Origin of the sequence: Nocardia sp. SYP-A9097, from assembly GCF_009649815.1 — a bacterium.
In the GTDB taxonomy this organism is placed as follows: Bacteria; Actinomycetota; Actinomycetes; order Mycobacteriales; family Mycobacteriaceae; genus Nocardia.
This window is the reverse complement of sequence record NZ_WJIC01000021.1, coordinates 1-115,343: the sequence shown is the minus strand read 5'-3', so window position 1 is coordinate 115,343 and position 115,343 is coordinate 1. Positions and strand designations below refer to the sequence as shown.

Sequence of the window (115,343 nt, the reverse complement as noted above, 5' to 3'; positions counted from 1 at the left end):
GCAGCAGGGTGGTGGACCAGCGGTCCGCTCTACCTGGCGGCGAATCGGTGTCGGTGGACATCTCGGCTCCTTCTCCGGACCCGAGGGATCCGGAAGCGTCGAACATGTTCTGTGGGCATCGAATTGATGCTGTGGACGGCTTTGGCCACAGACTCACCGGACGAGCTTCGGCCAGATTAGGAGTAAAGACTTAGTAAAAGCTGAGAAAACCGATGCCACAATGTGAAACGGGCGTGAACCCTTTCGGATTCACGCCCGACGTTGCGTAACCTACGCCGTTCGCCCTACGCCGACGGTTTGCACGCGACCTCCGACACGGATCTGCGGCACACCGTGATCGCCGATCTCCGCGATCCCGTCCACCGTAACCTCCGCTACGCGCGCGGTGGCGATATCGAAGAACAGACCCGAGAGCACCACGCCTCGCTCGACCACACCCCGGCGCACCACCGGATGCGCGTACAGCGTCTCCAGTTGCACGGCCACATTCACCATGCCGAGCTGATCGACCGGCCCGAATCCGGCGGCAGCGGCGGCCACCGCGACCGGATGCCCGAGCCGGAAACGGGCCAGGCTCGGCCGCGCATTGGCCAGCCAGCCGTCCAGATCCGAACCGGTGACGGCCTCGGAGTGCAGGGCCTCCATGGCGCCGCACCCGGAGTGCCCGCACACCACCACCGACCGCACATCCAGTTTGTCGAGGGCGTAGACGAGCGCGGCCTCCATGGACGTGTCCTGCCGGTCGGCCGGAATCAGATTGCCGACATTGCGGATCGTAAAGAGGTCGCCCGGACCACTATTGGTGATCACGTTCGGCACGATCCGCGAATCCGCGCAGGTGACGAAGAGCGAATCCGGCTCCTGCCCATCGCGCAGCACCCCGAGATGCGGCCGCATCACATGCGCGTGACTGCGGTGGTACGCGGCGACGCCGGCGACGATCGGATCGACCTCGGCCCCTGTGCGCCGCCACGGCCCGAGCACCTCGTTGAGCATGTGCCGGGAGTGTCCACGCGCGGGCGGCCCATCGGTCGCGCCCGCCATGCGCACGGTGCCCATCTCGACGAATTCGACTGTGCCGCCCTCGGTTCGATATTCGGCGACCCATTCCTGCACCGCGTCATGGGCGGCGTGATCGAGGAAGTCGACGGACATTTCGATGACGACATCCGCGCCGGTGGGCACCTTGGCCAGTTCGGCGGTCAGCTTCGGCACCGCCAGGAAGGTGAAGGTGCCGTCGACGGTGACCCGCCAGCGCCCGGTCTCCACGGCTTCGGCGTGCACCGAGACCCGCACCAGCCGCCACAGCAGCAGCGCGAAGGCCAGCACGAGCCCGACCACCATGCCCAGCAACAGATTCCAGAACACCACCACGACCACCGTGGCCGCGTAAACCACCAGGTCGCCGGTGCGCTGCGCCCGCCGGACATGCGCGAGCTTGATGAGCTGGATGCCGACCACGATGAGCAGTCCGGCGAGCGCGGCCTTGGGAATCTGCCGCACCACCCCGACCAGCGCGACCGAGAACAGCAGCACCCACAGACCACACAGCATGGTCGAGGCCTTACCGCGCGCGCCCGCTTTGACATTGGTGATGCTGCGCACGATGACCGCCGCCACCGGCAGCCCGCCGACCAGACCGGACACCACATTCGCGACACCCTGGCCGATCAGTTCTCGATCCAAATCGGTACGGCGAGCAGAGTTCTGCCGTATCCGATCCACGGCGACCGCCGATAGTAGGGTCTCCACGCTGGCGATGAGCGCGATGGTCACGGCCATGAGCGCGATCGCCGCCCAACTGCCGTGCGGAACCCGCGGCAGCCGAAGTTCGTCCAGCAGTGAGCCATTGAGCATGATGTGCTCGACCCGGGTGGGCAGGATCAGCGCCAGCAGCGTGGCCGCGACCACCGCCACCAGCGGCCCGGGCACCACACGCACCGGTGCGGGCAGCCGCTTCCAGGCCACCAGAATGACAATGACGAGCACGCCGACAACGAGGTCGCCGCCGTGCACCGAACGCAGCTCCTGCGGCAGCCCCACAATGCTTTCCCAGGAGGAGCTCAGCGAATTGCCGCCCAGCAGTACATGCACCTGCTGTAGCGCGATGACCACGCCGATGCCCGCGAGCATGGCATGCACCACCACCGGTGCGATGGCGAGCGCGCCGCGGGCGATTCGGCTGAGCCCGAAGAGAATTTGCAGCAGTCCGGCCGCGACGGTGATGAAACAGGTGGCGGCCCAGCCGAATTGATTGATCGATTCGGCGACCACCACGGTGAGACTGGCGGTCGGGCCGCTGACCTGAAGTGTGGAACCGCCGATGAGTCCGGCTACCACCCCTCCCACGACGGCGGCGATCAAACCGGCGGCGACCGGGGCTCCGGCGGCAACGGCAATACCGATGGAAAGCGGCAACGAAACCAGGAATACCACCAGGGAGGCTGGTAAGTCGTGGCGTACCAACTCGGCGAGGCCGGGGAGCGACGTCCGGGGAGGCTGTTCGGTGTCGGTGGACATATTTCTCCTTCGCCGGAACGGCGGGGAGCCGCCCGGTTCATCGGTCAACATGTACTGGCATCGAGAGCGAGCGGCGGGCGAGGCTGTGACAGCACGACGCTATGAGAACGGCGTAATCGTAAAGACTCTCCAAAGAATCCGGAAAGAGTTTGCGGACATTGGGGCGAACCGCTACCAAACTGTGACCTAGGCCACTCGGCGGGACTCCACCAATTCGATGGTCGCCTGCAGCACCGCGAGATCGGTTGACGCTGGGACCAGGATGAATTCGTCCAGCCCGGCGGCCTCGGCCGCATCCAGCGCACGGTTGATCGGATCGGCGTCGAAGGTCGTCATGGCCGCCGCGGTGGCGATGGCATTCTTCGAACCCAGGAAGCCCAGGTACTCGGCGGTGAAATCACGCAGTACCACAGCCGAATCCGGCACGCCCAGAGTATAGAAGCAGCCACTCACCAAGCGCGGCACGGCATCTCGTCCGGCCGTGGCCCACGCCTTACGGGCGGAATCGGCGGCCCAGGAGATCTCACCGGGCGAACCACTGAGACTGAACGCGACCACACCGTCCGCCCAGCGCGCCGCCCGCGCCAGCGATTTCGGCCCGAGCGCGCCCGCGAGAATCGGTGGCCCACCGGCCTGAACACACGGCGGCCCAATGGGATCCGCACCCTCGGTATGCGGAGTCCCGGACCAGAGCGCCCGCAACTCCCCCACCCCGCGCTCCAAAGCGTCATGGCGATAACCGAACCCGGCCCCGAGACTGCCGTAATCGTGCGGCCGCGCACCGACCCCGACACCCACCGTCAATCGCCCCTGCGACAGCACATCGATGGTCGCGGCCTGTTTGGCGATCAGAGCCGGTGGATGCGCGGGCAGCACAGCCACATTGGCGATAATCCGCACCCGCGAGGTCAATGCCGCCGCCGCGGCCAGCGTCGTCCACATCTCCGGATTGTGAAAGGTCATCCGCTCACCACAGGAAATACTGGCGAACGGCCCCGCGTCGGCGCGCAAGCACCAGTCAACGGTCGAACTGCGGTCATAGCCCCGGCACATGGTGGGCAATGCGATACCGATATCCATTGGCATACCTTGCCTCCCACCCCACCTAATCCGCGCCGGATTTGCCGCATTCATGCCCGCTTGGAGTTGGCTACTCGCGGGCCATGAAGGTGTTGCGGGCCGCGCGTCGGACATCGGCATCGGGGTGGTCGCGGAGCTCGGTCAGGAGCGTCGACCAGGGTGGGGTCCAACCGAACTTGTTGCCGCACTTGGCGATCAATTCGACCGCTGCCAGCGCTATGGCGGCGGACGGGCCGGTGGCCAGGCCGGTGGCGATCTGCCGCAGCGCGGCGGTGGGAATCTCGTCGGGGATCGGGCCGAGGCGCTCCGCCAGACGGCGGGCCGGGTAGGCGGTGAGGGTGCCTATTGCCAAGGGGGACAGGGCCTGCACCGCGGCGATCGTCTGTTCCGGCTCGGTCCAGCGGATGGCCGCGAAGGTCAATTCGATGACCTGCTCATGCCAGAGCGGGTCCGAGGCGAGTAATTCGATGACCGGGGCGGCGAGCAGTCGACCGTGTTCGGTATTGCGCGGTAGGGGTGTCAACCAGTGCAGCAGTGTCAAGAGGCGTTGGCGCGCAGGCAGATCGCGATCCGGGTACGAGTCATCTGCGTGGTCCAGCAGCCGTTCGACGGCGGCGACGACCGCGGCCGAATATCCGGTGGCACCGGCATCCACCAGCAGCGCCCGCATGGCCGCGGTCCAGAGCCCGACCTGTGACAGATCGGTCAGTCTGGCGACCAGTACATCCCGGGTATCGGGCGGCGACCAGCGGTACCACCGGGTCAGGCCATCCAATGCCTGTGCCGCGACTCGATAGTCCGAGCCCGCCGCGAGGTCACGCAGGAAGGCGGCGAACCGTTCCCGCCGCGGAACGGGGAGCCGTTGCGGTGTGATGTCGAGGACCGCACCGGCCACTTCGGGGTCGGCGACCGCGTCCCGTAGCAGCTCCCACGCTTCGTCCCGGTCGAGCATTCGCCCGGCGGCGAATACCGTGGCGCGCTGGATATCCCGGTGCGTGCCGGGCCGGGAGCCGAGCGCGCGAATAATGGGCATGGCGTCCGGTGCGCGTAGTAACGCGAGCAGCCGCACGCCTTCCTTCACGGCGGTGATCTTCGGCGAATCGAGTAGCGGCGCAAGGGTTTCGCCGAGGCGCGCGGGCGGGATCGAGCGGGCACAGGTGGCAATGCTGCTCACCGCCACCCGGGCGTGATCGTCGCCGACATGTGCGGCGAGTACGGCAATGGCCCGGTCGGGCTCATCGCTGCGCCCGAGCGCGGTCAACGTGGCCTCGGCCACGACCACCTCATCGGATTCCACATACGGCAGCAGCCGGGTGAAACCGCCTGGGAGCAGCCCCATTTGGCGGATCGCGCCCGCACGCTCGCCCAATGAGGCGTTCGCACTCCGGGCGTAACCGTCCAGCAGTATCCCGTAGTTGTCGATGTGATGCGGTGTCCAGCGGTCGATTCCGGTATGGAACAGGGGTACGAAGCGAACCTTCGAGGACAGGAAGCGCCCGGAGGCCGGATGACTCAGCAGACTGTCCAGGAGATCGGTGCGGCGGGTGGCGATGAGATTCTGCGCCTCCCACAGCGTGATGATGGACTGGTCGCGGCGCAGCATGTCATCGAGATTCACATCGCGAGTGGCGGGATCGGCCAGCGCCAATCGCACGGCGCGCCGCACGGTCGCGTCATCGGCGGCACCGCAGGCACGTAGCACCAAGTCCTGTAGTCCGGGGACGCCGAATGCCCGCCGCTCCAGCCCGTCGGCCAGGGTGAGCGCGAGTGTCCAGCGGTCGCGCGCGGCATCGGCTTCCAGGCGCGGGCGCAGCGCTTCGAAGAGTCGATGCTCGGCCCCGCGCGGCAAATTATGGTGCAGCCCAGCCAGATTCAAATGACTGAACGATTCGGCGAGCAGGGCCGAGATGCGCAGTGCGGCCTCGGTGAACGCGGTCTCCCCGGTCTGCGCGCCCCGCACCAGCAGTGTGCGGGTGAGATCGCCGATGGCGGCGGATGTTTGATACGAACGATCCCGAGCCTGCAGCGCGTCGACCACCACCTGCTCCAGCGCGGGCACATGTTCGACGGCCAGCAATGACATCGGCAAGGTGGCGAGGGACTGTAAAGCACTGCACCGCACCGGATCCTGCTCACTACGCATTCGGCGCAGCAGGTCCAGGAGTTCACCCACGACCGCGGTATCGCGACTCCCGGCGACAGCGGTCACCAGCAACGGGTACGCCGCCGCGCGTTCCTCCGCCGTAGGCCGCCGAACCGCCTGCACCAGTACGGGTTTCGCCTCAACCCAGGGCAGTCGGGCGGAGAGCCGTTCGGCGATCTCCGGCACCTCCGCACCGCCGGGCCGGGCAAGCAGCTCCCGGGCCAGGGCCGCTCGCGCCACACCGGGCAGTGCGTCTAGGGTCCGCACGTCCACCTCGCCGGGTCCGAGCCCGAGGCGCATGAGCTGCGGCGTCGCGATCACCGCGCGCCGCGACGGCGGCAACGTACGCAGGAAGCGGTACCGGTCGTACAGTGCGCTCGCGGCGTAGAGCTCGGCCAGCTCGGCATCGGGTAGCACCTGCATGGCCCGCCACAGCGCCGGTCCGGCGAACCCGCGCCCATGTCCGCTGGAGTGCAGCACAAGTCGTCGCACGGCGTCCGGATCGCGGCGTGCCAGCATGCCCGCCACCGGATGCAGGGCCGTGAGCTGCACGTGTTCGACGGCCCGGGCCGCCAGCGCCAGCAATCGCGCGGAGTCATAGCGCGCCGCCGTGTCCACATCGGCGGTGAGCCACCACCACAGTTCGCGCCATTCATCGCGCCCGGCTTCAGCCGCGCCCGCCTCGACATGATCGAAGATCACCCCGATCTGCCTGCGGCACAACGTTCCCCAACTGGGCACCGCGTAGGCCAGCTCGGGCAGTACCTCGGCGACCAGCGCGGGCGAGCAATAAGGCAGCAGTCGAGCGGCCTCGGCGTCACCGAATCGCGCACGCACAGGAGTCACCAGGGCGTCGGCCAGCTCTTCCCGGCCGCCCCGTGCCAGCGCCCGGACCAGGGCGTGGCGCGCACGAAGCGACAGGTTCGGCAGCCGCGGCACGATCACCTCCGGTGCCACACCCAGCCGGATCAGCGCGCCGAGTGCCCGCACCCCGCACTCCAGATCGGCCGAATCCAGCTGTGCCAGTACATATTTCCTATCCCCAGCGACGACCGCCATTCGAATCGCCGTCAAACGCTGATACCGATCGCCGCCCGACAGCTCCCCCAGCAGCCGATCCAGTTCCGGGGTTCCGGCCAGTCGCCGCGCCTCCCGAGCCTCCGCCGTTATGCGTCGCGGTAGCGGCAGCTCCGCGATTCCGGCCAGAAATCGGCTCCCCATTGCAGTCACGTCGGCCACGGTACCGCGATGGGTCGCCGACCGGCCCCCGGATAAAACGTCAAAGGGGACATTCAAGATAAATGAGTCCTAATGGTATGTTTCACTTATTCGGTCCATACATAACTTCTCGACCGATTCGCTGCACCCCGATTTCCAGGTTCACGCATCACGGTTTCCGGTCCGCGCAAGCGGGCGCACTTCCTGCTGTCTATGTCACCTGGCCCCGGCGGCCTCCCTGCGAGAGGTTCGGCATGTTCTCCCTGGGCAACACCTGCAGCGCTATCGGATCCGCTGCCGCCGCAGTGATTTTCAGCCTCGCCCTGCTGCCCTCGGGTACCGCGGCGGCCGCCGGTCCGGCGGTACTCGGCCCCGGCTCGGGCATAGCCATCAGCACCGGCGAAGCCGATAAGTTCTCGCTCTGCACCTTGACCGCCATCGGCTTCGACACGGCCGATCGCCTGGTCGGCATCACCGCCGGACACTGCGGTGAAGTGGGTGCGCGAGTGCTGGCCGAGAAATCGATCGGGACAGGCTTTCTGGGCACGCTCGCCGAGCGCGATTACAACTGGGATTGGGCGGTCATCGAATTCGATCCGGCCCGAGTGATTCCAGTCCGGCAGATCACCTCGAGCGTGGTCGCCGGAATCGGCGAACCACCCGCGCCGCTGCAAATGGTCTGTAAGAACGGCCGCACCACCGGATTCACCTGCGGTCCCGTCTGGGAGGCCCTGGCCTACGGCTTCAGCAGTCATGTCTGCGCCGATTACGGCGACTCCGGCTCTCCGGTAATGGTCGGCGACCAACTGGTCGGCATGATCGTCTCCGGCGAGCCCGTGAATCTCGGCAGCGTGGACGTGCACCTACCCTCCTGCGCCAATCCAGCCAACCCGGTGCACGAGCCCGATCTGGCCACCGGCATAGCCAATGTGCTGGCCGATATCAATCGGCACGGCGGCGCGGGCGCGGGCTTCCGATTGCTCTGAAGCCCGCGCGGCGAGTCACCGGACGGAATCGGCCACCGCCAGCAGGTATTCGGCCACGCCCTTCGGATTCGACAGGGCGACGAGGTGTCCGCCGGGGATCACATCGGCTTCGAGGCCGAGGCGGTCTCGGGCGATGCGCTGCTGTAGGTCGAGAGGGAAGAGGCGGTCGTCCGCGCCTATCAGGGCGTGGGTGGGAATGTCGGGCCAGCGGGTGAACGCGCAGGGGTCGCCGAAGATGCGGTCGGCCTCGGGGCGTGGTTCGGAGCCGCCCGCCAGGGCCTCCGGTGGCACGTCGTGCAGGAAGTAGACCTGTTCGTCGAAATCGCGGGTGTAGCCGCCCGCGTCGGCGGCCGCCAGCCGGGCCGCTGTCGAACCGACGTTCTCGCCCCACTGGCCCGCCGTCTCGCCCGGCTGCGGGATCATCGCGTTCACGAAGACCAGGGCGGCGGGGGTGATGCGCTCACATACCCGTGCGGCGGTGAAGCCGCCGAGGGACTGTGCGACAAGGACATCGCCGCCGGTGGCGGACTTCAGAACGATATCGCGATACTCCGCCAGCCCGGCTTGCTCGTCAGCGCCCGGTAGATCGATCGCGATCGCCTCGCGTCCCGCGGCGGTCAGCTCCGCGACGACCCGATGCCAGTACCACGCCATGCCGCCCGCGCCCGGGACCAGCGCAAACTTTCTCGCGTTCACGGTCATACCGGTGTAGACGCGGCGGCGTCGGCGGATTCATCGGTGCAATGGCGGCCCGATTATCAATTGCCGCCGCCACACCCACCACCACCGCAACCGCCGCCTCCCCCGCAACCACCGCTGCCTCCTCCGCAACCACCACCGCCACCGCCTCCCCCGTCCGAGCCGCCGCCGCAGCCGCTGGAGCTCCCGCTGCAGCCGCTGGAGCTGCCACCGGAACCTGTGGTGGGGCCGCTCCCGCCACCTCCGCCGTAACCGCCCCCACCGGAACCGGCATTCCAGGGGTTGGGCCTGTCCGCGTTGGCCCGGTTCCACATCCAGTAGACGCCGCCCGCGATGGCGAGAATGCACAGCACATCGGCGCCGCTACCGCCGTCCGCCAGTGACGCGAGTATCCAGATGCCGAAAACCACGCCGACGATTGTCTTCCCCATACGTCCAGTAGACGGCGGGGAGCGTTGTCGGGCAATGAATTCCGGTATGCGGGAATTCCGGTCCGGAATCGGCACTGCCGATGATCACAGGTCTGTACAGTTTTTGACACGTCGTGCATTCAATTCTCGACCCGAGGATGAGCCTTGCCGAATCATCGAGTTGCTCCCGGTTCCCTCTCCGTCGCCGACCTGCTCGAGGTGGCCGAGACCCGTTGTCCCAGTAGCCATCGCGCGGAGTCCTATGTCACCGGTCGCTTCAAAGCGGTCGCGGGCGTCGCCATGGCGGCGGGTGCGCTGCTGACCACCGGCGCACATCTGAGCCCCGCCATTGCCGAGGCCACACCGCTCACACCCGCGGATGAGGATCCGGTCGATATCGCCGAACCGGTCTCCGCCCCAGCGCAAGTCGCACCCGCGGCACTGGTGAGTTCACCCTTCGGGCTGGTCGGGCTCGCACCGGAAATCGCGGCCCCGCTCGCCCAGGCCGAACAGACCATCAAAGACCTACAGCAGCAATGGCTTCCGGCGCTCCAGTCGATCCCGGTGCCAACGATTCCGGTGCCCGCGATCCCGGCCCTGCCCACGATTCCGGCCGTCCCCGCCGCACCGCCGCTCACCATCGAACGCACGGTACTCCCGGTGCTGGGCGGCCAGATCAGCTCCGGATTCGGAAACCGCTGGGGCTCATTCCATTACGGGGTCGACATCTCGGACCCCATCGGCACGCCCATCCACTCGGTCCGAAGCGGCACCGTGCTGGACGCGGGCCCCGCGCAGGGCTTCGGCCAATGGGTCCGGGTCCAGCAGGACGACGGCACCATTGCCGTCTACGGCCATGTCAACGATATGTACGTATTCAAAGGCCAGCGGGTCGACGTCGGCCAGGTCATCGCCACCGTGGGCAACCGCGGCGATTCGACCGGCCCGCACCTGCATCTGGAGATCTGGGGCACCGACGGCGTCCGCGTCGACCCGGTGGTCTGGCTCGAGGATAAAGGCGTTCTGATGCAACAGCATTGGGGCGCGGACTGACCACGTGGGGCGGAATCGGCGGTGGTGATGCGCATACTGGATGCAAGCGTGTCCAGTACGTCTACGCAGAGGAGCTCCGATGCCGTTGCCATCCGCCATTCCATCCCGCACCCTCACCACCATCGCCGGCGCGCAGGTGCCGGTCCCCGATCCGAACAGCCTGATACACCTGCAATTTCGCCGGTTCGCCGGATGCCCGGTCTGCAACCTGCATCTGCGCTCGATCGTCGCGCGGCAGCCCGAGATCACCGCCGCCGGCATTCGCGAGGTGGTGGTATTCCATTCCAGCGCAGCGGAATTACGCAAGTACACCGAGGACTTCCCGCTCGACTTGATTGCCGACCCCACCCGCACGCTCTATCGCGAGTTCGGTGTCGAATCCACCCCGCGCGCCCTGCTGAATCCCCGCGCCTGGCCCACCATCATCCGCGGTGTCGCCACCGCGCTGGCCGGCCGACGCCACGGCAAACCCCTCCCGGCGGCCCTACCCGAGGGTGGCCGACTCGGTCTACCCGCCGACTTCCTCATCGCCCCAGACGGCCGAGTCCTCGCCGCCAAGCACGGCACCCACGCCGACGACCAGTGGTCCGTCGACGAACTACTGGCACAGGTGCCCGCACAACCCCGGGCATGACTACGCCGGCACGGGCAGCGGTGGCGAAGCAGTGAAGGCCACCGGGAGAGCGGTCAGGGCGCGATGGAAAGGCCCCGGCCGCCAGGACAATTCACCGGCCGGGACAGCGAGCTCGATTTCGGGGAGGGCGTCCAGCAGTTGGTCTATGGCTTCCTGCGCGATGAGGTAGGCCAGGGGGCTGGCCGGGCAGCTGTGCGGACCCGCACCCCAAGCGAGGTGGGAGCGATTGCCGGAGAATTGGCCCGCGCGGATCGCCGGATCGGTATTGCACGCGGCCATGCTGATCACGACCGGCTGATGAGCCGGCAGCCAGGTGTCCTCGACCAGGACGGGCTGGCGCGGGTAACTGATACAGAAATTGGCCATCGGCGGATCGTCGAACAGGACTTCGTCGAGCGCGTCGCGGGTCGCGAGGCTACCACCCAGGACGCTGCCGCCGAAGCGGTCGTCGGCCAGGATGAGCAGCAGGGTATTGACGATCAGATTCTGCTGCGGCTCGATACCCGCGCCGTAGAGGGTGGCGAGTTGATGCACCATCTCGTTCTCGGTCAGTTCGGCGGGGTGCCGGAGGAGGCGGGTGGTGACATCGTCCCCCGGGGCAGACCTTTTGTGGTCGGCCAGGCGGGACAGCGCCTCGATGAGCAGTTTATTGCCGTGCTCCGCGCCGACACCCTCGAAGATGGCGCGAAAGCCCGGTGCGGCTTGTGCGGCGATATCGGCGGGACAGCCGAGCATATGGTTGAGCACATTGAACGCCAGCGGAAATGCGTAGTCGCGCACCAGATCCGCGGCACCGGTCGCACAGAATGAGTTGATGAGCGTCACCGCTGTGCGCTCCACGGTGCCCTGTAATCCGAATCGATCGACTCCGTTCAGCCCGGCGGCATTGGCCTGCCGATAGCGCGCGTGCGCACTGCCCGCATTGCGCAGTGCGTTGGGCCGCCACTGCATCATCGGCAGTGCCGGGCAGTCGGCGGGCACACCCTCCTGCCAGGCACGCGGATCGGCCGGGAAGCGGTCCGGATCATTGAGAATCCGTACCGCCGTGCGGTATTCGAGCACGAGCGTGGCGGGCACGCCCGGCGCGAGCTCCACGGGGGCCAGTACACCGAATGTCTCCCGCATCTCCCGATAGGCCCGATGCGGGTCCGCGGCGAAGTCGGGACTGTACATCGGAACGCGCGATCCCGCGACCGCGAATCGCGCGACGGCGGGCACGGGTGCGGCGGGGGCCGACTCTGGCATCGAATGAACTCCACACGGTGAACGACACTGCCCCGCCGAACACCGCACATCCCGGACGTGGAACGAGCCACCCTACCGGCGAATCCTCAAACCGCACAGTATCTTTAGCCGCGCGAATCAAATCCGCTGTCCCAGCGGCGAATCCGGGCCGAAAGCCCGCGCGGGGGTACGAATTATCGTGTAAGCCCCCTCGACGGATCCCTTGTCTCCACACCATAAAGTGATAGCTTTTCTCTATGGCCGATTATGGCCGGAGTACCAACTGGACGTATAGGGAGATGCCGTGGCCAGTGCCGTGAAGCTTGCCGCCGCACGGATTTGCGGAGGAATACTCGGGATGGTTGCGTGCGTGGTGGGAATGACCCCCGCGCACGCCGAGGCTCCGCCCGGCCCGGCACTCGTCGACGGCACCATGTATTTCGCCATGGGCGGTTGGAACTGCGCGATCGACGCGGGCGGCACCGTGGGCTGCGATCTCGCCGTCCCGGCCGCGTGGATGAATGTGCTGTACGCCGGTTTACAGGTTCCGGTGCCGAATGTGCCTGCCATCATTATCGATTCGGCTGCCCTGCCCGCGCGCCCCGATTGGATCTCCAATGGCAGCCACACGCTGCCGGGCGGAAACCCGGTATTGCCGCGCCTGATCGCCGCGAGCAACCACGACCCACAATTCTCCGTCACCCATGCCGGAGTCACCTGCCAAATCACCTTCAATGGTGCGGCCACCTGCTCCGCGCGGGGGCACGGGTTCAGCCAATGGGGACCAGTGCCGTTCGGCTACTGACCCCCATGACTCATCGATTACCGGTACCAGACCCCGGAATCCCAATCACCGTAATCCCAGACATTGAAGTCGTACCGACTGTGCGCGCCGCCGAAGAGGTACCCCCACCAACCAGCGGAGGTGTCGCAGATCTGGTCATCGCGGTTGCAGACGGTCAACACCGGGAAGCCGCCGAACCAATCATCGACGCCCGCAAGGGGATAGCCGACGATGCCACTGCCCGGAGTCGACGACAGGCCGCCCCAGCCCGGTCCCGGCGCACGCTTGGGATCGGACAGCAGAATGGCATTGGCATTGTCGACGCCCTGATGAGCGGTGACCCAGGCGTGGACGATGCCCGCGCCCTCACTGTGCCCGATTACCCGGATATGGTCACCCGGGCATTGGTTGCGATGCGACCAGAACAGTCGATCGAGTTCATTCAACCCCGACATCGGGTCGGCGGAGTTGTAGCCGACGGGCTGATTGACGAATGGCGCAAAAATCGACGAGGAGTTGTCGCCGAGACCGCCGATGCCAATCGCCCAGTCGCCAAGGCAGTCATCGGCTTTCGCCGCAGGACTCGCCACATAGGAAATGGAGAAGAGGATTGCCAACAGGAATGCGGCGAAGAGCGCCGTTGCTCTACGCATGATAGTACTTCTTAACTGATCGTGCCCCCGGGTCCAGCCCGGCTTGCAGGGGATGTACCCAGAAATTGCTGGTGTTCTCGACTTCTGACGAAACAGTTATGCAGGCCCTGTTTCTGTAGGCCGTAACGCAATGTCACAGGCCGTTATTCGCGCGCGCATCCGGCTTGCCGGGGATTGACCCGAGGCGGGTTGACCTCGAGTGCGGTCGAGGTTGCAGGGTGGAGGTATGTCCCGAACCGAAATTTGGAACGCCGCCTATGACAACGACACCGCGCCATGGGTGATCGGTGAACCGCAACCGGCGATAGTGGCGCTGGAGCGAACTGGAGCGATCAGCGGGCGAGTACTCGAACCGGGCTGCGGTGCCGGTGAGCACACCATACTGCTGACCACGCTCGGATACGACGTGCGCGGAGTGGATCTGTCCCCCAGCGCCATCGAATACGCTCGCGCCAATGCGCAAGCGCAGGGGGTCCCGAACGCCGACTTCCAAGTGGCGGACGCCCTCGAATTCGCCACGCGCCCAGACTTCGCCGGAGATCCCCCGGGCTCCTCCCCCGCTTTCGACACCATTGTCGACAGTGCACTCTTCCACGTCTTCGGCGCCGACCCGGAGACCCGCGCCGCCTACGTCCGCAACCTCCACGCGGTGTGCAAACCGGGCGGGGTGGTCTTCGTACTCGCACTCTCGGACGCCGAGCCGGGCTTCGGCCCCCGCATCAGCGACTCCGTGATCCGCGAATCCTTCGGCGCGGGTTGGGAATTGGAGGAATTGCGGCCCGACCGCTATCGCGGCCGCGTCACCGCATCGGTGGCCGAGGCAGCGGCCGGCCTCGAGGTATCGGCCGACGGACTCGTCGATTTGGCGGCCTGGATCGCTCGCATCCGGCGGCTCTGAACTCGGCAGACGCGCGGCCCGCGGGGGTAGGCTGCGCGGCGGCCGTGACCACTGATTCCGGCCATCGACACCGAATGCGATTTCATCTGCAATATCGTCATTCACCTGGGCATATCCCCGTGTTGTGCTCTCGTTTGCGGTGTGTCAAGATCGTCGGCGTCGGCTCGGGGGGAAGTTCGTCGGAGGCAGTCGGCAATCTGCGTTGCGCACCCGTTTTGACTCGCCGCCAACATATTTCAAGGAGCCGCCATGGGAGCGCTACTTCTCAGCAGGGATGTGCCGGGATCGCCCGAGTCACTGTTCAACACCATTGTCTCGCCCACGACCTGGGAGCATTGGTTCGGCATTCACCATGATTTCGTCGGCACGCCGCCCGAGCAGCTGATCGAAGGATCCATCGTCGTGTCCGAGGTGCTGTTGCACGGCATGCTGGAGGAGGTCGAGTGGACGGTCACCCGACTCGACAAGCCGTGCCGAATCGCCTTGCGCGGCAAGGGAAAGACCGGCATCCACTACGACCTCACCTACTGGTTGCAGACCACGGACGCAGGTACGAATATCACCGCGGGCGTCACCTTCGCCGGACCGCTCATCACCAATCAGGTGACCAAGGCGCTGGAGCAGCACGGCTACCAGCAGCTGGACAATACCCTCGGCCAACTCGCCGAACTCGCGTGCGCGCTACACGAATAGACCGTTACGGCACCACAGTCACCGGCCAGCGCCCGGATCGCACCAGGCGCACGGCCACCGAGCCCACCAGCCGGTGACCGGCCTGCTGGGAGGCGCCGACCACCACCGCGTCGGCGCCTAGTTCGTCTGCGGCCTTGGCCAATTCGGCATACGGGTCACCGCGCCGGGTCACGAACTCCCATTTGACGGTGAAGATGTCCCGCACCCGCTCGGCGGCGGCTCGAATCTCACGAATCAGGTCATCGGCGATCTCCGAGGTGATCGACCGCGAGTCCACACCGAGCCCGGCCACCATGGGCATGAACGGCTGTACATAAACGATGGCCAGCCGCGCCCGCTGTCGCCGTGCCAGACCGGACGCGTAAGCGGCTGCCCGCCACGAGGGCTCGGAACCGTCCACGCCGACCACGATGACCAGCGGACCGTCGGTCCCTCGTTCGAACCCGGAATCGTCCCGCTTCCTCGGAATCATCTCCTCGGCCACCACTCCACCCTAATTCACTGCTCACGGCATCGGAGCCGGCGTCCGCGCCGATCGAGGAATGGTGTCGGTTGCGCGACGGATCGGTGGAGGTTCCGCCCGGCGGCGCGTCGATGCTTGCGTATTCGGCACATGCTGGCAGGCAATGTGGGCCGGGCCCACCGGGTGAATGGAGGAACGCCGTGGCAATCCGACGTCGTGCACTGCTGATCGGGTTCGCCGGGGGGCTCGGATTGGCCGGCTGCGCACGGGAACCGGATGCGCCACCCAAGCCCGCGGCGATTCGATTCGAACCCGCCGTACATGAGGCGGGGGCGCGGATGCCCGCGGTGGTGAAGGTCAGCGATGGGACGCTGCGGTCGGTCGAATGGGTCGACGAGACCGGGCGGGTGCTGCCGGGTACGGCATCGGCCGATCAGCGCACGTGGACCAGCGGTGAACCGCTCGGCTATGGGCACACCTATACGGCGAAGGCCGTCGCGCATGGTGAGACCGGCGATATCACCGCGACCACGATCTGCACCACGCCCGTACCCGATCAGCTGGTCGATGTCTCATTGCGCTCGGCGACCATGGTCGAGTTGGTCGAAAACGATACGTACGGAGTGGGTTTCGTGGTGGTCGCGCACTTCGACGGACCAGTCGACCGGGCCGCCGCGGAAGTCTCTTTGAAGGTCGTCACCGAGCCCGCCGTGCCGGGTGGCTGGTATTGGCTCGACGATCGCAATCTGCACTGGCGGCCGGAGTTCTACTACGCGCCGGGCACCCGGGTCACCGTTGCCGCCGAACTGTTCGGGGTCGCGCTCGGCGAAGGTAGCTACGGTGCTCGCGATCAACGGGTTTCGGTGCTCATCGGCCCCGCCCACGTGGCCATCGCCGACGACAACACCAAGATGATCGACGTCTTCGAGAACGGAAACCTGGTGCGCAGCATGCCCACCTCCATGGGCAGGGGCGGCACCGCGGTGGTCGGCGGCCGCCTCCTCTCCTTCTGGACCCGCCCCGGCACCTACACCGTCCTGGACCGCCAGCACCCGGTCGTCATGGACTCCTCCAGCTACGGCCTCCCCACCAACTCGGGCGTCGGCTACCGCTCGACCATCGACCACGCCGTCCGCATCAGCCACGACGGCATCTTCGTCCACGCCCTCGCCCAAAGCGTCTGGGCTCAAGGCAATACCAACGTCTCCCACGGCTGCCTCAACATCTCCCCCGACGACGCCACCTGGTTCTTCGACTACGTCATCCCCGGCGACGTAGTAGAAGTCCGCAACACCGGCGGCGCCCCCCTCGACATCTGGCAAAACGGCGACTGGACCATCCCCTGGCCCGACTGGTTACGCGGCAGCGCCCGAGCCTGAAGGTCAATCCTCGTCGTCCTGTGACGGCTTATTGCGACGCTGATGCCGACCGCACCGTCCTCCATGTGGGCCACGCGGTCAGCTCGCCGCCAGGACCCGCTCGAGCGTGGCGTAACCTGCTGGTTCCCAGGTCGGTTTGCCCCCGGGCAGACGGCGCCTGCCGTTCTGCCCGATCGCGATCAGGCCCAGGGCACGCAGGACAGCCCAACCACGGGCCCTGGTGATGGTCGCTTCGTCGGCCAATTGAGCACGGCGATCGCGGCACTCAGCCTGAGATGATCGAACCTGGATGCCTCGTTGACCGAATCCTCTTCAGTACCAATATCATTGAGTTTTCGAGTCGGTCAATCTGACCCGGACCCCTGCTCAGATGTTGTCATCAAGGTCAACGACTTCGAGCTTGTCGCGGTCGGCCCACTCGAGGAGAGGTTCGAGGTCGAAGACGGCTTGATCTATGCCTGCGTGTAGGTCGCCTAGTTCGGCGTAGCGGGTGGGGACTGTGGTCATGGTGAAGTCGCGGGGGTGGAGGGTGGGGATTTCGGTCCAGTGGACGGGGGTGGAGACTGTGGCTTCGGGGACGCCTCGGACGGAATATGCGGCTGCGATGGTGTGGTCGCGGGCGTTTTGGTTGTAATCGACGAAGAGCATTTTGGGGTCTCGGTCTTTGCGCCACCAGGCGGTGGTGACGTCGGCGGGGGCGCGGCGTTCTATTTCGCGGGCGAAGGCGAGGGCGGCTCGGCGGACGTCTTGGAATCCGTAGTGGGGGGTGGTGCGGACGTAGATGTGTAATCCCTTGCCGCCGGAGGTTTTCGGCCAGCCGACTGCGCCGAGTTCATCCAGTACCTCGTGGACTATGCCTGCCACCCGCTGTACTCGGGACCATGGGCAATCCGGCATCGGGTCCAGGTCTATGCGCCATTCATCGGGCATTTCGGTGTCGAAGCGGCGGGAGTTCCAGGGGTGAAACTCTACGGTTGACATTTGTACGGCCCAGATCACGTCGGCGAGTTTGTCGACGCATAGTTCGTCGGCGGTGCGGCCGTAGCGGGGAAAGTGCAGTTGGACAGTGGGAATCCAGGGTGGAGCGCCGGCGGGTATGCGCTTCTGGTGGACCTTGCCGCCGGGGAGACCCTTGGGGAATCGGTGCAGCATGCAGGGGCGGTTGCGGAGTGCGTTGACTATTCCGTCGCCGACGCTCAGATAGTACTGAGCCAGGTCGAACTTTGTTGCTCCGGTTTCGGGGAAATACACGCGATCTGGATTCGATATGCGCACCGTGTGGTCGCCGACCGTTAGTTCTATAGACGGAGATGCCGACTTACTGGCCATCTGTCCGACAGTATCCGAAATGTATTCGGGCCTGCGGCGCGCCGCCACGGTTCCCGGAAAAACATTGACATTGGCGCGAAACTCACTCAGCCGAAGATTCGCCTACTACGAGTCCGGAGGTTCGCGCGCCGTGAAGATGGTTCGTACCGCACGAAATACAGTGCTTACGCTGGGCGTGTTGAGTGTTTGCTGGACAGCGGTTCCGGCGCAGGCCGCTCCCGTGACCTACCGGGAGTATGTCGCACTCGGCGACTCCTGGACCGCCGATGTCTTCACCACCCTGCCACCGTCCACCACCGATGTGCCGATGGACTGCACCCAGTCGCCCACGAACTATCCGCATCAGGTCGCGGCCGCGCTCGCCGTGCCGATCTTCCGTGATGCCAGCTGCGCGTCCGCGACCACCGTCGATATGACCAATCCGCAGCGGCTACCGCTGGGCGGAGTCAACCGGCCCCAATTCGACCAGCTCACGGCGACAACCGATCTGGTCACCCTCGGCATCGGCGGTAATGACATCGGCTTACAAATCCTCGCCATGCACTGCCTGCAATTCATTCCCAGCAGCGCCTCCGGTACCGAAACCGCCGCCTGCGCAACGAAACCCACCGCGGGCAAGCCCGATCGGACAACCGCGAAGATCATGGCCACCGGACCGCTGGTGCAGTCCGTCATCGCCGGAATCCGCCAGCGCGCTCCCAAAGCCCGCATCCTGCTCGTCGACTACCTGAACGCGCTACCCACCAACGGCAAGGGCTGCCGCCCGAACGTTCCCGCCAACGATGTCGACGTCGCCTATCTCCGAGACAAATTCGCCCAGATGATCGGCATGCTCTTCCAGGCGGCCGCCGCGTCCCATGTCGAATACGTCAATACCTACACCCCGAGTACCGGACACGATGTGTGCCAGAACGCGGCCACCCGGTACGTCGAGGGCATCTCCTTCACCTCCCCGCACAACAACCCCGGACTCGCCTACCCGTTGCACCCCAATGGTCTCGGCGCGGCCGCCCAAACCACCGCGGTGCTCGATCAGATCAAGCGCGGGACGGTATGACTTCGCCGGAATACCGGGCCACCTCGGTAGACGACACGGGCCCGGCGAGTAGCGACGAACGGTCACTGTAGGTAGGGGCCGAGCAGCGGTGCGGCCTCGACAGGATGCCGCGCCGCTATGCCCGCGGCGATCTCGCGGAATCCCCAGGTGTCGGCGTCCCGGAACAGGACGCCCACGACGAGTCCCGGATAGGGCAGGTCACTGAGTTCATAGCGCTTGACCTCCGTGCCGGAGGCTCCATTCACCAAGCGGCAGAACGCATTCTCGACCTCGTCCAGTTTTTGACCGGTGTAGCAGGTCACCAGCAGCACCACCGCCGTCACATGCGGTGCGAGCCTGGTCAGGTCGATGCCGATGACCTCGTCGTCACCCGGACCCTCGCCCGTCAGGCTGTCACCGCCGTGCCGGATCGCGCCGTCCGCGGAGCTCAATTGCTCGTGATAGACCACGTCGACCAGCCGGTCCGCGCTGAAGATCAGTGCCGCCACATTCAGATCGATCTCCATCGATCGCCCGAACCATTTGGGCCGGGCGGGATCCCAGCCCAGCCCCACGGTGAGATGTTCGAGCGTCCCGCCGCCCGCTACCGTCAAGATTTCGTATGAATCGCCCACCGCGCAAACATAATCCAGTATCAGCGTTTGGTTGCGGGGCGGGCGGATCGGGTGATGCGCACCGGCTTGTCGGCGGGGGCGTTCTCGATATCGTCGAGTTGGGCGATGATCGTGGCGCGCAGATCGTCGTAGTCGTCGAAGGTGTAGTCGTTGAACAGGGTGTAGCCCGTCCACATCAGGTTGGCGCAGACGCGCGCGGGGACACCGCCGGTTCGAGCGCCCATACCGACCAGGGCCACGGACTTGATACTGCCGGGGGATTCACTGTTCTGCCGATGGATGGCCTGGAAGGCGGCCGCACACGCCAGCGCGACATTCAGTGTCTCGCTTACGTTCTGGACCGAGGCCTCCATGGTCGGAGTCGAGATCAGGAACTTCGGATTGATCGCGCCGGCCGACACACAGACCGCGCTGCCGACCGGGAGGCGGCCGTCGAACCGATCCCGAATCGCCCGCTGCACGCGCAATTGGATGCCCGCACCGAGATGCCGCTTGATGACGGCATCGACTCCGCCATCCATCGAACCCCGGGAATTGGTCGGGGTGACCCACGCGTCGACATGCTCGTCGACGATCGAACCCCGGCGGATCTCGATCTCCGGATGCTCGGCGAACGCCGCGCGCCACGACTCGACGACCTGGGTATTGATATCGGTCAAAACCACCCGCAGCGGGGTCTGTACCTGGTTCGTGCTCATGCCCATGAAGCTACCGTGACCCACCGACATGCCCTCTGCCAGAGGATATTTCATGACATATAGTGCCCACCGTGAGCGAGACCGATCCCCTGGCCCTGGCCGAATTGTTCAATGGCGGCGACGAGCCGTGGCTGCCCGTCCTGCGACCCGTCATCGAGGCGCAGCCGGGCGCGGAGACCTTCATCGGGCCGGGGCGCGGGCCGCAGATCGTCCCGGTTCGCGAACTCACCTTCCAGGCGCTCAAACCCAATCCGCCGCATAAGTGGAAGGTCGTGGTCTTCGGCCAGAACCCGTATCCGCGACCGGAGAGCGCCACCGGAATCGCCATGTTCGACAATGCCTTTCACGATTGGAAGGACAGCCAGTTCGGGCGGGTCATCAGTATTCGCTGCCTCATCAAGGCGGCGGCGATGTGGAAGTACGGCATACCCAAGAAGACGCCGATCGCCGATATTCGCGCACTCCTGCGCGAGCGGGACACGGTGCAGCCGCCGGAGTGGTTCCAGGCCATGCTCACCCAGGGCGTCCTGCTGTTGAACGCGGCGCTCACCGCCAGTAGCGACGGGGCGCTGGGCACCGATCAGCACACCGCGTTCTGGCGGCCGGTCGCCGAACGGATCATCGAGGAGATCCTGCGCGCCAAACAGGATGCCGACGAGGGCGACCGCGGAGTTGTATTCGCGTGGTGGGGAACTCACGCACGCAGCCTGAAAAAGGTTGTGCTGCAACTCCAGCAGAAGTATCCACTGGTCGAGGTCCGGCACGTGGATCATGCCAATCCGGCGGCGCAGGGCGATATCTTCTGCGACGGAGACCATTTCGCGACAGTGAACGCCGCATTGACGGCCGTTGGGCTGGACGAGATCGACTGGTTGCCGAGCACCGGGTGGGACAGGGCCATCGGCGAGACGGACGACATCTCCGAACGCATGGGCGCGTTCATCGCCTCCACCATGGAGCTGCACCAGCTGTATCTCGAACGGCTCGCCGGGGTCAAGGACGAGGGGCTCACCCTTCCCGCGATCACCGGTGTCTTCGATACCCCACTGATGGACTTCCGCGATGCCCTCGCCCCGCTCGCCGGAGTGCTGTCCGGCCTCGATCGGCACGCTGTGCTGTCACACGAGTTCGGGAAGCGGCGGGTGGACCGGCAGGGCGGGACGCTGTCCGCCGATGCTATTGCGGCACTGCACCTTTACACCTGCGAGTCCGCGTTCTATCGCGCGATCAATGCCGTGCTGCGGTCGCCCGACCGGGCCGGGGTGGTCCCGTATCTCCCCTACCTGCGGCTGCTCTTCACGGCGGTGTCGGGCCTCACCACCCGCACCGAACCGCTGTGGCGCGGGGTCTCCCTCGACCTGCGTGCCCAATATCCGCTCGGGCGGACCGTGACCTGGTGGGGTGTGTCCTCCTGCACCTCCGAGCCGAGCGTGGCCCGCGCCTTCCTCGGAAGTCGCGGTAAGCGCACACTTTTCGAGGTGCGGCCGGCGCGGGCGGTCAGCATTCGGGACTACTCCGCGTTCACCGACGAAGAGGAGTTCATTCTGCTGCCGGGCACTCAACTCGAGGTGACGGATGTCAAGGCCGAACGCGGCGGACTGTGTATCGTGCGACTGACCGAATCACAGGAGCAGCCGCTCGTATCCTGAATGGCTACAACGGTTTTCAGGACGAGGTGCCGCCGGTTCGAAACGCGGCGAAGGAGCCGGCCAGATCGCCGGTGGCGGTGCACATGACCTGGGTGCGGTTCTCCAAGTCGAGAGCGTGCCGCAGGCTGGGGGCATCGACGTTCTGCCAGAGGGTTTCCTTGGTCATCCACACCGCGAGCGGTGCGTGACAGGCGATTTCGCGGGCCTTGGCGACGGCGTGTTCGAGCAGTTCCCCGGCCTCGGCGACCTCCAGCACCAAACCGATCGACTTGGCTTCGGTGGCGTCGAAAACCCGTCCGGTCAGCAGGAGTTCGGCCGCGCGCGAGGCTCCGACCAGTCGCGGGAGGTGATAGCTGGTGCCCATATCGCAGTTCGAGACGCCGTGCCGGATGAAGACCGCGCCGAAGCTCGCATTCGGTGCGGCATAACGAATATCGCAGGCCAGTGCGAGCGCGAAGCCGCCGCCGACCGCCGCGCCATTGACCGCGGCGATGACCGGCTGGCGCAGGCGGTGGATCTTCTCGAATGCCGAGGCCATCAACTCCTGGCCGGCCATTGTCGCCGCCAGCGGCGAATCGGCCCGGCCTCGCAGCGCGGCATAGGGTGTGGCGTCGAGATCGGTGAAATCCTCCGGCACGGCTTTGATATCGGCTCCGGCGCAGAACAGCGGACCGGAACCGGTGAGTACGACGGCCCGGACCGCGGGGTCACCATTGATCGAATCCAGTATCCGGTGCAGGTCGGCGAGGGTCTGCGAATCCAAGGAATTGCCGCGGTGCGGGCGGTTGATCCGCAGCACCAGGACCGCACCCTCGTCCAGGGGTTCGAGGGTGATGGCATTCGGGGTCGATCCGTTCAAAACCGTTTCCTGTCCGGCGATTCCGCGAGGTTCAGTCCTTGCCGCGGCCCGCTCTGATATCGAAATTCCAGTTGTACAGTCGGACGATTTCGGCGATGCCCGCGCCGGGTTGACCGGCGGGTGGGCGGATGAAGGTGCATTCACGGCGGACCACCAGCTCGCCATTGATGTTCTCGATGACGGCCAGCACCGCATCTCGGGAGTCGTTGGTGCAGCCGTCCAGGGTCATTTCGATCGGGGGGCTGTTGAGCGGGTACAGCGTGGCGGTGGCGTGCACGCCGCGAAAGTCCCGCGCGCCCTCGTAGATCGAGGTGAAGACCAGGATGCGGCGGAAGAATCGGGTGAAATCTAGGTTGATATCGATGTTTTCGCCGGTGGCGCTGGAGCCGGTGCGGTCGTCTTGATCGAGCCGGATGAAAGGTGGGTTGTTCAGGTCGCCGAATCTGCGATCCAGGGCGCGGACGGAACCTATTGCGCCATTGACCAATTCGTAGAAGCAGCAGAGGTCGAGGTCCAGATCGTTGCGTTTGCGGCCGAAGAGACCGGTGCCGCGGCTGGTACCCCAATTAAGGTTGAAGCGCATGGTGCCGCCGGTGACGCCGGATTTGGTCAGCGAAACGGTCGGCGCTTCCTTGGTCAGCGAGATCTTGGTCAGGCTGACCGGGGGCGGCGCATACTGCTGCGGCGGCGGGGCGTATTGCTGGGGCGGCGGTGGTGGGGCGAACTGCTGCTGCTGCGGGGGCGGCGGGGCGTACTGCTGGGGCGCGGGAGGCGGCGTAAACGGTTGCTGCGGCGGCGCATACGGCTGCTGCGGCGGTGCGTACTGCTGGGTGGGGGCGGGCGCGTCATCCACCGAAATGCCGAAATCGGTTGCCAGCCCGGCCAATCCCGAGTCGTATCCCTGCCCGACGGCGCGGAACTTCCAAGCCCCTTGCCGCCGATACAGTTCGCCGAGCACGAACGCGGTCTCCGAACCCGCGTCGGCGCTGTCGAATCGCGCCACCTCCGCGCCGGTGGCGGCATCGAGTACCCGCACGTACAACCCCTGGAACTGGCGGAACGTCCCACCGGAGGTGGAGGCCGCGAGCACGATCGTCTCGATCTGCGGCTCCACCCGCGCCAGATTCACCGACAGCGTGTCCAGGACGCTCGGCCCCTGCTGCTTACCCTCGTACCGAACCGCACCGGAGGGGTGCGCGGGCTGGTTGTAGAACACGAAATCACTCTCGGAGCGCACCTTTCCGCCGACCAGCAGCAGCGCCGACGCGTCCGCGTCCGGCACCCCCGGACCCGCTCGCCATCCCAGCTCGATCCGAACCATGCTCGCCGGCACCGGAACATTGGCGCCCTTCATCATCCCCACGACAGCCAACTATACGATTTGCCCGCCGCTCGCACAGCCGTCCGCTCAACGGTTGTAGGGCTGCTCCTGCACCCAGCTGAAACCGCGAGCCACCAAGGGGAACGAGTTCGGGTCGAGTTTGGTGAACCAGGCGTGGATGCGATGCCCGGCATAGTCGTTGGCATCGATGACGAGGCGACCGGGGCCGGGCCACCAGTAGGTGAGATGGACCCGGACGGGGGTCTCGGCGTAGGTGCCCAGCCCGATGCTGTTGTGCAAGTCGATGAAATGGCGTTTGGGATCGATGGTGCCGCCGTACATTTCGAAGGAGTCGTCCATGTGCTGGATGGTGAGAACCACCGGATCCTGGACATGGAACGGACGGTCGACAACTACTCTGCGCCAACGCAATTCGTCGGTGAGCAGAGGGTCACGGGCATAACCCTCCGAGGAGAACCCGTCCACCTGATAGATGCCGTACAGCTCCGGGGTGGGAGTCTCCCACTGTCGCCAATTCTGCGCGCCGGTCACCCCGAGCAGGATTACACCCACTATCAGCTGGGCCACCAAGGCTATTCGATTCGCGCGGGCGGAGCCGAACAGCGGCACCGGCCGGAACACAGGAACGGTGCGGCCGGAGAACAGTACCGCCAGCAGACGGCGGGCATGCGGTGCGAGCAGGAACAGGCTCAACAGCAGGAACTGCGATGACACCGACTTCAGGCGAATGTCGTAGGTCATATTCAGCACGAATACCTGGGTCATATCCACCGCGCACAACAGTGCACCCGCAGCGGTGGCACGCGGCACCAGCAGCAACACTCCCGCCAGCAATTCCGCTGCGCCGAGCATGATCTCGTACGGTTGCGAGACGCTGACCTGCGACCACAGCACACCCTCCGGACTGAAATTGCCGTACGGCTCCACCAGTCGATTCAGGACGAAGGGCATCTGCGTCGGAATCGCCTTGGCCATACCGAAATAGAACATTCCGATCGCCAGCACGAACCGCAGATACAGGTGTACCCAGGCGAATATCCGCGTGTATCGCAACCGTCGCCGATCCAGCACCGACCAGGCCGCCGTGGCCAGCGCCGCGGTCATTGCGAGCAGGAACAGTGCCGTCCACTGGAACGCACTGTCGCTGCCCACCTGGGTACTGGTCACGTGCAGGCCCAGCACGTGCGTGGCGGTCCATTCGATTGGTGTGCGCGCGAATCTCAGCACATTGAGCACCGAGGCCCAACCGGCGTCAATCCCCAAGCCCGCCAAGAGTATCGGCGTCATCCCGAGTACACCGGTCAGACCGAACAGCCCGAAGTAACAGACGCCGAATCGAAACCCGATGCGAGTCAGCGGATTCCACTGCTCCTCTCCGGACTCCGCCTCCTCGGGATCGACCGCCGGAGCCTCGACATCCACTACCTCGAGCACATCGACATCCGCCATCGGACCCTCCCCCACCTCGAGTGTGCCGTGACGATAGGCGCGAAAACTTAAGGTGGACCGGGGTGGTTCGCTTAAATCTCCGGGCGGGCTATTCGGCGCGGCGGGTGGTGCGTGGGGCCCTGGTGTCGACATTGCCGGTCAGGGTGGTGAGGAGGCCGGGTAGGGACGCGACGGTTCGGGCGGGCAATCCGGCCACGGTCTCGTCGGCCAGTTCGCACCAGAGCCGTTTGACCCGTTCGGCCAGGGCGGTGCCGCTGGCGGTGAGTTCGACAATGCTGGCGCGTTTGTCGGCAGGGGCCGGGATACGCCGAATGTGGCCCGCGGCTTCGAGTTTGCGGGTCATGAGGGTCACGCTGGGCGGCTCACAACCGAGTGCCTCACTGAGCTGCGCTTGGATGCGCGGGCCGGTGCGGGCGAGTTCGAGCAGTAGCGCCTCCTGGCCGGGGTGCAGGCCGAGTGGGGCGAGAAGTTCGGCGGCCCTGGCTCGATGCCGGATGGTCAGCATGCGAATGGCCTGGTTGAGGGCATCGGCTTGGTCGAAGTCCACGGCTGCTCCCTGACAGGCTGATGATTATGCGCATAACATTCAATCACAGGATTGCGGCAGGTCGCGCCGGCGGCTCATCTTGACACGATTTGGTTATGCGAATAATAGTTATGCACATAACCAGTTCGGACTTAGGGAGCCAGTCATGACCGCTACGAGCCGCCGATACGAAGGGGACACCGCGATACGGCAAGCCTCGAACACCGGCCCCGCCTGGCTGATCCTGACGCTGGTGTGCGCCTGCCAATTCATGATCATTCTGGACTCGTCCATCGTGAATGTCGCACTGCCCGCGATCGAACGGGACCTCGGGTTCACCGCGACCAGCCTGGCCTGGGTGGTCAACGGATACCTGCTCACCTTCGCCGGGTTCATGCTGCTGGGCGGGCGGGCCGCCGATCTGTTCGGACAGCGTCGCATGCTGATCGCGGGGCTCCTCGTGTTCTCCGCGGCCAGCCTGATCGGCGGACTCGCCACCGCCCCACAGCTATTGGTGGCGGCCCGGGTCGCGCAGGGTATGGGGGCTGCCATGCTGGCCCCCGCGACGCTGGCGGTGATCAACTCCCATTTCACCGAGTCGGGGGCACGGGCGCGGGCCTTCGGCGCCTGGTCGGCCTCCGGTGGCGTGGGTGGAATGGCCGGTGCGCTGGCGGGTGGCGCGATCACGACCGGGCTGTCCTGGCGCTGGGTCTTCCTGCTCAATGTGCCGATCGGCGCGGTGCTGATCGGCATCGCCGTACTGTCGCTGGCCGGGACGGGCATCGGCGCGCGTGAACCACTCGACCTCATCGGAGCACTCACCGGGACAACGGGATTGGCGGCACTCATCTACGGCATCATGCAGACCGCCGAACAGAACTGGACGGCGCTGCCGGTCATCGCGCCCATCGGAGCGGGCGTGCTGCTGCTGATCGCCTTCGTCGCCACCGAGGCCCGTAGCGCCCACCCGATGCTGCCACTTCGATTGCTCACCAGCCGGACCGTGGCCGTCGGCAACCTGATGCTGCTGCTCTTCGGCGGAATCACCATCGCGATGTGGTATTTCACCTCGCTGCTGCTGCAGAACACCCTGGGCTACAGCGCATTTCACGCCGGGCTCGGGCAGACGCCCGCCGCGGTGACCTTCCTGCTGATCGCCCGGGTCGCCGCCACCCTGCTGCCTCGAATCGGTGCGGGGTTATTGATTGCGATCGGATGCGCCTGTCTCACAGCGGGATTCGCCTGGCTGGCACAGGCCGACAGCACCAGCGGCTACCTCACCGCCGTCCTCGGCCCCACCCTGCTGATCGCCGTCGGCATCGGCGCGACCTTCCCCACCCTCATGGCCACCACCACCGCCGACGCTCCCGCAGCCGACGCGGGCATCATCGGCGGCCTGGCGGGCACCGCCAACCAGGCAGGCGGTTCGATCGGCCTGGCCATCCTCACCACCGCCGCCACCGCGGCCCCGGCGCTCGGCTACGACCTCGTCTTCTACCTGGCGGCCGCGTTCGCGCTGACCATCGCGCTGACCTGTGCGTTCCTACCCGGCGATGTCAGACGATTCTCGCATTGAGCAGCCCGGCAGCTACCCGGATGACGAGCAGATCGGCCAAATCCGACCACCCCGTCCGCGCACCCATTAGCCTCCGAAATGCAACTGTTTCACACACTTGAGGACACCCCTATATGCGCAAGTCACTCTGGGTCAGCGGGTTCGCTCTCGCCGCCACCGCCGTACTGAGCACCACCGGAACCGCCGGCGCGGCCGGCACCAGCATGGGCACCGACTCCATCTTCACCATCGGCACCGACATCCAGGCGGGCACCTACACCACCACCACCGCCCTCTCGACCTGCGCCTGGGCCCGCCTCTCGGCCCTCACCCCCAGCGCCACCGCCGTCCTGCAAACCGGCGGCGCCACCAACGGATCAGCCACCGTCACAATCCAATCCACCGACGTAGCCTTCTTCACCACCGGCTGCGGCACCTGGACCCTCAAAACCTCCACCGGCTCCTCCAACCTCCCCGGCAGCCTCCTCCCCGGCCTCCTCACCGGTTCATCCGGCCACTGACACCAGAATGGCCGGTCATCGCGAAAATCCGCAATGACCGGCCATTTCTCTATGGACCCCAGCCCGGACGCCGGGCGTCTCAGCGCGTTCTCAGCGGGGTATCGGCACTATCGCTGCCGTAGATGATCTTCGAGAGATCCACCCCGAGAAGGGAATCACCGCATGGCCGTTACGGCAACCCGGAGTGATTACAAGCTTCCTCAGGTGACCGCTGGTTTCTGGGGACTGAAGATCGCGGCGACCACACTTGGGGAGACCGGGGGTGATCTGCTCGCGCAGACCTTGCATCTGGGGTATGCCGCGGCATCGGTGCTGTTCCTCGGCGTTTTCGCGGTCAGTCTGCTCGCGCAATTGCGGGCACGGCGATTCCGGCCCGCACTGTACTGGACTGTTATCGCGGCCACGAGTACCGCGGGTACGACCATCTCCGATCTGCTCAATCGCGGGCCGGGGGATGGGACCTCCACCGATGGCGGGCTCGGCTATGGGGGCGGGGCCGCGGTGCTGATCGCCGGGCTCGCAATCGTTTTCATGATCTGGAAGCTCAGCGGGCAAACCTACGATGTCTGCGCGATCACCAGCGTGCGCGGTGAAATCCTGTACTGGTCGGCGATTCTGCTGTCCAACACGCTGGGCACATCGGTCGGCGACTACCTCTCCGACAGTTCCGGGCTCGGGTACTGGGGCAGCGCCGCTTTGATCGCGACCGTCATGGCGGTCATTCTCGCGGCGCACTACGTCACGCGCATCTCCGGCGTGCTGCTGTTCTGGATGGCATTCGTACTCACCCGGCCGCTCGGCGCGACCGTCGGCGATCTGCTGTCCAAGTCACATGTCAAGGGCGGGTTGGGATTCGGGACCTGGGGCACCAGCATCGTGCTGCTGCTCATTCTGGTGGTCGGTGTCGGACTCCAGCACAATCGGCGTCGGACGGTCGCGGAGGCGGAACGCGTCCGCGACCTCGACTCAATAGGCTGAGATGACCTGCGCCGCAGCGCCTTCCGCAGCCCGGACCGCGAGTCCCAGTGGTGTGCGCTCGAAGTCGTCACCGGTATCAGGGGGCAAGACCGCGCGAACGATCTCGGCGGCGTCCGCCGCCGCCACCGGATCCTGCCCTACCAGGCGGATCGCGACCTGCCGGGCGATTCCGGCCAGATCCGCCGAAACCAGCTCCGCGGCTTCAGGACCCGCGCTGGCGCGTACCTGCGCCACGAGCGTGCTCTCGTAAAGATCGGTCAGCGCAATCGCGATCCGCTCGAACTCATTTCGACCATCCATGCCCCTCCCCCTTCCCGTCATTCATCCCAATCGGCCGCAGAGGTCATGCGGCGCGAAACCTGTCAGAAGACGACATCATCTCCGATTCCCACGTCGAGATGTGAGACCGACACCCCGCGTATCAGCACATTCGGAGGGTGGAGTTCTACACGTAAAGGGCTGCGGCCTTGCGTAATACCTCGTCACAGCGCCAGAGACGGCCGAACGGGGCGAAACCACGGTGATCGGATTCATACTCGATTTCACGAACCCGATCGCGTCGTGCGATCGGCCCGGGTGCCGACGGGCCGAACGTCGCGGGGTACCACAAATCAATCACCGGCCCCTTATCAATGCGCGAGTTCTTTCGGCAGAGAATTCGACCAATTGATCCCGGGTCAAGCCATTCAAGGGCGTGGGAAAATGGTTGTCGCGGCGTCGACCGCGAAAGTAACGACTGCGATCCGTGTGCGATGTTTTCCAGACAACACCAATTCGGGAGGTCGGAATGCTATCTGCGAAGCGGCTTGCTGCCAGCGTCTTCGTTGCCATCGCGGCTTCGGCCGCTGTGCTCGCTGGTGGGGGCGTTGCCCAGGCTGACGTACCGGTGTGGCAGGCCAACTGTCACCTTTACAACATTTTCAACACCGGTGGGATGGCCAATTGTGAGCTGCCGACCTGGCATCAAGTGAAGCTCACCTGCATTGCGTGGCCCGTCCCATTCACCTATTGGAAATACGGCCCCGTGGAATTCGGGCAGAACCAGTCCTGGGCCAGTTGCGATTCACTGAACGCGCTGGTGGGGATCGAGGTTATCCAAGCGTAGGCCGGGCTCGGCCAATCGGCCGGAACGCGAGCGGTGGTCACTCACGATCCGGCCGACCGGCCGCCGAGCCGGCTGCCCGATCAGCCTGTCATCGACGGATTACTTCGCCGAACCGCTCGACGAACCATTCGACGATCCCGAGCCCAGAGCACCCTTCGGCAGCCGCAGGTTCGCGTCGGGGACACCGGTTCCATTGGGATCCAGAATGCCGTCCCGGTTGGCGTACACGCTTTCACCGGGCGCGGCCTGCAAGGTCGTGACGTACTTCCACAGGCCGTCCGCCATCGCGGCGCCACCGATGATCAGCGTGCCGAGCAGACCGCCGCCACCCGCGAACGCGCCGATGGCGGCGGGCGCGGTCGCCAGACAGGCCGGGCCGACCACCAGGCAGGAACCGAGCCCGATGACGACACCGACCAGCGCGCCGACCACAGCGCCGACGAGACCACCGACCATCGGGCCGGTACTCATATTGGTGGCCAGATCATTGACCGCGAGTTGGTCTTCCATCGGGGACGCCACCGAGTGAATCCCATTGTCGGGAGTCAGGATCAGCGTGCGACCGTCCCCGGTGATGCTGTGCTGAATGGTTCGGCGCTGCCCGTCGAGCAGGAAGGCCAGCGGTAGTTCGAGCAGCTGCCGGCCGTCCGTGGCGTGCACCGCCACCGCTTGACCGCCGGGTTCGAGGGCGAAGGTCGCGTGGTCGAGGGTTGTGACGACCGAATCAGCGACCACCGCGGCCCGGTATTGCACGACATCAGCGGGCTCGGCATCGGCCGCCGCCGCGGTGATCGTGACCGCGCACGCGCACATTGCCGCGGCGAAAGCTGTTCTGGGACTGTTCATTACGCCACTTCTCCGCTCTAGTTCGCCGGGGCGGCGGGGATCCCGGGGCGACCGGCGAGATTCGGGGCGTACTTGCTCTGCCCCGGGGCCGACTGCAGGGTCGTCACGTACTGGTAGAGCGCATACGCGGTGGTCGGCCCGCCGCCCAGAACCAGTCCGGCGAGACCACCGACGCCACCGACCAGGGTGACGATCGGCAGCACCGCGACAACGCAACCGAGGCTGAGCACGACACACGAGGCCCCGGCCATGGCGAGTCCGACTCCGATACCGAAGGTGGCGCCGATGGCGGTGCCGATCAGGCTGCCGATCGAGGTGCCGATACTGACCGCGTTGATGAGGTCGTTCATGGCCAGCTGGTCTTCCAGTGGCGAGGCCACCGGCTGCAACACGGTGCGATCGACGGCCTCGGCCCGGGGAGTGAGTCGCAGGGTGTGGCCGTCCGCGGAGATCTGCTGATCGATCGGCATGCGCTGACCGTCCACGACGAAGGACAGCGGCAGCGAGTCCAGCACCTGTCCGGCGGCATTGCGGATGGTGACCGTGGCCGGGTCCGCGGCCGGAGCGAAGGTGCCGTTGTCGAGGGTGGTGATCACCGTTCCGTCGGTGAGCGTGGCGTGATAGCCGACGGGCGGTGGCGCGGTCTCCGGGGTGGCCCCCGCGGTGGTGGCGCTGACGATGACACCCGTGGCGGCGATGGCCGCCGTGAGGGTGGCTCGACGAATATTCATGTGCTTCCTCAGCTTCGCGATGCGCCGGCGCCTCATTGGCACCGGCGAGCCGTTCACAACGGGGCCCGGCGTTGTGTCAGGCGTCACGAACATACCGTTCGATCGGTCAGTCAGCTAGGAAATGGGCGAATCTCGTTCGAAGAACGAGGTTTTCGCTGATCAGACGTCAGTTGGCAGCGGACACCGATCGGCGCAACTCGGCCACAAATCGTTCGAACGATCCGACCATGTCGACCTCGGGGTCGAGCAGCCACTGATTCTCCAGCCCCTCCGACATGGCGATGAGCCACTCGGTCACGCCGCGAATGTCGGCATCGGCGCGCACCGTGCCGGCGTCGATGCTGCGGCGCAGCGCGTCGCCGATCAGCGACTGCAGAAACCGCAACCGGCCCACGACCCACTCGTACGCGGGATGATCGGGACCCGATGCCTCGGCCGCGACCAAATGCGCGAGCCGAACCAGGTCCGGGCTACCGGCGTTGTTTCGCACCACCCGGACCAGGAATTCGAGCAGCTCCTCGAAGTCCATCGCGACGAAGTCTTCGAGGCCGGTGCCGGTGGTCACCAGATCCTGGATGTCGCGGGCGCCGAGAACCGCTTGCAGCAGTGCGGCTTTGGTGCCGAAGTGGTGCAGCAGACCCGATTGCGAGATGCCCGCCTCGGCGGCGATGCGGGCCAGCGAACCGCCCCGGTAGCCGTGCTGCCCGAAGTGCTGCAGCGCGATGCCGATGATCTTGGTGCGGGCCTGTTCGCCCGAGCGCTGCGCGGATTCGGTGGTTGCCATGAGGTTGAAGCCTAAGACAAATGTTCCGTCGACAAGCTGGCTGACCGATCGGTCTGTCAGCTATGGTCTTCGCCAGACCACCCGGAGCATCCCGGGAATTCGAATCACGAGGAGAACTCATGCGTCGACGGACCGCCCTGGTAGCCGCTGCCGCGGGACTCGCCCTGATGGCAATACCACCGGCCGTCGCGGCCCCGGACCCGGCAATCGCCCGCCGAGTCGCGGCCCTGCCCGGCGACTTCCTGTGGGGCGTATCGTCCTCGGGCTTCCAGAACGAAGGCGACTCCCCCGACAGCAACTGGATGCGGCTGGCCGCGACCGGACAGACCCCCGACCAGGTCGGCACCTCGGTCGACTTCCTGCACCGCTATCCCGAGGACATCCGGAACGCGAAAGCGCTCGGCGCGGGCGTGTTTCGCATCAGCGTCGAATGGGCTCGCTTGGAACCCCAACCGGGACAGTACGATCCGGCCGCCTGGCAGTTCTATGACAATGTGCTCGCCGCCATTCACGCCGCGGGTATGCGGCCGATGATCACCATCGATCACTGGGTGTACCCGGGCTGGGCCTTCGATCGCGGTGGCTGGAACAACGCCGAGATGTCCGCGGCCTGGATCGCGAACGCGCGCAAGGTGGTTGACCGCTATGCCGGGCTGAACCCGCTCTGGATCACCTTCAATGAACCGTCGGCGTACGTGTTTCAGGAAGTCCGGACCGGTGGGGTCGGGGCCGCGAATGTTCCCGCGGCCCTGGACCAGTGGGTGCGATTGCATCGCGATATCTACGACTACATCCACGCCGCACAACCCGGCGCGCAGGTGTCGTCGAATATCGCGTACTTCCCCGCCGCGGAAGCGGCCGTGGACACCACCTTCTTCGACCGTGTGGTCGACAAGCTCGACTTCATCGGCCTGGATTACTACTACTCGATGTCACCGACTGATCTGAGCTACAGCAACACCTTCTCCGAACCGTGGAAGTCCAGCATCGCCGCGGACGGGATCTATTACGCACTTCGCCACTACGCCAAGGCATTTCCGGGTATGCCGCTGTATGTCGTGGAGAACGGCATGCCGACCGAGAACGGGGCGCTACGACCCGACGGCTACGACCGCGCGGATCATCTCAGGGACATCGTCTACTGGGTGCAGCGCGCGGTGGACGACGGCGCGAAGGTGATCGGCTACAACTACTGGAGCATTACCGATAACTACGAATGGGGAACGTACACTTCACGATTCGGGCTCTACACCGTGGACGTGAAGAACGATCCGGCGCTCACTCGCCGCCCGACGACCGCCGTCGACGCCTATCGCACCCTCATCGCCGATGGCGGAGTTCGCGCGGACTACAACCCTTCTCGTCCCGCCGTCACCTGTTCGGTGGTGGACGGGCTCGACAGCTGCCTCGATCCCGCCGGATAAGGATTGCAGACGATTGCAGACACGGATCCGAACGCGTTTAAAGCGCGGTCCGTGACGATCGTGCGGGGCTCAATCCCGCGGGAATCGACTTCCTGCACACGACCGCCCGGCAATGCAACCTCAGCAACTACCTGTACGGGCTGCGGTGGTCACGCGAGTTCACCAACAATGGGCTCAGCATCATCGACACCCTCGGCAGCGAGTCCCCCGCCGACCCGGTCCTGGTGCTACAGAACGTCAATGACGACGTGGTGCCGTCCGCACTGACCGACCAAATGGTCGAGAACTGGCGGGCCGGCGGCACGCCGGTCGACTACCCGCATGCGATCGACACCGCGCCGCTGCTGCCCGAACTCGGCATCGTGGCGCACAGTCTGGGCGCCGCGAACGCCATCCCCGTCGGCGCGACCTGGCTGGCCGACCGATTCGACGGAAAACCGCTCCCGACCCGATGAGATATCGCCCGATCGCCGAAAAACCTACAGCCCGTTGTTCTTTGCCACCTCGCCGAGCCAGGCCAGGCTCGGCTTGGGTGTGCGGGCGAAGGTCGTTCGATCCACCGCGATGAGACCGAAGGCCGGGGCCCAGTGTCCCCATTCGAAATTGTCCAGTGCGCTCCAGTGCAGGTAGCCGCGCACGTCGATGCCGTCGGCGACCGCCGCTTCCAGATGTGTCAAAGCCGCTGTGGTGTAGGCGATTCGGCGTGCGTCATCGGCTGTCGCCATGCCGTTCTCGGTCACCAGCAGGGGCAGTCCGCCGCTGGTTTCCCAGGCCCGCCGCAGCGCGATGCCCAGCGCGTCGGGGCGATAGGCCCAACCGGTCAGCGTGTTGTCGGGGTGAGGCGGATGCGGAATCGGACCGTCCGGGCCGACGGGCTGGCTGGTGTAGGACTGGACGCCGAGGAAGTCATCGCCTTGTGCGCCTTCGGTATACCTGTCCTCCCAGGTGTAGTTGGCGCGGGCGAGGGCCTCCTCGTTGCCGGGTGTCAGCTCGAATGCCTGTTGCGCCACCGTCCAACCCACCTTCGCCGAGGTCTCGGCTCGCAGGATCTCAACCGCTCGACGATGCGCGAGCACCAGCAGGTCACCGATTTCGTCGTCCGGGACCAGCCGGACCTGCGCGATACCTGCCGCCGCTCCCCCGGTTTCGGCCGCCAGCTGGAAATACCGGTGCCCCAGGGCGGCGATATTGGGTTCATTGATGGTGCAGACCCACTCGACATCGCCGAGGATGGCGGTCACCCGCTGCACGTACCGGGAGAACCATTCGATCGCCTCCGGATGCTGCCAGCCACCGGCCCGGCTGAACCAGCGCGGGGACGTGAAATGATGAAGCGTCACAACAGGTTCGAGCTGGAACTGCCGCGCGGTGTCGATCATCCGCCGATAGTGTTCGAGCGCCGCCCGGGAGAAGTGGCCCTGCTCCGGTTCTATGCGCGCCCATTCGATGCTGAAGCGGTAGGCATTGAGGCCGGCGTCGGCGAGCAGTCCCATATCCTCGGGGTACCGGTGGTAGCTGTCGACGGCGTCGCCGCTGCGTTCAGGAACGATTCCCCGCTGTTCGTAGACCCACCAGTCGGCATTGACATTATTGCCTTCGGTCTGGTGCGCGGAAGTGGCCGCGCCCCAAAGGAAGTCGTCTCTCAGTGGCATTGATTTCCTCTTCGTTTCCTTGCGTACTACCGGACCCCGGTGACGCGATACACCGAGACGGCACCGACCAGACAGGCCACGGCGCCGAGCAGATACCAGGCCGGATAGCCGCCGAGAGCGGTCGCATTGCCCACCGCGATGACCGCCGGCGCAATCGCCGGGCCGACGGATTGCGGCAGACTTCCGGCGAGGGCGAGCAGCCCCAGATCCTTCGCGGTGTCCTCCGGACTCGGCAGCACCTGGGTGGACAGCGCCTGATCCACCGCCGAGAACGCACCCAGGCCGAGCCCGATCACGCCCTGCGCGACGATCACCGCGCCGAGTGCGGGCGCGAATGCCAGCAGCACCAAACCCGTCGCCATCACCAGCCCCGAGACCGCCACGAACGGCCGCCGCCGCCCGATCCGATCGGACAGGAACCCGCCGATGGGCGCGGACAACGAAAGGCACGCCACCGAAGCGACATTCACCAGCAGCACCGCATGGGTGACCGCGTCCTCATCGAGCGCGAACTTGTCGGCCAGGAAGAACGGGAAGAACGTGCCGATTCCGGCATAACCGAACATCACCAGGAATCGGGACAGCATCACCCAGGAGAAACTCGGATGCGCACGCGGATCGAAGAGGAACGAGCTCGCGAATTGCCGCAGCCCATAGGGTTCCGGATCGCCCTCGAAGCGCGGATCGTCCAGGCGCACCAGCAGCGGCATCACCAGCACCAGTGCGATCAGACCCGGCACCAGGAACCGCACCACATCCCCGGCCAGCACCGTGATGAGCAGGCTCCCGGCCAGAATGCTCAGCGGCGTGGTGACCCCGGCGAGCCCGGAGATACGACCGAGCCGATTCCGGGGAACCTGATCGGCGACCGCCGCCTGCGCAGCGACCAGCGCCGAATTGAATCCCGCCTGTGCGACACACCAACTGAGCAGGACCAGCGGCACCGTACCGGCGAGCCCGAGGCAGCCGAGCCCGATCACTCCGATGATCGTGCCGCCGAGAATCCACGGCCGGCGCCGGCCGAACACCGACCGCGTGCGATCGGACAAACGGCCGGCGACCGGGTGCACGACCATGCCCACCACCGCGCCGCTGCCCGCCACCAAACCCAGGGCGGCCGTCGCGCGCTCGGAGGTTTCGGTGATGTGCTGCAACTTGAAGGCCAACGAGACCATGACCGGCGTCAAGACCGCGAGATATAACCCGAAGTAGGAGAACAACACTCCGGACAGGAAGCCGCGCGGTAACCGCGGCGGAGGGTCATCCTCGGGTGCGACGGCGCGGGGGCCGGGCACGGCGCTACGCACGGCCGGCAAGGGCACTGTCGGCGAGCCGCCACATCTCCTCGACCTGCGATCGGAACATGTCACGGCCGTGTTCAGGCAATGCGAAAACTATTGGGGCATCGTCGATTACGCCTTGGACGGCCAGGCGCGCGACGTCCTCCGGCTCGACCGCCATCGGGATGATGCCGGTGCCGAAGGGTTCGGGGGCTTTGCGGCCGAAGGCGGCCGGGCGGTTGCGCTGCGAGTCCATGATGCGAGTCGCGGCTTGGCCCGGGCACAGCACGGTGACACCGATATCGTCGGCCGCCAATTCGGAGCGCAACCCGAGTGTCAGACCCAGGATCGCGTGCTTGGTCGCGGAGTAGAGCGAGGTGTGGCCGGGGTCGGCGAGGAAGGCGTGCGTGGAGGCCGTGTTCATCACGTGCCGCCAGCCGGTCCGCTCGCGCATATCGGGGAGGAAGGCGTGCAGGCAATTGAGCATGCCCTCGACATTCACCGCCGACAGCCAGCGCCAATCACCGATCGAGGAGTCCGCGACATCGCCGAACAGCAGCACACCCGCGTTGTTGCAAAGCAATTCGACGGAGCCGAATTCCTGATAGGCAGCCCGCTTGAGCGCCTCGACCGACTCCGGATCGGTCACATCGACCCGCACACCCAGCGCGCGCACCCCGTCCAGGGTCAGTTTGTCCGCGACGAATTTCGCGCCTTCGCCGTCGATATCGGCCACCACGACCGACATTCCCCGCGAGCCGAGTTCGGCCGCGAGCGCGGCTCCGATACCACCGGCGGCACCGGTGACGACCGCGGTGCTTCCCTGAATTGTCTTGTCCATCAATGACATTCGTGTCCTTCCACCAGCTTCGCCGACACCGGCGAGCTCACCAACCAAGCAGTCGGTCTGTTAGATCCATCGCGAGCATACCGTGCACACGGTCGGCGTGCTCAGGGTACGCACTTACTTCCGGAGAATCGGGCGATATCGATGGCATCCGCCATGACCCGGTAGCCCTCCGGATTCGGATGCAGGTTATCGGCGCTGGCATACCGTTTATCCAGAATGCTGGGATTTCCGGTGTCGCGAAGCGCCGCATCGAAATCTATGACGCTGTCCGCAAGCGCCCGGGTTCGGATCCAGGAATTGAGTCTCATTCTGACCGGATCCGCGGGTGGAATGCTGATGTATCCGTGCAGCAGCGTATCCGACGCCGGAAGCAGTGTCCCGAGATGCACTTTGAGCCCAGCCCGATGGAATTGATCGACGGTCCGGGTATAGGCGTCGATCATTTCCTCGTAGCTCACGCCGATCGGAGTGCCGAGGTCATTGATTCCGATCAGGACGATGACATCACTGGCACCGGATTGCGCGATCACATCGGCCTGAATCCGCGAGAGACCTGCCGGACCGAAGCGTGGCATCACCGGGATCGTATCGCGCGTGAGCCGGTTTCCGCCGATCCCGGCATTGGTCACCACCAGTTTCCGACCGGCCGCGTCCAACCTGCGCTGCAGAAAGTCTGGGTACCGGACGTTCTGGTCGACAACACCTTCCAGCTTCGAGTTCCCGATGAAATCGGAACCGACATGCCCCTCGGTGATCGAATCACCGAACGCGACGACGGTAGATACGTCCGGCGCTGCCAGTACATCGATCTGCGAAACGAAAGGCACGTGGGTCGTGACATTGACGAACGCGTCGGCTCCGGCATCCGCGGCATGGTCACCGGAACCCGCTCCGGTGTAATAGCTGGTGGCGTTTCCATCATCGTGGCCGGGAATCGTGGTCGGTGCGGAGTCCATATAGACACTGACAGCCAGAGGTGCGAAATTCGCGAACGCGATCGACACCGGATCGCTGACGATATCGGTGCCGGGGGCGACCGTAATGGATTCACGGCCACCGAACAGCGCGGTATGCGTGGAATCGGGCTCGACCGCGGCACCTGCCCCCTGCCTCGCCACGGTCACATGCGTGAATGTCACCGGCTCTCTTCCGAATCGGTTGGTGAGATGAATTCGCACACTTTCCCCACCGCGATGCGGCGTGGCGATAACGCGATACGTCTGGGGTCGCGCGGGCGCGACACCGATTTCGCCGGCCGGGCGCGCGTCACTCGGGCTCGCGGACCAGTTGCTCACCCAATGAGCGCTGGTGCAGCCGTCCGGCTCGGCGCTCGCTCGCTGTGGCGCGATCAGCATTGTCGCGGCTGCCGCGATTGCCAGCATCGGCACGGCTCCGCGCCCGGCGCACCTGATCATTTCGGTCCTCTCGTGGCTTTCGACCGACTGGGTGGCACAACCCACTCGCGAACCGAAGACTAACCGACCGAGTATTCAGTCAGCTAGTCTGAATCGATCACGCCGCCGGCCGAACCACCGGCGGTAACGGGAAAGGTAACTATGTTCTCGCGTCTCGCGGCCACGACCGCGCTCCTGCTCCTCGGGTCGGCGACCGCCATCCCCGCGTACGCGCAGGAGGCACCCACCGTCACCAATGCGGTTGTGCCGGACCAGGATCCGTTCTACGCAACGCCGCCCGATATCGCCTCGTACGCCGACGGTGCGGTCGTCTCCAGCCGCGAAGTCGACATCGCGACAACGACACCGGCGCGGGCATGGCAATTGGCCTACCGCACCAACGACTCTCATGACATGCCCGAACTCGCGGTCACCACCGTGCTGGTTCCGATGACGCCTTGGACCGGGGCCGGAACTCGCCCGGCAGTGTCCATCCAGTCGGCCGAGGATTCCACCGGGACGCGATGCGCGCCCTCGTACACGATCCGAATGGGCACATTTCAGGACAAGAACCGAGTCGAGGCCATGCTCGCCGAGAACTGGGCGGTGGTGACTCCCGATTTCGAGGGCCCCAAATCGGCGTTCCTGACCGGGCCGCAATCCGGGCACGCGGTGCTCGACGGGATCCGCGCGGCGGGACGGTTCGCACCGGCGGGGATCGGCAACGCCCGCTGGGGACTGGACGGATTCTCCGGTGGCGCAGCGGCTTCCGGATGGGCGGCGCAATTGCAGCCGTCGTATGCGCCCGAGCTCGGCTTCGTCGGGGCGGCGCTCGGTGGCCTCCCCGCGGATCTGTCCACGGTCATGGCGAATGTCGACGGCACGATGTGGTCGGGATTCATCTTCGGCGCGCTGGTCTCCTACACCCGCGAGTTTCCCGAAGCGGGTATCGACCGGATGCTCAATGACAACGGGCGCGCGGATCTGGCCCGAGGCGCGGACAAATGTGTGGTGGATCTGTTGCTGGCGTTCCCTTTTCGGCATTTGACGTCCGCGACCACCGTGGCCGATTCGCTGCGCGATCCCCGTCTGGCCGATGCGCTGCGGCGCAATTCGCTCGGCGGGAGCGCACCGGCCATGCCGATCTTCAACTATCAGGCCGATACCGATGATGTCGTCCCCGTCGGCCAAGCCGATGACCTGGTGCGGAGCTGGCGTAATGCGGGTGCGATCGTCGAAACGATCCGCAAGCCGCAGGGGACGCATGTGAGCGAAGCGGGCGCCGGACAGCTCCCGGCCCTAGAATTCCTGGAGAACCGCTTCGCCATGGACGGTCCGCTGCCGGTGAATATCGACCGGGATCGTCAACTGGTGCGATGAAACGCGAGCACACCGTGCACTCGGTCGGCAAGCTTTGACACTCCGCGACCGGCGGCTAGGCTGCCGAAAACGGCAAAATCAACGGTCAGGAGATCACACACCATGGCGCGGACTCGCGACGCCGAGCAAACGGGGCCTGCCCGCCGCGCCGAAATCATCAGCGCGGCAATCACTTTGTTCGCCGCGCACGGCTACCGCGGAACGTCACTGGCCGCCATCGCCCGAGCGACCGGCATATCGCAGTCCGGCCTGCTGCACCACTTCCGCAGCAAGGAGGTGCTGCTGACCGAGGTGCTCGCCGAACTGGATCACCAGACCCTGGAATCGGTCGAGATCGACCACGAGTACGAGGGTCCGGCGCTGGCGCGGGCGTTCGATATCGTCGACGCGATCGTCGCCCGCAACCAGCGGAACCGTGAACTCACCAAACTGGCGCACATCAGCATCTTCAATTTCGACAGCGCACCCGAAGCGGCGCGGGAGTGGGCGCAGATTCGCCTTCGATCCTTTCGCGCCGACCTGACCGGGCTGATCGAACAGGGCATCAGTGCGGGTGAAGTGCGCGCCGATATCGACGCCGCCGCAATGGCTTCGGTCATTATCGCGACCATCTCCGGTCTGGAGGAGCAGTGGCTCCAGGACGAATCCTTCGATATGGTCGCGGCGATGCGCGGACTGACCACCGTGCTGCGCCGCGACCTGATCACAGCGGGCGAATAGCCGACTCGCAGAGCACCTTTCACCCGGCGAGTCATCTCACACCCCTCCTGATGATTTCGTCGATCGCCGCGAGGTCGCATCCCAGTCCGGTCCGGCCCAGGCGATTGAGCGGGATGTTCTGCAATATCCGGTAGCGACCGGGGTGGAGGTCGGGGTTGTCCAGCAGCATCCCGACCATGCCATGCGCGGCCTGGGCCAGAATGGCACGCAGCGGGGATCCGTAGTCGGGATCAGCGAGCCATGCTCCGGTCGGTGAATCGGGTGTAAGCGCTCGGCGCAGAGTGTCACCGTCGAGCCGGATCGTCTGTGCCAGACGAATATCGGCACTGGACGCGCCCACCTGGACGATGAACTCGCCCGCCTCGACATGCCAGGAGCCCTTGGCCGGATGCCAGTACGCGAAGGCGCGGCGATCCAGTTCGATGCTGAGGCGGCGGGCTTCACCGGGGGCGAGATGGATTCGGGCGAAGCCCTTCAACTCATGGACCGGCCGGGTGAGTTCCGATTCGGGATCGGCGACGTAGACCTGAGCGATCTCGTCCGCCGCGACTTCACCGGTATTGGCGATCGTGAATTGCGCTGTAGCGGTATCGCCTTCGACAGACACCTCGAGGTCGGAGTACCCGAAGGTGGTGTAGGTCAGGCCGTGTCCGAACGGGAAAGCGACCGGGAGCCCACGTGTTTCGTACCAGCGATAGCCGATGAAGATGCTCTCACGATAGTCGACGGTGTGACCGTCACCGGGAAAAGCCGTGTGCGCGGGAGTATGTCGCAGATCCACCGGCAGCGTCTCGGCCAGTTTGCCGGCGGGTGAGTGCGCGCCCGACAGCAGGTCGGCAATCGCGGCGCCACCGGCTTGGCCGCCGAGCCAGGCGAACAGGATCGCATCGGCATGATCGGCGAACGGCAGGGCGACCGCGGAACCGGCCTGAACGACAACGGTCAGTCTGCCGAGACGCCGTCGCACCAGCTCCAGAAACTCCGTCTGTTCAGCGGGCAGATCGATAACCGCGCGGTCGAAACCCTCCGCTTCGACGCTTTCGGGTAGCCCTGCGAAGACGAGCACCTCAGCGGCTTCGGCGGCGGCCGCAGCGGCGACCAGGTCATAGTCGGGGAAGTGGTCGATGCGCCGGTCGGGCAGCGCCGCGCGCAACGCGTCGAGGGCATTGTCCACACGGGTCGGCACCACCCGCGAACTACCCGCGCCCTGATAGCGGGGAGTGGTGGCGAACGGGCCGACGACCACAATGGGAGCGCCGGTCTCCGCCAGCGGCAGTGCGCCGTCATTGCGCAGCAGCACCGCGGACCGGCGGGCAGCCTCGCGGGCGAGTTCATGGTGGGCGTCGGGGTCGACGATCGTGGGTCCCGCGGCAGCGTGCGCCCGGTCGATGAGCGCCAGGACCCGCGACGCGGCGCGGTCGAGATCGGCGCGATCCAGTTCACCCGATTCCAGTGCGGCGAGCACGCGCGCGGGTCCGTCCGGGCTGGTGGGCATTTCGAGGTCGAGCCCGGCGGTAATACCCGCCGCGCGGTCATTGACAGCCAGCCAGTCGGACACCACCAGACCCTCGAAACCCCACTCATGGCGCAGCACCTCGGTGAGCAGCCATCGATGCTCCGAGGTGTAGATGCCGTTGAGCCGGTTGTAGGAGCACATCACCGTCCACGGTTGCGCCTTGCGGACAATGGTTTCGAACGCCGGGAGATAGATCTCTCGCAATGCCCGTTCATCGACCTCGGCGGACACCGTCAGTCGATGATCCTCCTGGTTATTGGCCGCGAAGTGTTTCACCGACGCACCGATCCCGTTGTCTTGCAGTCCATTCACCATGGCCGCGCCGAGTTCGCCTGCGAGATAAGGGTCTTCCGAGAAGTATTCGAAGTTGCGCCCACACAATGGGGACCGCTTCATATTCACGCCCGGTCCGAGCAGCACCGAGACTCCGGCGGCCCGGGCTTCGACGGCGAGCGCGGCCCCGATCCGGGCGAGCAACTCCGGATCGAAACTGCTCGCCAGTCCGGACGCGGTCGGAAAGCAGGTCGCGGGAAGGGAATCGGCGATACCGAGATGGTCGGCCGCACCCGCCTGTCTGCGCAGCCCGTGCGGGCCGTCCGCGACGCTGATGCCCTCGACCCCCAGTCGCGGCACTCCATTGAGATCCCAGAAACTTGCTCCCGTACAGAGCGCGGCCTTTTCGGTGTCGGTCAATTGGCTGATGAGCGGATGCAGTGCCATGGATGTCCCTTCGGTGTGTGTGAATCGGGCGAATCGCGGTTCAGGGAGCCGACGCCAAAGTGGCTCGCACCATCGCGGATTCGCGGAGAAAGGGCCGGTACATCGCGGACATGAACAGGCCGTTGACAACGGTGAGCAGCACGACCAGATAAAGGAAGGCCGCTTGCAGTCCGATCCGGTCACCGAGATAGCCGATCAGCAGGGTGATTACGGCCCAGCCCGCTGATTCTGCCCCGATCATCAGCGCGAAGGCTCCGCTGCGCAGGTCCGGGCGGGTCACCGACATCAATACCGGCCGGTTACAGCCCGGGATGAAACCCTGCAGGAGCCCAAGGACCGAGAACCAGATCGCGTAGATCCAGATGGACGACCACGCCACCTGTGTACACAGGGCGGCGGCGAGGCCCCAGCCCAGTGTCGATGCCTGCCACACTGCGAGTCGGCCGATGCCGGGTATGCGCTGCTGAATCCGGTCCACGGCAATCCCGCCCACTACGGTGCCCAGCACATACGACACCATCGCGAAGGGCAGGATCGTCGCAGCCACCGCATTGCTGAAATCGCGGTCGTCGACCAAGAAGACCACCCCGAAGCTGGTCAACGCAAGCTGGGAAGCCATCAGCCGCTGACCGATGATCAGCTGTAAAGTATTGCTCCCCAACAGTTCTCGAATCTGCGACCAGCTCAACCCAGCGGAGTCGGTGGTTGGGTGCGCGCCGTCCGCCGCGCCGACGCGGGGATCATCGAAATACCGCCAGACCAGCAGACCGAACACAACGGTGAGCCCACCCGAGGCGAAGAACCCGTAGCGCCAGCCGTCCGGAATCCGCGACAACTGCCCCAGCAGCGGGCCGATGACAGCTGCCAGCAGGGCGAACCCGCCATACAGGAGCCCCGCCGCCCGGCCACGAGTGTTGTCGTCGAACAGGTCCGCGAGAATACCGTTGATCAACGGCCCGCCTGCGGCGAAGCCCAGCGCGGCGACGCCATAGAGCGCCAGCAACTGGACGAAGTTCTGCGACAACCCAGCCGCAGCGGACCAAACGCCCCAGAGCCCACAGCACACCACCAGCACCTTCTTGCGCCCGACCCGCGCGGCCACCAGTACCCAGACCGGTCCGAAGATCATTTGAATGATCTTGTGCACCGCCACCATCACACCGAGCGCCGACAAGGGCAGCCCCGGCGCGGCACGCACCGCGGGGAACAGCGTCGAGGCCACCGCACCTTCGCTGTTGTCCATACTGATCAGCCCACTCAGCAGGGCAAGCTGGCGCCACCGATTGGCAACCCGTTGCGGCCCGATGTAATTCACGGCCTCCGGGACCGTGACGCCGATGGGACCGACCGCTTTGGCGAATACCGGCTCCGGTGACTGCGTGGACTGGGACATGTCGGCGACTTCCTTGTCGGATGGGTGAGAGCGCGCTGAAACCACCCGGTGCGCGAGGGCTGACTTTCGGGGTTGTAGTCCCGAAGTCACCCGTTATTCCGCCGCCGCTCCGGTGGGATTCCACCGAAATCCGTTGGCGTACAGCAGGTGTGGATCCCGGTCGAGAACACACCGGGATGGGGTGAGCTCGGCGTCGGAATTGGCTATTGGTTGCCCGGGGCGGTCTCGGAGAGCACCTGCGTCCAGCGGTTGCGCAGGGCCTCGACGCGCGGGCGATCGGGGGCATGCCAGGAGACCGGGATAGTCAGGGTGCGCAGCCGTTGCTCGAGGTCTTCGGCCAGGTGTGTGCGGCCGGTGTCGCGCAGGTGCTGGGCGTATCGGGTCGGATCGTTGTAGTAGGTGGGGCCGGTTTGCAGCGTTGTCTGCATCGGATCCGGTAGTGCCCCAGGGTATCCGGCGTAGGTGTTCCACCATTCCGCGAGCCGGGATCGCATCTGGTCGGCGAGTTCGGGCTTATCGGAGAGCAGGTCACAGGTCAGGTAGGGATCGGCGGTGACATCGAACAGTTGCTCCCATTCGGCGCGGAAACATCCCGGGTGATAGGTACGGATGTAGAGGTGGTCGCGGGTGCGGACGGCGCGCTGATAGGTGTGTGCGCCGTGACCGAAGACGAGGTAGTCACGGGAGTCGATGGTGTTGCCGCGCAAGGCTTCCGCGAAGGACTCCCCCTGCCAGCCCGCCGGGATCCGGAGGCCGAGCAGATCGCACAGGGTGGGTGCGAGGTCGATGTGGTAGAGCAGGGCGTCATTGCGGCGTTGTTCGGCGCTCAGGTTGTCGGTGAGGCCGGGCCAGTAGACGACCAGCGGTAGCCGGTGGGTCGGTTCATTGGCCAGGCCGTGCTCGGCGTAGGAACCGTTCTCGCCGAAGGATTCTCCATGATCGGCACTGACGATGACCGCGGTGTCCTCGGCGATGCCGAGCTCTTGCAGCACCGCCATGAGCTCACCGAAATGGTTGTCCCAGTATGCGATCGAGCCGTCGAACCCGTTGATCAGGCGTTCGAAATCCGCTCGCGAGGTAATCGCGTCCGGCATATTGTGCGGAACCGGGGAGACACCGGCCCCCGCGATCGTGTAGTTGAGATCCAGCGCGCTGCGTGGGCCGTAGATTTCCGCATGCGCCGCAATGGTTTCCGCATCGGGCCAGGCTTGCACCGGCCCTGAGTCCGCCATCTTCTCGGTCCACTCGACCGGCTGGGTGTAATCGGTGTGCGGCTCCCAGTAGGTCAGATGCAGATACCAATTGTCCTGGTCGGCATGGCGGCGGATCCAGTCGATCGCGGCGCGATTGACGTCCGCGGCGTCCTCGTCACCCCAATTGCCGGTCGCACGAATGGATTCGCGGAAATTGGCGTGAAAGTAATAGGCGCGGTGACGTTCGGCGAAGACCGAAACCGCCGCGGTGTAGTAACCGCCGAACTGCAGCGCCTGCCCCAGCATGGGGCGATCGGGCTCCGGGGCATGTCCCGCGTCCAGGCGGAACTGGGCCGCCTGACCGAAGTGGCCGATGACACCGTTGGTAATGCCGAACTGCCCGCTGGTCAGCGCCGTGCGCGAGGGCATACACGGCGAATCGGAGCAGTAGTAGCGATCGAAGACGACCGACTTGTCCGCCAGCCGTTGCAGATTGGGGGTGGTCGGCCGGTGATAGCCGTACGGGGTGGTGTGATCGGCGCGGAGGGTGTCGACGTCGATATAGATAATGCGCATGGCAAATCTCCCGGGGTGCGGTGTGGTTGAGGTGGAGCGCCCGCGGGTGAGGGGCGGTTCAAAGGTGGTGCGCGCTTCGCGCCGCGCCGGCGAAGCGCCGCGATTCAGTGCGCGCGGCCCGATTCCAGGCGCGCGAGTGTGAGCTGTAGCCACGCGATGTAGGCGGCGGTGGAGGCGTAGCCGTGCTCATGCGCCATGGTGTGAATTTGGCGTGCCCATTCGGGATCGAGATCCGGCATATGAGTCTGATAATCCTGCGGGAGCGGGGCCGCTGCCGAGATATTGTCATGTTTGAGCCGGTATTCGAGTTCGGTTCGGACGATATCGATAGCGATCTCGCGATCCAATTGTCCGGCGAAGAAGAAGCGCAGCTTGAAATCCGGATCCATCGGCCGGGGCGACGGCTCGAATGGGGAGCGAGCCCATTCCAACAGTGCCGCACGTCCCGCTTCCGTCAGCGAGTAGACCTTCGCGTCGGGACGGCCCGCGCGCGGATCGACCTCGAACTCGACCAGTCCGCGTTCGACGAGTACGCCGAGGCGGCGGTAGATCTGCGGTAGCTGGACGCCGTAGCCGATATAGCGGCCCGAACCCTCCATCCAGCGCCGCAGGTCGTAACCGGAGTAGCGGCCCAGCGCGAGCGCACCGAGGATCACGTAATCGAGCTGCATTGGTCTCCTATGTTCCTAGGAACTTATATTTGAGAATCGCACCGGTGGTTCGATGTGTCAAGAGTCAGGACGTGCCGGCAGCCGAAAGAGCGCAGCGGAAGCCGGTGTGCGCACTCGAACTGTCGGGGGTATTGGCCGAGCGGGCCGATACCCGATAGCGGAAACAGTACGAGTCATGACACATGTGCGAACCGCCGCGAATCAGCTTGGCGTCACCGGCAGCCGGACCCACCGGGTTGATCGCCAGGTCCGCGCCATGGCCGGTCCCCCACCAGTCCGCACACCACTCCCACACATTGCCGGTCATGTTGTAGAGGCCGAACCCATTGGGCGCGAAGGCATCCACGGGGGCGGTGCCCCGGTGGCCGTCGGCCGCGGTGTTCTTGGCAGGGAAGCTGCCGCGCCAGATATTGCACCGGTATTCACCCTCGGGGTCGAGCTCATCACCCCACGGGTAGCGCGCCCCGGTCATACCACCGCGCGCGGCGTACTCCCACTCCGCTTCCGTCGGAAGCCTTTTGCCCGCCCAGTCACAATAGGCGCGGGCATCGTTCCAGGACACGTGCACCGCCGGATGATTCTCACGGTCATCCAGCGCACTGCCCGGCCCCTCCGGGTGATCCCAGACCGCACCCTCGACCGCACACCACCACGGGGTGCGGTCGGGCCGCTGCGATCGTCGGCGAATATCGGCGGGCAGGAAACCCGCGAAAACGTATGACCAGCCCAGACGCTCGGCTTCGGTGCGGTATCCGGTCGCGGCGACAAAGGCCGCGAATCGCTGATTGTCGACCGCGCGGGCATCGAGGTGGAACGGGTCCAACCGGACGCGCCGCACCGGCCCCTCCCCATCGGATCGGTACCCGTCGTCGTGCGCGTTGCCCATCAGGAATTCGCCGCCGGGCAGTGCGACCATACCCTCGGTATCGGCTGCCGAGGCACTGGTGGTCGATGGCGCGATTGCAAAGAGCATGCCGGTTACAGGAGTAACACCTGCCGCGCGCGAGGGCGCACAACAACTCGGCGACTGTATCGGGTCCACTGCTACCGTCATTCCCTTCAATCATGGTGTTATGTTCGAATGTATATAGCCGAGGCGGGCCCAGACCATTCGGATACGGCCGCCGTAGCTCGATCCGAAAGTGACGCGTGACAGTGGACTGGTGACCGAGCGCACCGCCCCGGCTTGGCGGCGCACCATCGCTTCCTGTTGCACCGCGGTATTTTTACTCGCCCACCAAGCCGTCATCACCGGCTCGACAGTGTCAGCCGTGGCGGTATCGGCCGCGACGATGGCGCTGATCGTGTTGTCGGTCATCGGATTTCGGCGCAATCGGGAGCTGCGTGCGGGGCGCACCGGGACAGCCGTGCGGCCGATCGTGGTCACCGCCCGTGTGGTGACCACGGTCGCGATGATCATTGCGGTGACGACAGCGGGCTCTTTACTTCCGTTGTGAGAGTGGCCAATTCGTTCGCGATCGCATGCAGCTTCGCCACCGGGACAGCCCCACGTGCGACCGCGGCGATATCGAGCAGACCGGCGTCGCCGATCATCTGCAATACCTCGGTATCACCCAGAATCGGCAGATGCCGGTGCAATACCGCGCCGATCACCGGATCGGCGAGCAATGCGCGCACCGGAGTCAGCAGCGCCACACCGCCGCCCGCGAAGTCCTCGGGCCGGGGCAGCGGCTCGATATTCTGAACGGACATCGCGCGCTGCGTACTCACCAGCAGGTGCGCTTCGGTGACCGGACCGGTGACAGGAAGTCCGAGCCGTTCGAATTGACTCGCGGGCGCATCGTTTTCACGCATCAGGTCGGCCATCAACCCGGCCATGCGCAGCTCGACCGCATCGTCCTGGATCGGGTCGAGTTGTTCGGGATCGGCGACCAGATCGAACAACAGTGTGCCGAATTGATAGGCGTTCATCAGCGTGCGACCGGAGATGCGCAGTGTCCGAACACCTTTGGTGAAGGTGAAAGGCTCGGCCAGCGTCAAATCCGCGAGTTCGTCGACACCGAATCGGGTACGCATATGCGTCGGCATGAGCGTGAATTCCTCGAGCGGCTGATTCTCCGCCGAAACCGGTGCGCGCATATAGACATAGCGGCCGTCGGTGATATTGACGTGCCCGCCGTGGATCCCGAACAGGCCCGCTTCCCGGGCGGAGGTGTCCGCGGCGACCGGCAGCGGTATCCCCTGCATATCGCCGGTGCGGTCGACACCGAAGAACTCCAGCAGCGTCGGGGCCAAATCGATGGTCTGCACCAATGATTCGCGCCGCTGCCCCGCGGCGTCGGCGGCGCGCGGATCCCAGACGAACAGCGGCAGATGAACGAGTTCGTTGTACCAGGGCATTACCGATTTGCCCCACCAGCTCTTCTCACCGAGCAGCAGCCCGTGGTCGGTGTTCACGATCAGCATCGTGTCCTGCCACATATCGTGCTCGTCCATGATGTCCAGCACTCGGCCCAGCGAGTGGTCGCACATCGAAAGCAGCGCAGCGTATTCGAAGCGCGCGTGCCGCACCTGATCCGGTGTTTCGGTCACCCGCTTGTAGTCCGGCCAGTCGAAGTGCGGGCCGTCGTAGTCGTGCGGGTACAGGTCCTTGTACTGCTTGTGGCTGTAGAACGGTTCGTGCGGGTCGAAGGTCTCGATCTGCACGAACCAGCGGTCCTGGCTCGAATTCGTGTGCAGGAATTCGATTCCCGCGTCGAATGTCACTGTCTGCGGATGCCTGGCCTCGGTGTCCATGTATTGCCGGTTCACCCAGTCCTGCCGGTAGCTCGTATGCCGCATCCGCTTGAGGTCCTCGGGGATCTCCGGATCGGCCACCTGACCTTTCCACGGATCGCCCTCCTGGCCGCGGAAGAACTCCCAACTGTTGTAGCGGGGGTGATAGGTCGCGCCGCCGTCCTCCCAGTAGTGCGGGTGATCGCTGGCGAGATGGGTGTAGACGCCCGCCTGTTTCAGCAATTCCGGCATGGAGTCGTCGAAGGGTTCCAGCGGGCCCCAGCTGCGATGCAGGAAATTGTGCCTGCCGGTGTGGATTTCGCGACGCGCCGGCATACACGGCATCGATCCGGCCCAGCAGTTGTCGAAAGTGGTGGTGCGTTCCGCGAGTCGCGCGAAGTTCGGAGCGTGTGTCCAGTCACCGCCGTACGGCGGCAGCAGGTGCCTGTTCAAGCTGTCGAACATCACCATGATTGCTCGCATTGGCTATCCCTTCGGATCGGTCACTGAACACCAGCAGGACCTCTGGCTATATTCATGTGAATATATGAGTTGTGCAGCATACTCAATCTAGCTGCGAACGTCCCTTTCTAACACGACTCGGCGGCGACGGGAACGAGTCCGACTAGATTCTCATGAACTTATGAGTCATCCGCAGCCGAGGTCTCATGAGCGACCAGCGGGACGACACCGACGGCACGGCCGTGCTCATCGAGGAGTCGTCCCATACGTTTGACATGCCACAGGGACAGCGCCACATCCAGTATCTCCAGATCGTGGACTTGATCGGCGAGCGAAGCCTCGAGCCGGTGGATATCGGCGGCCGACCGCAGCCACACCGACAGCAGCAGATTCGCCCTGCCGCCGGTAACCGATGAGCACGAACGGGTCTCGGATAAGCGGGCCACTTGCGTGGCGACGCGATCCAGATCCGCGGGACGCACCCGGCACCGCAGTGACGCGCTGATCGGCCACCCCGACACCGGCTGCGCGACCTCGCAGCGAGTCACGATGCGCCCACCGGCGAGCATGACGTTCACCCGCCGGCGCACGGTCGAGATACTAACCCCGGCCGCCTCGGCCAGTTCAACGAAACCGGCGCGGGTATCGAGTTCCATTGCGGCATAAAGTCTTTGGTCGACAGCACCGAGCGGGCCGCCGGCTTTCGGCTGGGCCGGCGGCCGCGAGGCGAGGATGCGGTCGCGCTGCGAAGCGTTCAGGGCACGCAGCCGCCAACGGCTGCCCTCGGTATAGACCGCTGTCAGCACGTGGGTCTGGCAATCACACACTCCACGGATGGAGCCCAGCGAGGTCAGCACATAGGACGACAACTCCGCCAGATTCGGCGCGAACACGGTGAGCGACAGGTCGCCCTCGCCGGTGATGTGCTCGATGGTGGCGACGCGGTAGTCCGCGCGCAGCCTATCGGCCACAGTGCCGGCGGGCATCGATGCCGACAAGGCTTCGATGAACCACTCCCCGCTGGCCGTATTCGACGAATCGGCGCTCGCCGACGGTGCCGCGCTGTACGCCGAACTCGCAGTCCGCCGTTCGGCTCTGCCAGTGGGCTGAGCCCGCCACCAAACCTGATCAACGCTCCTCTCCGGGCCGCACGTGTGGGATCAGCAGCGCCCGACTCGATCACCGACTGACGACCAGAACGTGAAATCTATATTCCTACACACATAGCAATGCATAGATTGCGCCAAGCACACTACCGCCGCGGCACACCATCGCGCGGCATATTCAGCGGATAGACCGGTTTTTGACGCGCGTCGACTTTGGCTCTTGACACCTCGCTCCTTTCGAACGATTGTCTTCGTCAGTTCTCGTGAACATATACGTGCACTGTTCTCAGCCTCGCGGCGCGCTCCGGCCGCACACCTCACCCAGCCGTGATCGATCGACTGGATTCCGCAATCCGGACGCCAAGGAGGCGCGCGATGAGCGACAACACCGTAATTGCCAAGCAGGACCCGGCCGCCGACATCGGGGTCCATCCCGTACCACTGCCGGGGTATCCACTGATCACCGGACCGTTCACGCACATCGCGGCCGAGCGCGACCGGCTGGCCCAATTGCGTTGGGAACACTTCGAAGTCATCCAGGCCGGAACCACGCTCGGCGCGGAGGTCTACGGCATCGATCTCACCCAGCCCCTCACCGACGAGGTGGCGGCCGAAGTGCGGCAAGCCCTGCTCGATTACAAGGTGCTGTTCTTCCGCAACCAGAAGCTGACCCCCGACCAGCACGTGGCCTTCGCCCGGCGGTTCGGAGACCTCGAGATCCATCCGTTCATTCCGTCCAATACCGGTCAGCCCGAACTGGTCCGCTTCGAGAAGAGCGCGCAGGTAGCGGGATTCGAGAATTCCTGGCACCACGACGTCACCCGGCGCGAGCGGCCATCAAAGGCGCTGTCCTGCACGCTCTTTCGGTACCGCCCGCCGGTGGCGACACCCTCTTCTCGGATATGTACGCCGCCTACGAAGCGCTCGACGAGGAGACCAAGGACCTCATCGCCGACCTGGACGCGGTACACGACTTCACCCGCGCCTTCGGCCACACCGTGCCCGCCGAACAGCGCGATGCGATGCGCGCCCAGCATCCGCCGGTGCGCCACCCGATCGTCTGCACCCACGCGGACACCGGGCGAAAGCACCTGTTCGTCAACCGGATCTTCGTCGAGGAGATCGCGGGCATGGACCCCGAGGCCGGGCGCGCACTGCTGGACCGACTCTGCCGTCAGGCCGACTACCCCGAACACCAGTGCCGGCTGCGCTGGGAACCCGACACCATCGCCTTCTGGGACAACCGCGCCGTACAGCACTACGCGTCGAGCGACTACTGGCCCAATATCCGAATTATGGAGCGCGCCTCGATCATCGGCCCCCGGCCGGCCCGCTAGGCCGCACGCTCCGACTACCCGACCCCGCAGCGCGGTCGGCTGCGGCCGGCCACGCCGAGCGGATTGTTCGACAATCCGCCGGACGCAAAGGATTCCAGTGACGCGACGCCCGAATTTCGTGTTCTTCATTCCCGATCAACTCCGGGCCGACGCCGTAGGCGCATTCGGTAACACCGTGATCGACACCCCGCATATCGACGCGCTGGCCGCCACGGGTACCCGCTTCACGAATGCCTTTGTGCAGCATCCGGTGTGCTCACCGAGCCGGGCATCGCTGTTGACGGGCTGGTATCCGCACACGGCCGGGCACCGGACGCTCACCCATCTGCTCCGGTCCGATGAGCCGAATCTGCTTCGGATTCTGAAGGATTCGGGCTATCACGTCACCTGGCCGGGCAGGCGCGGAGACACCTTCGCGCCGGGTATGACCGAGCTGAGCGTGCACGAGTACGGCTTCTCGGTCCCGCCGAACATGGGCTACGACGGCGACTATCCCGAAGGCATGTGGTCCCGGCTCTTCTACCGCGGGAGAATAACCGGCGACGACCCCGTCGACGCGGACGAAGCCCTGATCCGCACCGCCGAACAATGGCTGCAGAATCCACCCGATCAGCCGTGGGTGCTGTTCCTGCCACTGGTCGCGCCGCACTGCCCGTTCCAAGCCCAGGAACCGTGGTTCTCCCGCCACGACCGTGCCGCCATGGCCGATCCCGTTCCCGCCGGCGACCCGGCCGGTGAACCGCGTTTCATGCGGGCCATCCGCGAGACCTACGAGATCGGCGAAGTGACCGCCGCGCACTGGCGCGAGATCAAAGCCACCTACTACGGGATGATCGAACGCTTGGACGACCAACTGGGCCGGATTACCGCCGCGGTCGAGCGGGCGGGCGCGGCGGAGGACACCGTCACGCTGTTCTTCGCCGACCACGGCGAGTATCTCGGCGACTATGGGCTGATCGAGAAATGGCCGACCGCCATGCACGAGTGCATCACCCGCGACCCGCTCGTCATCGGCGGCGGGCTCCCCGGCGGCGGAACCTGTTCCGCCATGGTCGAACTCATCGATGTGCTGCCGACCGTGCTGGAACTTGCGGGCGTGCCCGCACCGCACCGGCACTTCGGCCGCAGCCTGCTGCCACAGCTGCACGATCCCGCGCTCCCGAATCGCGAATTCGCCTTCACCGAAGGCGGTTTCACCATCGAGGAGGAACCACAGCTGGAGACGCCCCCGTTCCCCTACGACCGCAAAGGCGAACTGCAGCATACGGATCCGACTCTCGTCGGCCGGACGGTCGCGGTGCGCGACCGGGACTGGACGTACGTGTGGCGGCTGTACGAACAGCCCGAACTGTACGACCGGCGCACGGACCCCCACGAACTGATCAACCTGGCGGGGCAACCGGAGTACGCCGACGTGCAAGAGCGTATGCACGAGGCGATGGTGCGCTGGATGGTCGAGACCTCCGATGTCATCCCGTTCGACCGGGACCCGCGTTCCCCGGAGGTGCAGCTGCCGCATCCAGGCGGCGTGCCCACAAGCTATTCAGGAGACCGATGCAGCTCGACTATGTGATTCTGGGCCTGCTGGCCCGGGTCTCTGATTGTGCAGCAGGTTTTCCCACGGCCGCCACTCCGGCTACGACCTGCGCTGGTGGATGGAGCGTCAGGGCCGCTATGTCGGCTCCGGCGTCCAACTACCGCAGATCTACCGACGACTCAGCGCACTGGTCGAGCGCGGTCTGGTCGAGTTCGATATCGATCCGCGCGAAGGCCGCCCGGACGCCAAGGTGTACCGCATGACCGCGGCGGGCCACGCCGAACTGCTCGCCTGGGCGCGATCCCCATTCAAGCCCGCACCACGTCCCATGGACCGAGATTTCAAGCTGCGTTTCCTCTTCGCCGGTCAGCTCGGCCGGGACATCGCGATCGACATCCTGCGCACCGAACTCGCGTACCGGCTCGAACACGACAATCTCTCGCCGATCGCCACCGGCCAGTCGTTCCACGACCCGCAAATACCGGAGTTGAACAGCGACTGGGCAAGCGAGGTCCACCTCATGGCCCACGAGCACGGCTACGCGTCCACCGCCGGCCATATCGCCTGGCTGCGCATCACTTTGGCCCGGCTCGAGGCCGAGCACCCCGACCGACCGCCCGTGCGCACCACCACTGCGGCCGCCACGCCCACATCGAACGACTCCGAGGAGGACGAGACGACACACCTGTGATGCCCGGCGGAACCCATCCGCCTTACGGACGAACACATTTCATTTCCAGGGACGTCCTGCCAGACGCCTGGTTTTCACAGTAGCGCCGGTACGGCACTACTGAAAACGAAAGACCGAATAGATGAGAAGGATCACCACCACGGCCATAATGCTGGCCGCGGCGATCAGCGCTACCACCGGAACCTCCAGTGCCACACCGGATTCGAGCCCCGGCGCGGTCAATTACACCGCCGCGCCCGGCGAGCACTCCACCGTCATCACCACCGACAGCGGTTCGCTCGCGGTGCAGGACGGCGTGCTGAAGATCAAGGCCGCCGACGGCACCGTGCTGGCCGGCACCGAATTGTCCTTCCGCGTAGACGATTTCGTCTTCCCGATCAAGGCCGAGATCGCCGACCGCACCGCCACCCTGACCCCGCAGTTCGACACCGAGCACGCCAGCTACCGTCCGGTCGCGCTGCCGTACGAGGACCAGGCTCCCTGGCGCACCGAGTACGAGCGCGAGCAGGCCGCGTGGGCGCGGATGGGCTCGACCATCCAACTCGGCGCGGGTATCGGCACCATCGTCGGCAGTCTCGGCGGCGCCGCCGTCGGCTGTCTGCTCGGCGGGATCGCGGGGGCCACGATCGCGGCCGCGGCCATTATCGGCCTGTTCGGAGGTTTCCTGCCCGCGGCGGCCATCGGCTGTCTCGGCGGGGTGATGGCGGTGGGCGCGCTCGGCGCCCTCGCGGGCACGCTGCTGATCACCGCGCCGGTCGCGGTAATGGCCGCGGTGCAGTACTTCACCACCATCAACCAGTCCGCTCCGAGACCGCAGCCCGCCAGGTAGCGAGCACGGCGGGGCTGTTCACAGTTCGGCAATCCATAGATTCCCAGGAATCTATGGATTGCATAAATTATCCCGATTTTCTTCACATCTAACAATGTGTATGTACATAATTCCCCTGCCGGTTGGATCGACCCGGAGATTCCGCTCCGAGCAAGCCTACCGATTGATCGGCCTGCTGTTCCGAACAAGCCGAGGACCCGACCTCGAGGAGAGTGCAACGTTGCGTAAATCCCGAATCTTCGCCGTCGCGACCGCGGTAGTGCTGGCCGTGACGCCGCTGGCCGGCTGCGGCGGGTCCACGCCGGGCGGCGTCCCGGACGACACCCTGACCATGGCGACCGCCTCGCCGATCGGCAGCTTCGATCCGGTCAAATTCGATATCGGACCCGGAAAACCGTACTGGCAGGCCGTGTACGACACCCTGCTACGCCAAGATGCCGACCGGAACATCATCCCGGGACTGGCGGCGGCGTACAGCTACGACGCGGCGCACACGACGCTGACCCTCAATCTCCGGAAAGACATTCGGTTCAGTGACGGCGCGGCCTTCGACGCGAATGCCGCCAAAGCCAATCTCTCCCGGTTCACCTCGACGCCGGGGCCGAACAGCGCCATGGGCGAGAGCATCACCGGAATCGACGCGGCCCGGCCGGATCAACTGATCCTGCACCTGTCGGCCCCCGACCCCGCGCTACTGCCGAACCTCGGGTCGGCACTCGGGGCCATGGTCTCCCCCGACGCACTGTCCAAGGGCGGATTCGACCGGGCCCCAGTCGGTTCCGGTCCATATCTGTACGACCCCGCCGACTCACAACCGGGCACGGTCATATTTCGTCGCAACAGCGCCTACCCCGACGGTTCGCTGTACCCGTTCGATCGCCTCGAACTGGTCGCGCTGAGCGATCCGAATACGATCCGCAATGGACTCACCACCGGACGGCTGGACACGGGATCGTTCGTCTCGACCGATGCGGCGAAGCTGAAGGCGGCCGGATTGTCGACCATCCAGATGGCCAGCGGGTGGAACGGTTTGGTGCTGGCCGATCGCGCCGGCACCGTACAGCCCGCGCTGGGTAAACCGGAGGTTCGCCAGGCGATCAATATGGTCGTCGATCGCGATCTGTTCCGTACGCTCGCGCCCGGGAATCCGCCCGCGACCACGCAGATCTTCGCCCCCGGCTCCGGTGCGTACGAGGAGACACTCAACTCGGCCTACCCGCATGACATCGCCAAGGCCAAGGAGCTCATGACACGTGCGGGCTATCCCGGCGGGTTCGCGGTGACCATGCCGGATATGACTTCCTTCACCGGGAGCCCGGCGCTCAATACCGCGCTCGATATGCAACTCGGCACCATCGGGATCACCGTCACCTGGGAAAAGGTTCCGCCCCAACAGCTTTTGACCTCGATGACCTCGGGCCGGTTCCCGATGTTCTTCATGCAGCTCGGCATGAAATCCTCCTGGGAGGATCTCCAATTGTCGGTGCTGCCCGCGGCGACCTGGAACCCCTTCCACGCCACCGATCCCGAACTCACAGCACTGATTTCGACCGCCCAGCATGCCGAACCGGGTTCGGCGCAGGATGCCGCGTTCCAGGCGGTCAACCGCCGGCTGGTGCAGAGCGCCTGGTTCGCGCCCATCTTCGGCGCGGAAACGGTGTGGGCGTCCGTCGCCGGGGTGCGGATCGAACAGCAGGAGCGCGGCTATCCCGACCTGGTCCGGTTCCAGCGCGCGGGGAGCTGATCGCGTGCCTGTACTGCTGTTGAAGCGCGCGGTGTCGGCGCTGTTCCTACTCGCCGCGGTCACCACCCTCGCGTTCTTCCTGACCAGCCTGGGCGGCACCGATCCCGGCCGCAGCATCCTCGGTCCGGGGGCCTCGCAGGAGTCGGTCGCCGCCGCGAATCACCAACTCGGAGTGGACCGTCCGATGCTCGTCCAGTACGCCGACTGGGCCGGTGGGCTGTTCCACGGTGACCTGGGCCGGTCGTATATGAGCAATCAGCCGGTCGGCCGGGAGCTGTCGACCCATCTTCCGGTCAGTATGAGCCTGATGGGATTGAGCCTGTTCGTGGTCGCGGTCTCGAGCCTGGTGCTCGCCGTGCTGGCGGCCACCGGGCGCGGCCGGGCCGACCGGGCCGTCCAGCTGATCTCGCTGGCCGGGCACGCGGTGCCGGGCTATCTGCTGGCGCTGCTGCTGCTCACCCTGTTCGCGGTGCACTGGCAGGTCTTTCCGGTGCTCGGCTATGTGCCGCTGAGCGTTTCGCCCGGGCGATGGTTGTCGGGCATGGTGTTGCCGGTTCTCGCGGTGTCGCTCTCGGGTGTCTCCGGGGCGCTGCTGCAAGGTCGCGGCGCACTGCTCGACGTGCTGGACACCGACTACATGCGCACCCTGCGCTCGCGCGGAATCTCGACGCGAGCGCTGTTGTGGCGGCACGCATTACGCAATGCCGCTCCTCCGTGGTTGACCGCATTGTCGCTGGGTGCGGTCGCCATGCTCGGCGGTTCCTTCATGGTGGAGAAGGTCTTCGCTATGCCCGGACTCGGCACCCTCGCGGTGAATTCCACGCTCTCCGGTGACCGTCCGGTGCTCATGGGCCTGGTGGTCCTGACCGCGGGAATGGTCGTCCTCGTCAATCTTCTGACCGATCTGGCCCAGCTGTGGCTGACCCCGAAGGCACGCACGATATGAGTGAACACACCCCGCCCGGCCGGACCGCGCGACCCACCCGGCTGCGTGCGGTCCTGACCAACCCGCTCGCCGCGACGGGTCTGATCCTGCTCGCGGTGGTGCTGGTCGCGTTCATCGCCGCCATTGTCATCGGCTGGGTCGATCCACACGGTCCACTCGATGCGAACCTGCGCGATCTCAACGCGCCGCCGGGGAGCCCCGGACATCTACTCGGCACCGACAACGGTGGGCGCGACGTCTTCATCCGGCTGGTGGTCGGGACCAAATCGACCCTGTTGAGCGCGGCGATAGCGCTCGGCGTCGCGATTGCGCTCGGCGTGCCGTCCGGGCTGATTGCGGGGTATTACGGCGGCCGGATCGACCTGGTGTTGGACTGGTTGTCCAGTCTGATCCTGTCGTTGCCCGCACTCCTGGTGCTGATGGCAATCATTGCCGGACTTGGCAATTCGACGTGGATCACCATGGGCGCGCTGGGCACGATGATGACGCCGGGGGTGTTCCGGTTGATCCGCGCGCAGGTCAACGCGATCCGGTCGGAGCTCTACATCGATGCCGCCAAGGTCGCCGGGCTGCACGATGCCCGCATCATCGCCCGGCATGTGCTCGGCGTGGTGCGCGGGCCGCTACTGCTGATGCTGACCGTGCTGTCCGCCGTCGCGATCACGGTCCAGACCGGCCTCGACTTCATCGGTCTCGGCAGTGCGTCCGTCATCACCTGGGGCGGCATGTTGAGCGAGGGGTTCAATGCCCTGTATCAGAATCGGCTGCTGTTCCTGTGGCCGGGACTGGCGTTGTCCCTGACCGTGACGGCGCTGTTTCTGCTCGGCAACGGGCTCCGGGATGCGTTGCAGCACAGCGATACCCGGGCCGCACCCGCGCCCGAAGCTGTCCGGATCCCCCGCGTCGTCGCCCCGGCCGCTCCCGTTGAGCCACCCGAGTCCGATGCGGTGCTGTGCCTGCGTGATCTTCGAATCGGTTATCCCACCGGTGATTCCGAGCCGGTCGAGGTGGTTCGCGGTGCGACACTCGCACTGCGCGAGGGCCGAATCATGGGTTTGGTCGGCGAATCGGGTTCGGGGAAAACCCAAACCGCCTTCGCGGTGCTCGGTTTGCTGCCGAGGCAGGCTCGGCTGCTGTCCGGGGAGATCTGGCTGGACGGAGTGGATCTCAGCACGCTCCCGCCGGGCCGGCGTGAGCGCGCGGTGCGCGAATCCATCGCCTATGTGCCGCAGGAGCCCATGTCCAATCTCGATCCCGCCTTCACCATCGGCTATCAGTTGACCGAGCCGCTGCGCGCACGTGGTGTGAACCGCCGCGCGGCTCGTGCCCGTGCGGCGGAGCTGCTGAACCGCACGGGAATCGCGGATCCGGATCGGGTGATGCGGTGCTATCCGCATCAGATATCCGGCGGTATGGCGCAACGGGTGTTGATCGCGGGCGCGATCTCCACCGAACCGCGCATCCTGATCGCCGACGAACCCACGACGGCGCTCGATGTCACGGTGCAGAGCGAGATCCTGGATCTACTGCGCGAATTGCGCGCGGAGTTGTCCATGTCGGTCCTGCTGGTGACCCATGATCTCGGTGTCGTCGCCGACCTCTGTGATGATGTCGCCGTCATGCGTTCCGGTGAGATTGTCGAAACCGGTTCGGTGAGTGAGTTTTTCGGCAATCCGGCACATGAGTACTCGCGCGAGTTGCTGGCCGCCGTGCCGGATGAAGATCATGTCCGCGCCGCGTACACCGGCGTGGCGAGCGAGAAGGCCGGTGCGAAGCAATGAGTTTGCTGGAGATCGAAGATCTGGTGGTCCGGTTCCCGGGCCGGGGCCGCCGCACCGCACCGTTCACCGCGGTCGACGGAGTGAGCCTGGACATCCGCCGCGGCGAAACCGTGGGACTCGTCGGCGAATCCGGTTCGGGCAAGACAACCGTCGGCCGGGCCGTACTGGGTTTGACACCGGTGGCGGGTGGGGCAATCCGCTTCGCCGGCACCGAGATCCAGCATTTGCGCCGGGCGCAGCGGCGGCCGCTGGCGTCCCGCATTCAGGTGGTGTTCCAGGATCCGTACAGCTCGCTCAACCCGACGATGAGCGTGGCCGATATCCTCGGCGAGCCATTGCGCGCCGCGGGTGTTCCGCGCGGCCGGGCGCGTGCTCGTGTCACCGCCCTGCTCGACCAGGTCGGCCTGCCCGGTGATGCCGCGGACCGCTACGCACGCGAGTTCTCCGGTGGTCAGCGTCAGCGGGTCGCCATCGCCCGCGCGCTGGCACTGGATCCGGAATTGGTGATCTGCGATGAAGCGGTATCCGCACTGGATCTGTCGACGCGGGATCGAATCCTGGCCCTGCTCATCGAGATTCAAGAACGCACCGGCGTCGCGTACCTGTTCGTCGCACATGACCTCGCGGTGGTGCGGCACATCAGCCACCGGGTGGCGGTGATGAAACAGGGCCGATTGCTGGAGTTCGGCTCCTGCGCGCAAGTGACGTCCGAACCCGCACACCGCTTCACCGGCGAACTACTGCTGTCCTCGCTCGTCGCGGACCCCGAACGCCAGCGGGAGCGGCGCGCCCGCCGCCAGGCCCTGCAGCACTGATGGATACCTGTGTGATGGCGGAGTGACCGCAGGATTCATGCGGCTCGAGCGACTGATACGAGGGATCCGGTAGAGAAAGTGTCGACCTCGGCGAGTATCAAGTGCAGGATGTCGGCGCGACCTTCTGGGCGGCGATGACCATGCCGTTCAATATCAGCAATCGCTGCCCCGTACTCAATGTCCCCTCCGGGCACTCGAATTGGGGCATCCCGACCGGCGTCCAGATCGTCGGCCACCCCTACGACGATGCGACCGTCTTCCGGGTCGGCAAAGCGCTCGAGCGACTCCGCCCCTGGGCTTACCAACCCGGAAATCGCCCAGCGCTATAGACACGGACGCGAGTCGGCGCCGGTCCCTTTCGGGGACCGGCGCTTTCGGCGTTGTGGACCGGTTTCACGCAGCGGTGACGGTGGCACTCACGACTGCTCCTCGAAGGTGTGCGGGGTGCCGGCTCGATCGGGCAGGTCGACCGCGGCCAGGAAGGACTCGGTGTCCTGCGGGGTGAATACGGCCATGGCAGCGGCGATCACCGCACCGACGACCAGGAAGCCGAAGGCGGCGTGGAAGGAGAAGCGGTCGGCGAGCACACCCATGGCGGCGGGCGCGACCATGCCCGCCAATTGCCCGCCGAAACCGATAATGGCGCTGCCCACGCCGACGTACGCGGGGGGCAGACTGCGCAGCGGTACCGCGTAGATCGGCATGTAGGCCAGCGAGGCGGAGAAGACGGCGATGGTCGCGCAGATCGCGAAACTCGTCGATGTCGACGAACGCGCCAGGACCAGCAACGCGAGCGCGGCCACGGTCATCGCGGGCACGATCACCAGTCGATGGTTGCCCGCCAGCCGGTCGGAGAGTTTGCCGCCGAGAATCGTCGCCAGCGCCGCGCCGAGCGCCGGTATCGCCATGAGCGGTCCGGCGGTGGTGAGCGGCAGCCCATGCTCCTCGCTGAGGTAGGTCGGGCCCAGGTACTCAGCCCCCAGCCGATCACGTTGTAGCCGAACATGATTGCCGCGAACCGCCACAGCACACCCGAGCGCAGCACCAGCAGTGATCGATGCGCTGCAGGTAGCTCCCCGCGCCCCGTGGTCACGCATCGGCCAGGCCCTCGACATCGACGCGACCACCGCGGCCCGGCGCTGGGAGCGGCTGCGCGCGGACGGTTCGGCGTGGCTCACCGCCTATGTCTCGGCGCGGGTGGCGACGGTCGGCTTCGTCGAGGTGCGCTGCCGCCCGAAGTTCATCGACCGGGTGAGTGCGGCGGCCGCCGCACTGCCGTGGGTGTTCACCGTCGACGAGACCGCCGGGGACTTCGATCTGCTGCTCTCGGTCGGGGCCGCCGACCTGTCCACGCTCGGCCGGTGGGTGCGCGACGAAATCGGCGGCCTGCGTGGAATCCGTTCCACCCGAATGCGATTGGGCATCACACTGTACGGCGAGGGCAGCGACTGGCGGGTTCGCGCGATCGAGCCCGCGCAGCGCACCGAACTCTCGGAACCGCGTGTGCCGTCCCGAACCTCCTATGGCACACACGGTTTCAGCCAGTTGTCCCTGGAGGATCAGGCGCTGCTGACCGCGCTACACGGTGATGCGCGCATGGGCTACACCGCGCTCGGCGCTGCCGCCGGCATCAGTGAGCACACCGCCCGCCGTCGACTGCACCGAATGCTGCGCGATGGCGATGTGCTGATCCGCTGCGACTTCGCCTATCCGCTCGCCGGGCTGGCGACCATGGTCATCTACCGCATGTCGGTACCGCAGGCCCAATTGGTCGGGACGGCCGCCGAGCTGGCCCGAATGGAGCAGGTGCGGATGTGCGCATCGGTGAGCGGCCAGCACAACCTGCTGGTGGAGGTGCTGCTGCACGGGATCAGCGATATCGATCCGTTCGAAGCCGTTCTCGCCGAACGGTTTCCGGCGCTCGAGGTCAAGGACCGCGCGGTGGTGCTGCACACGCCCAAACGAATGGGCTGGCTGCTGGACCAAGACGGCCGGGCGACCGGGCGGGTTCCACTGGGCCCGTACCGGCTGTGAGGACGGCACGGGCGCTTCCCCTACGTGACCGAGTCGAGCGAAGAGAAGACGACGACGTTGGAGAGGTAACTCTTTGCGGATTGGTCGAATTCGCCGCCGCAGGTGACCACCTGCAGGGTTGCGCCGCCGCGGGGACCGAAGACCAGTTGGTCCGGGAAATCGGATTTAGAGTACATCCGCACATCGGAGACCTTGAAATGCGCGATCTTTCCGTCCGCGCGGCTCACATCGATCATGTCACCCGGCTTGACCTTCTTGAGGGCGAAGAACACGCCGGGGCCTTTGTACGAGTCGACGTGACCGAGTAGGACCGCCGAGCCCTGTTCGCCGGGGGCGGGGCCCTGTTGATACCAACCCGCCTGCTGGTAGTCGGCGGGGACCTGGACCGAGCCATCGGCGTTGAGGCCCAACGAGATCAGTGAACCGGACGCCTGGATCGAGGCGATATCGAACGACACCGGAGTGGAGCGGGTGATCGCCGCAGCGGTCTGCACGCGGGTGGCGGGTGCTGCCGCGGCACTCGTGGTCGCGACGGAAGTGGTGCTGTCGGAAGACCCGCAGCCCGTGACGAGAGTCGCGGCGATCGCCATCGCGGCGGCCAGGGCAGCGAACGGCCGCCGACGAATTCCATACGCGCGCAAAGTATTTCCGTTCGTGGTGATCACTGCGCGCGCACCACACTAGACATACCGCCCGCGCCGGTTTCCGGTGCGCCCTTGGGGATTACATAGCCGCCTGCCGGGACCTTGTCGGTGACCAGCGTGCCGCCGGTCATGCCGGTGGTCGCGGCCGGAGGAATTGCCATGCCGTACACCGTGTCCGGTCCGGCCGCCCCGGCTCCGACAGCGATCAAGTCGATGCCGCCCAAACCGGCGGCGGGCACAGCACCGCCGGCCTGCACGACGCCCCCTGTCTGCACACCGCCGCCGGCATTTCCACCGGCCTGTACGCCACCGCCCACCTGTAGGCCGGCACCGGTGTCGGCACCGACCTGCACGCCACCACCGGTCTGCACACCCGCACCGACGTTCCCACCGGCCTGCACATCGCCGCCGGTCTGCACCCCACCGCCGACGTTCCCACCGGCTTGCACGCCACCTCCGGCATCGCCACCGACCTGGACGCCAGCCCCGGTTTGCACACCCGCGCCGAGGTTCCCACCGGTCTGCACACCGAGATCTGCGGTGCCACCGCTCTGGACGCCGCCTCCGCCGTTTCCATCGACCTGCACGCCGCCCCTGGTCTGCACGCCACCGCCAAGGCTCCCACCGACCTGGACATCACCGCCGCCCTGGACGCCGCCGCCGGCGTTCCCACCGGTCTGCACGCCTCCCCCGGTCTGCAGACCACCGCCGGCGTTTCCGCCCGGGGTCACGCCGATACTCGGCGGAAGGGACGCACCGGCATTGCCGCCGACTCCGGCGCCGCCTTGCACATCGATGCCCAACCCACCGCCCCCGGCGTTCGCTCCACCATTGCCACCGATACCGACGTCCACTCCCAGGCCGACCCCGGGGCCGGGTGTCGTCGTGGTGGTGGGGTCTGCGGAGACCGAAGACGACCCGAGCGCAATTGCGGCCGCGGCGGCCGCCACCGCAGTGAATTTCCTTGCAGACATTGTCAATTCACTTCCAAACGTTGTAGTCCGATGCCCCTCCTTCGAACGAATCGACCGGTCTGTTACTCCAATTCACCCCGATTGCCGAAAGCTATGGCAACCTGGGAGCAATCCAAACCGGACGTTCGCTCAACTCCCTAACCAGCCGTGCGACACGCTCCGCGCTATCGGTCGAACAGCCGACTGACGTGGGGCGGCGCGTGAACGTACGTTGTCCTCGTGCCGGATACTGACTGGGTGGTCCCACTGTGGTGGGTGCTGGTGCCGGGGCAGACGATTGTCTCGGGGGATCAGCTCATCGACCGCTGGTACGGCCGGATGGCGAAGCCGAAGCCGGCCAAGAACGCGTGTGTGCCCGAGATCGCGGGATGGTCGGGCATGCTCGGGGCGCGGGCGTGGGTGGCGCTGAAATATGAAGCGCGGGTGGCGGAACTGGCGCGCGGGGGCGGATATCGGCGGCGGCCGCTGAACGAGCCGGACAGCTGGAATGGGGTCAGCCGGCTCTATGCCGACTATGCGGACGCGCTCGCCAGGTTCTCCGCCGAATTCGCCGCTCTCGTCGCCGCGATGCGACCGGACGGACTGCCCAATGACGACTACGACTGGGTGCGGGAGCTCAAGAATCGGGTGCCGCGACTGGTCCGGCACGTGATGGTGAGCCCGGTGGATGGACCGCACGGCGATGTGATCGAGTCGCCGCAGACCATTCTGTGCTTCTTCGACACCAGCAAGGCGCAGCTCCCCAGTTACGAATCCATCGCGCGGCGTGGATATCTCGCGGTGCTGGTGGACCGGCTGGAGCGGCTGCGCGATGCGGAGAACCCGAATCCGGAGACGATCAGCGTGTTCGAGGCGGCTATTGCCATGCACGCGGCCGAGTACGGCGATCCCGAGGAGCCGGTACGCAAAGCCACCGCCGAGGAGCGCGAACTCGTGCACGCCGTACTCACGGCGGAGGTCGACGCGCAACCGTCGCTGCGCAAGAATCCGCTTCTGGGTGAGGCATACAAGCGAGCAACGCAGACCCTGTTGCGCCGCATGATGCTGGGTTCCCGAAATATCGACGGGCGGGCGCTGTTCAGCGCACTGCGCTGGGCGCGCCTGGACAGCATGCGGGTCGACCAACGCACCCGGGCATGGGAGGCGCATGTGGCGGATGAGCACCTCCCGTTACGGATCGTCGGGGGAATCGCGGGCGATAACGCGCAGATCGCCGCCCAATTGCTGTTGAGCCGCGCGCACACTGAGCTGATGGCGTACGCCGAACCGCATGCGCCCGGCGACAGCTGGGAGAAGTCACTTGCCCTGCGACTGCTGTCGCAGGGCAATGCGATCGCCTTCGCCGCCTTCGGAGGATTGGCCGAATTGGTCACGGCGGCATGGGAAGACGCCGCCCCCGAATACGGTTCGCGACCACCCGGCGCCTGCACATATGACGCGCAGACCGCCGCTCGGTATGTGCAATCGCTGCTGAAGCTGACGGCGGCGACCGCGAAGCCGTCTCCCGGGCCGACCATTCGGCGATACGCGCGCCGCCTTCAGCAGGTGCATGACGAAATCGCCGCCCAGCGTGCCGCTATGGATGGCGAGGAGAGGCCGTCATGACCGTCGACAGTGTGCCGATGCGCGCAGATGGCGTCCTGTTCCTGACCGAAGACGGTGCGGCGGAATGGGTTTCGGAGCGGACCGCCGCCGTGGCGACAATCGGGATCACGGTCGGCGGCGGTTGCCTGATTCACGTCGATGCCGCGGCTCCCGGTGAACCGCTGCGGTGGACGGTGCCGCCGGGCTCCGATGGCAGCGAATTGGCCCGCGCCGTAGGCGATTCCGGTCTGGTCGGGGTGCTGGCGCAGGCGCGCCGGGACGGCACCACCCGGCACCGGATCCTCGCGGCCCACTCGCTGAACGAACCGTGGGTGCGCTTCGCGGAGGTCGAGGCGTTGGCGAGGTGGGCCATGCGGCCACTGCACCGGGGCGCGCTGGCCATCGACCGCGCGGTCGCCGCGCACGCCGTCGGATACCTCGGCGATGCGCGGGCCTGGTTCACCCGCGCCGAGCACACCCTGATCGACCTCGGCGCACGCTATCTCGACGGTGAATTACCGGATACCGCCGCCGATCTCGTCTACAACGCGCTGCTCGTGGCCGCCGAGGCGGGCATCGACGGCGAATTCCCGGACCTCTCCCCCGACCGGCCGAGTCATGCGCAGATCTCGGACACCGCCGTGCTGGAGGTGATCACCCGATGGGATCGCACGGGGACGGCCGCGAGCGCGGCGGGTGCCATCTGGACGCTCGGTGGTGATGAGAACACCGACCCGGACCGCGATGTCGGATTCATCGACATTCGAGCGGTACCACCCCGAATCATCGCCTGGAGCGGATCCGATCAGCCGGAACTGCTGATCGAATACGACTCGGGCGCAGACACTTTCGCCGTCACAGCCTGGATCGCGGACGATGTGGACCCGCGCTGCCGGGAAGTGCGGCAGCTGATCGCCTACGCCGCCCGGCGCGCCGACGGCGCACTGGTCGCCACCGCCCCGGTCCGGTTGCAGGGCCGGTCTCTGGTGGCCGGACTGCCCGCCGCGAGCGGTGCGATCGGTGAGCTGATATTCGGAATACTCGACGCCGCAACGGATATCGACGAACTGCGGACCGATCAGGTGGGGCGCTGCCTCACCGAGGTCGACCGCACCATGATCGATGCGTGGGGCCGGGCGCGCGCGGCGACGGCGGCCCTGTACACGGTCTCGGCGATGGCGGGCGAAACCGCTTTGTACAAAGCGCAATCCGAGCATCGTTCGCGTATGCGCATCGTCCGGAGTCTGGTGAGCACCGCCCGGGCCCGGCTCGAACGCGAACTCGCACAACTGGAATCGATCCCGACGGACCCGGAGTCCGATGCCGCGCACATGGATGCCGCCGACCGCCGGGCGCTGATCACCCTGCTACGTGCGCGCGATATCGCCCTGGCCCGCTATGTGCGCTCCCTGCGGCATGGAGAGGTGGCCGAACCCGCTCTCGCCGAACTGATTCCACCGCAGCCGGACGAATGACAATCACCTCGGACGTGCTCGTCCGCGCCGTCGACGCGGGCGACACCTACCTGTCCTGGCGCTGGCTCGACGATGTGCGGACCCCCGCGTTCGAGGTGCTGAGCGCCGCCGCCACCGCACCGGCGCTCACCGCCCTGGAGCTGGCGCTCGGCGCGCCGCGCGACGGTGAACGACGCCACGACGCCATGCGCCGGGCACTCTCCGAAGGCGCGTTCACCGATATCGATCGGGAACGGGAGCTGGCTCGAATGCTCACCGAAGCCGTACTCCCGCAACGCCTGCGCGCCGAGATCCGCCGGCGACTCGACGCGGGGGCACGAGTATGCCTGCGCCTGACCCCCAGCCCCCGGCTGACCCGGGTGCCCTGGGAATTGTTGTGCTTGAACGACGATCAGCGGCTGCTGGAGATCGCCGACGTGGTGTATGAACCACCCGCGGCGGTCCATGCCGAGCGAGCGCGGTGTCCCGGGGATTGGGAGACGGTCCGGGAATTTCCGCCGCTGTTCGTTATCGATCCGGCGGTGCCGCTGCGTTCGGCGCGACGACACGAACTCGGCCACGTCCTGACACTCCAGGATCTCGAACTCCTCTCCGCGCGCATCGAGGAGTACATCGACGCCGGCCGGATCGATGCCGCCGATGGCGAGACGGCGCTGCAGCACCCGACCAACCGCGTGGCACTCGGTACCGCCCTGCGCACACCACGATCGCGGTTCTTCTATCTGGGCCACGTCACCTCCTCGGCCACCGAACCAGGCTCGGCGGCAATACATTTGACCGATACCGTGCGGCAGTGGGGCATGGCCGCGCCATTGCGGGCACACGACCCGAACGGTGTCCCGATTCCCGACCCCGAGGACCATCGCCCCTTCGCCGCATTGGATCTGTTGCTCGGAACCACTTCGGCGGATCGAGATGTATGGCCGCGCTATGGTTTCGACGGCCCGCGCCTGGGCTGTGAACTCTGGCCCATGCCGCACCGGGTCGCACTGATCGCCTGTGAGGGCGGGGCCGACTATCGCGCCGCGGAGACCTTCGGGCTGGTAATGGCCATGGTGAATGCCGGTGCGGCACTGGTCACCACAACGCGCTGGACGCTCCCCGCCGACCGCGCCATCCGAGCCTTACGCGCCGGCGCACCACACCCGACGACAACGCTGGCGCTACGCGTGGATGCCGCGCACGAGGGGCCCGATCCACTCGGCGAACTCGCGCGATGGCAGCGTGAGCAGCTACGGCAATGGCGTGCGACCGGCGACCTCGCGTATACGCCGCTGGTGTGGGCGGCACTGACGCATACGGTCGCGCCGCGGCGAACCGTCTCTGGTCCCCCGCCACAGGAGGTCGATAGTGCCGACCGATACTCCGGATGATTCGTGGCCAAGCCCCGCTTTCCAGCGCGCCATGGAGCTCGCGGAGCAGGGCGAGCACGCACACGCGCTGACGCGGCTGCGGGCGGAACTACCGAACCGCGCGGGCATCGAGCGCGCCGAATGCCTGCGGTGGATCGCCGGATCCGAGGCGCAACTCGACGCGCTCGATGCCGCCGTGGAGGCACTCGAACAGGCGGTGTCCTTGCTCGCGGACGAGCCCTTCTCCGAATTGGCCGTCGACTGTGCCCTACTCGCGGGTACCGGACTCGCGGAACTGAACCGCGACGCCGAGGCCGTACCGTACCTGCGCACCGCCGCCGCGGGTTTACGCGTGCTCGCCGAGTACTACGGCGACGGTATCGAGGATCCCGAATGGATCGGAGAGATCGCCGACTGCGATGAGGCGCTGGCCACCGCGCTGGCCGAGACCGGGGATTTCGCCGCCGCGCTGCCGGTCTTCCGGTCCGCCGCAATCGGATTCGCCGCCGCGGGCCGGATCGCGGATGCCGCCGAGAGCCGATCCGACTGCGGTGCGATGGCGGTGGAATTGGACGATGCCGAGCTGGTGCGCGACGAATTCGACGCGGCCCGGCGGGTTTTCGATGAACTCGGGGAGACCACGGATTCGGCGCACTGCTCGTACATGATCGGCATCGCGTACTCCGAGCTCGCCGACACCGACCGCGCGCTGACCGAATTACAGCGGGCCAGAACGGGATTCGCCGGCGCCGGGCGGGACGTGTCCGTCGCCGACTGTGACGTCGTGCTGAGCGAGGTGTACGCCACGCAGGACCGCATCGACGACGCGATCACCGCCATGACCACCGCGGCCGCCGCATACGACCGGCACGGTGAGCGGGAGCAGTGCCTGGATTGCCACCGTAAACTCGCGGAGTTGCACCTGAACCGAACAATGCGGCATCTGCGCAGCGGGCGGAACCAGGCCGCGATCGCCGAAATCGCGGCGACGCGCGAGGCATGCGAGGCGTTCGGTGACCCGGACCTCGTCGCGGAGCTGGACGTGCTGGTCGGGATGGTATTGGACGACCTCGACCATCCTGATGCCGGCGCGGCCTACACCCGGGCCCGGGCACACTATCTGCGCACCGGCCGCGAACTGGAAGTCGCCTGGTGCGATGCGCAGCTGGCCACCTCCCTGCTCGGTTCGGGCGACGTCGCGGCGGCCGAACGGGAACTGATCCGGGTGTGCGCGATCTTCGAAAAGGCCGGTGATCAGGCCCGTCTCGCGAAGTGCCGGCGCTTTCTCGCCAATGGCGCGGTGCGCCGGTCCGCCTATGACGAGGCGCTGCGACTACTCGAAAGCGCTTACGAGTACGCGCGTGAGGCCGGCGATGAGGAGTTACGGGCGGAGTGCTGCCAGGACATCGGCGATGTGCTGGTGCAGATCGGTGAGTACCACGAGGCGATCACGCGATTGGCCGAGTCGACCAGGACCTTCGACAGCCTGTCGGAATTGATGAAAGCCGCCGCGGGCCGCGAACGGGCCGCCGTGGCCAACTTCTATCTGGGCCGGCACGCGGCGGCCGAGGACCTGTTCTTCGAGGCCAGGACGGTCTTCGCGCACGTCGGTGCGCCACGCTGGGTTGCGGGCGTGGATATGGAACTCGGTCTCATCTATTGCACGACAGGGCGTTTCGAGGAATCCGAGCGCGCGTACCGGGATGCCCTGGACAACTTCGGCGCACTGGGCCTGAATGAGGATCGGGCGCGCGCCCAGGCGAATCTCGGTGGCCTGTATCTTCGACGCGGCGACTACGAGGACGCGGCGCTGGCATATGAAGCGGCCGAGGCGACATTCCAGCGCTCGGGGCAGAAGTATCAAGCGGCCGTCTGCCGGGAGAATCTCGGCGCGATCGCGATCATGCGCGGGGATTCCGAAGCAGGCAGAAATATGACTGACTCGGCCCGCGCGTACTTCCAATCCGATCCTTCGTTCCGCTGGAACACCGCGGCCGCGCACCGCAATAGCGCCGTCGCGGAGACATCGCTCGGGCATTACGGCTCGGCGCATGAACACCTCGGTCAGGCCAGGCGATTGAATGCCGAACTGGGTCTGATGATCGAGGTCGCCACCTGCGATTTCTGGGAGGCCGTGGTCACCGTCGGCGAATCGGACGACGACGGACTGCGCCGCGCGCTCGATCTCGGGATCCCCGCCATGCTCCTCATCGACGCGCAGCGCTTCCAATATCCCCATGCCGCAAGCCGAATCGCCTGGGCGGCATTGAACGCGCAGATCCGCGGGGCGCTCTTCGACTGGGCGCACCGGCTCGGCGACGCGGACCTGATGGCGGATCTGATCGAGGTATCGGTGAATGCCGGAATGCATGTGGCGGCGCACCGGCCGGAATCGGCCGGATCGGAACTGTTCGCCCCGCTCGCCCACGCCCTGGACGCCGATCTCGCCCCGCTGTCCGGTCCGGCGAAGCGCCCGGCGACCACCACAATCCGGCCGATCGGCGGTGCGGCGGCACTGATTTCGGGGGCGATGCTGCCGATGCGCCCCTCGCCCAAGCTGCTGATGCCCGACGGCCGCGTCGCACTGGCGCCCTATCTCGACAGCGCGATTCGGCGGTACGGGGCGGCCGATCGCCCCTACACGGTGCAGACCTGGTGAACGGCCGTTGACGCGGGTTCGGTCGCACCCCGCCCGCGACCGAACCGTCGCTCGCCGTAATAAGTTCCAGCGCCACATCGCGCTTCGTCCCGGCGGCTCTGCCGGTGACGCGGTCTGCCTCGAATGCCGGAATCGGTGAATTCAGCTTAGGCGCGCGAAGATTCGCGCTCCATCGGACGATCGACCGACACCGCGCGGGCCGCGGCCACCCGGTCCCGGGGGATCGGTGTTCCGGGCGAGGACCCAAGTCCTCGTTCACGGAAAGGACTTCCCCGATGACAGCATCACTGCCCGAGATCGCCGGTGACCCAGCCGGGTTCGGCCGGGCGCTCGATCTCTTCCGGCGTGCGGCCGCGGGCGTGCCCGCCTACCGCGCCTTCCTCGCCGAGGCCGGAATCGACCCCGACGCGATACGGACCGCTGCGGACTTCCGCACGGTTCCCGCCGTCACCAAGAACAATTACCTCAAACGCCATCCACGCCCGGACCTGCTGTGGGGCGGCGATATCGCCGGAGCCGGATCCTGGTGGGCCAGTTCGGGTTCCACCGGTGCGCAGACCTACTGGCCCGGCGGCGGCGTGACGCTGGAGGAGGGCATCGAGTTCTACGACCGGATGTTCCGGCACAGCTTCGCGAGCCACCTGCGACCGACGCTGCTGGTCGTCGGATTCGCCATGGGCAACTGGATCGGCGGTATCTACACCTACCGCATAGCGCTCGAATTGCGGCGGCGCGGCCACCAATTGTCGGTCTGCACACCGGGCGCGGAGGTCGACACCATTCTGGCGAATATCGCCGATTTGGGCCCCGACTACGCACAGGTGGTGGTCGCGGGCTACCCGCCACTGCTGCACGACGTGCTGGACCGCGCGAATGACGCGGTGCTGCACCAGGATCTGCGATTCCTGGCGGCGGGCGAGAGCATCTCCGAGGAGAGCCGCGATCATCTGCTGCGGCGGATCGGCAAACCCGGTGAGCCCGATCGGATCTGCCTGATCTACGGCACCGCGGACGCGGGCGTCATGGGGCACGAGACCGCGACCACCATCGCGCTGCGGCGCCTGGCCCGCACCGATTCCCGTTTCGCGATAACGCTTTTCGGTGGCGGTGCGGTGCTGCCCACCTTCGTCGAATTCGACCCGCAGCTGCGCTACACCGAGGTCGACGAGCGGGGCCGGTTCCTGTTCACCATCGACGGTGCGCTGCCGCTGTTGCGCTACCGGATCAATGACGAGGGCCGGATCTTCACCGCCGCGCAGATCGAGGCCGCGCTGCGCGATTGCGGTCACCGGATGCCGGTGCGCACCAGCACCCTGGGCGCGGGGTTCCTCGCGCTGTACGGCCGCGCGGATGTCGCGGCCAGCTTCTACGCCGTCAAGATCTACCCCGAGAGCATTCAGGCGGCGCTGCACGAACCGGAGCTGTACACGGCGGTCACCGGGCGATTCGTGGTGACGACCGAGCTGGACGCCACCTTCGCGCAGACCCTGGTGCTCCACGTCGAAATGCGCGAAAACGTGCTCGCCACACCGGCATTCACCGAACTCGTGCGCGAACGGGTCATCGCCGCCCTGACCCGCACGAGTACCGAGTACCGGCGCCTGCGCACCGAACTCGGCACCGCGGCCGATCCGGTGCTCACCCTCGATCCCTTCGGCAGCACCGCCTTTCGCTTCACCACCAAACACCACTACGTCAGGAGTGACCGATAATGCGGATCCTCGACCCCCAACTCGACCGCCACCAGATCGACGCCCTGCTCGCCGCGGGATACCGACTGGTCGACGCCTGGAGTACCGCCGCGAACGAGCTGCGCGAACTGGACCCGGAGTCGGACCCGCCCGGAGTGCGCTACGCGGTGTACGACTGGCGGCACACCCTGGTGGAACTGCCCGATCCGGAGTCCTTCTGGCGGCTCAGGACCGCTCGCAACCGGTATCTGATCGACGAGCCCGAGCAGCGCGCCTGGGCGCGGGCGCTCATCGGCATCGCCGGGCTCAGCGTCGGATCCTCGGCGCTGACGGTGTGCGCGCTGACCGGCGCGCAGCGCTTCCATCTGGCGGACCCGGATCGGCTCGGCGTCACGAATCTGAACCGGCTGCCCGCCTCGGTCTGCGATATCGGTACTCGCAAAACGACATTGGCGCGGCGCCGGGTGCTCGAACTGGATCCGTACGCATCGCTGCGCATGTTCTCCGACGGTGTCACGCCCGCGAGCGCCGATCACTTTCTGGGCACGGCACCCGGCGGTGAACGGCTCACCGTACTGGTGGAGGAGATGGACGACCTCACCGCCAAGGTCGACATCCGCCGCCGCGCCCGGCGGGCCGGGATTCCGGTCGTCATGGCAACCGACAACGGGGACAATGCCATTGTCGATATCGAACGGTTCGATCTGGACCCCGACTACCCGCTGTTCCACGGTCGCGCCGGGGATCTCACCGCGCTCTCCGGCACCGCGCTCGCCGATCCGCGCGAGCGGGCCCGGATCGCGCAGCACATCGTGGGGCCGGAGATCACGCCGCGAACCCGCTATTCGCTGACCGAGGTGGGACGTTCGCTGCAGTCCTGGCCACAGCTGGGCACCGCGGCCACGCTCGCGGGTGCGACCGCGGCCTACGCGGCGCGCCTGATCGCGTGTGGGCATGCGCTGCCGTCCGGGCGGTACCGTCTCGATCTCGACCGGGCACTGCTCGGCGACGCGGCCGATACGGCACAGCGCTGGAATGAGCTGAGCGAAGCGGATTTTCGGACCGCCATGGCTAGCGATCCCACACGGGAGTAATCGCATGTCCGGCGAAACGCCAACCAGCCGTGGTGCGGACGGCGCGTAGTTCGTAGCGGCTGCCCACCAACCGCACCGCGCCCGTGTCCGATACCAGGGCGGCGACGACATCGGCGACCAGGGACGCCTGGTCGCCGTTCAGCGTCACCACCGGACCGGTGACGAAATGCTGTGTGCGGTCGAAGGTCTCGTGATTTCGCCGGGCGATCTCGGCAATGCCGGTGGCCCCGCGCGTCGACGAGCCGGGCATGGTCAGCTCGGCATCGGGGGTGTAGATCCCGGCCAGACCCGCGAAATCCCGGGTGTCCAGGCAGCGGGTGATGCCCACGGCCAATTCGGTCAGGTCGGTGCGGTCCGACAGCTCCTGTAATCGCTGCCAAGTCGAGGTCATCGGCACAACCTAATGCAGGGTCGCACCGGGGGAACGGAGTTCAGGACATGAACACATTGCGACGCACCCTCATTTCCCTGGCGGCATGCACCGCGACGACGGAGGTGGTGGCACGGCACGTGGGAGCCGGGCCACTGCTTCCCCGCGTTCTCGTGCACCGCTTTTCGCGCCTGGCCGCCGTACCCCCGGCGTACTTCGCCGCACAGCTCGACGGCGCTCGTTCCTTCTCGGACCAGGAATGGAGCGAGTACTGGAGCCGAATCGCGCAGCGCCACCTCGACACCGCGGACGGGCTGCTGCGGGAACTCGCCGCGACCACCGGAATGATGTTGGCGGACACCGGAAGTCCACTGCTCTCGGATGATCGGGTGGCCGAGTCCGCGATCCGCGCGCTGCTCGCGCCCGCGGCGGAGTTTCTCACCGACCGTGACCCGGAGTTCACGGCGGGTGCCACCGAACGGTTCACGCGGGCGCACGTCAATGGCGCATCCATCGACGAACGGCTGATATCCGCTGCGCGCGCGGTGGATTCGATCCGCAAGGCGATCGTCTACTACCTCGTCGCGGCCTGGCCGTACGGATCCCCGGCCCGCATGCACGCGTATACGCAGTCGCAGCGCCTGTTCCGGGTGCTGGTGGCGGGACTGGCTCCCGGCCTCGGCATTTCGGTGGAGGTGACCGACATCCGAGTCGGTTCCGATGTGGTGCGGGTCTGGATGGCATTCCCGGCCGGAAACCGCCAGTGCGCAACACTTCTCGCGACCAATGGCCTGGACGGGACCGCGCAGGAGCTGTTCCTGCCACTGCTGCGGTACCGGCGTGCCGGTGTGGGATTCGCGGTCATGGAGATGCCGGGCACGTACGCCTACAGCGAGCCGATGTCCGCCGCGTCCGAGCGTGTCTATTCGGCGGTCATCGATCAGCTGGTGCGGCATCCGCGGGTCGCCCCGGACCGCCTCGGCATGCTGGGGTTGAGTTTCGGCGGGTACTGGGCGGCACGCATGGCGGCGGCGGACAGTCGGGTGCGGTGCGCGGTGGCGGGCGGGCCGCCCACCCATCGCAGTCTCGGGCCCGCCGGGGCGGTGGGGGTTCCGGCGGTGTTGCTGCGCGCCATGCGCGATGGCACCGGCGCGCGCGGTCTCCTCGCGGTCGGGCCGAGGCTGCGCGCACTGTCGCTGCGAAACCTGTACGGGCGCATCACGGTTCCGCTGCTGGTCGTGAACGGATCACACGACGCGGTGACCGACGTGCGGGATTCGGCCGAGTTGGCCGCCGCGGCCGCACAGGGCGAGCTTCGGCTCTACCCGGGCGACGACCATTGCGCGGCACAGCACTTCCCGGAGTGGCTGGGCGCGGCCGTCGAATGGGCAGTCGCCGCGCTCGCCCCACACCGGTAAACCGGACCACCGGTGGCCGATCGAGGGTCGGCCACCCCTAATCCGACGCGGATCGCTTGGCGGCGCGTAAACCGTTGAGCACCAATGCGAAGACGAAGTCCGCGTTCTGCTCGGGACTGTTGCCGCGCCGGGTGAAGCAGCGCAGCAACAGGGTGTCGGTCAGCAGCGCGGCCAACTCCGCGGCGGGCTCACCGTCGGAGAAGGCCCCATTCCGCTGACCGCGCTCGATCACCGGCGCCAGCAGACCGGGGAAGTTCAGTTCCCGTTTGATCGAGATCAGGCTGTCCGGTTCGGCATAGGTATCGTGCGCGACCGCGGCGATCAGCGCGTCCATGAAGGCCCGCTCGGCGACCACCAGCCGCGCGACCCGCAGGAAATGGTTCCGGACAACGGAAGCCACGTCCTGATCGAGCGACAGATCATCGGCGACACCCTGGCGCAGCGCCTCGTAGCCGGACTTCAGTCCACCGACGATGAGATGGACCTTGGTCGGGAAGATCCGCAGCGCGGCATCCGGCGGCACCCGCGCCTCCGCGGCGATGGTGTCGATGGAGGCCATGAAGTAACCGCGTTTGGTGAATTCGCTACGGCCCGCGGCGATCAGCGCGACCCGCGGTTCGGGCGGCAACTGCTCCGACCGCCCCGGCCGCCCGCCGATAGCGGTCAGCGCATCGTCGATATGACCGTGGCGCTGGGTATTGTCCACCGCCACATTCAGCACCGCCAGAATGGAATCCGCGACCAGGTCCGCGGTCACAACCTGCGGTTCGGCCCGGTGCCGGATGATGAAGCCGTCCAGCATCGCGGTCAGGACGACGGAGAAACTCTTGGAGTTCAACGGTTTCCGGAAGGTGGCGCCGGTGTGGGCGAACAGCACCTCGAACAGTTGCAGGATCAGCGCATCGGTGTGGCTGTAGCCGGCGCGCAGGACGCGCAGGGCCTGCGAGTTGGTGGGGCCGAGGGCGGTGGCCAGCAGTCGGCGGGTGCCGGTCTGCGCGTTGAAGATCCGGTCGAAGTGCGCGCGGACCATCGCCCGCACCGCGCGTCGGCAATCGCCGCCGACGGTATCGAGTTCGGCGCGCACCTGCGGACGGATATCGGCGGGTAGCAGGGCCACCGTATCGACCAGTTCCCGCAGTACCTCGTCGAGGTAGCGCGACTTGGAGGCAAACTTCCGATAGAAGGTGGCATGCGACGATCCGGCCAAATGAATGACGTCCTCACTGCGTAGTCCGCCATCGAGGAGTTTCTCGGGTCGTTCGATCAATAAGTGCAAACCGGTTTGTACGAGATCGGTGGCGGCCCCGTTATCGATGGTAATCGGAAACTCCTTGCCGTCGGCGCCCTCCCCGCTCGGCGACGGGGACTGTCGCTGAGTTGATCCGGTATCACCCGGGCACTGTTACTCCGTGACGTGAGACGAAACCGTCTCAGCTGAGTCCGAATGGTACGGCGGGCGGCAGTGACCTGACAGCCGACTAGCGATTACATAGGGAATACCCATGTGCGAGTGAGTAACTCGGGTGGCCGCGACGAAGGGACGAGCTCGATGAAAATGGCAGCGGGATTCGCCGGTGACATGCGAAGTCAGCCGGAAAGACCAGCGCTCAGCCGACGCGAAATCGAGGTGTTGCTGGCGTGGTTCGACTGCGACTCGAAGATGGAAGTCGGCCGCCGTCTTTACATTTCACTGGGCACGGTGAATACGCATCTGTCGCGGATCCGCGAGAAGTACACCGCGGTGGGCCGACCGGCGCCGACGAAGGCCGCACTGGTGGCGCGAGCATTGCAGGATGAAATCATCGATATCGACGAATTATGAGACTGGTCGGTTATTCAACAATGCTCCGATAGTGCAGTCTCGCCGCCACATTCGCGGCCGCGAGCGCTCCGGAGGTGTTCGCGGCCAGGAATTCCGCCCAGGAATTCTCATGCGGTGTGAGGTTCGTCGTTCGCAGGGTCGCGCACAGGAACAACGCGCACGCCTGAGCACCGTCCCGCTTGAAGACGACATCCACCGCGATGCGTCGATGGGTGACGACGGTCAGCGCCGCAATCGGCGCGCGCACATCATGTTTGTCGCAGGCGGTCCGGATGCCGAGATCGCGGACTCGCGCCTGACCGATGCCGACGATATTGCCGTACCGCCACCGCTGTTCCGGGAAGATCGCCGGGCGCGCGGCGACCTCGTGGACGGCCAGGATGAGTTCACTCAATGCCGCGAACGGCACGGTCACCGTGTACGCGCCTCGACCAGTCATAATGTGCGCGCCCGTTGACAATCGGACTCGCCTACTTCTTCCAGTGTCCACCGTGGGTATTGCACACCAGACCCGTGTTCCGGCAGGCGCTGCATTGCAGCTTCGCCAGTCCACCCAGCCCGCTGCCCCCGCCGCGACCCTTACACCCCTGGCAATCATTGAGGTGCTTGTAGCATTTCTCACATTGACTCATGGCAGTTCCCCTGTCCGAGAGAAGGTTTCTCCGGACGATCGTGGCACCGACCGGCGGGCACGCGCTGTAGTGCGTTCGGCCCACATCGCCGCGGCGGCACCGAGGCACATGATGGATGCGGGCGATAACCGACGCGACGCCTGCCCCGCAGGTCCGATAAGGCGGTAGGACGGTGACACTGGTCCAGCAGCGGGTGGTGGAGGTCCTCGCGCATGGCGCCGATGTGCTGGAGCACGGTTCCGGCTATCTGGTCGGCCCCGGCACCGTCCTGACCGCCGGGCATGTGGTCGCCGAGGGTGAACGGTTCTCGGTGCGGTCGGTCTCGGGCGAGCAGGAGTGGGCCGCGACCGTGATCTGGGCCTCGGACGGTGCTAACGGCAGCGTCGACGCCGCCGTACTTCGCCTGCGGGACAAAGGATTACCGGAGTGGATGCGCACGGCCGCGCCCGTACGCTACGGCCGGGCCATTACCCGCACCGGCACGATCGCCGCCCGGGCACAGGGCTTTCCGCGCGCACAACGGCGCGGTGAGGCGCGCGGGATAGAACCGTTCGAAGGCCGCATCAAGCTCGGCGGCGACGCACGGCTGCACCGGCTGCAGGTGGAGGTCGAAGGCGGTGCTCCCGCCGGGTCGAGCAGAGTGCCATGGGCCGGAATGTCCGGTGCCGCAGTGTGGTCCGGACCGCTACTGGTCGGCGTGGTCATCGAGGATCCGGCGGCGTGGGCGCACGGGCGACTGACCTTCGAGCCGATGCAGCGTCTGCTGCGGGACCCGGAATTCACCAGGGCACTACTGGGCGACGATGCTCCCACGCCCGCGGTGGACGCGATCGAATTGTCGATACTCGACCGCGGACATCAGCCGCCGCGGCCCACCTCACCCGCACAGCTGCTGCGCGCCGAAATCAAGGCAGTCGAATTCTACGGCCGCACAACGGAATTGTGGCAGCTCGAGGAGTGGTGTGGTGACGCGGACACCGGCGTCATGCTGATCCACGGACCCGGCGGACAAGGCAAGACCAGGCTCGCGCTCGAATGGGTAGACCGCCTCCGGGCTCGCGGGTGGGCATGCGGCGTGGCGCGCGCCGATCTCCGCGATCTACGATCCGCGCTGGCCGACACCCTGGTGGAGCAGGCGGTCACCCAGGCAAACGCACCCGTTCTCATCATGATCGACTACGCCGAGGCCTGGCGGCGATCCGCCGACGATGACGACCCCGTCCGGAAACTGTTGCAGGTCATGGCGAATCGCGATTCCGGGCAATCCACACCGGTCCGAGTCCTGCTGGTGGCCCGCTCACCCGGGACCTGGTGGTCGGCGGTGACCGGCGACGACCGGGTACCGGCCCGCGAAATGGAGTTGCGCCCGCTGGCGAAGTCCGGTGACATCCGACCCGAACTGTACCGAAACGCGGTCTCCGCCTTGGCTGCTCGACTGCGGTCGATGACCGGGTATCAGGAGGTCGACTGGCCGCGCATCGCGCGCCGCGTCCGGCCCCTGCACGCGCTCGGTAAGGCTCGCTACCGCCACGCCCTGAGCCTGTTCGAACAGGCGCTCGCCGATCTGCTGCAGGCCGGGCCCGAACCGTTCACCATCGGCGCATCGGAAACAGCGGAAGATGTGCTGCTACACCACGAATCCAAGTATTGGGACCGCACCGCCGCCGCGCACGGCATGCGGTACACCGCACAGACGCAGGCCGAAGCGGTGGCCGCGCTGACCCTCTTCGGCGCGGAGAACGAGGCCCAAGCCACCTGCCTGGTCGCGTCCCTGCGAGTATTCGCCAAGGAGAGCCTCGACGAACACCGCCGGGTGGTGAAATGGCTGGGCGAGCTGTATCCCGGCCACGAAACCAGTTGGGCGCCTTTGGAACCGGACCGGCTCGGAGAACATCTCGTCGCGCGGATCTGGGGCGGCACCGACGAATTACTGGCCATCGTCGAAAAGCATCTGCTGTGGCGTGACCGCGGCACAGCCGACGATTCCCTACTCGGTGACGAGCAGATCCATCGCATGTTCATCGTGCTCGATCGCGCTGCGCCGGACCATCCGGACCTCGACCGGCTGCTGTCCATCGCGCGCTCATACCTGCTCACCGGCGGCGGCCGGGCAGAACGCCCGGAATCCGATGCCGGCGCCTACCGCTACTTCGACGGTCTGCGCGCGGGCGTACCGGCCGACGAACTCCACCGGCTACTCGGGTCCGGCCTGGATTCCTCTGTCTGGCAATGCAACTGGACGTGGTGGAACCTGCAACGCCCCGCCCGGATCATCTCCGCCTCGGCGCAGGTTCACCTCACCATCGCGGAATTCGACGGCACACCACACATCGTCCTGGTCAACAGCGCCGGTGCGGAAGCGATCAACCTGGTGACCGGCCGCCGCAGCGGGCGGCACCTGTTCTGGGTGGTCAAGGAGGGCTCGGTGATCAGCTCCGCCTGTTCCCTTCGGGTGAACGGCGACCTGCACATCGGTGTGGGGTTCGAGAACGGCGGCACCGAGGTGTGGCGCATCGACAAGGACGGCACCGGCGGCTGGGTGGGTCCGCCGCCGGACGATCCGGGCAGCGAAGGATTCTCGCACCGGGTGCGCACGATGACGCTGGCCGAGGTGAACGGCAGGCTGCTGGTGATCACCGCGGCCTGGCACGCCGCGATATGGGTGCGGGACGTCGAGACCGGACAGCAGGTCGCCGAACTCCCGGATGCCACCGGAGGAGCCAACGCGATGACAGTGGTCGAACGGTCCGGCCGACCACTGCTGGTGACCGCCTGCGACGACAGCCGGATTCGCGTCTACGACCTGTCCGCGAACACACTGCTGCACACCACCGGCCAGCATGCGGATTCGGCGATATGTCTCGCGGTGCTGGACAACCCGCGCCGCGATGGCGCACCGGACGAATTGCAGGTGCTCGCCGGCGGTCTCGGCGGCGACATCCACCTGATCGACGTGACTGCCGACGTCCGCGTCGCCACCTTGACCGGTCATTCGCAGCAGGTCAGCGCGGTGTGCGTGGACCGGCTCGCGGGTATGCCCATTGTCGTCTCCACCGGACACGATCGCCGGGTCATCGTCTGGGATCTGTACCGGGGCGAACCCATCGGCGAGGCCTTCGTCGGCCATACGGACCGGGTGAACACCCTCGCACTCGGACGGGTCGGAAAGCGGCTGATGGCAGTGACTTCCGGCGCGGACTTCACCACTCGGGTATGGGATGTGAGCGAGATTCGCACGCCCGAGGCCCCGCTCGTCGGGCACACCAACGCGATCACCGCCGTCTGCTTCGTCCGCGATGAGCGGCGGATGATCGGGGTCACCGCCAGCAAGGATCTGACCATCAGAACATGGAATCTCGATCGCGGCGGGCGCCTCGGCGCACCCGGACTGGAAGAGATGTATCCGTTGCGGCGCATCGTCACGGCGCTGGCGGCCACCCGATGCGATGACGGCGTGGTGATCGTGGCGGGCGATGTCGACGGCTACCTGATGTTCGTCGAACCCGATGCGCCGCCGGGCAGTTCGAGTATCTGGCTCGAACATGCCATCGCCGGACTCGATTGCCGGGTGATCGGGAGCGAGGTCGTCATGGCGGCAATGGACAATACCGGCACTGTACGGGGCTGGCGGGTTTCGACCCGGGAGCCGCTCGGCCCGGCCGCGGAAGCTCCGGGCGGCAGCACGGTCCGGCAACTGCGGGTGTTCGCACGCGAGGCACACCCGTACGCCCTCATTACCGCCAAGGATTCGGCGTGCATCGTCGATCTCGTCACCGGCGAGATCGAGAACTATACCGGTCCAAGCGAATTCGACGGATGGCTGATGCTGGGCACGGGCCTGGTCGACGATCGGCCGTACGTGTTCGCGGGCGGGCAGCCCGGCACCGCGAACAGCTGCCTCGAACTCCGCGCATTCGACGCGCAGACGGGCACGGAATCCCCACCCGCACAACATATTCCCGACCGCACTCGGCTGGTGCGGCTGGAGCACACCGAGCACGGCCCGGCCCTGCTCGTCGGGGGCGATCACGGCGAAGTATGGCTGCGCGACCTGCGAACAGATCTCGGCGCGAACGACCCGCCCGTGGCCGTAGCTCAGCTCGGGTGGCCGAATCAGATAGCCGCCGCCGTGGTGGATCGACCGGCGGGGCCCGCCCTGCTGATCGGCGGGCAAGACGGTGAACTCGAACTCATCGACGCGAAATCCGGTCTGTCCCTTACCAAGACCGAGCCGGTGAACCCCACCTCGGTCACCATAGCCGGATACGCGGGCAAACCTACGGTGATCATCGCGGCCGGATCACGCAAGGTGGTGTGCCGGGATCTGCGCGACGGCTCGGTCACCGGGGTACCGACCGCGCTGCGCGGCGGGCGCACCTTGCTGCGGACCGTGACCGTCGACGGGCGGGAGATCCTGGTGGCAGGCGGCTATCTCGGTATTCAGGTCTGGTACAGCGACTCGATGACACCGATCGCACCGGAGTCGGAGCTATGGAGAAAAGTCAACAACGTGGTCGGGCCGACCGGCGTGGTGCGCGTCGACGAACGTATCGCCGTAATCACCGCGCACGACCGCGAGCTACTGATCACCGATCTCATGACCGGCGAAGCCCTGCGTCCCGCCCTCACCGATCTCCCCGATGACGGCCGAGGCCATCGATTCCTGGTTGCCGCGGAAGTGATCGAGGGCCGGCCGATCCTCTTCGTGGCCGCACATCTCGGCAGCACGATCCGGACCTTGGACCTGCGCACCGGCACGGTGATCGACACGGTTCAAACCCAGGACGGCATCACCCATCTGGCGCTGGGCACCGCGAACGGCCGGGCACAGCTGTACATCGCACACCTGACTGGTGACATCAGCGTCTGGTCCGTACGAAACTTGTTGCGCGGGCGACTCCGCCGCTTCGTACGCCCCCACCCCATAGACACCGTATCGGGCGTTACCGACGTCAGCGCCCTGTCCGTCCACCCAGGACTGGGCCTACTCGCCGCCCGCGACGATATCCTCGAACTGCGCCCACTGGACCCCGCCGACCCCATGCCGATCCACCTCGACGCACCGATCCTCGGAATCGCCTCCCGCGACAACACCCTCGCCATCGTCTCGGAACAGGGAGTCGTAGTGCTCGAAATCGACGCCAACAGGCTGCGACACAGGGGAACTCCCGGCCCACTACCGCAGCAGTGACATCGGCCTGCCGACGCTTTCTCAGCGGCGGTGTAATCCGTTGGCCAGGCCGGCGATATCGGTGTCGAGGGTGCCCGGGGTCGCGGTGCGGGGGCGTTCGTTGGTCTCGGTCGAAATCTTGTCCAGCGCATTGGCAGCCGCGTCGCCCAGGCCGAGGGTGAGAATGCGGATGTTCTCGGCGCGCATGATCTTGGCTTTGGCCGCGGCGCGGGCGGGATTGCCCAGGTCGCCGTCACCGAAGATGACGACGACGCGGTCGAGGCGGTCGCCGCGGTCACGGAGCAGGTCGTGGGCGGCGTCGAGGGTGGGATTTATATCGTTGCCGCCAGAAGCGACCGCACTGTCCAGCAGCCGGAAGACCGGTGACAATTCACGCGTCGGGTCGATACGCGCCGCGATCGAGTGGTGCCAGAGTGTCACTCCGACTTCGTAATACGCGGCAACCGCCTCCTCCGCGAACTTCTTGGCACCGCACACCGCATGCTCGAGCGGCTGACCGAACATCGAACCACTGACATCGAGGCAGAGCAGGACCACGCCACCGAAATTCTGCTGAATCGCACCCAGATACGGACCGACCGGATACTGCGTCAATCCGGCGGATTCGAAATCGCGTCGTATCCACGTATTCACTTCGACACCCTTCTGATGAGCACTACAGGTGAATCCGCAGACCGGCGAGCAGGGTCTGCTGGCGTTCGGAGTCCTCGGCGTCGATGACGCCTTCCATATAGGACTCCAGTAGGAGAAGGCGGCCGCTCTTCGGTTCGGTTGCCGTGCAACTGATTCGGCCGTCCGCGCCGATATCGAACTCGATGTCGATGGGTGATCCGGCGGGCAGATGCGGCACGTCCACCAGTTCTCCGTCCAGCACCCGCCGGTTGTGCCGCAGGTCCGGGGAGGCGATGGCACCGGCCTGTTCGTAGACCTCCACGCGGATCTTGTCCTGGCCGTCGAGGATCGTCGCGAACCGCGCCCGCGCTCCCTTTACCGGCAACGCCGTATTCGCCTCGACGACATGGTTCACGATGCGGCTGTCACCGGACCGATCCCTGCTGTCGTGGATGAGAATTCCCAGAGCGCGGGGTAGTACGGTGCGCACGGGAGCGGCGAGCATCCGCCGGCCGGTCGCGCCGCCCGGCAGCGACGGCCGGGTCTTCGACACGAGGCTGTGCGCGTGCATCGCCGCGCCTTTCGCCACCGCCAGGTCGGGCTCGAACATGGTGACCTCGACACCGAAATGCCCTTCGAGCGCCGCGCGGATCGTCGGCATTCGAGTCGCGCCTCCCACCAACAGGATTCGTTCGAGTCGGTCGGCGCCCCGGGCGCGGGCGGCGGCGAGCGCGCGATCGGCGACGGTCACGCAATTGCTCACCAGATGGGCCGACGCCTCCTCGAACTCCTTACGGGTGAGGTGCACAACCGAGCGCCCACCGTCGTACTCGAGGGTCACCGGAACCGAATCCCGTGCTGTCAGCGCGATTTTGGCCTTGTCGGCCGCCGCGCCGACATGCTCCAGGAAGGCGGTGTCGTCGTCCGCGGTGGCGGCGATCTCAGGGTCCACCGAGCCTTCGAATTTCCGCAACAGGATGTCGCAGAGCCGGTCGTTCCAATCCAGCCCGCCCAAGTGCGAGTCACCGTCGGTCACAACGACTTCCGGGCCACCGGCCGACATCCGCAGCACCGTGGTGTCGAATGTCCCGCCACCCAGATCGAAGACGAGCACGGCGCCCGCCGCGGCCCGGGTCGCCCCGTAGCAGGCCGCCGCGGCCACCGGCTCGGCGACCAGATCCAGTAGTTCGAGCCCGGCCAGCCGCACCGCCTGCGCGGTCGCCTCACGTTCGGTCACGCCGAAATACGCGGGGACGGTGACCACGGCCGCGAAGTCCCCCGGCGCGCAGCCGAGCGTCGCGGCGGCATTGTCCACCAACGCTTTCAGGATCAGCGCGGACACGGTTTCGGGCGTGTACTCGTTGCCATCGAACGCCAGCGCGAACCGAGTGCCCATCTGGCGTTTGATACCGCGCACGACCCGGTCCGGCTCGTCGAGGCCGAGCCGGACCGCGTCCGCACCGACCACGATGTGCTGATTGTCGAAGTAGACGACCGACGGCGTGATCGCCCGGCCGTCGGGCGCCGCGATCACCCGGGGCGCTTCGGTACCGTCGAATCGCGCGACCACGGAGAACGTGGTTCCCAGATCGATGCCTATGGCGATCATCCAGCACTGTCCGTTCTGAAGTTCGAGGACGAAAGGTGAACAGCGAGACCGTTACTCCCACGGGAACGGCACCAGGTGCGAGATCGTGTACTGCCACTCGTGCAGGGTGCGCACCGCGTCGTATTGCTCCGCCGCCCAGCCTCCACCCGCGTAGGTCCAGGCAGTCAGCAGCACCAGCACCGTCAGCGCAGACACGATCGCCCCGGCGAGCGCACGGCGCAGCAGATTGAAAGTCCTTGGGAGAGCGGGATTCACGAGGATGCCCCTTCGACCGGAACGGGTTTCACCGGAAAGACGGCCCGCACGGCAGGAGCGGGAATGAGGGTTACCCCCACCTGCTGGGTGAGCCAATTCAACGTGTGGATCGGATGACAGGGATCGGTGATGGACTGCCCCATCGAGTCGACCGGGAAATAGCGCACGCGCTTGAAATCCTGGCGGGCTCGGGTCACCAGATTGTCCAGCCCCCGATCGACCAGCCACCGCACGATGGAATCCTGATCACCGGGGTCGAGGCCGCCGTCGACACCCAGCCTGCGCAGATCGTCGACCTTCGACACCACAATGCCGAGCGCGCGCCTTTTCGTCTTCAGACCCGCCGCCCGGAGCAGTTCGATGGTGATCGAGTACGAATCCTCCGGATTACTGTCCCCGACAACAAGTCCCACCGCCGCCGGGTCCGGGATCGCGGCCCGCAATTCCTCCGTGGAGAACGGATCGACAACCAGGAGCAGCGTCTCGGCCGAGTGCAGATAGTGCAGCGACTCGGCGCCGTCCGTCATCGAGAAGTGTTCCCCCGCCGCATCGAGCAGGTGCAATTCGAAGGGCCGGCGATTCTCGGGAGCGACCAGGATGGCCAGGGCTTCCGGTGTGGGGCCGTGTGCGGTCTTGACGGTCCGCTGGCGCGCGGCGATGACATGCCCGGCCCGTTCGAGCTCCGCGGCCGAATAGTCGTCGAGCGGTTCGATTCGGGTGCTATCGGTCGACACCACCTCGCACAACCCGACCGCCGCGGCGAAGAGCAGCCGCGTCTTGCCCGCACCCACCGCCCCGAAGGTCGGTACCTGGATCGTCTGCCTGCTGCCGGTTCCCTCCGGCATGCCGTGATCGCACGCCGGACAGACAATGTTCTTCCGGAGCGCCCAGCCGGAGGCCCGGGTCACCATGGTGGGCAGCACCGCCGAGCATTCACAGCGGTGCCACAGCACGCCGAGCCGGCTCGGCCGCAGATCGCGGTGCACAATCGAACAACCGGTGCACCGATAGCTCGGCAACCGTGTCACCTCATAGCATTTGACGCACCGCGTCGACAGCCGGAATACCCGACTGATCACCGAATCCGCCACGCGGAGAAGCACAATCGCGATGAACTGCAGCAACCAGCCCAGCAGAACCAGGGCCGTGCACACCATCAGCACGAACGCCGCGAAGGCGGTGAACGCGAGGGCGAATACAACGTGCGGCACCAGACCGAAGACCAGATAAAGCAGAAATGGCACGAGCTCATCGCATTCGGACAGCACGCGACGCGAATGGCCCAGCAGGAATCTCGCGGCGGCGCGAGCCGCATCCACTATGTCCCGTCGGGCTTGGAACGGTAGATACCGCGGCCAGGCCCGATCCCACCCGAAGTAGCGCGACGGACCCCGCGGCGGGCGGCCGAAGAACCCGTCGTCGGCAATATGGGCGGGCGTGAGGGTCCGTGCGGTGCGCTCCCCCGCCGTGAGCAGGTCGCCTACGACAACCACTGCGGCGCAACCGATTCCGGTCAGTATGCCGACCGCGATACTCAACGGGTAGTAGATGAGCACCAGGTAGGAGAAGGCATGGAGCATTGCCGCCAGGATCACCCATACCACCACAACGGTCACCGTGATCGCGATGGCGCCTAAGAAGACGGCGCCGACCGCCTCGCCGCCGTCCGCCAATATCATCGACTGCCCTTCCGAAATTTGGGGATGGACGGGAGTTTTCGAGGTTGCGGCCGATGCGCCACCCGCTCCGCGGAGACGTCTTCGATGAGCGCGTTCCACATCACCTGATGGTGCCGATCGAGGTGCCGGCCTGCTTCCAGCGCGCGTTTCTTGTTGCCGCTCTTGCGAATCCAGTCCGCGAACGCGCCCTCGACCTCGTTCCGCATGGGGGCGGCAGTATCCTTCGAGCGGCAGACGTAGAGCAACTGGTGGGCGAAACCCGGCATGTCATTCTGTAGATGCGCGATGGTGTGCCCGTAGAAGTACTGCCGCACCTGATAGGAGCGGGTCGCGCTCAAATATCGGCTCACCCCGACCTGATCGCTCTGCAGTATCAGATATTCGGCGATGTTCGCCGCGTAATAGTTCTGGAAGCGCACATCGATGGTTGCCAAGTCGTCTATCAACGGGTTGGGAATGTCGGAATATCCGTCCCGGAGCGCCTTCAGAATCTCTTGCGCCCGAAGAGCTTTCGCGGAGATATCGGCGAGCTCCGGCGGCAGGTTGTGCAGCCGTGCCAGGCGATCGAGCAGCGTGCGAGCGCCACCGGAGAGCTCCCTGTCGATCGCCACCGCCACCAGATCGGCGAAGGGACGATCATGCAGGGCCGCCGGGTCCGCCGAGACCCACACGCCGAGCAGGTCCGGATCGACGGGCCGGCCGGCCTCGAAGAACAGGGACCAGTGCGGTGCGGTAGCGGTATCCAAATACTCCCGCAGAATGACCAGGCGCTCGGGGTGCGGAGCCGAAGCCACCGCACTGGCGGTGAGCGCCACGGCAACCGCCGAAGACGAACCGTATCGACCGGTATGGGCCCGCAACCAATCCCAGCGCCCGGACATCATCGCCCGGCGCACGGTCTCGTCCCGATCCAGGATTCGCGACTCCAACGCCTGCCAGAGCAACGCCTCCAGCTCGGGATAGAACGCCGTGCGAGCCCCGCCGGACACCGCCTCCGGATGGACGGCCCAATAGTCGGCCAGCCGCTCCCCCGCGGCCTGTACCGACACCCAGCGGATACCGAGACCGAGCACCGGAATGATGGTGAACAGCGGGCCGAGCGACGAATCCTGGGCGGCCGCAAGCGTTTCCGACAGCAGCTGCACGGCGCGATGCTGCGTTTCGGCGCTCGACCACCTGGCGCGGGCGGGCTCGCCGGTATCGGGCGTGCGAATCGCCTCGGACCAGCGCACACCATAGGTATCCGGATACAACCGCGTGCCCTCCAGCAACGCCAGGGTCAGCGATTCCGCGGCATCGTGATGGCGGTTGCGGCGCAGCGCCAGCACCGCGCGGTGCACTGCGGCCGGGTCGTCTGTGGCCGACGGGCGGATCGTCAGCAGCGCCTCGGCCAGTACGCCGCCATACTCGTCCATATCGTCGGGTTCGTGCTCCGAGATGGCGGCGAGTGCCTCCGCAATCGCCCCGGCATCGGTTTCGCGCCCGGCGGGAAGATCGAGACAGACAATCCCGGTCATGGCGGTCGCGACCGCTGGGGAAGCCAGATGTGGCTGCCAGCGACGACCCAACTCGATCGCCTCGAGCGCGTCGAAGGCGTCGTGCTCGAGAAACCACCGCGCATACGTGGCCGCCGATTCCGACGGTGTGATGGCCGAGGTCCGGTACGAATCCAGATCGATCCCATTGAGAGCGGCCGGCAGGGCCTCGATCGCCGGCGCCGACCGGATCAGCGCGGGATTGAACACCGCGATCGAAAGATCGTCCGCGAGAGGCGATTCGGTGAAGACACGAAAGGACATATCCAGCACGTCGGCCGGGTTGAGGAACAGACCACCCAGCGCGATCCACCGAATCGCCTGATCCACATCGGTGGCCGAGACCACCAGCTTCTTCCGTTGCGCGCCGACCGCCTCCTCGAAGGCGGTCAGCAGTTTCGGCAGGAAATTCTCGATCCCCGGCTGCGCGCACGCCATGGTGTGCAATGCGGTGGGCTGGTACGCGTCCGCGACCCGCAATGGCGCGGCCACGGTCTCCAACCGAATCGAATCGGACGGAACGGTCAGCCAGACGCCGGATCGGAACAGCTGAGCCGGCCGGGCCGGCCGAATATCGTCGGGATCATCGGTCACCAGGCAATGGGTCAGCTGATTGCCCTCCCGGCCTCGACTGTCCCGCCCGATATAGCGCCCCACCCCCAGGTAGTAATGGCCGCGAGCGCGATAGTAGGAGAAGGACAACGGGTGCGCGTCGACCGGAGTGTCCGCGGCCATCAACTTCTGACTGGGCCGATGCAGCAGGTGCGCGACGATGGCCTGCTCCATTTCGGCTGTGGCACCGGGACTTTCGGCCTGGAACTGCATGCCTTCCCGGCCATGCACCGACCGATCGGGGCGGCATTCGGTGTACAGCAGTGAACTGAACCCCATGGCCTACTGCCCCCTGCCGGAATCGACTATCCCGTGATTGGCCATGAGCCACAGCAGCGGTTCACTCACCCGGTGCGGGCGCACTCCGCGAATATCGGTGCGACCGGTCCGATACTCCGGCTCCGCACCGAGCGCCGAAACCGCGAAGAGCCGGTAGGTCCGGTAGTTCAACTCGAGATGCCGGAGCACGTCGTCACCACCCCATTCATTGATGAGCCCGGCGACATGCTGATGAATATCGAGGGAGTCGCCGTCGTCGAAATGCGGTGCGGCAGGGGACGGCCGGCGGATAGGACTGTCCGGCGGGATCTGATCGTAGAAGGCGTCGATCTTCGTCACCGCGACCGCGAGCGGCCGGGTGATCTTCCGGTTCCGCCGGACTCCATCGACCGACCGCAGCATCTCGGTGACGTTCGAGAGCACCTGGACCGGGTGATCGGGGTGGTAACGCTCGGAGACGCCCCGGGCCTCGCCGCGTTTGGCATTGCCCGCGATCTGGAACGGGTCCAGCACCACGATCAAACCGTCGGCGGCGGCAAGATACCGCTGATCCGTTGCCCTGCTGGCGGTTTCGAGGTCCTCCCCCGCGGTGTCGTAGAACGACAGTGCCGTCGAGGCCACCCGGTTGATGCCGATCCTGTTGCGGCGTTCCTGCTGCCAGTCGATGACCACCGGCATCCGTGCCGCCGACGTCGACGCTCGCTGGGTGAGCGCGGGCAACCGCCCTTCATCCATGCCCTGCCGCCACGCGCGGACATCGTTGATCATCGGGGATTCGCCCACGAAGAAGGTGGCCGCGCCGAATCGGCGCCGAGTCGGTTCCTGCAGTTCACTGACCAGCACGGTGAGGTAGACGGTCTTACCCGCCGACGGGGTGCCCACCATGCCGAACATCGGGCTGCCCGAACCGAAGGCCGAGGGGAGCACCGAGCGGCACGCGGGACACACACGGGTCCCGGCCTCTCCCGCGCACTCCGGGCATTGGGCGCGTTGACCGGAGCGGAACAGCTTGTGCGGGGAGACAAAGGAGGGCAGCACCGGCGTCGCGTCATGCAGCTGGCGCACCCGCTCCGGATCGACTTCGCGCGGGCAGGCGTCCTTCCCCGGGGCGGGGCGTCCACTGCATCGGAACATGATGCTGTTCAAGGTGATTCGGTGATAGCAGTACGGGCATGCGGCTTTCCCGGTGATATGCGCGAGCACCATCAGCGGCCTCTCAGAGTGTCGGACGGCGGATCGGTGAGGGTGAGGGTCTCCGGCGATTCGGCGAAGCACCGCACCCAATACGGTTTCGGCATTTTCGGGATCGGCACCGGGACGAGCTGCGGCCCGTCCGCGGGAATGTCGAGCGGAATACGTTGCACCACATAGCTGTCGATGCGACGTTGCGGGAGATAGGCGCCGCTCTGGGCATGCACGACCACGACCGTGCCGCGCGTCGCGGTATCGGCGGTGAACTCGATCTGCAACGGCCCGCGGCCGAACAACGGCTTGGGCCACAGCATCCGGTACCGGGCACTGAGCGCCGCCCCATCCAGTCGCAGCACCACCTCCGGCGACGACCATCGCCCCTCGGCGGATTCGACAATGCTCGACAGCCGGATCTGCGCGGCACCCGGGCCGACGGACAGGCGCATCCCGCCATTGCGGATGTACTCCGGCCGGCTCGTGCGGGCACTGCCGCCGTACTCGCCGGACGACCAGACCGCTTCGACGCGATAGTCGTCACGCGGCCACTTCCAGCTGATCACCACCTGATCGCCGAATCGTTCGGCCCGTGGATCGGCCACCGGCTCGCAAATCGCCAGGGACACAGCCTTTCCCACAATCGCGGCGGGCTGGTCCGGTGTGATCGCGACATAGTGCGACAGGCCGGTGGGCACGGTGGCGGTGAGGCGGGCCGTATCGCCCGCCCGATCCAGCGCGCCCGGGAGCCGCGTGCCGTCGGCGGCGGCCAGCGCGGAGTACTCGACCGTGCTGCCGAGACTCCAGCCCGGTGCGGTCTGGAACCGCCAGATCTCGATATCGGTGCCCGGTGGCGCCTTCCACTCGGCGACCACCTCCGCCTGCGTATCGACAATCCGGACGGGGCGTACCCCGAGCTCCAGCATCGGCCCGGCCTTGCGGCGTGGAATCGCGCGCACCCGGCACGGTGTCGCGGTCAGTACCTCACCGGCGGCACCGACGTACTCGGCGGTCAGGTCGAAGACATAGGTCTCCGATGTCCGGAGTCCCTCTGCGCGAAGGGAATTCGACGCGCGCGGCGACAGACTGCGCCGGGTGCCATCGGGATCGGTCCGGACCACCGAGGTCCGCGCCGCACCCACCGGCGCGACCCATTGCAGGGCAATCCTGGTCGGTTCGGTGGTGACCACGACATCGTGTACCGGTGGCAGCAGCACGATTTCGGCGACGGTCACCGGTGAAGCCTCACCGCCCCGGCGCGCGGCCACCGCGTACCACAGGGGTTCGGCCACCGGAGCGCCGGAATCGAGCGCCTCGGTCGAGGAGGTGGAGGCGATCGTGACGCCATCGCGGATGTCGAGGGGCGCCGAACCCGATTTGCGCACCACCTCGTACGTCGTAGTGTCGTCCGCCCCAGAGCTTTTCGGCCAGAAGAGGCGAACGCCGTTCGCCGCTGCCTCGGGGGGAAAGACGGCGGTGAGACCCAGCGAGCTCGGTGGCGCGGGCGGCAGTGACGCGACGAGCCGGGCCAGCGATTCGTCGTCCTCGGCAAGCGCGGCCGCCTGTCCGAGCACTTCGGCGGCCACGGTGATCCGGCCCTCGCCCAGTGCCTGCTCGGCCCGCGAACGCAGCTGTGCGACTTGCTGTTCGGTCCGGGTCAGCGTGCTCAGGGCCTGGTTCATGGCCTCGGTATCGGCGTGCGCGTCGATATTCGACAGCGCCGAGTACAGTGCCCGCGCGCCACGCAGCTTCCCCTCGGTGACCAGTTCGATCACCCGCTCGGGGGTATCGCGGCTGGTCCGAGTGGCCGCGGCGTCGACACAATGCAACACGACCCGGGCGGCATCGATACGGTCGAGTCCCTTGTCGACCAGGGCCTGAATGGCAAGTGCCACAATGCCACCCTGCAGGATGTCCCGGGCGACCTCGATCAACTGCACCAGCGCGAGTTGCGCCGGATCCAGTCCCTTCGCCTGCGCGTCACGCAATGCGTGCAGCAGTTTCTTGACCGGCTCGATCTCACTGCCGGCCCGCTTATCGCACGCATCCAAGGCTTGCCGGAGCGCCACGGCATCGGGCGGACGAACTCCCTGACAGACGAATCCGCCGATCAGCCGGAAGCCCGACGGCGGCTTCTCCAGGAAGATCGCATCCAGCACCGTCCGGAGGTTGACGGTCGTAACCCATTCCCGGCGAACAGGATCGGGCAGTCGGCACTCCGGCTCCTCGAATTTGTCGACCAGGTGCAAGGCGACCGACGATTCGACGGATGCGGTGAGCTCGTCATCCGACAGCGTGCTCAGCAAACCGTCGGTGGCCGCGGCCGCCTTCACCTGGGCGAGCGTGACCACGCCGAAGTCGCGGTACTGGTTCTCCAGCATCTTGCCGACGGCCGCCAGCGCCGACTTGGACCGATTCGTTCGCTGTTCGCGCCACCGGCTCCAGAAGCCCGCGCTCGTCAGATCGCGATGCTTCCGGGTGAGCAAACCATCGAGATTGCTACAGAATTTGGCGACCTCTTTGAGATTGCTCCGCTGCATATTGGCGTTCCACCACAGCCGGACATCGCGAATCCGTGCCGCGATCTGTGCGTCGTTCATCCCCGGTTCGATGGCGTACACCAGCGCCAGGTCGAGTTTGTCCGGGAAATCGGCGCCGTTGTTCAGTTCCGCGATCCCATTCGTGAGATCGGTGAGATGGACCCGGCGGAGTGGAATGAGGACGGTGCTCTTGTACGTCGTGGCATCCACAGAACTTCTACTCCAGCACGAGTTCCCGGACCATATCCCTGGCCGCCTCGACATCCTCCGCCTGCAACACACTCACGCTCATGGTCATGGTGAGCCGTTTGCCCGAAACCGGTTCCACCGCTTCGATACTCGCCAGCCCTTGGGCATCGATGACGACGGTGATATGGATCTCCGAGTCACGCGGCAACGGCGGTAGACCGGTGATCACCGCACCACCGTCGGGCGTGATCTCGTGGTTGTCGGACGGCAGCCGGGACTCGACCTCGCCGCCCTGTTCGAAAACCCGGACCGCCACTTCCGTCTGATTTTCACTGAATGTGTACGCGGTCAAGGACTCTCGCAATGGCAGCTCGGCATTTTTGCGCGCGAGGAATCCGATGAAATGCTCCGGCTCGGGCCCGGCGGTATCGAGAAATTGGATACCGAGCCCCTTGGGCAGCACGTTCGTAATCCGACGCGGCGCGGCCTCGCCGCTCTGCCCCGGGAGTGCGTATTTCGGCGCGGACTTCGCGCTCGGGTCGAGGCCGGCTTGTTCCGCACCCGACAGCGCCGCGTAGATCGCCGCGCCCTTCGCCACCGACAGATTCGGATCGGACACCTGCGGTTCCCAGCCGTAATGCTTGCGCAGCATCGAAGTGACCGCGGGCATCTGGGATGAGCCGCCGACCAAGAGCACCTCGTCGATGACGAGATCGGCGTCCTTCTCGCGGGCCGCGGCCAGCGTGCGATCGACAATGTCCTTGGTCTGCTGGATCAAACCGCTGGTGAGTTCCTCGAACTCGGCCCGGGTGATCTCGAGCTGGGCTCGATGGTTCCCGTGTTTGAGCGCGAGGGTCGTGCGTTCCTTCTTCGACAACGAGATCTTCACCTTCTCCACGTCCTCGTAGAGGCCCTGGGAGAAGAAGTCGTCGTTCATCGGATCGTCGTCCATACCGGTCTCCGCGATGAACCGGTCATTGAGATGACCGGCGAGCCTGTCGTCCCAATGTGCGCCTCCGAGAGTGCGATTCCCGTCGATCGCCACCACCTCGAGCGCCTCGGGGGAGATCCGGAGAATCGTGGTGTCGAAGGTGCCGCCGCCGAGGTCGTAGATCAAGACGGTCTTCCGCTCCTGCCGGAATTTGACGCCGTACGCCAGCGCCGCGGCGACCGGTTCGGTGACGATTCCGACCACCTCGAGGTCCGCGATCACCCCGGCCTGCCGGGTCGCCTCGCGCTCACGGATCCCGAAGTACGCCGGGACCGTGATCACCACACGCTCGACCTTCTTGCCGGTGGCATCCTCCGCGTGCTTGGCGAGCGCCCGCAGAATCAAGGCCGAGATCGATTCCGGCGTGTACTGCTGTCCGTCGAATTCGCGGGAGTGCGTCTCACCCATGTACGCCTTGATGAGCGTGACCACCCGGTCCGCCGCCACCTTCGCGGTGTTCTTGGCTTCCTGCCCGGTGATGACGTGCCCGGACTCGGGTTCGAAGTACACCGCCGACGGGGTGGTGGGCAGGCCGTCCGGATTATTGATCACGAGCGGCTGCCCGTAATCGTCGATGTAGGCGATCGCGGAGAAAGTAGTGCCGAGATCAATGCCGAAAATATCAGTCACGAGCTATCCGATCATTGTTGTATTTCCATACCGAAACCTTGGCGTAGATCACCGGTTTGTCCGAGGAGATATTCCGGAAACCCTGGTGATGAATGGCGCTCACCCGGTCGTGCCGGGTTTCGATTTCCGTCGCCACCACTCCGCACGGCTGGTGAATCCGCCGGTCGAACGGGTCACCGATTTCCACCCCGATCGTCACCGCGCCCAGGCCCTCGAGGATGTCCTCTATCCGTGTAGCCGTCGAGAGGAAATCCTCGGCGAATGCCACCGTGTGCTCGGTGTCCGCGGTATCGCGGACATGCTGTGCGTGGCGGCCACATTCGCCGTGCAACTCGGCGAGCGCCTTGATCACCGGGCGCAAGCTGGCTCGAAGGAGATCGGCTTCGAGTGCGGCCACCCGCTCATGCATTCTCTTGTTGATGGCTTCGAGACTCTCGGATCGGTCGTTGAGGCGGCGGATCTCATCGGTGAGGTCCCGCAGGACCTGTTCCGCCTCTAGCCCTATCGGCTGATTCACATTTCTCTCTCGTTCGGTTGTTCGTTCCGGGCGGTATTCAGAACAAGCGTCGTTTGATGTCCCGGACACAGACCGTGAAAACTATTCCGGTTCCGATCAGGAGCACGATGAATATCAGCGCCCGGTCGAGGTCGCCGGATTGGTCCGCACCATTCGTGTAAGCGGACTGACCATATTGAAAGAAGACGAGGTCGGCTACAAAGAATATGGCCAGGGATATCCACGCCCACGTACGGCGCGGATGCGCCCCCGTTTGGGTGATATTGACGTTCTGCTCGCCACCGTTGTTCGCGAAGACATTGCTGTTGTGCCGCGCGGTATTGAACTGCCGCCTCGGCGGCTCGGGAGGCGGGTTCGGTCCGGTCGGCTGGGCCATCACAGTCCCCCAGTGTGGTCGCCACCAATGGTGATGTGCTGCGTCCCACCGCTATTGGTGACGACATTGCTGTTGTTGTCCGCCCTGTTGACCTGGATGTGGCGGGTAGCTTCCGGCGGCACTTCGGGTGCGCCGGGTATCAGTCGATCGAGCAATTCGCCGATATCCGCGTCCATCGTCCGGTGGCGGATACGCCAGAATTGCGAGCGTCCCAGCGTCTCGATATCGTCGGGTAGCTGGTCCACCGCGGGTGGTGAGGTGTCGTCCAGCAGAACCGGAATCACCGGTGTGTCCCGTTCATAGGCGGTTCGCATCTCGACCCGCACCCAATCCCGGTCGTTGTCGATGCGGCGATTTCCGTGCTCATCGGTGACGTCGAGCCACTGCGGCCCGATCACCGCGACGAGCAGGTCGGACTGCTCGAGCGCCTTTCGAATTCGGCGCGCGTACTGCGTTCCGAGTTCGAGGGAGTCATCGTCGCGGAACACATTGTCGCGACCGATTCTGGCCGCCATCCGCTTCGATATTTCTCGCACCGCATAGGCGCTGTCCACAATGCGGTAGCTCACGAATATTTTCGTCAAATGAGTTCTCCTCGGGAGTCGATCGGGGCAGCCGTGCCGCGCTCCACGGATCGACAGTCGGACTTCAGGATGCGGTTCGCGTCCGGCTCGGGACAATGGTTTCCCGTTGCCAGTCCAGGCAGGCAACAGGAAACTCGGGACTCAGCGCCGGGCAAGGGTGTCTCGCAATGCAGGCTCGATTCGGGGCAATACCGGATGGTGTGGAAAGCGGCGAATCGTGCGCGCGAAATCATGCAGATCCGAATGGATGGTCGCCGAGTCGACGGCACGGATGAGATCGAGTAGTCCTTCGATGAGCTCGCCCGCTCGGCCCGCGTCACCGAGAGCGGCGTAGACCAGGGCGTGCCGGGTGCCGAACCGGGCGCGATCACGATCGGACTGCCCGGTGGTGAGCGCCATCCCCTCGTCGAAGAGTGCGGCGGCGGCCTCCAGATTGCCGAGATCGTAGTGGCACCACGCCTCGATCAAGGTGGACCGGCCGTCCAGCGACGAGGGGCCGAGATGATCGTCCGCACCCGTCCGGTCCGCGTGTTCCCAGAGTTCGGTGGCCCGGGCCAGCGCTCGCATGGCATTCGCCTGATCCGATCCGATGGCATATCCCTGGGCCGCGCCGAGTGCGGCGAGCCAGCGGATCCGCGGACTGATCGCGCTGTCCCGCAGGACCTGTTCGGTCGACCCGATCGCGGTCGAGGAGTCCGACTTGTACAGGCTCAGTACGCCTTTGCGAACGAGCGCGTAATCGCGCATGGTGCTGTAACCCGCGGCGGTGGCGAGGGCGACCGCGTGTTCGGTCCACCACGCCGCGCCGCGGTCGTCGCCGCACTCCTGTGCCATCCAGCCCGTGTACTCCGCGGTGCGGGCGGCGTGGTGCAGGATGCGCGGGCGGTACTTCTGCGAACTGTGTCGTGCGGCCGCGGTCGCCATATGGGTTTGGGTCGCCACCATGGGCAGCACGATGCCGGGGCTGGCGGTGCGGCCCAGTCGGCGGATCTCATCGAATACCGCCGCGAGCCCGGGAACCGGATCGGCCGAGAACCCCGCCATGGCGGGGATGAGGGTGACCGGTGGCCCCGGCGACTGACCGACCTCGACGACACCCGAACCGTCCGGGTTGAGTCGCAGCGCCCAGGGCGAGTCGGGCGCGGTGTCCGCCGGGGCGTCCGGGCGTTTGTCGGTCACCGCGAGGGCGGTCAACCGGCCGTCCGCGGACAGGATGGCATCGCAGGCCCGGGCGAGCGGGGCGGTCGGCAGCGCACGGCCGTTTTCGATCTTGCTCAGATGGCCTTTGCTGTAGTGCACCAACTCGGCCAGATCGCCGAGGGTGAAGCCGCGCTTCAGCCGGAGTCTGCGAAGTTCCCGGCCGAATCGGAAGTCAATGATTTCGCTTCTCGGTAATTTCACGTCGGATTTGCCTGACATAGCATGAATTTCGGTCACCGCCCTTCACTGATAAGCCGTGCTGCCCTCGACCGGGCGAGTCTCACTGACCAATTTGGCGTAGCAGTGATCGGCGTCGAACGCATTGTCGGCGCACCACCGCAGCGCGCCATCGGGCGTCGGAAAGGCAAGGCCGACAATCGTTATCCAGAAGTTCGCGTAACTGAATGTCGACCAGGATCCCGACCAGAGCAGCCGGACGTTCGGATAGCGATCGCGCAGCCGCACGTGCTCGCGGAGGATTTCCACGTGGTTCCAGGTGATGCCTTCGGCGACCAGTCCGAATCGCTTCGAACTGATCTGCGGCACCCAGCGGTCCGCGAGGTCGCGTCGCACAACGACGCGGTCGACGTCGGCGGTCGTTTGCAGACGTGCGGCGATAGTCGCATCACTGTCGTCGCTGTTCGGCATCGCCGGCCCCGCGCTCGTGGCGCCGGCTCCGCTCGACATTGCACTCGGCATCACGGAAACCCCAGCGGCACCATGGTTTCCGCTGATCGGCGGGCGATCGCCGCCACCTCCGCGCACCAGTATGAACACCACCGAAACGACCGCCAGGGTCACCGCGACCGCCACGACGACGACCGCGCCGCCCATCCGCCGAGGGCCCTGCGGCGCCTCGAAGCTCAGTGCGCGCCGGGCGGGTACCGCGGTCGGTGGCGGCGCGGAGCGGGCGCGCGCTCCCCCCGATCCCGGAACCTGTTGGCGGAAGGGCGATCCCGCGGGATCCGCCCGCTTCGCGAGATCTACTCGTGGGCGATCGGCGTCGGACGAGGCGGACTCGCCACCATAGTTACTCACGCACGCACCCCAACCGGTTGGTTGCCGACCGATCGCCGGTGACCGCTGATTCCGTATTCGATGCTAGAAGCCGGTGATTGCGATAGCTGTCGGCTGTTCGCACGACGGTAAGGCCATATGACGGAGCCCGATAATCGGTGGCACAGCTCGACGGTCCCTGATGGAGGAGAGCCCGAATGCAGCTGATGAAGGGCCAGAACACGGCACTGCCCGACTCCTCGGTGGGTATTCGACTGAATTCGCCTGGCGCCGTCGCGATCTCGGTGTATGCCGTGCTGCTCGGCGCGAACGACCGGGTCGGCGCGAACAGCGACGTACTGTGGCCGGGTGCCGCCTGCCCGCCCGGGTTGTCCCGCGACGACAATGGGCTGCGCATCGATCTGCCGGCGGTGGCCGCCGAGATACAGCGCATTGTGGTGCTGGCCGGTGTCGGTGGCGGTCGGCTTCCGAATCTCACTGTACGCGTGGACGATTCGGACGGTACCGGGTTGGCCGAGTACTCGACGCCCGCGACCGTCGAAGAGACCGCGATCATTATGTGCGAGGTGTATCGGCGCGGTGGACGCTGGAAGCTGCGCGCGGTCGGTCAGGGCTACCGGGACGGACTCGCCGGTGCGGCAAACGATTTCGGATTCGATTCCGCGGCGGTATCGATCCCGGCCCCCGTACCGGTTCCCGGCACGACCGAGCCGCCACCCGCGCCCATACCTCGAACACGTTCCCGCACCGAGCATTCGGAGTTCGACGCGGCTCCGGGGCCGCGTTCCCGCCGTGCCGACCGTGCGCGGCCAGCCGCACCGGCATCCGCGGAGACCCCGTTCCTCACACGCCGGACCGAGGTGGTTCGGCAGGTGACGCGCGCCGGAACCGATGCGGTGTCCTCGATCACGGCGCTGCTCGGACGCGTGGTGGCGGCCGCGAGCGGCAGCATGCCTGCGACCCGGGATGGCATGCAACGGATCCAGTACGAGCTGGCCGCCGATAAAGAGGTGCTCTGGCAAGCGTACGAGACGGTTCGCGGCGAGATCATCTACAAATATCGAACCACCGCGCTGACCAACCGGCTCGCGGAGGATTGGCATGAGCGGCAACGCGAATCGCGGGCCGGCTATGTCACCACCGAGGAGATTGCCGCGCAAACGTGGTTGTCGAATGCCGCGGCCGCGGCGGAGGCGGTGCGCGGCGCGGGCTTCCGGCCGACCTCGTCCGGGCGGGCGCGACAGCGCCAGGAGCTGATGGGGCAGGCGGAGGCCGTACTCCGGGGATACGACGGCGCGGTACGCAGCGCTCAGCAGTCGGCCGAGAGCAAGACGACCACTCTTTTCTCCGACACCTTCGACGAGTTCCGCCGCCGCACCACCGCGGCGGTCGGCCGAATCGTCGGCGAGTACGTCGGAAGGGAACTCGAGGCGCTCACCTCGTGCCCACCGGAGGCGCAACCGGTGTGGCAGGCGATCCGTGCTGCCGAGATAGTCTCGTCGCCGCCGACCCGAATGTTGTTCCCGCTCGGGGTGATCCAGCTCGCGCAGGCGCGCATGGATACCGAGCTGGGCGTCGTCTCACCGCCCGGTGGTCAGCACCGGCACCGCTTCACCATCCCGCTGGCGGAATCGACGCCACCGATCTCGGTGCTGCTCGATCTGGACGAAACAGGCGGGATAGTCACGGATTCGGCCGCCGTGGTGGAGAACCTGACCCTCGACATGCTCGCGACCCTGCCCGCCGGTCGACTGAAGATCGATGTGGTGGACCCTTCGAAGGTCGGCGCGTCGATGAATTTCCTGTACGGCATCGGCGAGGCCGGCGAACAGATCTACGGCCGCAAGGTCTGGGGTTCGAACAATGTCGGTGAACTGCTGACCGAGCTCGAGAACCACGTCGCCTTCGTCACGCAGAAGTACCTGCAGGGCACCCACGAGACGCTGACCGCCTACAACCGTTCCGCGGGTGAGGTCGCCGAACCATATCGGCTCCTGCTCCTGTTCGACCACCCGCATGCCTTCACCCGCGACGGGCGGATGTTCGACGACGAATCGCTCAGGCGGGTCGAGCGTCTCGCGACCGTGGGCCGTCGCGCCGGAGTCCTGATCGCCGCGACAACGGACTCGAATACGACGGCGCTCGGCGCGCTCGCGACGGCGTTCACCCGGCAGCAGGACACCGGTCTGGTGGCACGACTGCAGCTGCCGCGCGCCCTGCCCGGCGGTAACTTCGTACCCGGCATCGAACTCGAATGGCGGCTCGACTCCTACCCGTTGCCCGCCGACGCGGTCCGCACGGATGTCCTGGCATCGATCGCGCGCAGCCTCGCCACCTCGACCGGTACCCAGGTGGATCCGGGGCGAGTGCGGGAACTGGCGGTCCAGTCCAATGCCCGCGCGGTCGCGCGCGGTCTCTCGGCGCCGGAGACGATCGCCGATCCGGGCGATCCCGAAACCTGGTGGGGCTCTTCGGTGGACGACCGCATCGTGGCGCGGTTCGGCCGGATGGGTGCCTCCGATGTCGCCGAACTGCGGCTGGACTCCGGCGGGCTGTCCAGTGCCCTCATCGGCGGGCGCACCGGCTCGGGCAAATCGGTGCTGCTGCACTCGATCATCCTGAGCATCGCGATGCAGTACTCACCGGCCGAGGTCGAGTTCTACCTCGTCGACTTCAAGGAGGGCGTCGAGTTCAAGCAGTACGCGACGCCGGGTCTTCCGCACGCCAAAGTCGTTGCCATCGAGACCAATCGAGACTTCGGGATCAGTGTCCTGGAGAGCCTCGATGCCGAGATCGCCCGGCGCGCAACGCTGTTCAAGAGCGCGGGGCAGGGCGAGATGGAGATCGGGCGCTATCGCAGCAGCACCGGTGCCCGGCTGCCCCGGATCGTGCTGGTCATCGACGAATTCCATATGCTGCTCGAGCAGGACGACGCCACCTCCACGCTCGGCGCGGCCCTGATCGACCGAATCATCCGGCAGGGCCGCGCTTTCGGCGTGCACACCATCCTCGCCTCGCAGTCGGTCTCCGGCGGCGGCCAGAAGATCCGCACGGCGCTCAACCAGATACCCAATCGGCTCGTCCTGGCCAGTTCCACCCAGGATTCCGAACAGCTGCTCGCCGAAGGCAATGCCGATGCGCAACTGCTGTCCAAGCCGGGCGAGGGCATCATCAACGATCACGCGGGCCAGGTCGACGCCAATAACCGATTCCAATGCGCGTACTGGTCGACAGAGCAGCGCGCGGCGGTGATCGCGCGTTTGCGAAGCAAGGCCGATGCCGCCGGTTTCACAGCCGGACCCGCCGTCTTCGAGGGCGATATCGCCGTTGCGCCGGCCGATTACGACAACGAGCTCTTCACACGCTCCAGTCGTAACGGAACCCTTGTCATGCCCATCGGCGCACCGATGTCGCTGGCCGCGCCGGTGGCGGTCCGGCTGGAGCGGCAGCCGGGCAACAATATGCTGCTGGTGGATCCGCACGCGCTGACAGCGCTGGTGCTTCAGATCGCCGCATTGCGCGCAGCGGACGTGCGCGTGGAGTACATCGACTTCGCCGCCATCGAACCCGCGGCCGAGCCGATGTTCGCGCGTTTGCGCGCACACGGGACCGAGGCCCACCACCGTCGCAAACTCGGTGACGTGCTCGACTCGCTGGTCGCCGACATCACCGAGCGCGCCGAGCTGGACGACTACCACTCCCCCGCGCGCACGCTGTTCCTGATCGGCGCCCACCGTGCCCGCGAACTGACCCCGGACACCTTCGACCCCGAAACCGAGAGCGGGCGCTTGGCGCATGTGCTCCGGCACGGGCCCGAAGTCGGTATCCATGTCATCGTCTGGGCGGATCGACTGGCCTCGCTGCAGCGCCGATTCGACCATGATGGATTGCGCCAGTTCGGATTCAAGGTCCTGGGTCCGGCGAGTGAGGACGATTCCCGCAGCCTCATCGACTCCGAGGTGGCGGCGAAGCTGACGCCCAATCAGTTCGCCATCGACGACTACGACAACGCACGCACCGATATCGTGCGGCGCTTCGCCGAACCGGAGGCGGCCTGGCTCGACGCCATCGCGGGGCGCGGGGGTGGTACCGGTGAGTGACACCGCCCGCAACGATCCTCGGATCGTCCGTCAGCTCGCCCAGTTCCTGGACAGATATCTCCGGGAAGCCGAATCCGGTGAGCGCACAGCCGGATTCGCGCAACGGCGGGTCGAAGCCGAACTCGCGCAACAGATCGCCAAGCGACAGCGCGAACTCGCCAGCGCGAAGCAGGAGTACGAATCGTGCTGCCGTATCGAGGACGCGGACTGTTCCGGACCCCGGCGGGTCCTGGAACGATGCGTTCGCGCCCTGGACGCCGCGCATCGCGCGCAACGGATGTACGACGCGTCGACCGCCGAATATATCTCGGCCGCAGCCAGATTCGCGCGGGTCCGGGTCTCGCTCGCCACCGAATCCAAACAATTGCTGGCCACGATCGCCGACGACCTCGACGCCTACGGCCGGGCCACCGCGGCGGCATCGAGTGTGACGTTCGCATCCGGCGGTGCGAGCACCCGAATCCACGGCACCGCCGCCAGCACCCCGTCCCTGAGCCACCCGCCGGGATTTCCCGCCGGGTACGCCATGGTTCCAGTGGGCGCCCTCGACACCTCCGGCAGCAATGTCGGCGGGCCCGGATCGTTCAAATCCGACAGCACACCCGACGACCTCGAATGGGGCTTCGAAACCTTCAACTCCGTTATCGTCCGCGCACTGCGCCAGGGCAAGGGCCTGGACTACTTCCGCGAGCGCGACAGCAACGAAGGTCTTTGCGGCACACGCAGTTACGCCATGACCTACACCGGATTCCTCGCCGACGACGAGGCGGTGCGGGTCAGACTGCGGCCCGACGGCACCTTCGAGGTGCGTAATGGATTCCACCGCATCTGGGTCGCGCAACGCATGGGCTTGGCGGACATTCCGGCCAAAGTGGTCGACTGATGAGCAGACTGCGACCGGCGATCGACGCCTTCGAGGCCAATGCCCGCGCGCGCGTCCAGGCCGAGACCGCCACCGGGCAGGTGTGGCAGGACACCGTGCTGCGACGGCTGACCGACCGCAAGCTGGATCCGCTCGCGCAGGAAGAGCGCCGGTTTCTGCGAGCGCTGACCGGCTACGACGTCGCGATCGACGGTGTGCTCCATGAACTCGGCAATTACTGACCGACCATCCGGCGAGGAGAAATCATGAGTTCCGTTCAGGCGAACCCGGATTCGCTCAAGAAGCTCAAATCCGATATCGACCGCTCGCAGCGCGAGATCAACCAGGCCATCACCCGGGTCCGCAGCTCATTGAAGAGCGCCGAGTGGCGGGACGGGGTGAAGGATCAATTCGAGCGGGACCTGGAACAGGTGCTGCGTTCGGTGGCAGCCTTCGACCGCAATGCCGATCAGCTGAAGATGTACCTGGACAAGAAGATTCAGATCCTGCAGCACTATCAGGGGCGTTGAGCGATGGGTATCTTCGGCGGCCGGCGCGAGGCGCAGCGCAGTGCGAGCGACGTCCGGGTCACGCTGGCCGACCCACATGCCGAGGGCGATGTGAAACAGGCGGCGTATATCGGCCTCGATTCGGCCGGTCTCAGCCTGCTCATTTACGGACCCGGCGATATTCACAGCTTGTTCGCATTCCTCCGTTCGGCCGCACCGGCTTTCCGATCGGTCGAACTCGCCTCGGACTCACCGTATCTCGGCAAATTCCCCGGCCGGGAAGAGATCATGTGGCTGGCATTGGAGGGGCCCGCGGGCTCCGCGGTCACCGTGCACTGCTTCCCGAGCTGCGACACCGAGTTCACCACCATGCAGATCACGATGCCGCTGGGCGGGCCGCGAGCCGCGCTTCCGGCGCCGTGGGAATTCGGGATCGGCACGGTGAACGCGCATGTACCCGCGCGATTCGCCGATATCTTCGGTGTCGCCGAGCCCGTCCCACTCGGCATTCTGCCCGGTTTAAACCATTTGCCGGTGCCCACACCGGCACCGGCCGCACTGCCCGACGCCATCGAGCGTGATCTGCTCGCCGACGGCTGGGACCAGCAGCAGCCCGGAGGGGCGGTCTTCGGCGTCAATATTCCGGTGGGCTCCGAATCGCGGTCCGTGGTATTCGGGCCGTGGTCGCAGGCGTATGGCCTGGTGACCAGCATCGGGGAGAGCGCTGACGGGACACTGCCGCCGATACCGCATTTGGATACCGGCCGATATGCCCTCGAACTCTTCGATGACGAAGTCATGCTGGTACGGCCGCTACCCCTGCCACCGGCGCTGTCCTACAACATGATTCGCGAAGCCGCGATCGAAATCGCCGGCTACGCCGAGAGTCTGGGCGGATCGACCTCGACGGCACCACCGTCACCGTCGACAACCATCCCCGTTCCCGTTCCACCCACCGCCTCGGTCCCCTTCACCGAGCCCGCCACCCGCCCGGCCCGAGCACGGCCCGCGCCCGGGACAACCATGGCGAAGGGCGCCAATGTCTCGTTGACGGCCAAGGTCCCCGGCCTGTCCGCCGTATCGGTGGGCCTGGGCTGGGATCCGCGCCCGAATGCCGGTGCCGAGTTCGATCTCGACGCCAGCGCCATCGCCACCGGACCCGACGGCAAAGTCATCGCCGACGAGTATTTCGTGTTCTTCAACAACCTCCGCTCCCCCGACGGCTGCATCGAACACACCGGAGACAATCGGACCGGCGACGCCGTCGGCGACGACGAAACCATCGACATCGACCTCGCCAAGGTGCCGGCCACCATCACCAAGATCGTTTTCGTGGTCTCCATCTACGACGCGACCCCCCGAGGCCAGTCATTCGGTCAGGTCCCCGACGCCTTCATCCGGGTAATCGATCGCGCCACCGGCACAGAACTGACCCGATACGACCTGACCTCCAATGCCTCCACCGAAACCGCCATGGTCTTCGGCGAGCTCTACCGCCGCGGCACCGAATGGAAATTCCGCGCCATCGGCCAGGGCTACGACTCGGGATTGGAGGGCATCGCACGTGACTACGGCATAAACGCCTGACGGCACTGCCGGTCCATCCGATCCACCTGGGCGACATAGTTCCGCACGGCTCGCGCTGAGCGACCATAGTTGGATCATTCAGGGAAGGTGGGCGCGGTGAAGTCGATACGAGTGCTGCCGACGCTGGCCGGCATCGCAGTACTGGTCGCGGCGTGTTCCGGCCCGCAAGCTCCGACGCAGACCGGCGGTGAGCTGCCATTGCGCAAGGTCGGCGAGGTCGCACTGACCGGCGGGGCGGTCCGGTTCGACTACACCAGCCTCGACGCCGCGCGGGGACTGCTGTTCCTCGCGCATATGGGTGCCGGTCAGGTGATCGAGGTCGATATCGGTTCCCACACGGTGGTTCGGACCATTCCCGATACACCCGATGTGCACGGGGTGCTCGTCGTACCGGACAAGCATCGCGTGTATGCCACGGTGACCGGCCGCAACCAGCTGATCGCTCTCGACGAGGACACCGGCGCGATGCTGTTCACCGCACCGACCGGCACCTACCCCGACGGGCTGGCCTACGACCCGATTCGCAACGGGGTATGGACGACCAACGAACAGGCGGGTACCGAGACCGTCATCGACGCCGATACGGGAAACGGCCGCGCCACGGTGCCTTTGGGCGGTGCGGTCGGCAATGTCGTCTACGACTCGGCGGCCGACAGGATGGTGGTCGCCGTCCACACGGGTGCCCTCGCGATCATCGCCCCGGACACCTTCACCGTCACCGATCGGATCGCGACGCCCGGCTGCGACAGCCCGCACGGACTCGCCCTCGATGTCCCCGATCGGGTGATGTTCGTCGGCTGCGAAAACAACGCCACCCTGCTCACCGTCGACCTCGGCACGCGCGCGGTCCTCGACAGCAGCAGCGTGGGAGCGACCCCCGACGTGCTCGTCTATGACCAAGGCGCGCAACGCATTTACGTCGCCGCCGAAAGCGGCTGGGTCAGTATCTTCGACCGCCGCGACGGCCACACGACCGCCGCCGGTGCGAAACATCTGGCCGACGGCGCACACACCCTCGCCCTCGACCCGGCCAGCCACCACAGCTATTTCCCGATCCCCCAGGGCACCTCCGACGGCGGGCCGGCGCTGTGGGAATTCGAACCCACCGGATCCTGACCTCATTACACAAGGGAGAACGCGTATGAAGCTGGAGATCCTGCAGGTCCCGGACTGCCCGAATGTGCCGGTGCTGGAAGACCGTATCCGTCAGGCGGCCGGGAAATCGGTCGAGATCGTGCATCGCGTCATCGATGACTTGGATCAGGCCGAAGCAGCGGGTATGGCAGGATCGCCCACGCTGTTGATCGAAGGACGCGACCCGTTCGCCACGGCCGGACAAGTGGCGAATGTGTCGTGTCGGCTGTATCGCTCCGAGAGCGGTGGACTCGAAGGCGCCCCGTCGGTGGCCGCGCTGCGTGAAGTATTGGACCTGGGCCACCGATAGTCCCGAAATCGGATCGACACCGCCGAGGCGAGATTCCGGTTTCAGATGCCGGGAGACACGATGCCGCGCAATGACTTTCACTAGATTCCGGTCATCGATTCACGGGCTGTTCACATCGTTCGACAGGGCGGTGCGGGCGGTTGTCAGCGCGGCGTCGCAGGACGCTTCGGCCTCGGCGATCGCGGTTGTCCACGCGCTGTCCGACCTGACGCGCGCCATGTTCTCGAGTGCCGCCAGTGCGGTCACGACCGGATCGTGAACGTGCGGCGGTCCGTAGAGCTCGATTCCCGCGACCGCTCGCCGCGTGTCCGCCAAGGCGGTGGCGATCTCGTTCGGAGCGGCGGCGATCGGCGACCGGAGCTGGCGGGCGGCGGCGATGAACTGTTGGCAGCATTCCTCGTAGCTCTTGCGCCGGCCATCACGCCGATCGACCTCGCGCACCCGCAGCGCGAGCCTGACAGCGCTTCTGCTGTTCAGCATCGCATTGATCAGCAGTACGACATTGCCGGCAACCGCGACTGCCGCAGTCAACCACAGTTGGGTCGTCATACGAGAGACATACCACTGTCGGGTGATCCATGCTGAGCGATCGGCCCGGGTTACGGTGGTCGAGATAGTTCGGACCACGGGAGTGAACAAGGTGCACGGTACGCCGGAGAGCGACAGCCCGACCGTATCCGAGCATCCACCGTGGATCACCGTCCAATCGGTTCGCACCATACTTGTTGTCGTTCATACGATTACGGCGTGGAACAGACTCGCGGATATCCTGGCGGTCTTCGACTCCGACCGCCGGATACAAATTGTTTTCACATTTCCCGACGTATCGAATGTGACAGGCGATGTCGAGCGTCAACTCGCGGATGCGGGAGGGATCTCAATTCCGTGGCAACGGGCCATTTCCCAGAAGTTCGATCTCGCGATATCAGTGCATCACAGCGGCGAATTACATTGTATTTCCGCACCATTGGCAGTGCTGTCCCATGGCATCGGATACACTAAAATTCCAAAAACCAAAAACCAAAAACCAAAAACCAAAAACCAAAAACCAAAAACCAAAAACCCAGAACCCAGAACGTCTACGGCCTCGGGCGGGAATGGCTGGTGCGTGATGGCGTCGTCCCCGATGCGGTAGTTCTCGCGCATGAGGATGATTTGGGCAGGTTGGCGCGGTTGACCCCGGAGGCACTGCCGAATGCCGTGGTAGCTGGAGATCCCTGTCTGGACCGACTGCGGGCGAGCACGATCCTGCGGCAGAAATACCGGAAAGCTCTTGGGGCAGAACAGGACTCGACCGTCGTCACGGTCACATCCACCTGGGGACCCGGCTCCCTGCTGGGACAGCGCCCGGATCTGATCAACGACTTGCTCGCCGAACTCGAATTGGACCATATTGTCACCACCGTACTGCATCCCAATGTGTGGTTCGCACACGGGCAGTGGCAGTTGCGAACGTGGCTGGCGGATGCCCTGCGCGCCGGATTGCGCCTCATTCCACCGGTAAAGGGTTGGCAGCAAACGATTCTCGCCTCCGATGTGGTGATCGGCGATCACGGATCGGTCACCGGGTACGCGGCGGCGATGCTCGTGCCGACCATGCTGGCCGCGTTCCCGCACGACGAGGTCGCCACCGGTACAGCCATCGATCGGCTCGGCCGGTCTGCTCCGATCTTGAATTCGGATCTGCCACTGCGGGAACAGATTTCGATGGCCCGCCACAATCACGACCACGCGGGGGCGGCGCAATTGGGGCCGCTTGCCAGTTCACACCTGGATTCCTGCGCGGACATCCTGCGTACCACGTTCTACGGGCTGATGGATCTCCCCGAGCCAGGTCGGCAAGCACCGGTATTCCCTTATCCGCCCGCGGATCTCGTACCCGAACGCGAGCCGGTGCACTCCTGCTGGTTGACCTGCGATTGGCCGGACGACAAGGATGACACCGCGGTGGTGCATCGCTGGCCCGCCGATGTCACGGCCCGGCGCCGTCGAGGCCCGCGCGCGCTGGACGGCTACTTGGCCGTCCGCTACGACCACCCCCGCCGCGATCTGTCCGGTACCGCCGACATCACGGTTCTCGGCGACACCGATCCATCGGGCGTGGATGACGCGCTCCGCCGTACCATTCGACTGCGGCCGGCGTGCATGGTCGCGGTACTGGCGCTCGATGAGACTCGACTTCGGCTGTGCCACAGAAGACTCGGGATACTGGAGGCGCACACCGCCCCCGCGCTGTCCGCCGACCCGATGGCGCAAGCAGTTGTCGCGATGGTCGTCCACGACCACTGGCTCATCCGTGGCGAGAGCCCGCCGGCGACCATCGCCATTCACCTGGAGTCACGACGAATACTGCTCCACCTCAAAGGAATTGATCCCAAAGCAGGCTGATGCGCGACGCCACTGAATCATCGGCGACAATGGCTTCATCGGATACAGTGAGGTGCGACTGCCACTGATCTTGCGGGGAGATTGAGTTGAGCTTCAGCTGGGTTCCACCGGTCGCCGACCCATTCCTGGCCCGCGCGCAGGTCATGGCGGATATGGCGGCGTGGGTCGAACGGTGCAGGACCCGGCACAGCGCATGCTTGATGTACGTGCACGGCCTGGAAGGGCTCGGGGTGTCATGCCTGGTCACCCAGTTCTCCAAGCAGTACCACGGACTGATCGAAGGCCGACTGGTGTGGCTCACCGGAAGACGGGCCGATGGCAGCCCGATCCCCTTGGGAGAGTTGCTGACTCGGGCATCGCGGCAGCTGGGGGTTTCCGACGCCGATCAAGTCGCGACCGAGGCCGAACAGGTCGACGTCTATCGCGCGGCATGCAAGCACAAGAAGTTCATGCTGGTCCTCGACGATATGGCCGTACTCGGCCAAGTGGTCAACTTGATCCCCGAAGACGCTCCGGGCGCGATCATTGTGATCACAACACCTTTCGAGCGCCGGACGCTGGAAGCCTACGGTTTCAAACCCTTCACTCCGGAGTTTCTGCCAACGGAGTCCGCGCACGCTCTGTTCAATAGCGTGCTCGGCGAGACCGCCGAACACCTGGCGCCCACGAGCGTCGAGGCACTTGTCGAACTGTGTGGCGGACTGCCCTTGGTGATCAAGGTCCTGGCCGCCCAGATTCGCGGCCGCGCACACCTCGCCGACCGGTTGCTGTCCAGGTTCCGAGCATTGCGATTGAGCGTGCTCGCATTGGACGACGAAAAACGCATGACCAAATTCCTCGACACCACCTATCAGGACCTGAATCCCTTACAGGCTCAAGCGTATCGGCGGCTCGGCTGGCTGCCGGCGACCGATTTCACCGCGGAGGCGGCCGCGGCGGCACTGGGCACGGATCCGGACGATATCTGCACGGTCCTCGAAGACCTCACCGAACTGCATCTACTCGAAAGGACCACTGCCGGGCGATACGCGTTTCATCCCGTGCTCCGCGACGATGCGCGGACTCGCGCGGATGCCGATGATGAAGGCACTGTCCTGGACGGCATCCGGGAGCGCTGGGTCACCTCGGAATTGCATGAGCTACTCCCCCGGGCCGCCGTGGTGTCGAACCGTTGGTGGGTTCCCCCGGTACACGCGACGATGGCGCGCCATTACGGTTCGGCGGTGCCGGAGTTCTCGCGCGCCGAGGCACTCGCTTGGTTCGAAATCGAAGCGCCCAATCTTATTGCCGCCGTGCAGATTGCGCACCGGCACGGGCTGCACACCGAGTCCTGGACGATATGCGTACTGTTGTGGAAGTATTTGCATATCAACGGCTTTCACGATGCTTGGATCGAAACACACCGCGCCGGACTGGCTTCCGCGAGAGCGGCTGGCAGCGAATTGGGAGTCATGCAACTCGCGCTGCAACTGGGCGCGGCCTATCTCGAGGTCGGTCAGCACTCCGAGGCGGACCGGTGCTTCTCCGACGCGTTGACCATCGCCCGTAGGCACCGCCATGGTCTGGGCGAGCAAAGCGCCCTGGAATGGCTGGGCAAAACGGCGGCCCGCCAGGGAAATACCGATATCGCCCTGGATTATTTTCAGCAATCATGGGATGCCGCCGCCAGTGCATCGGACATCGAACAACCGGATATGGCACGGGTATTCGCGATCCTGGGTTTACAGCAGACCCGGGCAAAGGCGGATTCGAACCGATGGGACGGCCTGATCGAACAGGCCCGGACCGTATCGATCTACTTCGATCAATTCGATAACGAGACCGACAACCGCGCCAAAATCCGAATGGTGCTCGGCCGCGGCATGCTCGCTCAGGGTGATCCGGAGGGCGCGGCGGACGTGTTCCGTGCGGCCGCCGAACTGTTCGAGGCCGAGAATGCCCGCAGGCACCAGGCCGACGCGGAACGTATGCGTGGCAACGCTTTCCGCGCCACGCACCGGCTCGCCGATGCCGCATCGTCGTATCGCATCGCATTGGACCTGTATCTCGGCGTCGGCAGCCCACTGGCCGGCGATGTGGCGGCCGCGCTGGCCCAGATCGAAAACTCTTGACCCAGAGCGCAGTTCATGCTTCGAACCCTGTCCGGGATTGAGCAGGATCTTACTCCTCGTCGAAGTCGACGCGGATTATGCTGCGCGCGATGGTCGACAGGTCTTCGATGGTCGGGTCATAGCCACGACGGGTCTCGAGCCCGAGCTCGAACGGTGACGCGCCATTGTCCAGTGCCTTTCGCATCGCCGTTCCCAGCTCCTGCGGAGTGGTCTGCACCAACGCGGCTCGGCCGTGCCGGACGCGTCCTTGCGTGGTGACGGTGACCGGTGCGGGTTCGGTGAAGTTCAACCGCCACGGTCGCTCGGTGAATACCGTTGGCACACCGTCGATGTCGTGCAGGCACACCGGCACCCGGATCGTCTTGCCGCTGCGCCGGCCGGTGCACTCCAGCAACGCCTGCAGGGAAATACGCCGGCCCAGACGCGGATTCGTGAGAATCCGCCGGACCAGTGGGTTGACCATGCGCATGAGGGCCGGGGGTGGCGGGGCCAACCGGACCCTCGTTGTCGTTGTTGTCATCGCTGGCTCCTAACGCTCTGCTACCGCTGACGCTAGGGACATGCCGGATGCCGCGAAATACCACAAATTTGGCATTTCGCGGCATGATCGCAGGTCGTACCGTGGATTGATGAGCGCGGACAGTTTGCAGTGCGCGGCGGAGAAGATCACCCGGCTCTGTGCCGAGCCGCACGATCTCATATCGCTGTGGCAGGAGTCGACCGAGGTCCTCGCACAGGCCGTCCCGCACTACTGGATGCCATGCTTCTACACCCTGGATCCGGCCTCGTTGCTGATGACCAGTCACTTCCACCGCGGCCTCGACGAATTCCCCGGCGAGTGGCTGGCCAGCGAGTATTACGCCGACGATGTCAACCAGCTCGCGGATGTGGCGCGCTCGAAGTCGGGCATCTCCACCCTGTACGAGGCGACCAACGGCAATCCCGCCAGCAGCCCGCGATGGCATCGGAACATGGATATGGGCGGCGACCAAGAGCTCATCGCCCGCTTGCGGACCCGATCCGGTGAGGTCTGGGGTGCGCTCGCGCTCTACCGCGAACCTCGCGCATCGATGTTCACCGATCACGAGAAGAGCTTCGTGCAATCGGTGGCACCGCTACTCGCCGAAGGTGCCCGCACGGCATTGCTGCTGGGACAGGCACGCGAGCCCGACTTCGTCGATTCGCCGGGCCTGCTCATCCTCGATCACCACTGGAACGTCGAATCCACGACACCCGGCGTCGAGCGCTGGCTAGCCGAATTCCCGGACGGTGACTGGGATTCCGGCCGCCTGCCCTCCTCGATACTCACTCTCGCGGGTCGAACACTGAGCATGGCCGAACACCCGCACCGCGGTGATATCGCCGTGTCCCGGGTCCTGTCGCGCACCGGTACCTGGGTCGTATTGCACGGCGCCTGCCTGAACTCCACGGGCGCCCCGCGCATAGCCGTCATCATCGAGCCCGCCGACCCCGGCCGCCTCTACCCGCTGCTCATGTCCGCGTACGGCCTGACCGAACGCGAGAAGGACATCACCCGTCTGGTCCTGCAAGGTGCCTCGACCTCCCAAATCGCCGCCGAGCTGGTGCTCTCCGCTCACACAGTCCAGCAACACCTCAAAAGTATTTTCGACAAGACCGGCGTCCACAGCCGCCGCGATCTGGTTGGCAAAGTCTTCTTCGCACACTACGAGCCGCGGTTCCGCGACAACGAACGCCGGGCCCGCGACAACCAACCGCTCCGTGGCGAACCGTGGCTGTCGTGAAATGTTCACGACACCCCGGTTCCTGACTCGCTTGGCGCGCGCAGTTTGATCGGCTGCATTTGCCGGGGTGGCCGAACCAATGGCGTGGTGCGATCTTGGTGGTGTTCGGTTGTGGCGTGCATGCGACAAAGAAGAGGTGTGGGAACCTTGGGTGCCGTACCCGGCTTTCGCTCCCCCATTGGGTGCCGTCATCTCT

100 protein-coding genes and 1 pseudogene (1 of these 101 running past the window's edge) are annotated in these 115,343 nt (G+C 66.0%); 49 read left to right on the top strand and 52 right to left on the bottom strand.

From position 1 onward, the window contains the following. From GFY24_RS30720 to GFY24_RS30705, 4 genes are all read right to left on the bottom strand, one after another. Nucleotides 1-61, bottom strand: partial view of a bifunctional SulP family inorganic anion transporter/carbonic anhydrase gene (locus GFY24_RS30720; RefSeq protein ID WP_153808603.1) — the start only. The gene continues 2,153 nt to the left of window position 1, outside the view; the window shows 61 of its 2,214 coding nt (coding positions 1-61); it begins with the start codon at nucleotides 59-61; its stop codon lies off the left edge, out of view. A gap of 209 nt (nucleotides 62-270) precedes the next feature. Then, nucleotides 271-2,520, bottom strand: coding sequence for a SulP family inorganic anion transporter (locus GFY24_RS30715; RefSeq protein WP_153808602.1), 2,250 nt, complete (start codon nucleotides 2,518-2,520; stop codon nucleotides 271-273). 186 nt (nucleotides 2,521-2,706) lie between these two features. Further along, entirely contained in the window at nucleotides 2,707-3,600 is an 894-nt protein-coding gene (locus tag GFY24_RS30710; RefSeq protein WP_153808626.1) for an LLM class flavin-dependent oxidoreductase, read from the bottom strand. 70 nt (nucleotides 3,601-3,670) lie between these two features. Further along, nucleotides 3,671-6,973, bottom strand: coding sequence for a hypothetical protein (locus GFY24_RS30705; RefSeq protein ID WP_153808601.1), 3,303 nt, complete (start codon nucleotides 6,971-6,973; stop codon nucleotides 3,671-3,673). A 242-nt stretch (nucleotides 6,974-7,215) separates the two neighbouring features. On the opposite strand from GFY24_RS30705, the gene GFY24_RS30700 reads away from it, so the two are divergent. Next, nucleotides 7,216-7,947, top strand: a complete 732-nt coding sequence (locus tag GFY24_RS30700) for a peptidase S1 (RefSeq protein ID WP_153808600.1) — start codon at nucleotides 7,216-7,218, stop codon at nucleotides 7,945-7,947. Nucleotides 7,948-7,962: 15 nt separating this feature from the next. Here GFY24_RS30700 and GFY24_RS30695 read toward each other — a convergent pair whose 3' ends face one another. Further along, complete coding sequence (locus GFY24_RS30695; protein ID WP_309231532.1) at nucleotides 7,963-8,643, bottom strand: alpha/beta hydrolase; 681 nt, start codon at nucleotides 8,641-8,643, stop codon at nucleotides 7,963-7,965. Nucleotides 8,644-8,705: 62 nt separating this feature from the next. Further along, a complete protein-coding gene (locus tag GFY24_RS30690) occupies nucleotides 8,706-9,077 on the bottom strand; it encodes a hypothetical protein (RefSeq protein ID WP_153808598.1) in 372 nt (123 codons plus the stop codon). A 144-nt stretch (nucleotides 9,078-9,221) separates the two neighbouring features. Between GFY24_RS30690 and GFY24_RS30685 the strand changes: the two genes are divergently transcribed. Together GFY24_RS30685 and GFY24_RS30680 are read left to right on the top strand one after the other, a co-directional pair. After that, complete coding sequence (locus GFY24_RS30685) at nucleotides 9,222-10,109, top strand: M23 family metallopeptidase (protein WP_228566792.1); 888 nt, start codon at nucleotides 9,222-9,224, stop codon at nucleotides 10,107-10,109. Between the two features lie 79 nt (nucleotides 10,110-10,188). Beyond that, the gene (locus GFY24_RS30680) at nucleotides 10,189-10,743 is read left to right on the top strand and encodes a peroxiredoxin-like family protein (protein ID WP_153808597.1); all 555 of its coding nucleotides are present in this window, start codon (nucleotides 10,189-10,191) and stop codon (nucleotides 10,741-10,743) included. On the opposite strand, the gene GFY24_RS30675 is transcribed toward GFY24_RS30680, so the two are convergent. After that, entirely contained in the window at nucleotides 10,744-11,988 is a 1,245-nt protein-coding gene (locus tag GFY24_RS30675; protein WP_153808596.1) for a cytochrome P450, read from the bottom strand. A gap of 349 nt (nucleotides 11,989-12,337) precedes the next feature. On the opposite strand from GFY24_RS30675, the gene GFY24_RS30670 reads away from it, so the two are divergent. Further along, nucleotides 12,338-12,772, top strand: coding sequence for a hypothetical protein (locus GFY24_RS30670; RefSeq protein WP_153808595.1), 435 nt, complete (start codon nucleotides 12,338-12,340; stop codon nucleotides 12,770-12,772). 17 nt (nucleotides 12,773-12,789) lie between these two features. Here the strand turns inward: GFY24_RS30670 and GFY24_RS30665 are convergent, their stop codons facing one another. Next, the gene (locus tag GFY24_RS30665; RefSeq protein WP_153808594.1) at nucleotides 12,790-13,404 is read right to left on the bottom strand and encodes a cutinase family protein; all 615 of its coding nucleotides are present in this window, start codon (nucleotides 13,402-13,404) and stop codon (nucleotides 12,790-12,792) included. Between the two features lie 226 nt (nucleotides 13,405-13,630). Between GFY24_RS30665 and GFY24_RS30660 the strand changes: the two genes are divergently transcribed. Further along, nucleotides 13,631-14,302, top strand: coding sequence for a methyltransferase domain-containing protein (locus tag GFY24_RS30660; protein WP_153808593.1), 672 nt, complete (start codon nucleotides 13,631-13,633; stop codon nucleotides 14,300-14,302). Nucleotides 14,303-14,551: 249 nt separating this feature from the next. After that, the gene (locus GFY24_RS30655) at nucleotides 14,552-14,995 is read left to right on the top strand and encodes an SRPBCC family protein (protein WP_153808592.1); all 444 of its coding nucleotides are present in this window, start codon (nucleotides 14,552-14,554) and stop codon (nucleotides 14,993-14,995) included. 4 nt (nucleotides 14,996-14,999) lie between these two features. Here GFY24_RS30655 and GFY24_RS30650 read toward each other — a convergent pair whose 3' ends face one another. Beyond that, nucleotides 15,000-15,479: a universal stress protein gene (locus GFY24_RS30650; RefSeq protein WP_309231531.1), complete on the bottom strand. Its 480-nt coding sequence runs from the start codon at nucleotides 15,477-15,479 to the stop codon at nucleotides 15,000-15,002. 110 nt (nucleotides 15,480-15,589) lie between these two features. On the opposite strand from GFY24_RS30650, the gene GFY24_RS30645 reads away from it, so the two are divergent. After that, a complete protein-coding gene (locus GFY24_RS30645; protein WP_153808623.1) occupies nucleotides 15,590-16,837 on the top strand; it encodes an Ig-like domain-containing protein in 1,248 nt (415 codons plus the stop codon). 366 nt (nucleotides 16,838-17,203) lie between these two features. Here GFY24_RS30645 and ligD read toward each other — a convergent pair whose 3' ends face one another. Continuing rightward, entirely contained in the window at nucleotides 17,204-18,166 is a 963-nt protein-coding gene (ligD, locus tag GFY24_RS30640) for a non-homologous end-joining DNA ligase (protein WP_153808591.1), read from the bottom strand. Nucleotides 18,167-18,344: 178 nt separating this feature from the next. Between ligD and GFY24_RS30635 the strand changes: the two genes are divergently transcribed. Beyond that, on the top strand, nucleotides 18,345-19,223 hold the full coding sequence (locus tag GFY24_RS30635) for an SGNH/GDSL hydrolase family protein (protein ID WP_194853081.1): 879 nt from the start codon (nucleotides 18,345-18,347) through the stop codon (nucleotides 19,221-19,223). 62 nt (nucleotides 19,224-19,285) lie between these two features. Here the strand turns inward: GFY24_RS30635 and GFY24_RS30630 are convergent, their stop codons facing one another. Both GFY24_RS30630 and GFY24_RS30625 read right to left on the bottom strand, forming a co-directional pair. Then, on the bottom strand, nucleotides 19,286-19,837 hold the full coding sequence (locus GFY24_RS30630) for a TerD family protein (protein ID WP_309231529.1): 552 nt from the start codon (nucleotides 19,835-19,837) through the stop codon (nucleotides 19,286-19,288). A gap of 20 nt (nucleotides 19,838-19,857) precedes the next feature. Next, nucleotides 19,858-20,535 carry a macro domain-containing protein gene (locus GFY24_RS30625; protein ID WP_153808589.1) on the bottom strand — a complete coding sequence of 226 codons (678 nt, stop codon included), beginning with the start codon at nucleotides 20,533-20,535 and terminating at the stop codon, nucleotides 19,858-19,860. A gap of 71 nt (nucleotides 20,536-20,606) precedes the next feature. Between GFY24_RS30625 and GFY24_RS43475 the strand changes: the two genes are divergently transcribed. Continuing rightward, on the top strand, nucleotides 20,607-22,184 hold the full coding sequence (locus GFY24_RS43475) for an ADP-ribosyltransferase domain-containing protein (protein ID WP_309231528.1): 1,578 nt from the start codon (nucleotides 20,607-20,609) through the stop codon (nucleotides 22,182-22,184). Nucleotides 22,185-22,200: 16 nt separating this feature from the next. Here the strand turns inward: GFY24_RS43475 and GFY24_RS30615 are convergent, their stop codons facing one another. The 4 genes from GFY24_RS30615 to GFY24_RS30600 form a co-directional block, all read right to left on the bottom strand. Next, nucleotides 22,201-23,043, bottom strand: a complete 843-nt coding sequence (locus GFY24_RS30615) for an enoyl-CoA hydratase/isomerase family protein (RefSeq protein ID WP_153808588.1) — start codon at nucleotides 23,041-23,043, stop codon at nucleotides 22,201-22,203. A gap of 31 nt (nucleotides 23,044-23,074) precedes the next feature. Further along, on the bottom strand, nucleotides 23,075-24,400 hold the full coding sequence (locus tag GFY24_RS30610) for a TerD family protein (protein ID WP_153808620.1): 1,326 nt from the start codon (nucleotides 24,398-24,400) through the stop codon (nucleotides 23,075-23,077). A gap of 51 nt (nucleotides 24,401-24,451) precedes the next feature. Further along, nucleotides 24,452-25,834, bottom strand: a complete 1,383-nt coding sequence (locus tag GFY24_RS30605) for a DoxX family protein (protein ID WP_228566791.1) — start codon at nucleotides 25,832-25,834, stop codon at nucleotides 24,452-24,454. An 88-nt stretch (nucleotides 25,835-25,922) separates the two neighbouring features. Further along, on the bottom strand, nucleotides 25,923-26,381 hold the full coding sequence (locus GFY24_RS30600) for a MarR family winged helix-turn-helix transcriptional regulator (RefSeq protein ID WP_309231527.1): 459 nt from the start codon (nucleotides 26,379-26,381) through the stop codon (nucleotides 25,923-25,925). 145 nt (nucleotides 26,382-26,526) lie between these two features. Between GFY24_RS30600 and GFY24_RS30595 the strand changes: the two genes are divergently transcribed. The 3 genes from GFY24_RS30595 to GFY24_RS43470 all read left to right on the top strand — a co-directional run bounded on the left by GFY24_RS30595 (nucleotide 26,527) and on the right by GFY24_RS43470 (nucleotide 29,414). Further along, nucleotides 26,527-27,936: an MFS transporter gene (locus tag GFY24_RS30595; RefSeq protein WP_153808587.1), complete on the top strand. Its 1,410-nt coding sequence runs from the start codon at nucleotides 26,527-26,529 to the stop codon at nucleotides 27,934-27,936. 113 nt (nucleotides 27,937-28,049) lie between these two features. Beyond that, entirely contained in the window at nucleotides 28,050-28,436 is a 387-nt protein-coding gene (locus tag GFY24_RS43125) for a hypothetical protein (RefSeq protein WP_153808586.1), read from the top strand. Nucleotides 28,437-28,598: 162 nt separating this feature from the next. Continuing rightward, nucleotides 28,599-29,414 carry a hypothetical protein gene (locus GFY24_RS43470; protein ID WP_153808585.1) on the top strand — a complete coding sequence of 272 codons (816 nt, stop codon included), beginning with the start codon at nucleotides 28,599-28,601 and terminating at the stop codon, nucleotides 29,412-29,414. Here the strand turns inward: GFY24_RS43470 and GFY24_RS30580 are convergent. Further along, complete coding sequence (locus tag GFY24_RS30580) at nucleotides 29,403-29,714, bottom strand: hypothetical protein (protein WP_153808584.1); 312 nt, start codon at nucleotides 29,712-29,714, stop codon at nucleotides 29,403-29,405. The two genes, GFY24_RS43470 and GFY24_RS30580, sit on opposite strands and share 12 nt — an antisense overlap. A gap of 487 nt (nucleotides 29,715-30,201) precedes the next feature. Between GFY24_RS30580 and GFY24_RS30575 the strand changes: the two genes are divergently transcribed. Continuing rightward, nucleotides 30,202-30,519 (top strand): hypothetical protein, encoded by a 318-nt coding sequence (locus tag GFY24_RS30575; RefSeq protein ID WP_153808583.1) that lies wholly within the window; start codon nucleotides 30,202-30,204, stop codon nucleotides 30,517-30,519. Nucleotides 30,520-30,618: 99 nt separating this feature from the next. On the opposite strand, the gene GFY24_RS30570 is transcribed toward GFY24_RS30575, so the two are convergent. The 3 genes from GFY24_RS30570 to GFY24_RS30560 form a co-directional block, all read right to left on the bottom strand. Continuing rightward, nucleotides 30,619-31,365, bottom strand: coding sequence for a hypothetical protein (locus tag GFY24_RS30570; protein WP_153808582.1), 747 nt, complete (start codon nucleotides 31,363-31,365; stop codon nucleotides 30,619-30,621). 17 nt (nucleotides 31,366-31,382) lie between these two features. Next, nucleotides 31,383-32,096 carry a hypothetical protein gene (locus tag GFY24_RS30565; protein WP_153808581.1) on the bottom strand — a complete coding sequence of 238 codons (714 nt, stop codon included), beginning with the start codon at nucleotides 32,094-32,096 and terminating at the stop codon, nucleotides 31,383-31,385. A gap of 166 nt (nucleotides 32,097-32,262) precedes the next feature. Further along, a complete protein-coding gene (locus GFY24_RS30560; RefSeq protein ID WP_153808580.1) occupies nucleotides 32,263-32,880 on the bottom strand; it encodes a TetR/AcrR family transcriptional regulator in 618 nt (205 codons plus the stop codon). A 119-nt stretch (nucleotides 32,881-32,999) separates the two neighbouring features. Between GFY24_RS30560 and GFY24_RS30555 the strand changes: the two genes are divergently transcribed. After that, nucleotides 33,000-34,304 carry a family 1 glycosylhydrolase gene (locus tag GFY24_RS30555; RefSeq protein ID WP_153808579.1) on the top strand — a complete coding sequence of 435 codons (1,305 nt, stop codon included), beginning with the start codon at nucleotides 33,000-33,002 and terminating at the stop codon, nucleotides 34,302-34,304. A gap of 83 nt (nucleotides 34,305-34,387) precedes the next feature. Continuing rightward, a complete protein-coding gene (locus tag GFY24_RS41290; RefSeq protein WP_309231539.1) occupies nucleotides 34,388-34,759 on the top strand; it encodes a lipase family protein in 372 nt (123 codons plus the stop codon). 24 nt (nucleotides 34,760-34,783) lie between these two features. Here the strand turns inward: GFY24_RS41290 and GFY24_RS30545 are convergent, their stop codons facing one another. From GFY24_RS30545 to GFY24_RS30530, 4 genes are all read right to left on the bottom strand, one after another. Beyond that, complete coding sequence (locus GFY24_RS30545; protein WP_153808577.1) at nucleotides 34,784-35,956, bottom strand: glycoside hydrolase family 1 protein; 1,173 nt, start codon at nucleotides 35,954-35,956, stop codon at nucleotides 34,784-34,786. 26 nt (nucleotides 35,957-35,982) lie between these two features. After that, on the bottom strand, nucleotides 35,983-37,263 hold the full coding sequence (locus tag GFY24_RS30540; protein WP_153808576.1) for an MFS transporter: 1,281 nt from the start codon (nucleotides 37,261-37,263) through the stop codon (nucleotides 35,983-35,985). After that, the gene (locus GFY24_RS30535) at nucleotides 37,256-38,077 is read right to left on the bottom strand and encodes an SDR family NAD(P)-dependent oxidoreductase (protein WP_194853079.1); all 822 of its coding nucleotides are present in this window, start codon (nucleotides 38,075-38,077) and stop codon (nucleotides 37,256-37,258) included. Before GFY24_RS30535 ends, GFY24_RS30540 begins: the two co-directional genes overlap by 8 nt. Nucleotides 38,078-38,187: 110 nt before the next feature. Further along, nucleotides 38,188-39,501 (bottom strand): GDSL-type esterase/lipase family protein, encoded by a 1,314-nt coding sequence (locus GFY24_RS30530; protein ID WP_153808574.1) that lies wholly within the window; start codon nucleotides 39,499-39,501, stop codon nucleotides 38,188-38,190. Between the two features lie 141 nt (nucleotides 39,502-39,642). Between GFY24_RS30530 and GFY24_RS30525 the strand changes: the two genes are divergently transcribed. Both GFY24_RS30525 and GFY24_RS30520 read left to right on the top strand, forming a co-directional pair. After that, the gene (locus GFY24_RS30525) at nucleotides 39,643-40,860 is read left to right on the top strand and encodes a lipase family protein (protein WP_153808573.1); all 1,218 of its coding nucleotides are present in this window, start codon (nucleotides 39,643-39,645) and stop codon (nucleotides 40,858-40,860) included. Nucleotides 40,861-40,962: 102 nt separating this feature from the next. After that, a complete protein-coding gene (locus GFY24_RS30520) occupies nucleotides 40,963-41,580 on the top strand; it encodes a TetR/AcrR family transcriptional regulator (RefSeq protein WP_153808572.1) in 618 nt (205 codons plus the stop codon). Between the two features lie 31 nt (nucleotides 41,581-41,611). Here GFY24_RS30520 and GFY24_RS30515 read toward each other — a convergent pair whose 3' ends face one another. From GFY24_RS30515 to GFY24_RS30495, 5 genes are all read right to left on the bottom strand, one after another. Next, on the bottom strand, nucleotides 41,612-43,816 hold the full coding sequence (locus GFY24_RS30515; protein WP_153808571.1) for a glycoside hydrolase family 3 N-terminal domain-containing protein: 2,205 nt from the start codon (nucleotides 43,814-43,816) through the stop codon (nucleotides 41,612-41,614). Between the two features lie 40 nt (nucleotides 43,817-43,856). After that, the gene (locus tag GFY24_RS30510; protein ID WP_153808570.1) at nucleotides 43,857-45,209 is read right to left on the bottom strand and encodes an MFS transporter; all 1,353 of its coding nucleotides are present in this window, start codon (nucleotides 45,207-45,209) and stop codon (nucleotides 43,857-43,859) included. 203 nt (nucleotides 45,210-45,412) lie between these two features. Continuing rightward, complete coding sequence (locus GFY24_RS30505) at nucleotides 45,413-46,978, bottom strand: sulfatase (protein WP_153808569.1); 1,566 nt, start codon at nucleotides 46,976-46,978, stop codon at nucleotides 45,413-45,415. A gap of 104 nt (nucleotides 46,979-47,082) precedes the next feature. Continuing rightward, nucleotides 47,083-47,649, bottom strand: a complete 567-nt coding sequence (locus GFY24_RS30500; protein ID WP_153808568.1) for a PadR family transcriptional regulator — start codon at nucleotides 47,647-47,649, stop codon at nucleotides 47,083-47,085. A 64-nt stretch (nucleotides 47,650-47,713) separates the two neighbouring features. Next, a complete protein-coding gene (locus GFY24_RS30495) occupies nucleotides 47,714-48,622 on the bottom strand; it encodes a formylglycine-generating enzyme family protein (protein ID WP_153808567.1) in 909 nt (302 codons plus the stop codon). Nucleotides 48,623-48,812: 190 nt separating this feature from the next. Here GFY24_RS30495 and GFY24_RS30490 point away from each other — a divergent pair, with 190 nt between their 5' ends. Continuing rightward, on the top strand, nucleotides 48,813-49,106 hold the full coding sequence (locus tag GFY24_RS30490; RefSeq protein ID WP_153808566.1) for a hypothetical protein: 294 nt from the start codon (nucleotides 48,813-48,815) through the stop codon (nucleotides 49,104-49,106). Here the strand turns inward: GFY24_RS30490 and GFY24_RS30485 are convergent. Both GFY24_RS30485 and GFY24_RS30480 read right to left on the bottom strand, forming a co-directional pair. Then, the gene (locus GFY24_RS30485) at nucleotides 49,066-50,868 is read right to left on the bottom strand and encodes a sulfatase (protein ID WP_153808565.1); all 1,803 of its coding nucleotides are present in this window, start codon (nucleotides 50,866-50,868) and stop codon (nucleotides 49,066-49,068) included. The genes GFY24_RS30490 and GFY24_RS30485 overlap by 41 nt on opposite strands. Nucleotides 50,869-51,026: 158 nt before the next feature. After that, nucleotides 51,027-51,833 carry an Lrp/AsnC ligand binding domain-containing protein gene (locus tag GFY24_RS30480; RefSeq protein ID WP_153808564.1) on the bottom strand — a complete coding sequence of 269 codons (807 nt, stop codon included), beginning with the start codon at nucleotides 51,831-51,833 and terminating at the stop codon, nucleotides 51,027-51,029. On the opposite strand from GFY24_RS30480, the gene GFY24_RS30475 reads away from it, so the two are divergent. From GFY24_RS30475 to GFY24_RS30430, 10 genes and pseudogenes are all read left to right on the top strand, one after another. Continuing rightward, complete coding sequence (locus GFY24_RS30475; RefSeq protein WP_228566790.1) at nucleotides 51,820-51,957, top strand: hypothetical protein; 138 nt, start codon at nucleotides 51,820-51,822, stop codon at nucleotides 51,955-51,957. The two genes, GFY24_RS30480 and GFY24_RS30475, sit on opposite strands and share 14 nt — an antisense overlap. Before the next feature lie 371 nt (nucleotides 51,958-52,328). After that, a pseudogene (locus GFY24_RS43855) lies at nucleotides 52,329-53,290 on the top strand (TauD/TfdA dioxygenase family protein). Between the two features lie 97 nt (nucleotides 53,291-53,387). Next, on the top strand, nucleotides 53,388-54,863 hold the full coding sequence (locus GFY24_RS30465) for a sulfatase-like hydrolase/transferase (RefSeq protein ID WP_309231538.1): 1,476 nt from the start codon (nucleotides 53,388-53,390) through the stop codon (nucleotides 54,861-54,863). Nucleotides 54,864-54,891: 28 nt separating this feature from the next. Further along, entirely contained in the window at nucleotides 54,892-55,518 is a 627-nt protein-coding gene (locus GFY24_RS30460) for a PadR family transcriptional regulator (protein WP_153808563.1), read from the top strand. Nucleotides 55,519-55,639: 121 nt separating this feature from the next. Next, nucleotides 55,640-56,347, top strand: coding sequence for a hypothetical protein (locus GFY24_RS30455; RefSeq protein WP_153808562.1), 708 nt, complete (start codon nucleotides 55,640-55,642; stop codon nucleotides 56,345-56,347). A gap of 220 nt (nucleotides 56,348-56,567) precedes the next feature. Continuing rightward, the gene (locus GFY24_RS30450; RefSeq protein ID WP_194853077.1) at nucleotides 56,568-58,091 is read left to right on the top strand and encodes an ABC transporter substrate-binding protein; all 1,524 of its coding nucleotides are present in this window, start codon (nucleotides 56,568-56,570) and stop codon (nucleotides 58,089-58,091) included. 4 nt (nucleotides 58,092-58,095) lie between these two features. Further along, entirely contained in the window at nucleotides 58,096-59,037 is a 942-nt protein-coding gene (locus GFY24_RS30445; protein WP_194853076.1) for an ABC transporter permease, read from the top strand. Continuing rightward, complete coding sequence (locus GFY24_RS30440) at nucleotides 59,034-60,818, top strand: dipeptide/oligopeptide/nickel ABC transporter permease/ATP-binding protein (RefSeq protein WP_153808559.1); 1,785 nt, start codon at nucleotides 59,034-59,036, stop codon at nucleotides 60,816-60,818. The genes GFY24_RS30445 and GFY24_RS30440 overlap by 4 nt, the downstream gene beginning before the upstream one ends. Continuing rightward, entirely contained in the window at nucleotides 60,815-61,633 is an 819-nt protein-coding gene (locus tag GFY24_RS30435; RefSeq protein WP_153808558.1) for a dipeptide/oligopeptide/nickel ABC transporter ATP-binding protein, read from the top strand. The genes GFY24_RS30440 and GFY24_RS30435 overlap by 4 nt, the downstream gene beginning before the upstream one ends. Before the next feature lie 101 nt (nucleotides 61,634-61,734). Further along, nucleotides 61,735-61,962 (top strand): amidase family protein, encoded by a 228-nt coding sequence (locus GFY24_RS30430; RefSeq protein ID WP_228566789.1) that lies wholly within the window; start codon nucleotides 61,735-61,737, stop codon nucleotides 61,960-61,962. Between the two features lie 87 nt (nucleotides 61,963-62,049). Here GFY24_RS30430 and GFY24_RS30425 read toward each other — a convergent pair whose 3' ends face one another. Continuing rightward, nucleotides 62,050-62,658 (bottom strand): MFS transporter, encoded by a 609-nt coding sequence (locus tag GFY24_RS30425; RefSeq protein WP_194853075.1) that lies wholly within the window; start codon nucleotides 62,656-62,658, stop codon nucleotides 62,050-62,052. Between the two features lie 25 nt (nucleotides 62,659-62,683). Between GFY24_RS30425 and GFY24_RS30420 the strand changes: the two genes are divergently transcribed. Continuing rightward, nucleotides 62,684-63,667, top strand: coding sequence for an Lrp/AsnC family transcriptional regulator (locus GFY24_RS30420; RefSeq protein ID WP_309231526.1), 984 nt, complete (start codon nucleotides 62,684-62,686; stop codon nucleotides 63,665-63,667). Between the two features lie 20 nt (nucleotides 63,668-63,687). Here GFY24_RS30420 and GFY24_RS30415 read toward each other — a convergent pair whose 3' ends face one another. Together GFY24_RS30415 and GFY24_RS30410 are read right to left on the bottom strand one after the other, a co-directional pair. Beyond that, entirely contained in the window at nucleotides 63,688-64,332 is a 645-nt protein-coding gene (locus GFY24_RS30415) for a class F sortase (RefSeq protein ID WP_309231525.1), read from the bottom strand. Next, a complete protein-coding gene (locus GFY24_RS30410; protein WP_153808555.1) occupies nucleotides 64,329-65,285 on the bottom strand; it encodes a hypothetical protein in 957 nt (318 codons plus the stop codon). Before GFY24_RS30410 ends, GFY24_RS30415 begins: the two co-directional genes overlap by 4 nt. 219 nt (nucleotides 65,286-65,504) lie before the next feature. Here GFY24_RS30410 and GFY24_RS30405 point away from each other — a divergent pair, with 219 nt between their 5' ends. From GFY24_RS30405 to GFY24_RS30380, 6 genes are all read left to right on the top strand, one after another. Next, on the top strand, nucleotides 65,505-66,890 hold the full coding sequence (locus GFY24_RS30405) for a hypothetical protein (protein ID WP_153808554.1): 1,386 nt from the start codon (nucleotides 65,505-65,507) through the stop codon (nucleotides 66,888-66,890). Then, complete coding sequence (locus tag GFY24_RS30400) at nucleotides 66,887-68,344, top strand: hypothetical protein (RefSeq protein WP_153808553.1); 1,458 nt, start codon at nucleotides 66,887-66,889, stop codon at nucleotides 68,342-68,344. The genes GFY24_RS30405 and GFY24_RS30400 overlap by 4 nt, the downstream gene beginning before the upstream one ends. Further along, a complete protein-coding gene (locus GFY24_RS30395) occupies nucleotides 68,341-69,717 on the top strand; it encodes a CHAT domain-containing protein (protein ID WP_153808552.1) in 1,377 nt (458 codons plus the stop codon). The genes GFY24_RS30400 and GFY24_RS30395 overlap by 4 nt, the downstream gene beginning before the upstream one ends. After that, the gene (locus GFY24_RS43465; RefSeq protein ID WP_153808551.1) at nucleotides 69,695-72,355 is read left to right on the top strand and encodes a tetratricopeptide repeat protein; all 2,661 of its coding nucleotides are present in this window, start codon (nucleotides 69,695-69,697) and stop codon (nucleotides 72,353-72,355) included. The genes GFY24_RS30395 and GFY24_RS43465 overlap by 23 nt, the downstream gene beginning before the upstream one ends. A gap of 275 nt (nucleotides 72,356-72,630) precedes the next feature. Continuing rightward, nucleotides 72,631-74,067, top strand: coding sequence for a phenylacetate--CoA ligase family protein (locus GFY24_RS30385; RefSeq protein WP_153808550.1), 1,437 nt, complete (start codon nucleotides 72,631-72,633; stop codon nucleotides 74,065-74,067). Further along, on the top strand, nucleotides 74,064-75,140 hold the full coding sequence (locus GFY24_RS30380) for a ThiF family adenylyltransferase (RefSeq protein ID WP_309231537.1): 1,077 nt from the start codon (nucleotides 74,064-74,066) through the stop codon (nucleotides 75,138-75,140). Before GFY24_RS30385 ends, GFY24_RS30380 begins: the two co-directional genes overlap by 4 nt. Here GFY24_RS30380 and GFY24_RS30375 read toward each other — a convergent pair. Beyond that, nucleotides 75,118-75,531, bottom strand: coding sequence for a nuclear transport factor 2 family protein (locus tag GFY24_RS30375; RefSeq protein ID WP_153808548.1), 414 nt, complete (start codon nucleotides 75,529-75,531; stop codon nucleotides 75,118-75,120). The genes GFY24_RS30380 and GFY24_RS30375 overlap by 23 nt on opposite strands. A 47-nt stretch (nucleotides 75,532-75,578) precedes the next feature. Between GFY24_RS30375 and GFY24_RS30370 the strand changes: the two genes are divergently transcribed. After that, a complete protein-coding gene (locus tag GFY24_RS30370; protein WP_153808547.1) occupies nucleotides 75,579-76,928 on the top strand; it encodes a S9 family peptidase in 1,350 nt (449 codons plus the stop codon). A 37-nt stretch (nucleotides 76,929-76,965) separates the two neighbouring features. On the opposite strand, the gene GFY24_RS30365 is transcribed toward GFY24_RS30370, so the two are convergent. Then, a complete protein-coding gene (locus GFY24_RS30365) occupies nucleotides 76,966-78,195 on the bottom strand; it encodes a TetR/AcrR family transcriptional regulator (RefSeq protein ID WP_228566787.1) in 1,230 nt (409 codons plus the stop codon). Nucleotides 78,196-78,477: 282 nt separating this feature from the next. On the opposite strand from GFY24_RS30365, the gene GFY24_RS30360 reads away from it, so the two are divergent. Continuing rightward, complete coding sequence (locus GFY24_RS30360) at nucleotides 78,478-78,750, top strand: LuxR C-terminal-related transcriptional regulator (RefSeq protein WP_228566786.1); 273 nt, start codon at nucleotides 78,478-78,480, stop codon at nucleotides 78,748-78,750. Nucleotides 78,751-78,760: 10 nt separating this feature from the next. Here the strand turns inward: GFY24_RS30360 and GFY24_RS30355 are convergent, their stop codons facing one another. Further along, nucleotides 78,761-79,165: a hypothetical protein gene (locus GFY24_RS30355; protein WP_153808545.1), complete on the bottom strand. Its 405-nt coding sequence runs from the start codon at nucleotides 79,163-79,165 to the stop codon at nucleotides 78,761-78,763. A gap of 389 nt (nucleotides 79,166-79,554) precedes the next feature. On the opposite strand from GFY24_RS30355, the gene GFY24_RS30350 reads away from it, so the two are divergent. Beyond that, nucleotides 79,555-84,573 carry a trypsin-like peptidase domain-containing protein gene (locus GFY24_RS30350; protein ID WP_153808544.1) on the top strand — a complete coding sequence of 1,673 codons (5,019 nt, stop codon included), beginning with the start codon at nucleotides 79,555-79,557 and terminating at the stop codon, nucleotides 84,571-84,573. A 21-nt stretch (nucleotides 84,574-84,594) separates the two neighbouring features. Here GFY24_RS30350 and GFY24_RS30345 read toward each other — a convergent pair whose 3' ends face one another. From GFY24_RS30345 to GFY24_RS30285, 13 genes are all read right to left on the bottom strand, one after another. Continuing rightward, nucleotides 84,595-85,206 (bottom strand): VWA domain-containing protein, encoded by a 612-nt coding sequence (locus tag GFY24_RS30345; protein ID WP_153808543.1) that lies wholly within the window; start codon nucleotides 85,204-85,206, stop codon nucleotides 84,595-84,597. Nucleotides 85,207-85,228: 22 nt separating this feature from the next. Continuing rightward, nucleotides 85,229-86,794, bottom strand: a complete 1,566-nt coding sequence (locus GFY24_RS30340) for an Hsp70 family protein (protein ID WP_153808542.1) — start codon at nucleotides 86,792-86,794, stop codon at nucleotides 85,229-85,231. Nucleotides 86,795-86,845: 51 nt separating this feature from the next. After that, on the bottom strand, nucleotides 86,846-87,049 hold the full coding sequence (locus tag GFY24_RS30335; RefSeq protein WP_153808541.1) for a hypothetical protein: 204 nt from the start codon (nucleotides 87,047-87,049) through the stop codon (nucleotides 86,846-86,848). Then, complete coding sequence (locus GFY24_RS30330) at nucleotides 87,046-88,728, bottom strand: hypothetical protein (protein WP_153808540.1); 1,683 nt, start codon at nucleotides 88,726-88,728, stop codon at nucleotides 87,046-87,048. The genes GFY24_RS30335 and GFY24_RS30330 overlap by 4 nt, the downstream gene beginning before the upstream one ends. Next, nucleotides 88,725-91,154, bottom strand: a complete 2,430-nt coding sequence (locus GFY24_RS30325; RefSeq protein WP_153808539.1) for a hypothetical protein — start codon at nucleotides 91,152-91,154, stop codon at nucleotides 88,725-88,727. The genes GFY24_RS30330 and GFY24_RS30325 overlap by 4 nt, the downstream gene beginning before the upstream one ends. Nucleotides 91,155-91,157: 3 nt before the next feature. Continuing rightward, a complete protein-coding gene (locus tag GFY24_RS30320) occupies nucleotides 91,158-92,360 on the bottom strand; it encodes a hypothetical protein (protein WP_153808538.1) in 1,203 nt (400 codons plus the stop codon). Next, nucleotides 92,360-95,089: a hypothetical protein gene (locus tag GFY24_RS30315; protein ID WP_153808537.1), complete on the bottom strand. Its 2,730-nt coding sequence runs from the start codon at nucleotides 95,087-95,089 to the stop codon at nucleotides 92,360-92,362. Before GFY24_RS30315 ends, GFY24_RS30320 begins: the two co-directional genes overlap by 1 nt. 7 nt (nucleotides 95,090-95,096) lie before the next feature. Continuing rightward, complete coding sequence (locus GFY24_RS30310; RefSeq protein ID WP_153808536.1) at nucleotides 95,097-96,689, bottom strand: Hsp70 family protein; 1,593 nt, start codon at nucleotides 96,687-96,689, stop codon at nucleotides 95,097-95,099. Then, a complete protein-coding gene (gene grpE, locus GFY24_RS30305; protein ID WP_153808535.1) occupies nucleotides 96,682-97,206 on the bottom strand; it encodes a nucleotide exchange factor GrpE in 525 nt (174 codons plus the stop codon). Before grpE ends, GFY24_RS30310 begins: the two co-directional genes overlap by 8 nt. Before the next feature lie 37 nt (nucleotides 97,207-97,243). Further along, complete coding sequence (locus GFY24_RS30300; protein ID WP_153808534.1) at nucleotides 97,244-97,582, bottom strand: hypothetical protein; 339 nt, start codon at nucleotides 97,580-97,582, stop codon at nucleotides 97,244-97,246. Further along, the gene (locus GFY24_RS30295) at nucleotides 97,582-98,166 is read right to left on the bottom strand and encodes a toll/interleukin-1 receptor domain-containing protein (RefSeq protein ID WP_194853074.1); all 585 of its coding nucleotides are present in this window, start codon (nucleotides 98,164-98,166) and stop codon (nucleotides 97,582-97,584) included. Before GFY24_RS30295 ends, GFY24_RS30300 begins: the two co-directional genes overlap by 1 nt. Before the next feature lie 141 nt (nucleotides 98,167-98,307). Next, complete coding sequence (locus tag GFY24_RS30290; RefSeq protein ID WP_153808532.1) at nucleotides 98,308-99,585, bottom strand: helix-turn-helix transcriptional regulator; 1,278 nt, start codon at nucleotides 99,583-99,585, stop codon at nucleotides 98,308-98,310. A gap of 24 nt (nucleotides 99,586-99,609) precedes the next feature. Further along, nucleotides 99,610-100,200, bottom strand: coding sequence for a hypothetical protein (locus GFY24_RS30285; protein ID WP_153808531.1), 591 nt, complete (start codon nucleotides 100,198-100,200; stop codon nucleotides 99,610-99,612). A gap of 380 nt (nucleotides 100,201-100,580) precedes the next feature. Here GFY24_RS30285 and GFY24_RS30280 point away from each other — a divergent pair, with 380 nt between their 5' ends. The 7 genes from GFY24_RS30280 (at nucleotide 100,581) to GFY24_RS30250 (ending at nucleotide 108,885) form a co-directional block, all read left to right on the top strand. Beyond that, complete coding sequence (locus GFY24_RS30280) at nucleotides 100,581-104,483, top strand: FtsK/SpoIIIE domain-containing protein (protein ID WP_153808530.1); 3,903 nt, start codon at nucleotides 100,581-100,583, stop codon at nucleotides 104,481-104,483. Continuing rightward, nucleotides 104,476-105,366, top strand: coding sequence for a hypothetical protein (locus tag GFY24_RS30275; protein WP_153808529.1), 891 nt, complete (start codon nucleotides 104,476-104,478; stop codon nucleotides 105,364-105,366). The genes GFY24_RS30280 and GFY24_RS30275 overlap by 8 nt, the downstream gene beginning before the upstream one ends. Beyond that, nucleotides 105,366-105,587 (top strand): hypothetical protein, encoded by a 222-nt coding sequence (locus tag GFY24_RS30270; protein WP_153808528.1) that lies wholly within the window; start codon nucleotides 105,366-105,368, stop codon nucleotides 105,585-105,587. Before GFY24_RS30275 ends, GFY24_RS30270 begins: the two co-directional genes overlap by 1 nt. A 24-nt stretch (nucleotides 105,588-105,611) precedes the next feature. Further along, entirely contained in the window at nucleotides 105,612-105,875 is a 264-nt protein-coding gene (locus GFY24_RS30265) for a hypothetical protein (protein ID WP_153808527.1), read from the top strand. Between the two features lie 1,002 nt (nucleotides 105,876-106,877). Beyond that, nucleotides 106,878-107,441: a TerD family protein gene (locus tag GFY24_RS30260; protein ID WP_153808615.1), complete on the top strand. Its 564-nt coding sequence runs from the start codon at nucleotides 106,878-106,880 to the stop codon at nucleotides 107,439-107,441. A gap of 96 nt (nucleotides 107,442-107,537) precedes the next feature. Next, entirely contained in the window at nucleotides 107,538-108,557 is a 1,020-nt protein-coding gene (locus GFY24_RS30255; RefSeq protein ID WP_309231524.1) for a YncE family protein, read from the top strand. 25 nt (nucleotides 108,558-108,582) lie between these two features. After that, a complete protein-coding gene (locus tag GFY24_RS30250) occupies nucleotides 108,583-108,885 on the top strand; it encodes an alkylmercury lyase (protein WP_153808525.1) in 303 nt (100 codons plus the stop codon). Nucleotides 108,886-108,984: 99 nt separating this feature from the next. Here GFY24_RS30250 and GFY24_RS30245 read toward each other — a convergent pair whose 3' ends face one another. Then, complete coding sequence (locus tag GFY24_RS30245; RefSeq protein WP_153808524.1) at nucleotides 108,985-109,434, bottom strand: hypothetical protein; 450 nt, start codon at nucleotides 109,432-109,434, stop codon at nucleotides 108,985-108,987. Nucleotides 109,435-109,516: 82 nt separating this feature from the next. Here GFY24_RS30245 and GFY24_RS30240 point away from each other — a divergent pair, with 82 nt between their 5' ends. The 3 genes from GFY24_RS30240 to GFY24_RS30230 all read left to right on the top strand — a co-directional run bounded on the left by GFY24_RS30240 (nucleotide 109,517) and on the right by GFY24_RS30230 (nucleotide 113,384). Then, the gene (locus tag GFY24_RS30240; RefSeq protein ID WP_153808523.1) at nucleotides 109,517-110,020 is read left to right on the top strand and encodes a hypothetical protein; all 504 of its coding nucleotides are present in this window, start codon (nucleotides 109,517-109,519) and stop codon (nucleotides 110,018-110,020) included. After that, a complete protein-coding gene (locus tag GFY24_RS30235; RefSeq protein WP_153808522.1) occupies nucleotides 109,990-111,273 on the top strand; it encodes a hypothetical protein in 1,284 nt (427 codons plus the stop codon). Before GFY24_RS30240 ends, GFY24_RS30235 begins: the two co-directional genes overlap by 31 nt. 86 nt (nucleotides 111,274-111,359) lie before the next feature. Further along, a complete protein-coding gene (locus GFY24_RS30230; RefSeq protein ID WP_153808521.1) occupies nucleotides 111,360-113,384 on the top strand; it encodes a tetratricopeptide repeat protein in 2,025 nt (674 codons plus the stop codon). A 49-nt stretch (nucleotides 113,385-113,433) separates the two neighbouring features. Here GFY24_RS30230 and GFY24_RS30225 read toward each other — a convergent pair whose 3' ends face one another. Further along, a complete protein-coding gene (locus tag GFY24_RS30225) occupies nucleotides 113,434-113,904 on the bottom strand; it encodes a grhN (RefSeq protein ID WP_228566785.1) in 471 nt (156 codons plus the stop codon). Nucleotides 113,905-114,013: 109 nt separating this feature from the next. Here GFY24_RS30225 and GFY24_RS30220 point away from each other — a divergent pair, with 109 nt between their 5' ends. Continuing rightward, complete coding sequence (locus GFY24_RS30220; protein WP_194853073.1) at nucleotides 114,014-115,147, top strand: helix-turn-helix transcriptional regulator; 1,134 nt, start codon at nucleotides 114,014-114,016, stop codon at nucleotides 115,145-115,147. The last annotated feature ends 196 nt before the right edge of the window (nucleotides 115,148-115,343 follow it).

Excerpts from the sequence above, each read along its gene's own strand:
- GFY24_RS30715 (WP_153808602.1), bottom strand. The coding sequence starts at position 2,520 with ATGTCCACCGACACCGAACAGCCTCCCCGGACGTCGCTCCCCGGCCTC.
- GFY24_RS30710 (WP_153808626.1), bottom strand. The coding sequence starts at position 3,600 with ATGGATATCGGTATCGCATTGCCCACCATGTGCCGGGGCTATGACCGC.
- GFY24_RS30700 (WP_153808600.1), top strand. The coding sequence starts at position 7,216 with ATGTTCTCCCTGGGCAACACCTGCAGCGCTATCGGATCCGCTGCCGCC.
- GFY24_RS30690 (WP_153808598.1), bottom strand. The coding sequence starts at position 9,077 with ATGGGGAAGACAATCGTCGGCGTGGTTTTCGGCATCTGGATACTCGCG.
- GFY24_RS30680 (WP_153808597.1), top strand. The coding sequence starts at position 10,189 with ATGCCGTTGCCATCCGCCATTCCATCCCGCACCCTCACCACCATCGCC.
- GFY24_RS30675 (WP_153808596.1), bottom strand. The coding sequence starts at position 11,988 with ATGCCAGAGTCGGCCCCCGCCGCACCCGTGCCCGCCGTCGCGCGATTC.
- GFY24_RS30665 (WP_153808594.1), bottom strand. The coding sequence starts at position 13,404 with ATGCGTAGAGCAACGGCGCTCTTCGCCGCATTCCTGTTGGCAATCCTC.
- GFY24_RS30660 (WP_153808593.1), top strand. The coding sequence starts at position 13,631 with ATGTCCCGAACCGAAATTTGGAACGCCGCCTATGACAACGACACCGCG.
- GFY24_RS30655 (WP_153808592.1), top strand. The coding sequence starts at position 14,552 with ATGGGAGCGCTACTTCTCAGCAGGGATGTGCCGGGATCGCCCGAGTCA.
- GFY24_RS30645 (WP_153808623.1), top strand. The coding sequence starts at position 15,590 with ATGCTTGCGTATTCGGCACATGCTGGCAGGCAATGTGGGCCGGGCCCA.
- ligD (WP_153808591.1), bottom strand. The coding sequence starts at position 18,166 with ATGGCCAGTAAGTCGGCATCTCCGTCTATAGAACTAACGGTCGGCGAC.
- GFY24_RS30625 (WP_153808589.1), bottom strand. The coding sequence starts at position 20,535 with ATGAGCACGAACCAGGTACAGACCCCGCTGCGGGTGGTTTTGACCGAT.
- GFY24_RS30610 (WP_153808620.1), bottom strand. The coding sequence starts at position 24,400 with ATGATGAAGGGCGCCAATGTTCCGGTGCCGGCGAGCATGGTTCGGATC.
- GFY24_RS30605 (WP_228566791.1), bottom strand. The coding sequence starts at position 25,834 with ATGGCGGATGTCGATGTGCTCGAGGTAGTGGATGTCGAGGCTCCGGCG.
- GFY24_RS30595 (WP_153808587.1), top strand. The coding sequence starts at position 26,527 with ATGACCGCTACGAGCCGCCGATACGAAGGGGACACCGCGATACGGCAA.
- GFY24_RS43125 (WP_153808586.1), top strand. The coding sequence starts at position 28,050 with ATGCGCAAGTCACTCTGGGTCAGCGGGTTCGCTCTCGCCGCCACCGCC.
- GFY24_RS43470 (WP_153808585.1), top strand. The coding sequence starts at position 28,599 with ATGGCCGTTACGGCAACCCGGAGTGATTACAAGCTTCCTCAGGTGACC.
- GFY24_RS30580 (WP_153808584.1), bottom strand. The coding sequence starts at position 29,714 with ATGGATGGTCGAAATGAGTTCGAGCGGATCGCGATTGCGCTGACCGAT.
- GFY24_RS30575 (WP_153808583.1), top strand. The coding sequence starts at position 30,202 with ATGCTATCTGCGAAGCGGCTTGCTGCCAGCGTCTTCGTTGCCATCGCG.
- GFY24_RS30570 (WP_153808582.1), bottom strand. The coding sequence starts at position 31,365 with ATGAACAGTCCCAGAACAGCTTTCGCCGCGGCAATGTGCGCGTGCGCG.
- GFY24_RS30565 (WP_153808581.1), bottom strand. The coding sequence starts at position 32,096 with ATGAATATTCGTCGAGCCACCCTCACGGCGGCCATCGCCGCCACGGGT.
- GFY24_RS30560 (WP_153808580.1), bottom strand. The coding sequence starts at position 32,880 with ATGGCAACCACCGAATCCGCGCAGCGCTCGGGCGAACAGGCCCGCACC.
- GFY24_RS30555 (WP_153808579.1), top strand. The coding sequence starts at position 33,000 with ATGCGTCGACGGACCGCCCTGGTAGCCGCTGCCGCGGGACTCGCCCTG.
- GFY24_RS30545 (WP_153808577.1), bottom strand. The coding sequence starts at position 35,956 with ATGCCACTGAGAGACGACTTCCTTTGGGGCGCGGCCACTTCCGCGCAC.
- GFY24_RS30535 (WP_194853079.1), bottom strand. The coding sequence starts at position 38,077 with ATGGACAAGACAATTCAGGGAAGCACCGCGGTCGTCACCGGTGCCGCC.
- GFY24_RS30530 (WP_153808574.1), bottom strand. The coding sequence starts at position 39,501 with ATGATCAGGTGCGCCGGGCGCGGAGCCGTGCCGATGCTGGCAATCGCG.
- GFY24_RS30525 (WP_153808573.1), top strand. The coding sequence starts at position 39,643 with ATGTTCTCGCGTCTCGCGGCCACGACCGCGCTCCTGCTCCTCGGGTCG.
- GFY24_RS30520 (WP_153808572.1), top strand. The coding sequence starts at position 40,963 with ATGGCGCGGACTCGCGACGCCGAGCAAACGGGGCCTGCCCGCCGCGCC.
- GFY24_RS30515 (WP_153808571.1), bottom strand. The coding sequence starts at position 43,816 with ATGGCACTGCATCCGCTCATCAGCCAATTGACCGACACCGAAAAGGCC.
- GFY24_RS30510 (WP_153808570.1), bottom strand. The coding sequence starts at position 45,209 with ATGTCCCAGTCCACGCAGTCACCGGAGCCGGTATTCGCCAAAGCGGTC.
- GFY24_RS30505 (WP_153808569.1), bottom strand. The coding sequence starts at position 46,978 with ATGCGCATTATCTATATCGACGTCGACACCCTCCGCGCCGATCACACC.
- GFY24_RS30500 (WP_153808568.1), bottom strand. The coding sequence starts at position 47,649 with ATGCAGCTCGATTACGTGATCCTCGGTGCGCTCGCGCTGGGCCGCTAC.
- GFY24_RS30495 (WP_153808567.1), bottom strand. The coding sequence starts at position 48,622 with ATGCTCTTTGCAATCGCGCCATCGACCACCAGTGCCTCGGCAGCCGAT.
- GFY24_RS30485 (WP_153808565.1), bottom strand. The coding sequence starts at position 50,868 with ATGCGAGCAATCATGGTGATGTTCGACAGCTTGAACAGGCACCTGCTG.
- GFY24_RS30480 (WP_153808564.1), bottom strand. The coding sequence starts at position 51,833 with ATGCCCGCCGGCACTGTGGCCGATAGGCTGCGCGCGGACTACCGCGTC.
- GFY24_RS30455 (WP_153808562.1), top strand. The coding sequence starts at position 55,640 with ATGAGAAGGATCACCACCACGGCCATAATGCTGGCCGCGGCGATCAGC.
- GFY24_RS30440 (WP_153808559.1), top strand. The coding sequence starts at position 59,034 with ATGAGTGAACACACCCCGCCCGGCCGGACCGCGCGACCCACCCGGCTG.
- GFY24_RS30435 (WP_153808558.1), top strand. The coding sequence starts at position 60,815 with ATGAGTTTGCTGGAGATCGAAGATCTGGTGGTCCGGTTCCCGGGCCGG.
- GFY24_RS30410 (WP_153808555.1), bottom strand. The coding sequence starts at position 65,285 with ATGTCTGCAAGGAAATTCACTGCGGTGGCGGCCGCCGCGGCCGCAATT.
- GFY24_RS30400 (WP_153808553.1), top strand. The coding sequence starts at position 66,887 with ATGACCGTCGACAGTGTGCCGATGCGCGCAGATGGCGTCCTGTTCCTG.
- GFY24_RS30395 (WP_153808552.1), top strand. The coding sequence starts at position 68,341 with ATGACAATCACCTCGGACGTGCTCGTCCGCGCCGTCGACGCGGGCGAC.
- GFY24_RS30385 (WP_153808550.1), top strand. The coding sequence starts at position 72,631 with ATGACAGCATCACTGCCCGAGATCGCCGGTGACCCAGCCGGGTTCGGC.
- GFY24_RS30375 (WP_153808548.1), bottom strand. The coding sequence starts at position 75,531 with ATGACCTCGACTTGGCAGCGATTACAGGAGCTGTCGGACCGCACCGAC.
- GFY24_RS30370 (WP_153808547.1), top strand. The coding sequence starts at position 75,579 with ATGAACACATTGCGACGCACCCTCATTTCCCTGGCGGCATGCACCGCG.
- GFY24_RS30360 (WP_228566786.1), top strand. The coding sequence starts at position 78,478 with ATGAAAATGGCAGCGGGATTCGCCGGTGACATGCGAAGTCAGCCGGAA.
- GFY24_RS30340 (WP_153808542.1), bottom strand. The coding sequence starts at position 86,794 with ATGATCGCCATAGGCATCGATCTGGGAACCACGTTCTCCGTGGTCGCG.
- GFY24_RS30330 (WP_153808540.1), bottom strand. The coding sequence starts at position 88,728 with ATGATATTGGCGGACGGCGGCGAGGCGGTCGGCGCCGTCTTCTTAGGC.
- GFY24_RS30325 (WP_153808539.1), bottom strand. The coding sequence starts at position 91,154 with ATGGGGTTCAGTTCACTGCTGTACACCGAATGCCGCCCCGATCGGTCG.
- GFY24_RS30320 (WP_153808538.1), bottom strand. The coding sequence starts at position 92,360 with ATGGTGCTCGCGCATATCACCGGGAAAGCCGCATGCCCGTACTGCTAT.
- GFY24_RS30300 (WP_153808534.1), bottom strand. The coding sequence starts at position 97,582 with ATGGCCCAGCCGACCGGACCGAACCCGCCTCCCGAGCCGCCGAGGCGG.
- GFY24_RS30290 (WP_153808532.1), bottom strand. The coding sequence starts at position 99,585 with ATGTCAGGCAAATCCGACGTGAAATTACCGAGAAGCGAAATCATTGAC.
- GFY24_RS30285 (WP_153808531.1), bottom strand. The coding sequence starts at position 100,200 with ATGGGCGGCGCGGTCGTCGTCGTGGCGGTCGCGGTGACCCTGGCGGTC.
- GFY24_RS30280 (WP_153808530.1), top strand. The coding sequence starts at position 100,581 with ATGCAGCTGATGAAGGGCCAGAACACGGCACTGCCCGACTCCTCGGTG.
- GFY24_RS30270 (WP_153808528.1), top strand. The coding sequence starts at position 105,366 with ATGAGCAGACTGCGACCGGCGATCGACGCCTTCGAGGCCAATGCCCGC.
- GFY24_RS30265 (WP_153808527.1), top strand. The coding sequence starts at position 105,612 with ATGAGTTCCGTTCAGGCGAACCCGGATTCGCTCAAGAAGCTCAAATCC.
- GFY24_RS30260 (WP_153808615.1), top strand. The coding sequence starts at position 106,878 with ATGGCGAAGGGCGCCAATGTCTCGTTGACGGCCAAGGTCCCCGGCCTG.
- GFY24_RS30250 (WP_153808525.1), top strand. The coding sequence starts at position 108,583 with ATGAAGCTGGAGATCCTGCAGGTCCCGGACTGCCCGAATGTGCCGGTG.
- GFY24_RS30245 (WP_153808524.1), bottom strand. The coding sequence starts at position 109,434 with ATGACGACCCAACTGTGGTTGACTGCGGCAGTCGCGGTTGCCGGCAAT.
- GFY24_RS30225 (WP_228566785.1), bottom strand. The coding sequence starts at position 113,904 with ATGACAACAACGACAACGAGGGTCCGGTTGGCCCCGCCACCCCCGGCC.
- GFY24_RS30220 (WP_194853073.1), top strand. The coding sequence starts at position 114,014 with ATGAGCGCGGACAGTTTGCAGTGCGCGGCGGAGAAGATCACCCGGCTC.